We start from the raw sequence: 92,538 nt of genomic DNA, 5'->3' as shown, positions 1-92,538 counted from the left end.
TACTATTCATTGTAATCCCTCCATTAAATGAATATTAATTCTTTTTTTCGTCCAAGTAATTCATTTTTATTCATAATAACTGAATAAAGAAAAAGTTTCAACTACAATTACAATTTTAATCAAAAAAACTTCCTCAATTTTTAAGGAAGTCACTAACCTATTTTTCTAAGGAAATATTTACGATAATTGCACCTTGAATTTTGATAAATTTCGAGTAATTTCTGAAAAAGCTCCTTCCATTCCCCAATTACCTATAAAAAAGGTCCAGACAAGTTAATGTCTCAGACCTTTAAACAACTATGTTTTCTTTAATTTTCGAACACGCAAAGTAACTAGATATTTGAGATCTTCCAAAGTTTTCTCAGAGATGACGTCTACAACAAACCAGTATCCACCCATCACAGGCTTACTTTCCTTAAATGTTTTTTGTACTTCTTCAGACATTGAAAAAATATTTTCTGATAGCTCTTCTTCAAAAAGTTCTGATACAACGACCATCATTCTCACATAGCCATCGCAAAGATAAATCGTACCGATATTGCCTCCATACTTTTTAGTCTTTAAATGCCAACCGCCAAACGATCCTTTTTCTTTTGAGTATTCAACTGAAAGTTTGGGCTGATACTCTTCAGTTAAATAGTCCAATATTTTTTTGAAATAAGTAGCCTCAGCAAATTCTTTCATGTCTTCTAATGTAGGTCTTTCTTCAAGCGAAAAGGCTTTTTGCCATTTTTTCTCCATCTCATCACATCCTTTTGCTCATTATAGCAAGAGGTTAAATGTGTTGAAAAGCTAAACTTGGTTTAGCGTTTAAACTCATATCCGCAAAATGGTGTTTCTGTAGTTCAACATGGGCAGCCGCTCCAATCATTGCTGCATTATCCCCGCACAACCGTAACGGTGGAACAATCAGTTTTACTTTTGGCAATTTAACATTCATTGCAGCAGACATTCCTTCGCGTAAACCTCGATTGGCTGCTACGCCACCAGCTATAACCAATTGTTTTACTGGATAAGCTTCACAGGCTTTGATCGTTTTTGTAACTAATACCTCAACGACACTTGCCTGAAAACTTGCGGCTAGATCTTTTTTGTCTAATTCTTCTCCTCGTTGCTCAGCATTATGCGTTAGATTAATAAAGGCACTCTTCAAACCACTAAAACTAAAATCAAAATTATCCTCTTTAATCATTGCTCTTGGGAAATTATAAATATCCTTACCTTGGTGCGCCAATTCATCGATTTCTTTTCCACTAGGATAGCTTAATCCTAAAACACGTCCAACTTTATCGTAAGCCTCACCAGCAGCATCATCTCTGGTCTCACCAATAATTTCATAGGAACCATCTTCTGTCATATAGACTAACTCTGTGTGTCCGCCGCTAACTAACAAAGCCATCAAGGGAAATTCCAAGGGAGCAACCAAACGTGCTGCATAAATATGCCCAGCCATATGATTGATTGGCAATAGTGGCAACCCATTTGCCCAAGCAAAAGCCTTAGCGGCACTCAAGCCAATTAATAGTGCTCCGACTAGTCCAGGTCCATAAGTTACCGCAACTGCTTGAAGGTCTTCGGCAGTCACATTCGCTTCAGCTAACGCTTCTTCAATACAAATCGTGATCTGTTCAACATGGTGCCGACTCGCAACTTCAGGAACAACTCCCCCAAAACGTTTATGACTTTTGATTTGCGACGCAACTATATTAGACAAAATCTTCTCTCCATTTTCAACTACTGCGACACTCGTCTCGTCACAACTGCTTTCGATTGCCAAAATAAGTTCTGTTTCATTCATTTGCGTTACCTACTTTCAAAGACATCATTATAGCATCCTCTTGAGGGTGCTGATAATAATTTTTTCTTGTTCCGATTACTTGAAAACCAAACTTTTCATAAAAAAGACGCGCCTCTTGATTCGAAGCACGTACTTCTAAAAAAATACTCACTATTTTCTGCGATTCAGCATGCTTAATTAGGCGCTTCATTAATTTTTTTCCATAACCATGACCTTTATCTTTTGTTGCAATATTAGTGATTTCTATCTCATCACAAACTTGATGGAATCCTAAGAAAGCAACAACTTCCGATGTTTCGGTAAAATAATGACTATGAGATTGTCTCATATCACTAGCAAATTGATCAGCAGTCCAAGAAGCGCCATCAGTATAAGCGGCTTGACTGATCTCCCAAAATTTCTTTGCCAAATTTTCCAACTTATCCCACTTCCAAACGTTTGATCATGTCTAAAGCATCTTCATTATTCTCAGTATAATAATTTTTGCGAATATTCCGAGCTGAGAAACCCAGTCTTCGATATAAACGTTGAGCATCCGTATTACTAAGTCGTACTTCTAATGACAGAGTTTCACAATCGTTCATTATAGCGAATTTTTCTACTTCGTCAATCAATAGCTTGCCAATACCTCGATTTTGAAAATTCGTTCCCACCGCGATATTAGTGATGTGCGTATCATTTCCAATCAAACGACTACCAATAAAGCCCGCAATTTCCTCTTTCTTGGTTACAATACAAATATATAAATGGGGGATAGGGGAATGTATTTCTGATAGAAAAGCACTTTTCGTCCAAGGAGTTTCACCAAAGTAAACATCGCGTTCTAGTGCAATCAACTCTTTAATATCTTGGTCAATGATTTTTCTTAATAAATATTCTTCATCACTTAAGCTTATATACTTTGCACTAAAGGGATACTGTTTCCCATACAATATCGTTTTTACTAGACCGCTAAATTTTTTCAACATAATTTTCGTCCTCTAGTTGATGTGTTTCCAGCCACTTCTCTTCAGCCTCTACACGTTTTAAATATTCTGGCACTACAGCATGAACATTCTCGATCGGTTCCGCGAGAAATCCTAATTTTCCTAAGACTATCCCGTTTGGCAAGTTTAGTTCGTCTGCTTCTGAAATCAATGCAGTTAATTGAGTTGATTCAATCTGTTCTTTGAATTTGCTTGCGTCTCCGATAAACCAAGCGGGTTCTTTAATCTGATCTAATAAATTAGTTAATGAAATGTGTTGATCTGCTAATTCAGTTACTAACTGTTGGTTTTCCCAGCGATAGACTCCTGCATATACATTATTCCTACGTGCATCCATCAACGGAACAATTAATTTACTTGTACGGATATTTCCGGCAATTACAGCTAAGCTAGAAACCGCAGTTAACTCGATTTTTAATGTCTCAGCCAGTGTTTTCGCAGTGGTTACAGCAATTCGGATACCCGTATATGATCCTGGTCCTTTTGCTACGACGATTCGATCCAAATCAGTTGGCTTCAGCCCACTGGCTTCCATCACAGATTCGATTGCTGGCATTAGTGTTAAGCTATGATTCATTTTTCGATTTAATTGAAAGTGAGCCAACACTTTCTCGTCCTCTAAAACAGCCACAGCTAACGTTTGATTGGATGTATCTATCGCTAATAATTTCATAAAAGTTCATTTCCTCGCATTTAAGATAGCAATATTTTAACACAAACCATATTTGCTTTCCTACTAACTGTTTAACAATTTCTGATTTCATTAATTGGTAGCAAAAAAGAGCAGCAAAATAGGCTGCTCCAATTTATTTGGATGACTCCCGCTGAATTAGTTTCGTTCCCAGCATGATTTTTCTTGGAACTGGCGAAAATTCTTTAGCCAATTCCAAAATTGTTAGGATTGCTAATTCGCCCATCCACTCAGTTTCAACTTTTATCGTTGATAACGCCGGCGACACATACTTTGCCACACTGACATCGTTAAATCCCACCACTGAGATATCTTCTGGAATTCGTAGACCGGCAGCTTGAATCGCTTGCATTGCACCTACAGCTAATGCGTCGCTTGACGCGAATAAGGCATTGGGAAGCTCGTGGGCATTAGCTAAAAAATCTGCCATTACTTTTTTTCCTGCTTCCATAGAAAAGGGTGCCGTCATGGTAAACTCTGGTCGATATAGATTGATTTGTTTCATCTTAAGCTTAAAAGCAATAAGTCGAGGATCCTCAATAGGCTGCAAATTGTGCTTTGTTTTTTCTTCACCTGACAAAATTCCGATTTTTTGATGTCCCTGCCTAATAAAATGGTCAATTACTAAATCCAGACTTTGATCAAAATCAACCACTAATGAATTTAGTCCCATATTCATTCCATCGAAGTCAACCAAAAGTAAATTTTCATCAATATGTTTCAATTGACGAATTTGTTCTGCATCAAACTTTCCTAGAGCAATCGTTCCACTAACTTGAGTATCCGACAACTCGGTTAATGATTCACGACGAATCTGGATGTTAAACTCTTCAGCTTTTTTTTCGATTCCTAAACGTATTGATAAATAGTATAAATCAGCTAATTCTTCTGCTTCATCATACCATTGAACCAGACGAATCACCGCTCTGCCGATTTTATTGGCACGTTTGTGCTTTGTATAGTTCAACTCCTCCGCCACTTCAAAAATACGTTGCTTTGTTTCCTGGGCGACGGATAATTCTTGATCATAATTCAACACACGTGAAACCGTAGCAGGTGAAACTCCTGCCATTTTTGCAATATCTCGAATAGTTGCCATCGCTGCCCCTTTCTACAAAGACTCAATAAAGCGCATGAAACCTGACTGACCCTTCGCATTTCGCTTGAAAACTCCGGCATCTTCCAATACACGCGCAAAAACAGATCCCACTGCTTTTTGAACAATTTGTGTCACATTTTCACTCGTAATTTGATTATCATTCTTCAATTGATTTGCCCATTTCATATGATAATCCGCAATAGTATTTTCTTCATCTAATAAATACCTTTCGACCTCTTTTAGTTCGCTTTTCAAGCGTGGAGGTAAAACAGCCAGACCCATCACCTCGATCAAACCGATATTCTCTTTCTTGATATGCTGCACATCAGGATGTGGATGGAAGATACCATCAGGAAACTCTTCAGAAACATTATTGTCACGTAAAACAAGATCCATTTCAAAAAGATCATTCTTTCGACGAGCAATTGGTGTAATCGTATGATGCGGCGTTCCATCTTCAGATCGAGCAACGATTTGTAACTTTACGTCTGAATATGATTGCCATTTTTCAAAAATCATATTTGAGGCTTCAACTAAATCCTTTTGACTCTTTCCTTGCAATCGAATCACTGACATCGGCCATTTCACTATACCTGCTTGAATAGTAGGATAGTCTTTTAACTCGAAAGTTCGTTCCATCTCTGCTACAGCCATTGGGAAAACGTGGCGCCCTCCTTGATAATGATCATGGGAAAGGATAGAACCTCCAACAATCGGCAAGTCTGCATTTGATCCGACAAAATAATGCGGCAAAACTTCAATAATTTTCAATAATCGTTGGAACGTTGCTCTTGTGATTTTCATCGGGCGATGCTCTTCCGATAAAATAATACAATGCTCGTCATAGTATGCATATGGGGAATACTGAAATCCCCAGCTTTCTCCATCAAGATTCATTCGAATAATTCGATGATTTGTCCGTGCTGGATAGTTCAATCGCCCTTTATAGCCTTCATTCTCCATGCACAGCATACATTTAGGATAATCCACTTTCACCGCTTGGCGTTCTGCCGCGATTTGTTTCGGATCTTTTTCAGGTTTAGATAAGTTGATCGTGATCTCTAAATCTCCATATTCAGTTTCAGCGGGGAAGATAATGTTGCGGGCAATTTCTCGTGTTCTAATGTAATCGTTGGTTCTGCTCAAATGAAAGAAGTAGTCTGTTGCTTGTTCTGGATCTTTAGAATAGTACTGAGCAAAATAGGCATTGACTACTGACGGGGGCGGCGTCATTAAATCCATCAGCTGCGCTTCTAAAATATCTTTTTCCGCTTGCAAATCAGTGATTACTTTATTATTTTCCGCTTTTATCAAAAGCTGTTCTACTAAATCTACTGCACTCTCAGTAACTTCGCGAACTTCAGCTTTAGCTAAAGAATCCTCTCCAACCATAGCAATGACTCGATTTTCTAAGTATAAGCGATCCATTTCCATCCAACCTCCTGACTGAATGGATAATGTGATAAAATCCCTTATCGTTTGACTGATTGACACGCTATTTCCCCCTAGTCTTCATATCCATGTGGATGACTAACATGCCAGTTCCACGCTGTCTCAATGATTGCTTTAATATCCGTATACTCAGGTTTCCATCCCAATGCTTCTTCAACTTTTTTGCTTGAAGCAACTAAACGGCTTGGGTCACCCGCACGGCGCGGTCCAACTTCTGCAGCAATCTCTTTACCGGTTACTTCTTTGGCTGCATCTAGCATCTCTTTCACTGAGTAACCACTATTTGAACCGAGATTAAAGAAGTTACTTGGATTTCCTGCCTTTAAATATTCTAAAGCAAGAATGTGAGCAACTGCTAAATCTTCTACTTGGACATAGTCACGAATACATGTACCGTCAGGTGTATCATAATCGTCACCAAAAATAGTTAAATGATCTCTTTGTCCCAAAGCAACTTGCAAAATGATAGGTACTAAATGGGTTTCTGGCTCATGGTCTTCTCCAATACTTGCATCTTTCTTTGCACCCGCAACATTAAAATAGCGTAAAGCTACATAGCGCATACCATAGGCATTGTCACACCACTTCATCATTTTTTCCATCATTAATTTGCTCTCACCATATGGATTTGTCGGATTTGTAGCAACTTCTTCTGTAATAGGGGAAACACCCGGTTCACCATAAGTCGCGGCTGTTGAAGAAAAAACAATATTCTTCACATCAAACTCTTCCATGACTTCTAGTAAACTCTCCATACCTGTTACATTATTATTGAAATATTTTAGTGGTTTTTCTACTGATTCTCCTACTAATGAGCTGGCTGCAAAATGCACGACACCTTCAATTGTTTCCTTTTTAAAAACCTCTATCATAAAAGCCTTATCTCGACAATCCCCTTCATAAAATCTTGCATCAGGATGAATTGCTTTACGATGCCCTGTTAATAAATTATCGACTACGACTACATCATAATTCTGTGAAATCAATTTATCGACCGTATGAGAACCAATGTAGCCTGCTCCCCCTAGAACTAAAATTGCCATTTAATCTACTCCTGTCATATCTATTTTATTTAGTAAACAAATTATAATTTGTTTACTAAATAAAAGCAAGCCCATTTCCCATTCATTAAACTTTTCATTTTTGCGTTTTTGCTTCATAATGAAGGAAACAATAAAAAAAGTATACAGCTCGTAAAGCAAACATAAATTTTATGTTGCTCAGAAAGGAGTGATGAAACGATGCGTAAATTTGCCTCAGGATTCGTTACAGGTACTTTAACTGCAGCTGCAGTAGTTGCTGGTGTGGTGATGGGTGTGAAAAAGAAAGTAATTGACCCAATTGATGAAAAAGAATCAAAAATCGATGAAAATCGTAAAAAAGCTCGCAGAAAAAGAATCGCACGATAAAAAAGAAAGCCAAAGGGCTTTCTTTTTTATCGATAAATTGTATTAACGATTTGATTGGCTAAATAAAAGACACGATCATTGCTTTTTGGTCTTGGCGAAGCGGCATTCAGCCAATCCAGACCCTCAAGCGGTATTCCATAGCAATAAATATGTTGGAGCACAACACCAGTTTGATCTATCACTTGATGTGTCTTACGAGCGACTCGAATGGCTCCTGTAAAATGTTCGCTGCCATCAACAGTCAAGCTGTGTGAAGATAAATAGCCTTTTTTACGCATTTGGATCACTAAAGGATTTTTCGTACGTTTCAAGCTAGTAGCAGGCAAACGAGCTTCGATCAAATTTTTCGCCCTAAAAGAATGACGCGAATTCCTTTTACTATAGGCCAAAAATTCTCCATTAACTCTTTTGATGTCCATTTCTGGTGCTAAAAATTTAATGACTCCTGCTTCAATTAAAGCCAACAATTGTTTTTGCCTAATGACAGGAGCACCGATCGTCAAAAAACTATAATTGCGATTAAAGGAGCCAAAGAAATCCTCAAAGTATTCTTTTGTCGTAAATTTCTCGTTATCTAACATAAAATTAAACGGTTCCTGCAACTCCTTATAGGTATCAATCGCTGAAGCAATCGGCCCCGTGACATTTCCCCGTTCAGCTTCAACAATGTCCTTTTTTAAATAGCTTTGAATGAAATCCGGAAAATCTTTGGGCAATATTTCTTTTGCCGGATCAAAAAGTTCTGTCCAATCTAAACGTAATTCGTCAGAGATTTGATATTTAGACAGGACGACCTCTCGTTCACCTTTTCGATACTCTTCTAAAAAACCACTTAAATCAATCTCTGTATTCGCCAGCTTTTTTTGATAATATACCAGTTCAGCTTCCTTTTTTAATAAATCAAATAAATTATCTGCAGTTCCTCTAAAATGCTCCATAAACGTTTCCGTTAAAATTTGCGGCTGAGCATCTTCTCCGGGCTTTTTTTGATTATTCGGACGAGCATGATAGGGTAATCCTCTTCCTGAACCAACAACTAAGAGCTGCTCTTTTCCAGAGGGGGCATATACTAAACAATTATCCTCTTCGATGAATTTCCCACCCCATTTAGCAACAAAAAGTGCAATATAATCAAAGAAACTTAGTCCTAAACCGCGAAGTATTACAGTCTCCCCCTCAATTAATTGATCCAGTCGAGTATCAGAAGGGTTTCCTGGTCCTTGATAAAAAAGATTATGTTCTTCGGCATATTTTTGCTGTTTATTTTCAGTTTCATTCAGATAGTTTGCAGAATGACCCGTCGCTAAAATTACATCATCTACTTGAAAATTCTTGGTAGTTTTAATTAAAATCTCTTTTTCCGTTACAGTTAGATCAATAACCTGCTCTTCTATCAAATCGACAGTAACATTCGCTGGCAGATTTTTCATCAGCTCATCAAAAAACCAGCATTGGTAAATGCCATAATAACGGCGCTGACAATAATCATTTTTTCCTAATTTGGTCTCCTCAGAAAAAAATTCTCCATGATTTAATGAAGACAAATAGTTAGGCGCCACCGTCTGATTCCATTCGGCAAGATTCGGCCCTTCATCTTTGGAAAAAAGTGTTACATGCTGCATAACGGTATTCATAATAACTTGATTGCTTTGATCTTTACGCCAGATATTTCCACCTGGTCCATCTGGGTCAAAAAGCAATATTTCAATTTTCTCACTTAATGAAGATTGCTTAATTAACCTATCTAGGACAATCAGTCCGTATGGTCCTGCTCCAATAATTGCAATTTTTTTCATACACATTCCTCATTTTTTTGATAATTTCGTCTCTTTAAGAGTAGAGAATAATTAGGGAATAAGCAATCAAAAAAAGCTTCCAATGATTAAATTCATCGGAAGCAAAAAAATTATTTTAGTACCCAACGCTCAAAAGCTTCTTTCACACCGTCTTCCAAGTTTGTCGCTACGGTATAATCTGCAGCGGCTTTGATTGTCTCACTCGCATTCCCCATCGCTACACCAGTGCCAGCAAACTCGATCATTGATAAATCATTTTCCGCATCCCCAATTGCCATTACCTCTGATTGATGTATTCCAAGATGTTCACTCAATTCTTTCAGAGCCAAACCTTTACTAGCATTAGGATTTAGTACCTCTAAGAAAAATGGTGTGCTGCGAACAATCGTATATCGTTCAAAATAAGCAGCTGGAATTTTTTTGAACGCTTCGCCTAGAATTGCTGGATCATCAATCATCATCATCTTAACTGGCGACACCTCTGCAGCAATTTCCTCTGGTGTTCGAAAATGCAGCGGCATGTTGACTAAATAGGATTCCAAAATTGTATAAGGGCTGATATCTCGATTAGCTGTATACATCGCCTGCTTGTCTGCAATGTGCAAATGAACATCTAACATACGAGCCAGATGGTCGATCTCTAAATAGTTTTCTCTCGTCAAACTATGTTCCGCTACAATCTCCCATGTTTTCGTATTCAAAACTAAAGCCCCGTTGTAAGTAATGATATAATCGTCTTCAGCATCTAATCCTAGCACCTCTAATTGTGATTTAGTCCCTGATAACGGACGTCCCGTAGAAAGAACTACATAGACACCGGCTTTGCGAGCCTCCTTAATGCAATCAATCACTGGCTGGTTGATCTCATGATGATCATTTAATAGTGTTCCATCTAGATCAATGGCAACTAACTTTATACTCATTTAATTCTCCTAGTTCTTCTTTATTTTCTTACAGAAAAGTGCTGTTTTGCTTTTCTCTTTATCGCTAATCTGTTCAATGATAGGCATTTGTTTCATTGTATAGCACTCTGTAAAAGTTTACAGCTTCCATAATAAGCGCAATTTAATATTCCGTCAATTTAACAAAATCGCAGCTCTCTCTTGATATAAAAAAAATAAAAACGGCCGAACATTTATCCAGCCGCCAAAAAATTAATCGTTTTTTTTCTGTTTCACTTTTCCAGTCCATTCTTGCATACCGCCTTTAAGAATGTACAAATCTTTATACCCTTTTTTACGTAACATGTTTGCAGCGCGGGCACTAACCGCTTTATTATGATCATAGATGTAGATCGGTTGATCTTTTCGCAAAGAGCCAAATGTTTCTTTCAGCATACTGAACGGAAAACTACGCGCTCCTAAAATATGCTTTGCATTGAACTCATCTCGTTCGCGAACATCAATAATCTGAGCCTTGCGCATCCCTGCTTGAAATTCTTCCTGAGAAATAATTTTTGCAGAACGCCTCATCATGATTCGGACTATCAGCTCATACAAAGCAAATAATGCGATTACCGATATTAGTACAATATTAATTTTCCACCAAATTGACATAGCTTGATTCCTCTCTTACTTTTAATCTATTTAGCTAAAGAAGCGGCACCGATAACACCAGCTTCATTTCCTAATTCTGCTAGTTTGATTTTTGTACTCTCCCGTACCTGTGGAAAAGTAAATTCTTTAAAGTAATTTTCAACACGGCTACGTAAAAATTCACCAGCCGCTGAAACGCCGCCGCCAATAATAATTGAGGATGGATTTAACGTATTTCCGATATTTCCGCAAGCTAGTCCCAAATAGAAAGTCACTTTATCAACAACCATTAAAGCCAGGTCATCCCCGTCAACCTCTGCTAGTTCAAAAACGTCTTTGCTTGTAATGTCTTCTCCATTGTCTAAACGAGCCTTTAATTTTGAGCCGCCTGCATACTCTTCTGCCAGTTGACGTGCAACTCGAACGACTCCGGTTGCACTGGCTACTGTTTCTAGACAGCCACGTTTGCCACAGGTACATTCAAAACCGTTTGGATCAACTGTCACATGTCCGATTTCACCAGCACAACCCGCTATACCATGCAGCAATTGACCATTCATTACGATTCCTCCGCCAACACCTGTCCCTAAGGTCATAAAGACTACATCTGGCTCATTGTCGCCAGCACCTTTCCAGCGTTCGCCTAAAGCAGCTACATTGGCATCATTATCAATACTAAATTTGATTTTCGTTCCTTTTTCAATCTCGCTTTTGACTTGCTGTAACGTCGTCCAATTCAGATTATAGGCTCCAATGACTGTTCCTGCCTCAACATCGACACTACCGGGAGTCCCCATACCAATACCCATAAACTGTTCAGGTTTCATATCATATAGAGATAAGTGATGATTAATCGAATCAATAATATCTGGCACAATATGTGAACCATCATCTAAAATGTTCGTCTCAATACTCCACTTTTGCTGAATTTCACCTGTTTCAGTCAAAATAGCAAATTTCACGGTTGTCCCGCCTAAGTCAATACCTAATAATTTTTTATCCACTCTAGTCACCTTCTCGACTTTCTTCAATGTGATGTTCTCGTTTTAAAATGCCCCAGCCTTGCAGATAAGTATCTCGATCAATCACACGGCTCTCATACAAATTTTTCAATTCAATCTGCATCAATTCGATGTCATATATTCGTTTTCCAACATAAATATAAATACCAAACTGTTTTAATAGCTGCTGCACATCATATAAACTTTCCATCAAACCACATCCCTAGTATTATACAGAAAAATTTTTCTTTTTTATAGCCTATTCTTTATTTCCTATTCCATTTTTTAAAAAAGGACACTAATCCACTCTATATTCTATAATATTGTTCCATCCGTCGCAAATTGAATCAGCTAGACATCTAGAAATGTCGCTAGATTCATTTCTCTTTTTCAATTATGGAGAGTAAAATCATCATGTAACTCACATTATTTAGGTAGCAATTTCGAAAAAAGCTTAAGCTCTATTGAAGCTCACTTTTTCTATTTTTGTATGTTAACAATAGTGAAAAGCCGATTGTGACTCACTAAAAACATCCTATGCTTTATTTCATGAATAATTCGTTTAAAAAAAATTTCTTAATACTAGAGCATCGTTTATTAAAAAAAGCGGACATTTTCGTCCGCAGCTATTGTTACAAACTAAATTTTCTTAAACCGAATAAGACAAAAAGCACGATTGCAAAGATAAAAAATAATCCAGCGGTAATCCGTGCACGAGTAGTAAAGCGATCCTGAGAATGAGGAACTGCCAATGTCCAGCCAGACAACGCCCCACCAACAATGCCACCTAAATGCCCCCAGATATCGATTGTTGAGTCAAACATTCCGAAAGCTAAATTCAGTAAAATGAACAACGCAAATTGTCTAGTCAATGCTTGAACTGCTCCATTATCACGATAGTGGAGACCAACTACCAAGAATGCTCCAAATAGACCAAAGATTGCTGTGCTGGCACCGCCAGATAAAGTAGTTGGTTGATTGAAAGCAAAACTCGCAAAATTTCCCATCACACCACTTAATAAATAGATGATCGCGAACCGCCAATGACCAAAAATAGCTTCACATTGCTGTCCCATATAATAAAGGACGACACCATTTAATGCGAAATGCATCAAGCCAAAATGAATAAACATCGGTGTGATAAAGCGCCAATACTGATGGTGCCAAATAACTGATGGTGCGAACATACCTAATTGATTTTCAATTGATAACCCAGACAATAAGTATTGCATCAAGAAAACAATTGTATTAATTGCAAAAAATGTATACATCACATAAGGCTTATCTTTTCTCATATATCCACCTCTTTCAAATTTTTAATCGTTCATGCTTCATTTACACTGCTCAAGAAAGAAATAATTGCTGAACCGGCTGATCGAATTCTTCTGTTTGCCATTCCTCCATCAATTGTTCAGCAAAAACAAAGCTGCAGGTCCTCCCTTTATAATCTGCTAAAAACCGATCATAATACCCACCGCCAAAACCAATACGATAGCCAGCTCTATTAAAAACTAAACCCGGAACAACCAATAGATCCAACTCATCAGACGTTGCCGTATCTTCAATCATAGGTTCCTCAACGCCAAATTTTGTAGTATAAAAATCTGTTTTATGATTGATCCAATGAAAAACCATCTCACCTTTTGGTAATGATTTAGGTACAGCTATCTTCTTACCAGCCGCAAAAGCACATTGAATCAACGGTGATGTTGGGAACTCGAATTGAGTCGCCATCGTCACACCAATAGAAGCAGATTCTTTCCACGCCTTACTTTTAAAAAAATTGGCGAGAATAAGCTCAACTTGAACTTGCCTTTCTCCGTTACTAGCTATCTTTTGCAGTCTGTTTATCGCCAGCTGTCGAAGCTTTTCTTTCTCCATTCATTCACCTTCTTATCTAGAAATACTAACAAAATTGAAACAGAATAAAAAGGGGATTACTCCCCTTTAACAAAATCACTAGAAATTTGTCGAGCAATAGCCAAACCAGCGATAGCATTAAAATGCAAATGGTCTCCGCTATCAAAAGTCCTTTTCAAGCATCCTTGTGTCCCTTCAACGATTGTCGAAAAATCCCATAAGTCATCAAAGTTTCTGATTAACCAAGTATTGATTTCTTTTCGCAGTACTTCTTTTGCTTCATTCATTTCTAAATATCCTAAGCAAGGGGTTAACGTACACAGTTGATAAGCAACATTGTATCTCTCGCATAATTGAATCATCTTTTCTATTTCTACTTGAAAACTTTCCAATGTGAGCTCGCCATTGATTAAGTCATTTATACCAATAAATATTATGACCTTTTCAACATTGCAATGACTGTTCAAACAATTTTTCAAGCGCTGTACACCACTATAGCCGTAAAAAAAATTTTGTGAATCTTTAGTCGATATATCGCTATTCGATTTTAGCAGACAGCTGCCGTTGATACCCTGGTTGACCAAATAAATATTTTGTTTACGCAGGCTCCTCTGTAATGGTGCTGTCCAAGTTGCTCCTTCAGTTAAGGAGTCACCGAATGCTACTACACATTGTCCCGTGATTTCAGCTTCAATTGCCATCAATCCCGAACAAAAATCCATTTCTCTAGCTCCCGTGAAAATATCAGCATCTTCATATGAAAAGCCGCTCTCACTTGTAGATACATGGAAACAAATTTGCCATTTTTCTGCCTTAGGATCAATTAAAATGGATGCTGTTTTAACAATTTCTCCTGGATCTATAGTAAAATCTGGAATCATTTCACTTTTTTCATTTGTTTTAAAAGAGAGATTTTGAATTTTTTGTTTTTGAGTTCCATACTCATTCTTGAAAACCAAACGAATTTTTTTTGCTGGGACAATTTGCCGCAACGTTAATTGTACAGTTCCCTTTGAAGCACAATGATGCGCAATTCCTCTTTGCGCATGACTCCATACTGTCGTCCACCCCATCTGATTCTTCCTCATTTCTAATTATTTTTTTTCAACAGCAACAAAACAAAGTATGGTGCACCAATCAATGAAACAATAATACCCGCAGCCATTTCACCATTCGGCAAGATTACTCTAGCTAAAATATCACTAAACAATAATAAGATTCCGCCAATAATGGCCGTCATCACTAACGTTTGATTATTTTTACGACCTGTTATTTGACGAGCGATGTGGGGGGCAATCAAGCCGATAAAACTGATACTGCCAGCAATTGAAACACTTACTGCTGCTAAGCAGACCGCACAAACTAAAAAGAACAGCTGCGTTTGCTTCAATTTTATACCTAACCCAACAGCCACTTCATCGCCCAACTCCAGTACTTCCAATGATCGGCCTCGTAGTAAGATTAAGGGCAACAGGCAGATCATCCATGGTAATAGCAGCAAAACATGTTGTTGGGTCGTCCCCCATATTGTCCCAGCAAGCCAGGCTGTTACAAATTGATAATTATCCTTAGAAACCCGAATAGTCCCCATTAATGTTAAGGCCGAGATCCCAGCATTCACCGCAATACCAGCTAAAAGCAGTCGATTAGGTGTGAGCCGCTCAGACTGACGTCCAAAATAATAAACCAGTCCGGTCGCAATAAAACTACCTGCACAAGCGATCAACGGCAAATACCAGCTACTTTCTCCCGAAGCAAAAAAACCTAAGTAGACTAAAACCGTCAATCCCGCTCCTGCATTGATTCCCAAAATTCCGGGATCGGCTAAATCATTGTGTGTGATTGTTTGAAAGAGATAGCCAGATACCGCTAACCCCATACCTGCCATTATAGAAACCAGTAGTCGTGGAAAACGAAAATCAAAAACGATCAATTGCTGACTACTAGTTGCAGTTTTTTGAAAAACTCGCAGCAAATCATTTAAAGACAATGGGATCGTGCCAACAATAAGACTAAGGATTATTCCAATAATCAGCAGAAGAAGCAAGACTAACCAACCAATTTTTTTCCTCATAAGCTTCCCTTTCTAATCTGCAAAAGTAAAAATGGCACACCAATGATCGTAATAATCACTCCAGCTGGTGTTTCTAAAGGTGGTGCGACTAGTCTAGAAGCAATATCAGCTACAACAAAAAATAAAGCACCAAATATTCCTGAAGCTGGAATCACAAAACGATAATCATGCCCAACAAAAAAACGGACCACGTGAGGAACAATCAACCCCAGAAAGCTGATAGTTCCAACCAACGCCACCGAGCTTCCTGCTAACAATAAGACAAGAAACAAACTCAATTGACGAATTCGACTGGGATTTTTTCCTAGTGAAGTCGCCGTATCTTCTCCTAAACTCAGTAAAGTTATTTGCGGACTAATCAAGCAAGCACCGATAATTCCTAAACCAATCAACGGAAAAATGACTTGCAGTTGATTCCAAGAAAGATTGGCTGTTCCACCAACAAACCAAAAAGTCATGTCTTGATTCAAGTTGAATAGTAACCCAATACTTTGGCTAACAGCCGTAAAGAAAGAGCTTAATGCTGCTCCCAATAAAACAATCCGAACTGGAGATAAACCAAAAGAAACTTTGGTAGAAACCAAATAAATCAGCAAAATCGAAACCAATGCTCCTATAAATGAACCAAATACCCCCGCACCTGGAGAAGGATTGGCATTCAATGCAAATACTACAGCAAGACCCAACCCTGCTCCAGAATTGATTCCTAGCAGACCTGAATCAGCAATGGGGTTGGAAGTGATTCCTTGGATCAAAGCCCCAGATATCGCAAAAGCAGCACCAACCAGAACAGCACCCAACATTCGCGGCAACCGTAAATAACGGATTAACTGCTGACCCTGACTAGCAGGGTCAAAAGCCAGTACAGCCTTGGAGACATCTCCCCACTTACTCGTAACCGCTCCATATCTTAAGGATAAAATCATTGCTGCTATAAGTAATACCACAACAATTGGAAAAAAATATGTTCGTTTAGTCATTTATTAGTGCTCCTTCACTAAATCATACGCAACAACTAAGGGTTTATCCGTATCAGGGAATGTAGCAAAAGTCGCTTGGATATCAAACAAGTTTAATAACTTATCTGCTGTAAAAATTTCCTTTGGTGATCCCTGAAAAATCAGCTCACCCTTTTTCATCCCTAGTAAGTAATCGGAAAAACGTGACGCGTGGTTCAAATCATGAATCGTCATCAGGATAGTTTTCCCCTGTCGATTGATCTCTTGTAGCAACTCCAAGATCTCCAATTGATGCGCTGGATCTAAGAAAGTAATGGGCTCATCCAAAATTAAAATATCTGTATCCTGTGCCAGCGCCATTGCAATCCAAACTCGTTGTTGTTGCCCACCGGATAACGTTGTCAGTGTGCGTTCTTTTAATCCCTGCAAATTCGTAGCTTCCAAAGCCCATTGAATCAATTGATGGTCATGTTCTTTTAAACCTGAAAAGCCTTTTTGATAAGGAAATCGTCCATGTGATACAATTTCTTCAACAGTCAATCCATTTACTGGATTACTTGTTTGTGATAGCGAAGCAATTTTTTGAGCGACTGCTTTAGTATCCAAACGTTGAACATTCTCATCATTAATAAGGACTTCTCCTTGAGCCGGCTCAAGAATCCGAGCTAAAGCTTTCAGTAAAGTCGACTTTCCACTACCATTTGGACCAATTAAACTAGTGATTTGTCCTTCGGGAACTTCTACTGTGATGTCTTTCACAACTATTTTTTTATCGTATCCAATTGAAAGATCGGCCGTAGTTAATTTTGTCATAGACCTTCCCCTTTTCTCTGATAATCGTTCTCAATTATGACCTTCTTTATCATCATCGTCAACCATTGATGAAAGAAAACTCACTGTTGACACTCTTTTCTCTTTCGGTAATAATATTAATTGAGAACATTTCTCAATTAATTCTGAAGGAGTTTTTTTATGTTTAAAAAAATAGCTTTAAGTACGACTTTTCTGATAGCGCTTTTTAGCTTAGTAGCTTGTGGACAAAGCAGTGAAAGTAAAGATAAAGATAATGATCTTCGAACCCTGACCGACGCCCAAGACCACAAAGTCGATATTCCTGAAAAGCCTAAGCGGATCATCGCCTCATACTTAGAGGATTATTTAGTCGCCTTGGATGAAAAACCAGTTGCCCAATGGACGGTCGGCGAGGGAAAAATACAAAATTATTTACAAGATGAACTAAAAGGTACTCCAACAATCAATTACGATCTGCCTTACGAAGATGTTTTAAAATTTGAACCTGATCTATTATTAATCGGCTCAAATGGCTCTCTTGAAGGTGGCAAATATAAAGAGTATTCTAAAATCGCACCTACCTATGTTGTTAAAAATGGCGATAATGTTACTTGGCGTGATCAGCTAGAGGACGTTGGAAAAGTTTTAGGCAAAGAAGAACAAGCCAAAGATGTCGAAAAGGACTATGACCAACTAATTGAAAAGACCAAAAAAGATTTAAAAGACAAAATCAAAGGCAAGTCTGCTGTTGTTTTATGGGTAACGAATAATTCTGCGTTTATGGTGGCAGATACTCGCTCTAGCGGTCAACTGCTTTATCAGGAGCTAGGCTTTGAAGTTCCACAATTAACCAAAGAGATCAGTAAAAAGGCAACTGCCGATTTCTCACAAGTTTCTTTAGAGAGTCTGTCGCAGCTTGATGCAGATTATATTTTCCTAGTTAACAGTGATTCTGGTGCTGCAATGTTTAAAGATCCTTTATGGAGTAATATTCCAGCGGTGAAAAATAAACATTTGTATGAATTTGACGGTAACTCAAGCTGGTTATACAATGGACCAATCGCTTATACCAAAATGGTCGAAAATATCCAGGATGTTTTAAAATAAAAAATGCCGATCTGATCGAGTACTCCTTCAACAGAAGTTGTCTCAATCAGACGGCATTTTATTTTTTGCTGCGACGTGTACGCTTAGCCGCTGTGACCTCTTCTTTTTTGGCTAAGAATTTCAATCGATAAGGTTCATGATAACGAACCCCCTCCTTAACAAAGTCTCCACCAACAATAAATAATCCTATCGGTCGTAACGGCTCTTTTTGACGAATCCTACCAATGGTTTCCAATTCACGATAATTTTTTCCTATCTGTAGCTGATAGGTCGCAGAATCTATCTGTTTCACATAGTAATAGGGATACAGCGTATTTTCATCGATCAAGAACCCTTCTTGCTTCGTTATATCTCGAGTAGTAATTTCTTTTCCGTCTATTAGAGCCTGAATGTTTTCAACTAATTTTAATTGATAGTCTTCATTGAACTCAACAGGTATTTCCTGAGCCTGTTCGAAAACTTTCTTTGCTTTTTTGGCTTTTTCATTTTGGATATTGAAAGCATCATCAGGTAAATATTTAACAAAAAGCTGCGTAATATCTCCTTTTAAGTTTTTGTCTAAAAAATAATAAAAGAAATTTAAGACAATGAAATAAACCAACCCAATAAAAACTAAACTATAGATCACTAATTGCAGATAATTTTGATTGAGCCACAGACCGTATACAATTCTTAAAATGTATACAGTTGGTATTATGCTTAACAACGTATACGCTCTATTCGAATATTTTGGACTAATATCTAAAAAGCCTAAAAATTTATTTAGTCCATTAATAATATCTAATAGCAGAGTCATTGACTATCACCTTCCTCTGAGCCTATCGGTCCATTCGCCGGCTGTTGCTGTTGTGTCGGAGTTGTTTGAGATTCCTCTGTTGAAGATGAAGGCACCTCGGAAGTAGTAGAAATTGAAGATTGCGTTTCCTCCATTCGATTGTCTCCGTTCGTACTGTCCACGATGTTCTCATTTCTTTCAGGTTCTTCTATTTCTGATTGTTCATTGATTGTACTTGTCTCACTAGTAATACTATTTAAATCACGAGAAGAATCGTTAGTGCCAGTAGTACTTGATTCTGTCGTCGGTGTCGTAGCCTTCACTTGACGATAGCTAGAATTATTTAAAATTCCCGATGTCGTAGCAATTAATATTGACAATGTTAGCAGTGCAATCGGCTTCAAAATCGGTGGAACTTTGCGCATCTAATCCTTCCTTTCCATAATTGATTTGTTTAATAACTAGTTTTATCATTGTAAAGTTAGCTTTTGTTTAGGATTCTGTGAAGATTTTATGTAGATTTCTGAAAAAGTTATGCAAGTTTCTCTGAGTAATAAAAAAAGCCAGCAATCAAATTTGATTGCTGACTCGTAGTTGCGATTATTTTACTTCTTTATGCAAAGTAACTTTGCGTTCGCGTGGGCAATATTTCATTTTTTCCAAACGATCAGGATTGTTACGTTTGTTTTTATTTGTTAGGTAGTTACGTTCTTTACAAGAAGTACATTCTAAAGTGATATTTACGCGCATGATTTTCCCTCCCTTGTAAAAACAAGTTTTCCAAGATATTTCTCAGACTTTGATATCATATCATGTTTTTATTTTCTTGACCAGTCTTTTTATCAAATTCGTTAAGTAATTCTACTTGACGATTTTAGAGATATGTTTCAATGTCCTGCGCAATATCTTCGGGCTTAGTTTGTGACGCATAGCGTTTTACCACGTTTCCTTCGCGATCGATCAAGAATTTTGTGAAATTCCATTTGATTGCTTTGTTAAGTAAACCACCTTGCGCACTCTTCAAATAACTGTAAAGCGGATCTTCATTTTCTCCATTAACATCGATCTTAGTAAAAGTTTGAAATGTCGTATGATATTTCAACTGACAAAATTCTGCAACTTCTACATCAGTACCAGGAGCTTGATTTCCAAATTGGTTGCAAGGAAAATCAAGAATTTCAAATCCTTTGTCTTTATACTGATTATATAAATTTTGTAATCCTTCATATTGTGGCGTAAATCCACATCCAGTTGCGGTATTGACGATCAAGATGACTTCTCCCTGATAATCTGATAAAGACTTTTCGGCTCCATCTGTTTGTTTCACTTTAAAATCGTATACTGACATACTTAGCTCTCCTTTTCATATAAACGTATTCATTCTCTTTGGAAAATCGCGTATTTTTCCTATGCTGTCAAAGTGATCCAATCCAATGAGAATCCTTTTAACGTTCCTCTCGTTCAAGAAAAATATGACTCCATCATAAAAAGCTAAGGAGCACAGCTCCTTAGCTTTATTGTACGCCATATGTCTCTGCAAATGCATTTATTATGTCTTTTGCAATAGCTTTGTTTGTATCATCATGCTCTTCATCTAAATTTGGCAACATCACACTAATAGCAATTTGAGGATTGTCGTGAGGAGCATAAGCCACGATATTGCTATTAATGGTGTTCACTGCTTGTCCATTGACTGATACCACGGTTTCGGCCGTACCTGTTTTTGCAGCTGGATCTAGTTTTGCTGAGGCTAAATCTTTGGCAGTCGTATAAGGATCACTTCCGTGGACAGCTTGATAGAAGCCTTGTTTAATGATTCCCATCTGCTCAGCTGTGATATTTACCTGATCCAATTTTTTACCAGTAATTTCTTGTTGAAGCTTTCCTAATCCGCCGCTGTCATTATTGCCATAGATTCCTTTTACAACATGCGGCGCGATTCTAGTTCCGCCATTTGCTACTGTTGCAGCATATTGCGCTAATTGCATTGGCGTATATGTGTCATACTGCCCAAATGACAAGTCAAGCAGATTTCCGCCTCCAGGGGCATTATCTGTACCAAATTGATCATTGATTAAGCCAGGTGATTCGTTTGGTAAATCAATTTGTGTCTTCACACCCATGCCGTATTCTGCAAATGCATTTCGCAATTTATCATACATTTCTTTAGAGGAGGCACTTTCAGGTAAAGTCATATTTTGCTGGTATTGAACCCCCAGCATCCTTAAAACAATTTGCATCATATAAGCATTGGATGACCATTCTAAAGCTTTTACTGTATTCACTGGAATTTGAGTTCCCAAAGATTTGTTATAGATCGATCCTTTTAACGCAGTACCAGATAATTTGATCGGCTGATCGATTAAGGTATCATTTCCTGTTATTGCCCCAGTTTGATAGCCAGCTGTAATAGTACCAGCCTTAACGACTGAACCAGGTTCAAAAGCACTAGTGATTGTTCCTAATGTATTTTCTTCTATTTCTTTACTACTTGAATCGTGAGTAAAGCCTGTCATAGCTAAAACCTCGCCAGTATTAGGATTCACTGCAACGGCATAAGCTCCAGGCGAATACTTCGCAACACCACTATCAACTAAGCCTTGATAGTGTTTTTTCAAAATATCTTCAACCTTCTTCTGGAAGTCAGAGTTGATAGTTAAAACAATATTCGATCCTTTTTCACCCTTTTTGATCTCTTCTTGTTTCTCGATGTTGCCATTTTGATTCAAGGTAACTTTATATTCGCCTTTTTTACCTTGAAGCTGTTCTTCATACTGCTTTTCTAAATAGCTCTTACCTACACGATCATTGCGAGCGTAACCTTTTTTCAATAGTTCATCTGCTTCTTCGGCAGGCAGTCCCTCTTTTTCCGTTGTGATCGTTCCTAAGATACTTTTTAGTGAACCATCTAAATCATCATTGTATGAACGATCCCAGTCAATTCCCGTGGACACACCGGGCAGATCTGAAGCATGTTCAGCAACTACTGCTAATTCTTCCTTAGTCACACCTTCATTTTTTACAAAAACCGTGCTCAGTGCTGATGCTGCATTCATACGTTTAAAAATTGTTGCAACCTTAAGCTGTTCTTCATCGAGCTGAATTTCACTATCTTTGACTTTATCAACTAATTTTTGATATTCGTTGGTATTATCAAGATTTTTTTCTTTAAAAGAAAGCCGCTCTTCGGCCTTTTTTCTATTCTTTAGATCTGCTAACCAATAATCTTTCTTGTCTCTAGTGGTTAGACTTTCATCAACTGGAACATCAATCAATTTATTTAGCTCAATCGCTAATTCAAGAATGTCTTCGCTCTGCATCATATTGCTTCGGGTAAAGGTGATTGCAGAATTCCCGGTATTATTGACTAAGGCTGTACCTTTGGCATCATAAATTACACCACGAGGTGCATTTTCTTTTACAGTGATAGTCGTTGAAGCCTTCATTTCCGCCTTCATCTTATCACCTTCAACTATTTGCAGATAGCCCAATCGTGTGACTAGAATTACAAACAGTGCAAAGATGATAAAAAATAAAAAGTTCAATCTAAAAGGTATGTGGCTTTTATTTTGATTGCGGCCACTTTCGTCCGCAAGCTTCAGTTTTTCAAAAAATTTCTTAAATGGATTCGTTAGTTTCATTCATCTGTTCCTTCCACTTTGACAGTTACTTGTCTTATTGTAGCCGAAAAAGAGTTTTTTCAAAAGGATTAATCATAGTTCCTTTACCATAGTTTAAAAACTTTCATTTATTTCACGATAAAAAAAGAGAAGTGTTTCACGGTAAGATGAAAGAATTTTTAATTTATATATTCATTTGCATAAAACGTGGGTTTCCAACCAATTAAAAAATTATTTTTCGTGAAACATTTTTCGGTTCTTTTTTTTGTGGAAAACTCCGATAATTTGAAAAGCGGTTATTACGCATTTTCTTTAAAAAGTTTTCCACAAATGAATCGAAAGTTTCGGTTTGTGCCAGTTAATACTTTTTCTACTTATTTCATTCAAAGTATCAAAGCAGAACAAATAAAAGAAAAAACTGTAGACATCATCCAAAAAAAGTGGACTTTGTCTACAGTCTGATGGTACGAAAACATGTCATTCTTTTTAATTACGACTTAGATTGTCAATATCATCTTTGATCGCCTCAACGAACATATTCAAATCTTGTGCTTCTTGTTCCTCGCTACCATAACGACGAACATTTACAGAAGCACTTTCTACTTCTTTGTCACCAATTACCAATAGATAAGGAATTTTTTGTGTTTGCGCTTGACGAATCTTATATCCAAGTTTTTCGTTACGGTCGTCGACTTCAACACGAACACCTTCACGGACTAAACGATCTTTGACTTCATAAGCATAATCCCCATGATGCTCTGGTGATACTGGCAGGATCGCCACTTGTTCTGGTGCTAACCAAGTTGGGAAAGCTCCTTTGTATTGTTCAATCAAATATGCAGTAAATCGTTCCATTGTTGAAACCACACTACGGTGAACAACAACAGGACGATGTTCCTTCCCATCTTCACCAATATAAGTAAGATCAAAACGTTCAGGCAGTAAGAAGTCAAATTGAATTGTTGACAATGTTTCTTCTGTTCCAAGCGCTGTTTGCACCTGTACATCTAATTTCGGACCATAGAAGGCCGCTTCACCATCTGCTTCAAAATAATCAAAGCCTGATTCATCCATAACTTCCTTCAATAGACGTTGCGAATTTTCCCACATAGCATCATCATCGAAGTATTTTTCAGTATTTTCAGGATCGCGATAGCTTAGACGGAAACGATAATCTTCAAAACCAAAATCTTTGTATACTTCTAAAATCAAATCTAATGTACGACGGAACTCTTCTTTGATTTGGTCAGGACGAACAAAGATGTGTGCATCATTCATTGTCATTTCACGAACGCGCTGCAAGCCTGATAGTGCACCAGATTTTTCATAACGGTGATCCATTCCAAGCTCAGCTAACCGAATTGGCAATTCACGGTATGAGTGGATATGGTTTTTGTAGATCATCATATGGTGCGGGCAGTTCATTGGACGCAGAACTAATGATTCCTCGCCATCACCCATGTCCATGATTGGGAACATATCGTCTTTATAGTGATCCCAGTGACCAGATGTTTTATATAAGCCCGTATCAGCCAAGACCGGAGTATATACATGTTCATAACCCATGGAAATTTCTTTATCAACAATATAACGTTCAATAATCCGACGAATTGTTGCACCTTTTGGCAACCAGAATGGCAGACCTGATCCTACTTCTTGAGAGATCATAAATAAATCTAACTCTTTTCCTAGTTTACGATGATCGCGCTCTTTGGCTTCTTCACGCATCTGCAAGAAATGATCTAAATCAGCTTGATTAAAGAAAGCTGTGCCGTAAACTCGTTGCATCATTTTATTATCAGAATTTCCGCGCCAGTAAGCACCTGCCACAGACAATAATTTGAAGATTTTGATTTTCCCAGTTGATGGCACGTGAGGTCCACGACATAAGTCAGTAAATTCCCCTTGTGTATAAGCAGTAATGACCTCGTCTTCTGGAAGATCTGTGATCAATTCTACCTTATAAGGATCATAGCTAAAGAAATCTAACGCTTCTTGACGACTCATAACTTTTCGTTCAATCGGTAAATTTTCTTTCACAATCTTTTTCATTTCTTTTTCGATCGCCGGAAAATCTTCTTCGCTGATTTGAGTTTCACCATTGTCCGTATCATAATAGAAACCTGTGTCAATTGCCGGTCCCACACCAAAATGCATATTCGGAAATAGACGACGAATTGCTTGCGCCATTAAATGTGCGCTTGAATGACGGATAAGCGGTAAGGCTTCTTCATCTTTTTCAGTTATAATTTTTAACTCTGCATCTTCTTCAATTACCCGATTTAAATCTTCGAGTTCCCCATTTACTACAACAGCCAATGCTTTTTTTGCTAATGAACTGGAAATACTTTTCGCGATTTCTAAACCAGTAATACCATTGTCAAATTCTTTTGCTGATCCATCTGGAAATGAAATTTTTACCATCCTGTAGTTCCCCCTTAATTAGTTTTTGATTGATAATAAGAAAGGCTTCTCGAATTTGCTCAGCTTTTAAGTCGTAGTTATTAGTAATTGCGCAAAATCAATCATCGCATCTTACAGAAATAAAAACTAAAAATCTTCCTGTAAAACTATTCAACTATCGAAAATTTTGCGTACTGCTGATAAGCGAGTTCGATAAACGGAATACGAATAAAAAAGTCCTAGTACCCATAACGGTACTAGGACGAATAAACGTGGTTCCACCTAATCTTTGGACAGCATCTCTGTCCCTCACAAGCGATAACGGCGCTATTCCGCCTCTGTTTTTACACAGAAGTCTCAGAAAGTGGTCATTCCTTGTGCTTGTCTGGAAAAGTTTCAGCCTTGCTTTTCCTCTCTGTTAAACAGCCTTCAAGTTCAGGTGTCTTTCTTCATCAATCAATTACAAAGTAATTATAAACACTTATTGATTTGAAATGCAAGTATAATATAAATTATTATTTCCACTTGCCGCCTTGTGCATATTTTCCTTTTTTCATTTCATTAACAATAACATGGATGTTTTCCTTTGGTGCTCCAGCTGTTCTTGACACTGCTTCGGTTACCTCTTCCACCATTTTAGTTAACTGCTCTTCCGTTCTTCCTTCAACTAACTCAATGTGCACGAATGGCATAATGAATCGCTCCTTTGAATTTTATATTTCTATCGTCTCATATTTTATCATAATTAGGAATAAAATGAGGATTCGATCTACACTATTGTCCCTCATATCAGACAATACCATAAATCTTTGTCAAACAGTCGAAGAAAGCAGCTTTCTATTTCTTTTAATAAGAGCAGTTTACTGAAGCAGTACCTTTTATCGTTTTATATGAGTCAAATTGTTATTGATAGCCCTTTCTTCGTGGTAAAGTATAGGCACAAGATTGGAGGAAATAGCATGGATATCTATTTGCATTTTAAAAACCAAGCTGCAGAAGCAATCGCCTTTTACGAGAAAGTATTCAAAACAGAGCCTGCAAAAATTATGACTTTTGGAGACATGCCGCATGACGACAACCATCCTGTTGATGAAAGCATGAAGGATTTAGTAATGAACGCTAATCTGAAAATCAACGATACAAACGTCATGGTCTCTGACAGCCCTGAAGGTATGGCTCCTCCATTAATTGTTGGAAATAACGTTGCTTTAGTTTTCAATGCCGCGACAGTTGAAGAAGCATCAGAAGTTTTCCAACTATTAGCAGAAAAGGGAGCTGTTTTGCTTCCGCTTGAAAAAACATTCTGGGCAGAACTGTATGGAATGGTCAAAGACCCGTACGGAGTAAATTGGCATATCAATCTTTACTGAAGGGAGGATGAAATTTCATGGAACAGCAATTTGGCTGCTGCCTTTGGTTTGATAATCACTTAGCTGAAGCAGCCGACTTCTATTTAAATACATTTGAAGATAGTAAGAAATTGAAAGAAACGCATTTTATTACTGATGAACATGGAAAAATCGGGGATCTATTAACGATTGGGTTAGAACTAGCTGGGTGCGAATTCCTCTTATTAAATGGTGGTGCCGATTTCAAACCAACTCCCGCTGTTTCTTATGTTGTCAATTGTGAGAATGAAAAGCAATTGAATAGCGTTTGGGAACGATTGAATCAAAATGGACAAACTTTGATGCCCTTAACAACTTATCCAGAACTCGGAAAATTTGGTTGGACAAATGATCGTTATGGCTTTTCATGGCAAGTTCGCTTAGGCGATAGCCTGCAAACAATTATTCCATGCATCATGTTTGCTAATGAAAATTACGGTCTGGCTCAAGCCGCAGTCGATGAATGGATTAAGGTTTTCGGTGGGAAACAAACATTTATAATTAAAGGAAAAGAAGAGCGGCTCCGCGCTTCTGGTTTTCAGCTTCGGGGGCAGGACCTGATTATCATGGATAGTCCAGAGAAACACGATTTTGATTTTTCCATGGCCAACTCTTTTTACTTTTATTTTAAGGATCAAGCAGATATTGACCATGCTTGGGAGGCACTCACTACTGACGGCAAGGAATGGCCTTGTGGCTGGATGGAAGATCGTTACGGTGTTTATTGGCAAACGGTCAATGATAAGCTGCTGGAATGGACCAATGATCCAGATTCTCAAAAGGCGCGACGCGCAACTCAAGAAATGTATAAAATGAAAAAAATTGATCTCGCTCAAATTCAACGAGCACATGATGGATTAAGCTGATTTCAACAAAAATGGAGATAGATTTTCTATCTCTGTTTTTGTTGAAATCAGCTTTTTGCTTCTCCTCGCTCTTATGTGCTATACTATTATGCTGTTATAAACAGTTGAAGGAAAAACAAAGGGGGATTGCTCAATGAATGCAAGAGAGTACGAACAAGAGCACGTCCAGCAGACAAGCGCTTTGATCCAACAAGAGATCGCATTTTTAGATAGCCAAAAAAAAGAAACAAAATCAAAATTTGATACAGATATGTTAGAAAATGCTGGACAAAAAATTCAAGGTGGTTCCTTCGAAGCATTGGCCGACACAATGGCAGATACGCGACAACACGAAGCCGAATTGCTTTTACGCTACCAAACCTATGCTTCACAAGAAAAGCGTCAAAGAGTTTTGAAATTGATGGGTGAAAATCCTTATTTTGCACGGATTGATTTTAAAGAGGATCAAGAAGCTGAGACTCTTTACCTAGGCATCGCTTCTCTACGGGATACACAGGAAGAAACAGTTGTCATTGACTGGCGGGCACCAATCGCTAATCTTTACTATGAAGGAACTTTAGGAAACACACAGTATGAGGCTCATGATGCTATTATTCCAATCGAGTTGTTGCTGAAGCGTCAATTTAAAATCCGTGAAGGACAAATATTGTCGATGGTTGATACGTCAGAGGCAATAAATGATGATTTTCTACTAGAAATTTTAGACGAAGCCTCATCCAATCACATGAAGAATATCGTAGCAACGATCCAACGTTCACAAAATGAGATTATTCGCGATACGAAGAGCAAAGTTTTAGTAGTGGAAGGAATTGCAGGTAGCGGAAAAACTTCTGCACTGCTGCAGCGTGTTGCTTATCTACTTTACCATAATCGTAAATGGTTAGATAATGAACAAGTTTTACTATTCTCGCCTAATCATATTTTTTCAGACTATATTTCGACCGTATTGCCTTCACTTGGTGAAAGCGGCATCCCTACGGAAACATTTAAAACCTTTTTGAGTGCCTTATTACCTACTTATCACATTCATACTGAAGAAAGTCATGAAGAGGTTTTTCTTTCAGGGCAAGATGACCGAGTATTACGCGTAAAAAGCAGCTATGCGATCGTTCAAGAGCTCTATAAGTATGTTGAGCGGATCGCGGATTTGGGTCCATTGTTTCGCGATCTTAAGTTAAAACAAGATATTTTAATCTCAAAAAAACAAATTCGCAATTGGTACCAAGAAGCCAATCCAGAATTACCAATGTACCAACGTATGCAGCTGCTGCAAACAAAACTGTTAAAAAAATTAGCTGGCTTAGAAAAAGATGAAATGAAAAAGGATTGGGCAAAAAAAGCTGCTGATGAACTAGTTGAAGCTGTATTTGTCAATAATCCCGATATGGAAGACTCTGAAAAGGCTGAACGTCGTTTACGTCGTCAGATAGCTCAAAAAGTCGTACGCAAAAAATTGCGTCCTATTCGCAGACAAATCAATCGGTTTGGTTTCATTAACTACGCAAAACAGTATCTCCATTTTTTACAGAATCTATCAAACCATTTATTAAAGCACTACCAATTAACAGAGGAAAATTGGCGCTCGATGCTTGAAGCATTACGAACCGATTTTAAACGGAAAGATATCAGTTTAGAGGACGGGACTTTGATGTTTCTTTTAATGAAATCCATTCATCCATTCGATGTGAATCAAAAAGCTCGTTTCATTTTTATCGATGAGATGCAGGATTTTTCTCCAGCACAAGTTGCTTTGTTGCGTCATTTATATCCGAAAGCAACATATACTTTGTGTGGTGACTTGAATCAAAAAGTTTTTGGTAATGAAAGTATGGTTCATTCTTTAGAAGAGATTTTCCCTGACCAGTCATTGACCCATTTCGAACTGACTACCAGTTATCGTTCGACTGAAGAAATCACTCACTTTGCCAATCAATTTCTTACGCAGGAAAATCGCGTTGAACTTACTGCCCGTGTTGGTGATTTACCAAAAGTTTATTACTCAAATGAAACACGGCAAATGATTGATGGATTAATTCATCAAATTGAAGCAACAGCAGAAATGGCAAAATACTGGCGGACAGCGATTATCGCAAAAACAGTAGAAGAATGTCAGGCACTTTACGCTCAATTAGCACCTGAGCAAAGAAATCAAGTGCAATTACTGACTGATGAAGAGGACTTTATGAAAAAAAGTCTGATCATTATCCCTACTTACTTGGCAAAAGGATTAGAGTTTGATCGCGTCTTTGCTTGGAACATCTCACCTGAGAATTATCACACGGACCAGGACAAACTGATTCTTTACACGGTTTGTACTCGAGCTATGCATGAGTTGAATCTCTTAGTCATTGGCGAAAAAAGTCCATTATTGGAAATGATACCAGAAAATCTCTATGTTCAGGAATCATTGAAATAGGCTCTGGTAAAACTATTAGTCAAAAACAAAAATAGCCGTCCAAACCTAAAAGGTTTTGGGCGGCTATTCTTAAATAGATTAATCCTCTAGTTCAACATTATGATAAACTTGTTGAACATCTTCTAGTTCATCCAATACATCAATCATTTTCTCAAACTTTTCTAGATCGTCTCCAGTTAAAATCACTTCATTTTGAGGAATCATTTGCATTTCTGCAACTGAGAATTCAGAGATCCCTTTTTCTTTCAAAGCTTCTTGAATTGCATTAAAGTCTTCTGGTTCTCCATAAACAATAATTTGTCCATCCTCATCCACAACATCACGAACATCAATATCCTTATCCATTAAATACTCTAAGACCTCGTCCGCGTCTTCTCCTGCAAAACCAAATAATGCAGTATTGTCAAACATATAAGCAACTGCGCCGGAAACACCCATGTTTCCTCCATTTTTACCAAAAGCCGCACGAACATCTGATGCTGTCCGATTCACATTATTTGTTAAGGCATCAACAATTACCATTGAGCCATTTGGTCCAAAACCTTCATAACGCAATTCTTGGAAGGTTTCGTCCCCAGAACCTTTAGCCTTTTCAATTGCTCGATCAATAATGTGTTTGGGAACATTGTAGGTTTTAGCACGTTCAATAACAAAACGTAATTTTTGATTGGCATGAGGATCAGGTTCACCTGATTTTGCTGCCGCATAAATCTCAATTCCAAATTTAGCGTAAATTTTACTGTTGTTTGCATCTTTCGCAGTCTTCTTAGCTACGATATTCGCCCATTTACGTCCCATATTTTCACTTCTCTTTCGTTATTTTCATACTTTCCCATTATAACGACTGACTCAGACTTTGGAAAGTATTTTTTATACTCGAATAGGAAATCGACCAATTGTTTGTTCTTGCGAATGGATCAACTGATAAATCTGATCAGCGCGATAGGTCAAAAAATGATTCTCTTTTTCTTGTTGTCCAATTTTTGCTGCAACTGGTAAAGTAAATTGTTTTTTCTTTTTATTTAAGTATGCTTGTCCCTTTTCAGAAAAGCCTAAAATATGCAGCATTGAATTTTCCTGCTCCGCCTTTATTTCTGACTCTTTAACCTGAAGTAAAATATAGGTCAAGAGACGTTGAATGCGCGGCTGAGTATAACGTTTAGTACCGACCAGTTGTAAATAATCAAAAAAACTATCTGCTTTTTGTTCAATTAAGCGATATTCCAATCCTTCCTTCATTTGATAAATCTTTCGAAGGCTTGCCAAAGAGTCGGCGCGCAATTGATAATTTAAAAATGGCCAAAAATCTGCCCATGAAATTTGAGTTTCTTTTAGGTCCTTCAATGTTTCCATTGGAACATAGGCGGAAACATCTTCATTCGAAAAAACTGCCTGTCGAATCCCAGTTGCACTAGCAAACTGATCCGCGACTAATAGCTCATCATGATACCCCTGATCTTTTCTTGGCAACGGAAAAATTTCCATCGGATGGCTATACAATGCATTTTCCTTCGCATAACTTAAACCTAAAATATGATTTGGCGGAAAATCCTGCGCCTTTGGATAGAGTTGCGAAACAACTTCAGCCATTTTTTCGGGATAACTCCAACCTATTGGCAGTTCGTGAAATAATCGATTAATCGCCGCCTCATTTTCAAGAAAAAAACGTCCATAATCCGCATAATCAAATTTGGAAGCACCATCTGTGCCAAAGCACAGCGCATCACAACCCAATGCGTGTAATAGCTTAACACTGCCCTTAGCAAAATAGTCTGCAGATTGAACAGCCCAAGAAAAGGGCAGTTCAACGACCAAATCAACACCATTTTGCAATGCTGCATTAGTTCGTGACCATTTATCAATAATCGCCGGTTCCCCACGCTGAAGAAAATTCCCGCTCATAACAGCAACAATAACATCCGCGTTGCTCAATTCCCGAGCTTTTTTTACATGATATCGATGACCATTATGAAATGGATTATATTCTACAACTATTCCGCAACTTCGCATTTCGCTACCCCTTTCCAATAACAAAAAAACCGAGATTACTCTCGGCTATTTCTGACAAACAAAAAACCAGCGCTTACTTGCTTCATTTGGAGCCTCGTCAGTAAAGTCCGCAAAAACTGCAACTTTGAAGCCTGCCACAGTTAGCATTTCCTGATACTGTTCTAAAGGATAGGTACGTTCCCTATGCAGTTCATCAAATCGCTCGAACTTTTCCCCTTGCTTTACAAAAAAGGTCAAAAAGTGTTCGATACTGTGCACTGAATCACCAGAATAACTATCCCAAAGAAAAGCAAAATCTTCTGTTTGATCGTGAAAACTATACTCGGGAAAGACTTCATCTATTTGATAAATCGAATGAACATCAAAAATGAATATTCCTGATTCCTCTAACAGCTGATAAACACCTTCAAATACTTGTTGAACCTGTGTAGCGTCTTGCATATAGCACAACGAGTCAGAAAAACATGTCACTGCCTGATAGTTTCCTATATCTGTTAAATCAAGCATATCTCCAGCAATCCAGTTAACAGAGACGTCTTCTTGAAACGCACGATCACTGGCCAATGTCAACATCTCTTCAGATAGATCCAAACCTGTCACTTCAAAACCGTTTTTAGCAAATTCCACTGCTAGCGCACCAGTTCCACAGGCTAGTTCCAAAATCTGGTTGGTCGCCTTTGGCAAATGACGCAATGAAAAATCCAGCCATTGCTGATACAAAGACTCATCCATTACCTCATCATAAACAAACGCAAAGGTCTCATATGCCATCAGTCCAACCAAGCCTCAATATTTTCTAACGGTGCATCCGACCATAATTTTTCTAGATTGTAAAATTCACGTTCTGAAGTACTAAAGACGTGTACGATCAAATCTCCCAAGTCGATTAAAACCCATTTCCCGCCATCTTTTCCTTCAACACGTTTAACTTTAACCTGTGCTTCTTCCTCTTTATCAATAATCTCATCCACGATCGCATTGATTTGACGATCAGAGTTAGCGGAACAAATCATGAAATAATCCGCTAATAATGAGACCTGCGATACATTTAATGCAACGATATCAACCGCGCGTTTCGAATCAGCTGCCTTCACAGCGATTTCTAACATATTTTTACTATCTATGATAATTCTCCTCCTTATTTCATACCATATCCATTTATCTAAATAACTTAAACAATTTATTCTTTGCTTTCTTAAAAAATTTTGTTGAGAACAAGCTGACTAAACTATTGGATCCCGGCAACCCAACGGTTATAAGTTTCAAGCGTTTTGGGATAGACTGGATCTTCTTCCTCAATTAAATGAGATAGCGTATGCTTAGTTTCAAAAGCTACAGCTTGATCCAAATCACTAAAAGCAATGACTCGAGCATCTTCTACACCAGGAAACTTTCTTCCAGGTTCGATATAATCTGCCACGTAAATAATCTTATCCAACAAAGTCATTTCAGCGGCTCCAGTGGTATGAAGTCGAATAGCATCCAGAATTTCCGCTTCAGTAATCCCCAACTCACGAGCAACAAAATCTGCACCAACAAGCCCATGCCAAATCGCATTCCCATATTTCAATAATTCGGCTTTATTTTCATAGCTGCCTCGTTCGATCGCCAATTGAAACTCCTCATCAGAGCGTTCCTTCGCATAGTCATGCGTTAAAGCAGCAATACTCGCTTTTTCTGGCGACTCCCCAAAGCGTTCTGCCAGTGCTATCGCTGTTTCTTCAACACCTAAAACGTGCTTGAAACGTCGTTCGCTCATTCGCATCTGCACAGCTTGCATCAGTGCTTCACGATCCATTTCTGTATATCTGCTACTATACTTCATCAAGATACAATCCTTCTTCCGCGATATATTCTCGTACTCGATCAGGTACAAGGTAACGAATCGAGCAACCCTGTTTGACCTGATTGCGGATATAGGAAGACGACAGCTGAATCTCAGGGACATCTACCCATATGATTGGATAAGGGCTTTCTTGCGCATAGCCTGCTCGCTTCACACCAACAAAATTGACAATGCGAACCAATTCATCAATTCGATTCCATTTTGGTAGATACGCCACTTCATCTCCCCCGATAATGAAATAGTATTCTGTATCAGGATTTTCCGCTGTTAACTCTAACATCGTATCAACTGTGTAGCTTTTGCCCTTACGAACCAACTCTCTTGTATCAACTGACAAAAATGAATTGTCTTCAATAGCCAGCTTGACCATCGCCAAACGATGCCCACTATCGATCGTCTTCTTTTCATCTACATGCGGCGGCAAATAACTCGGCAACAGATGTACTTCATCAAATCCCATTTTTTGCCCGACCTGCTCTGCAATCATTAAATGTGCGTGATGAATCGGATTAAAATTCCCCCCTAACAGTCCCACCTGTTTTTTAGGCACTGTGGTATCTGTCATTGGTTTGACTTTTGGAATTGTTAAGACATCTTGATACAACGGTTATTCCTCCTCTATTATTAGATAAATTGAAGCTTAAATGGCTTTAACTTCCTTTGATATTTTTTGGTACTTCTCTTTGCTTGAAGCTTTATATAAAACTAATACGCGACCAATAATCTGAACAATCTTACAATTAATTTTTTCTTCTAAAACATGGGCCACATCTTCAGCCATCTCATCCGTATTTTGCAATAAATTAATCTTGATTAATTCTCTCTTCTCCAACGCTTCGGCGATTTGAACAACCATTGCGTCATTGACACCATTTTTACCAATCTGAAAAATTGGTTGTAGGTGGTGGGCTTGACTGCGTAAGAAACGTTTTTGTTTTCCTCTTAATTCCATTAATAATCCCCTTATTCAGTAAATAAATTTTTAGATCAATGCTTTGCGAGTCAATACATCGACACCCTTTGGCGCCCAACCAGCAACTACTGCTGGTTTAGACACTGTCACCCAGCCTAATCCAGCAAAAACAATATCGGTTTTTTCTTTGATTGAAAATTCAAATCGAACCAATTCAGGAAAATCAGCAACTTCATCTGGACGAGGCGGCTGCAATAAACCACCAACATGCTTCTCATAAAAAGCATCGGCTTTCTCTAATTTAGTCCGATGGGGCTCAATGTCATTCGATACATATGCAACAAATGACGCCCGATCTCCTTGAATAAAGTCAAACCGTGCTAATCCGCCTAAAAACAGTGTTTGCCCAGCATTCAATTGATAGACCTTAGGCTTGATTTCCTTGTGTGGTGCAATAATCTTCAGATCTTTTTTACCAAGATAATGAGCCATCTGATGACGATGGATAATTCCTGGTGTATCAAAAAGATAGTGCCCATCATCTAGCGGAATCTCAATTTTATCTAATGTTGTCCCAGGGAACTGCGAAGTCGTAATCAAGTCCTGGACGCCAGCAGTCTGCTTAATAATTTGATTAATCAGTGTTGATTTCCCCACATTAGTTACACCTACTACATAAACGTCGCGCCCTTTACGATATTCCTCAATTTTCTCTAATAACTCAGTCATTTCGTTAGACTTACGTGCACTTGTCAATAAGATGTCTACCGGACGTAACCCCTCTTCATGGGCACGTTCACGCATCCATTGAGTTAAGCGGCCCCTTTTTAGCGACTTAGGCAGCAAATCGACCTTATTGCCGACCAAAAGCACTGGATTATCACCAACGAAACGATGCAATCCAGGAATCAACGAACCATTAAAATCAAAGATGTCTACCACATTCACGATCAAGGCATCCGCTTTGCCTAATTCGTTCAACAAATGCAGAAAATCGTCATCCGTTAGTGAAACATCCTGAATTTCATTATAGTGGCGAAGGCGAAAACAGCGCTGACAATACACCTCACCACTTGCTAGTCCTTTTTCTAAAGCTGATTGCGGAGTATATCCTAACTCATTAGGATGTTCTATTTGAATCTTTGCGCCGCAGCCAATACAAAATAATTCTTCTTCCATTTATAATTCACTCTTCCATTTCATCTCAGGATCTTTGTGCAATAAAATATGCATTACACGACGTTCAAAGAAACGATTGATTCGTGTATTCCAGCCATCTGTATCAAGAATAGGTCGAACGAGAATACTGCGAATACCAGCTGCACTTGCTCCGCGAATATCTGTCATTACCTGATCCCCAATCATGACGATTTCATCTTTTGACACACCTAATTGTTTTTGTGCATTTTTTATTCCTATTGAAAAAGGTTTCATTGCCCGTGAGACAAAATCCAATTGAAAACTCTCTAGCGCTTTAGCTACACGACTAGCTTTGTTATTTGAAACGACGACCACAGGTATTTCTGCTTCATCCATCATCTTTAGCCAATCAATCAGCTCTTTTGTGCCATTAGGATTATTCCAAGCAATCAGTGTATTATCCAAATCTGTCAACACTGCTTTAAATCCATGCGCCTTCAATTGTTCTGGGGTTATTTGATAAATGGCTTCGACCATCCAAGTAGGTTTGTATTTATCTAACATGGCAACTCCTATAACTTTATTTATACTTCTACAAAACCTGATTATAACGCAAATTTTTTGAAAACTCTACATTTGGGTACAAAGGTTTAAAAAAAGACTAGGCTTTCTCCGCCTAGTCCAGTTAATTTTATAATACTTTTGACAAAAAATCGATCGTACGAGAATTTTTTGTGTGATCAAAGACTTCCTCTGGAGAACCCTCTTCGACAATCACACCGCCATCCATAAAAATTACGCGATCGCCAACTTCTTTGGCAAACCCCATTTCATGAGTCACGATCATCATAGTCATACCTTCTTTAGCCAATTGCTGCATCACTTGCAATACATCTCCAACCATTTCAGGATCAAGAGCTGATGTTGGCTCGTCAAACAACATAACATCCGGTTGCATCGCTAATGCACGAGCGATGGCGATCCGCTGCTGCTGTCCTCCAGATAAAGACTGCGGATAAGCATCCGCTTTTTCAGATAGGCCGACTTTTGCTAGCAATTCCTGCGCAATTTTCTCTGCCTCGATCTTCGTCATACCCTTTACTTTGATTGGTGACAAAGTAATGTTGTCTAAAACGGTCATATTAGGAAATAAGTTAAACTGTTGAAAAACCATTCCCATTTTTTCTCGTGTTTTGAAAATATCATTCTTCTTATCTGTAATATCCGTTCCTTCGAATCTGATAGTACCCGATGTCGGAATCTCTAGTAAATTGACACAACGTAAAAACGTACTTTTACCAGATCCAGATGGTCCGATAATTACAACAACTTCTCCTGGAATAATTTCAGCGGATATATCCTTAAGAACTTCATTATCGCCAAATTTTTTGTTTAAATGTTCAATTTGAATCAATGCTTCTGTCATTACCTACACTCCTATCTCGAATCAAAGAATTAGTCTTTAAACGGCTTCACATCTCCTTGAAACTCTAATATTCATATGTTTATTTCTTTTAAACAACACCTATTACGCAGAAGATGAAAACTAAAACCTTATCTTTGATATCCTTTTCCAAGTTTTTTCTCCCATAAATTCAGCAAGCGTGACGTGACAAAGGTCATCACGAAGTAAAGCGCCGCTGCGACAAAATATGGTTCCAATGGAATATAAGAATTTGAGATAACAATTTGAGCAGACCCCATTAATTCGTTGATTCCAATTGCAGTCAATAGGGAAGAGTCCTTGATCAAAGTAATGAACTCATTTCCTAAAGGCGGCAGAATATTTCTTAATGCTTGAGGTAAAATGACATAACGCATCGTCTGTGCGGGACGCAAGCCTAGCGAATGCGCGGCCTCTGTTTGGCCATAATTCACAGCGGTTATTCCACCGCGAATGATTTCTGCCACATAGGCTCCTGAGTTCAAGGACAAGACAATCATCCCTGGAATCAGTCGTCCTAAATCAACTGTCAAAACACCAACCTCTAGATCCTTTGAAGGAAAGAATCCTTGCAAAACGAGAAAACCAATCATAATCTGCAGTAGCATCGGGGTACCGCGAAGTACTTCGATATAAATATTCGCCAACCAGTTTAGTGGTTTATGCTTAGACAATTTCAAAAGGGCCATCACTAACCCAATTAACGTTCCTAAAACAACTGTAACGAGTGAAATAATTACTGTAATACCAGCACCTGAGGCAAAATAAGATAAGTATTTATCTAAAAATGAAAAGTTCAATGCATGTTCCCTCTATTCTGCTGATTTTTCGGCTAATTCATGATTTTGCTTAACGTATTCATCAATCTTGCCTTCATCATTTAACTTTTTAATAATTTTATTTATTTCTGTTTGTAACTCTTTACTGTCTTTTGGTAACGCGATTGCAAATGCTTCATCCTTTGATGCCTTCAAATCAATATTAGCAATCATCAGATCAGAATTTTGCTGTACATAGGATTCAGCAATTGTTTTTTCTACGACCATCGCGTCTAATGAACCACTATTTACTTCAACAACCATGTTAGGAACTTTTTCGATTGAAACAGGTTTTGAATCTTTTAATTGAGTTTTAACGATGTCTTCTTGAATCGAACCTTTTTGAGCCCCAACATTTTTATCTTTCAATGAAGCTACGCTTGTAAATTTGTCTTGATTCTTTTTGTTAATAATTAAAACTTGAGGTGGATTGTAATAATTGTCAGTAAAGTCAAATTGCTCTTGACGTTCTTTTGTCGCGGAAATTGCTGAGATAGCAATATCAGATTTTCCTTCTTTTAATGAAGCCAGCACTGTATTGAAGCTCATATCAGAAACCTCTGCCTTCACACCTAATTCTTTAGCAATTTCATTAACTAAATCAATATCAGCACCGACGATTTTATCTTTTCCATCCACCATTGTATGAAATTCAAACGGCGCATAGTCAGCTGATGTTGCCACTTTTAACACACCTGCTTTTTTGATCGCTGCTAATTGATCTTCTGATTTTGCACTTGATGAATCAGCAGTTTTATCACTGCCTCCCCCACACGCTGCTAGAGTAAATAGCGCTACTACTGTCATAACTAAGCCGGTAATCTTTTTCATCCTGTTTCCTCCTAAAATTATTTTATTATTATTTAGCCTTCAAAAATTATGGTCTCATCAAACGAATAATACTTTTTGAATGCTTTTTTCAATGAATTTATTATAGCATGAAACTTTCATAAAACAAGCAATTTGTTGTATAAATATTAAATATACATTGAATACTGCTTTACATACTGTATATATTCAACTTCATAGTGAATAAATATTTTAATCTCCACCTTTTTGAGACAATTGATTGTTCTCTTCAACCATTTGATCAATTGTTCCCGCTTCTTTCATTTCTTTGATATGTCTATTAAGTTCCTTAACCAATTTTTCATTACCTTTAGGAACCGCGATACACAACGCATCCTCTTTCATACTTTTCAGTGAGATATTAGCAATCATTAGTTCTGGGTTTTTATTGACGTAAGCATCCGCTACGGTTTTTTCAACTACTAATCCATCCAAAGAGCCGTTCTTAACTTCTACAAAGATATTCGGCAATTTTTCGATTGAAACTAGTTTTGCTTCTTTCATTTGTTCCTTTACAATATTCTCTTGAATCGTTCCTTTTTGAGCACCAACCTGTTTCCCAGCAAAATGATCAATCGATGTAAACTCATTTTCATGTTGTTTATTAATCACAATCACTTGAGGGGATGTATAATAGTCTGTAGTAAAATCAAAGCTTTCCTCTCGTTCACTGGTGACGGAAATCGCTGAGACTGCCACATCTGCTTTTCCTTCTTTAGCAGCTGCCAGAACTGCATTAAAACTCATATCCAACCACTCAACTTTGACGTCCATTTTTTTCGCGATTGCTTCCATCATTTCAATGTCAGCACCTACGATTTTGTCTTTACCGTCAATTGTAGTATGGAAGCCAAAAGGAGCATAATCTGGTGAAGTCGCTACTTTGATCACACCTTTTTCTTTAATCGTATCTAATTTATCCTCTTCATTCTTACTTCCACATGCTGCTAATACAAATAAAGCTATTCCTGCTAGTACAACCTTCAACCCTTTTTTCATATGCTTTCCTCCATAATTAGTTTTTAATAGTATAGCATATTTTTTCATTTAATCTATAGTTTCATGAATATTTATTTAATAAAGAGCGATTATTTTGCATAAAAAAAGAACAGCAGAAGCTGTCCTTTTTAGCTTGTTAAAATTTTCTAAATCGCTGATATCTTTTTTCAATCAATTCTTCTGACGAATATTTTGATAGTTCAGTGATTTTTTCAACTAGAGATTTCCGCATCATACGAATGATTTTATCTTCACTAAGTTTTTTCCCCTTCAATGTTTCGGGGATCACACGGTCAATAACATCCAACTGCAACAGTTCTGCTGCAGTAATCTTCATCAATTCTGCCGCCTCATCTGCTCGTTTTCCGTCTTTCCAAAGAATCGATGCAAATCCTTCTGGTGAAAGAATCGCATAAATACTATATTCCATCATCCAAACTTCATCTGCTAACGCTAATGCTAACGCTCCACCACTGCCGCCTTCTCCAGTTACAATTGAAATAATCGGAACTTTTAAATCAGACATCTCTAAAAGATTACGAGCGATTGCTTCGCCTTCTCCTCGCTCCTCAGCCTCTACACCACAGAATGCACCCGGTGTGTTTACAAAACAGATTACTGGGCGATTGAACTTTTCAGCCTGTTTCATTAGACGGAGTGCCTTGCGATACCCCTCAGGATTCGGCTGCCCAAAATTACGCTCCATGTTTTCTTTTAAATCGTTTCCCTTTTGAATGCCGATTATCGTTACTGATTTACCTGCAAGCTTGGCAATACCGCCAACAATAGCAGGATCATCTCCAAATAAACGATCACCATGTAATTCTTGAAAGTCAGTAAAGATTTTTTCAAAATAATCTAGACTAGTCAAACGATCTTGATGCCTTGCTAATTTAACAATTTCTCCAGCAGTTAGACTCATTCTTCACACCAGCCTTTCTGTTGATGAAATGCCAGTAATTGTGACAACCGATCTCGTAAAACCATTCTTGGTACAATTTGATCAATAAAGCCATGTTGCAAAAGAAATTCCGCCTTTTGAAAATCATCTGGCAGTTGCTGGCGAATAGTCTGCTCAATTACTCGTCGACCAGCAAAGCCCACTAATGTTTGCGGCTCAGCAAGGATAATATCCCCTTCCATCGCAAAGCTGGCAGTTACACCGCCAGTAGTTGGATCCGTTAAGACAGTAATATAAAGCAGTCCCGCATTACTATGTCGTTTGACGGCTGCTGAAATTTTGGCCATTTGCATCAGTGAAAATATCCCTTCTTGCATACGAGCTCCGCCTGAAGCGGTAAACAAAACTACAGGCAGACTTTCGTTCAAGGCCTTTTCAAAAAGCCGAGTAATTTTTTCACCGACGACTGTTCCCATACTCCCCATAATAAAATTGGCATCCATTACACCAATAGCAACAGCTTGATCGTTAATTGTTGCTTTCCCTGTTAATACGGCTTCATCCAAACCAGTTTTTTCTTTGGTTTCTTCGATTTTAGTTAAGTATTCAGGAAAATCAATCGGATTATTTTGTTCTAGCTGATTATCCCAATCAGTAAAACTTTTTTCATCGATCGTTAGAGCCAATCGTTCCCAAGCACTGATCCGAAAACTATACCCGCAATGAGGGCAAACTTTTTCAGCGCCAATCTCTTTTTTGTAGAGGGTACGTTTGCAATTTGGACACTTTGCCCACATATCATCAGGTACAGCTGGTTTCGTTGTTGGTACACTGTCGCGGTTAGGATTGATCCGAATGTAGTTTTTTTTCTTATTAAAAAGTCCCACCTAAATTCCTCCTACTCGCTTTGTTGCCACTCAGGTAAAAATGTTTTTTGCAAGAAACTTGTGTCATAGTCGCCAAATAAAACACTCGGATGACTAATCAGATCCATTTGAAATTCAACATTCGTAATGACCCCGTCAGAAACAAACTCGCCCAAGGCCCGCTGCATCTTCATTAAAGCGTCAAAACGATCTTCACCATGGACAATGATCTTCGCAATCATTGAATCATAGTAGGGCGGAATCGTCACTCCACTATACATCGCACTATCTACCCGTAATCCTAATCCGCCGCTAGGCAAAAGCAACGTTTTGATTCTACCAGGAGAAGGCGCAAAGTTAAATGCTGGATTTTCAGCATTTATTCGGCATTCAATAGAATGTCCTTGAAACTTCACATCTGATTGTTTTAAACCTAAAGGTTCACCCGCTGCAATTTTGATTTGCTTTTTCACGATATCTATTCCTGTTACCATCTCTGTGATTGGATGCTCTACTTGGATACGAGTGTTCATTTCCATGAAATAGAAACTTCCCTCTTCATCACGTAGAAATTCGATCGTTCCGGCACTCTCATAATTTACAGCTTTCCCAGCTTTGACAGCGATATCTCCAAGCATTTTGCGAGTATCCTCACCGATAACAACAGAAGGAGCTTCTTCTAATACCTTTTGATTATTTCTCTGCAAAGAGCAATCTCGTTCGCCTAGATGAATGACATCTCCTTGCTGATCTCCTAGAATCTGTACTTCGATGTGACGTGCAGGATAAATAATTTTTTCCATGTACATCGCGTCATCACCAAAAGCTGCTTTAGCTTCTGACTTTGCAGATAAGAAATTCTTTTCAAGCTCGCTTTTTGTAGGAACCTTGCGAATCCCTTTTCCTCCGCCACCAGCAGCAGCTTTCAGCATTACAGGATATCCGATTTCATCTGCAAGCTTTTCTGCTTCTTCCAGCGTTTCGATCGCACCGTCACTGCCTGGTATAACAGGAACACCTGCATCTTTCATTAGTTGCCGTGCATGAATTTTATTTCCCATCGCGTCGATGGTTGTTTCGCTTGGTCCAATGAACTTGATGTTACATTCCGCACACATCGTCGCAAACAAACTATTTTCTGACAAGAAACCAAAGCCAGGATGAATCGCCTCGGCATTTGTTACGATTGCCGCACTCAAGATTTCCTGCATATTTAAATAGGAGTCACTTGAACGCGCGGGGCCAATACAAATTGCTTCATCCGCCATTTCAGTATGCAACGCTTCTTTATCCGCTTCAGAATAAACCGCAACTGTCTGAATTCCTAATTCACGACAGGCCCGGATGATCCTTACAGCAATTTCGCCACGATTAGCGATCAAAATTTTTGAAAACATAGACATCTATCCAATCATAAAAGTCAGTTCTGCTTCGGCAACTTTTTTACCATCGACATATGCGATGCCTTTTCCACAGCCGGCTGAAGAACGAACTTTTGTTAATTCTACTTCTAAAACTAAGGTATCTCCTGGAACAACTTTCTTACGGAATTTCGCTTTGTCAATTCCACCGAAATAGGCAGTTTTGCCTTTGAATTCATCCATTGATAATAAAGCAACAGCACCAGCTTGAGCCATTGCTTCAACAATCAATACACCTGGCATTACTGGTTCATGAGGAAAATGACCTTGGAAAAATGGTTCGTTAACAGAAACATTTTTTTTAGCCTTAATGTTTTTTCCTGCTTCTAATTCTTCCACTCGATCAATCAGCAACATTGGATAACGATGCGGAATAATTTCTTTAATTTCTTCAATCGTTAGCATTTATAAATCCTCCTAGTTCGTATAAATGAGCCTGTTGCTCATCATGTCTATCATTCATCTAAAGCTTACATTTTTTAGCACTATGAAAAATTGAATTAATCCCCTAGTTAATACGGAATAATGGTTGCCCATACTCAACGACATCTTCATTTTCTACTAAAATTTCAGTGACGGTACCATCAAAGTCACTAGTAATTTCGTTTAACAATTTCATCGCTTCAATAATACAAACCGTTTCGCCTTGCTTCACCGTGTCGCCAACTGATTTGTAGGCATCTTGCTCTGGCGATGGTTGTAAGTAGACAATTCCTACAATTGGTGAAGTGATTACTTCACCTTCGCTTTTAGTCTCAGCAACCGGAACATTTTCTGAATCCGAAATCGGAGCAGCTGATGCAGTTACCTCAGCTGTGGTTGATTCCATGGACTGAACGGTTTGAACTGGTGCTGCAGTTTGGCGACTCATCTGATTTTTATTCATGTATAATTCAAAGCTGCCTTCACGTAAATCAAATTCAGTTAGGTTTGAATCATTAAATTGATTCAGCAGCTCTTTGACTTCGTTGATTTCCATGCTTAATCCTCCCAGCGTTTCAAGCAGATCACAGCGTTGTGACCGCCAAAACCTAGAGAATTACTCACCGCATAATTGACTGGTGTTTCCTTTGCTTCGTTCACAACAACATTTGCCTTGATTTCTGGATCTACTTCTTGAATATTTGCGGTTGGTGGAATAAATTGATGTTGAACAGCCATCAATGAAGCAACTGCTTCTACGCCTCCAGCGCCCCCTAATAAATGTCCCGTTAATGATTTTGTACTGCTGACATAAGCTGTTTCGGTTAGCGCAGCCTCAATTGCCTTACTTTCCGCTTTATCGTTTGCTTGTGTACTTGTTCCATGGGCATTCACATAATTAACATCAGCTGGAGAAATTCCTGCTTCTTTGATTGCTTCTGAAATCGCTCTTGCTGCGCCTTCTCCGTCTGGTGACGGAGCCGTCATATGGTAAGCATCGCATGTTGCCCCGTACCCAACAACCTCACCAAGAATATTTGCACCGCGTTTTTGCGCGTGTTCTAAGGATTCTAGAACCAGAACACCAGCACCCTCTCCCATGACAAAACCATTGCGGTCTTTATCAAATGGAATTGATGCTCGGGCTGGATCCTCTGACGTACTCAAAGCTGTTAATGAAGCAAAGCCAGAAATCCCAATTTTATTAATACAAGATTCAGCACCGCCAGCGATGATAACATCTGAATAGCCGTGCTTGATATTACGGAATGCTTCCCCGATTGAATGGGTTCCACTGGCACATGCGGTTACAGTACTTGTACAAATTCCTTTTGCTCCAATACGTAAAGCAACATTTCCAGCTGCCATATTCACGATCGCTAAAGGTACGAACATAGGAGAAACGCGTGCTGGTCCTTTGGCATCCATTTTTAATACTTGATCTTGGATTGTTCCTAGACCACCAACACCTGAACCAATCATCACACCAAAACGTTCCATATCTTCTTCTTCAGTGTTGATTCCGCTCATTTCTAATGCTTCAAGGGCGGAATAGATAGCATATAGCGAATAAGTTTCCATTCGTTTAGTATCTTTTTTGACAAAATATTTTTCCAAAGGGAAATCCTTGACCTCAGCCACTACTGAAATACCTGTTTCACTGGCATCAAAACGAGTGATTGGACCAAAACCATGATTTCCTTCTTTTAAATTTTTTAAAAATGTTTCTTCATCATTACCAATTGGTGAGGCAACACCAAAACCTGTAATTACGACACGATTCATTTTATTCCGTCCTTTCTTTACATGACCATTCCGCCATCAACGTTCAATACTTGACCGGTGATATAACTATTTTGCGCCAAGAATAAGGCAGCATTTGCCACATCATCCACATTGCCAAAACATTTTAGCGGAATTTGCCCTTCCATTTGTTCTTTAACTTTATCGTTCAGTTCATCTGTCATATCCGTTTTGATAAAACCAGGGGCAATCGCATTACAAGTGATTCCCCGTGGTGCTACTTCTCGCGCTACAGCTTTGGTAAAACCGATCACACCAGCTTTGCTTGCAGCATAGTTGCTTTGCCCGACATTCCCGATCAATCCTACTACGCTGGACAGATTGATAATCGCACCGGCACGTTTTTTCATCATTTTCTTCAAAACCTGCTGAGTCATATTAAATGTTCCTTTTAAATTGATGTCCATGACTGCATCAAAGTCCTCGGGTTTCATTCGTAAAAGTAATTGATCCTTTGTAATTCCGGCATTATTAATCAGAATATCGACCGAGTCTAAAGTTTCTTCACATTCCTTAATCATTTTTCCAGCTTCATCAAACGAGCTGATGTCGCCGCAAATGCTAGTACATTTCACACCTAAAGCTTCAATCTCAGCTACTTTCTCTGCTGGGATCGCTTTTCGGCCGTTCAATACAATATTGGCTCCTGCTTGAGCAAAAGCTTTCGCTATGGCCCAACCTATTCCACGGCTGCTGCCGGTAATAAACACTGTTTTATTCGTTAGTTCCATTAGGACCTCCCAAAAAGCTGATTGTTTCTGCTAATGTTTTGCTATCTTCCACACGACTCATCGATAACGAACGATCAATCTTCTTAATAAAGCCGGTTAGTGTTTTTCCAGGACCAATCTCGACTAGTTGAGAAATACCTAATTCCTTCAACTTCTCGATACTGTCACTGAATCGTACCGGTGACATCACTTGTTTCGTTAATAATGAAACGATTTCGCCTTGAGGCATACTTTCTGCAGTGGTATTTGAAATCACAGGAACATTCATTTCTGAAAAAGTGATTGTCTGCAGCTCTTGATTCAAGCGTTTGCTGGCAGGTTCTAATAATGCGGTATGGAATGGACCGCTAACGTTCAACGGAATCATCCTTTTTGTTCCAGCAGCTTGCAATAATTCTTCCGCTTTTTCGACTGCGGCAACTTCACCGCCAATCACGATTTGTTGCGGAGTATTATAGTTTGCTGGCGAAACAACTCCGAGAGCAGAAGCCTGATGACAGCAATCTTCAATCACTTCAGCAGCTGTATTCATCACAGCTACCATTTTTCCACTTCCAGTTGGCGCAGCTTCACTCATGAACTGACCACGCTTGTAAACAAGCTGTACCGCATCGCTAAATTTTAGTGCACCTGATGCAACTAACGCTGTATACTCACCTAAACTTAAGCCTGCCAATGCATCAGCTTGAAATCCTTGAGTTGTTAAAATACGTAAGAAAGCCGTGCTGACTGTCAAAATAGCTGGTTGCGTGTACTTTGTTTCATTTAACTGATCATTTTCTTCGAAACACAAGTCCTCCATTGAAAAGCCTAATAAATCACTAGCCTCTTCAAAGGTTTCTTTTACAATTTTTTCTTGCTGATATAACTCTTTGCCCATTCCAACATATTGAGCGCCCTGCCCGCTGAACAAGAATGCTGTTTTCATGATCGTCTCCTAATAGCAGGAAAGGCCAGGCCTTACGCCTAGCCTTTTCCCGAAATTTTATTAATTAAGCGTTTTGTTGTTTTTCAACATATTCAACTAAATCTTTAACAGTTGTGATACCGTCTTCTGTTTCGATTTTCACATCAAATTCGTCTTCGATTTCGTTGATGATTTGGAACAAGTCCAAGCTATCTGCCTCAAGATCTTCTTGAATGTTTGTTTCTAATTTTACTTCTTCTTTTTCTACTCCTAGTTCTTCTACGATAATGTCTTGGATTTTTTCGAATGTCATAAGTTGTTTCCCCCGATAATTTTAAGTTTTGATTTTATATTTTTAACAAACTTACAGCTGAATCAGCAGGTTCCCCCACGCTAATCCACCGCCATAGCCTGTCAATACCACTTTTTGCTTGCTATTTAAAGATAAAACATTTGCTTCAACCAGTTCATCCAATAAAATTGGGATACTTGCAGCTGAAGTGTTCCCATAATTCATTAGATTCATAGGGAATTTTTCAATTGGCTCATTCATTTTACGAGCCATTTTTTCAATGATTCGCTTATTGGCTTGATGCAGCAGATAATAATCAACTGACTCCTCACCAATAAATTCTTTCAAACTTTTGGTGACATCATTTAAAGCGAAGTTCCAGATTCCGCGGCCATCCATAGATAGCGCTGTATTAGTCTCCGTTTCTTCATGAAAGATATTACTGTTTTTGCGGAAACCCGAGGTCAATGCATTAGCTCGTTCGCCATCTGCTCGCAGCATCTGCTTTATAATAGAAGGTTCTTCATTTGCTTCTAACAAAACTCCCGCAGCGCCATCACCAAAAAGTACAGCAGCTGAGCGATCCTGCCAATCTAACAGCTTAGAAATTTTTTCACCGCCAATGACGATTCCACGAGTCATTCCACTGCGCACAAAATTTTCGGCAGTAGCTAATGCATAAACAAATCCTGCACAAGCCGCCGTTACGTCAAAAGCCATTGCCTTTTTAGCTCCGAGTTGACCTTGTACCTGACAAGCTACAGAAGGCGATGTATAATCTGGCGACATTGTAGCAACAATGATAAAATCCAAACTCATAGGATCAATTGTCGCTTTATCGATCAGTTTTTCAGCAACACGCAAACACATATCCGACGTATTTTCCTCTTCGGCGATATGTCGCTGTTTGATTCCTGTCCGCGTTTCTATCCATTCATCCGACGTATCCAGCCATTCGGTCAAGTCATCATTTGTAACGACTTTTTCAGGTAAATAGCGTGCCGTTGCGATTATTTTTCCGAACCCCATACTCATTTGATCTCCTCTAAGTAACTATATAGGTTTACTAGCGCTTTTAAGAAAACCTCTTGCTCGTCCGGATTCAAATCCTTGATGGCACTTTTTACCATCTCGTGGTGAAAATGCTGATGAATTCGAAATACTAAACGTCCTTTTTTCGTTAAACCCAGTTTAACTACTCGTCGATCATCTTCGCTGCGAATACGTTCTACATAGCCCTTTTTCACTAAGCGATTGATTGATGTCGTCAAGGTGCCAACAGTTACTAATAATTCTCTTGCAACCTCTGTTGTCGTCTTCTTTTTGTACATCCCGATTGCATCAATAGTATGCATCTCAGTAATCGTCAAATCGCTGAATTGTGATTTTTTTAGTTCGTTTTCTTCAATCGACAAAACGTCGTTGAAAATTGAAACTAAATAGGTATTTAATTCTTCCCAGTTTCTTTCCATGTCCTCACCTAATTAGTTTGATTATCAAATCATTTGATGTTCAAACTATATCTTATTTTTTTTCTGAATGCAACTACATTTTTTCAATTAACCAAAAATTAATGAATGTAGCTGATGCCTCTTATTTTTTCTATTAATAAAATACTTTGTCTATCAAAGGAATTAACGACAAAAAAAGAAGCGGACATCCGCTTCTTAAACATTCCGGTGCATTGGAACAGCATTATTATTGGGATGAACCAACAAATATTGGATAACATCAATATTACTGGCTTGGAATGAAGCTGCACAGGCCTGTAAATATAAATCCCACATTCGATAAAAGGTCTCATCTTTTTGTTCAATTACTTTATCTGCCACCTGATGGAAGTTCCTTGTCCAATGCTCCAACGTTAACTGATAATCACGACGAAGACTTTCAAGATCAACCAACTGCAGATCATTTTCTGTGATGTGTCCGACTAGTTCACTCACACCAGGAATATAGCCGCCTGGGAAAATATATTGATTAATCCATGCATTTTTCGCTCCGCCTTGTTGGCGGCTGATTCCATGAATCAACGCTGTTCCATTAGGAGATAAATGCTTCTCAACAACTTTAAAGTATTCCTGCAAATTTTCTGCACCTACGTGCTCGAACATGCCAACACTTGTAATGTGATCAAACGTACCCTTTAGATCCCGGTAATCCATCAATTCAACAGATACAGTGTCCTCTAGGTTTTCTTTCTTGATAATCTCTTGGATATGTTGAAATTGCTCTTCGCTCAGTGTAATTCCTTTGGCTTTGACCTTATATTCTTTTGCTGCAGTCAAAATCAACGTTCCCCAACCGCAGCCAATATCTAACAATGTCTCCCCTGGTTGAATGAACAATTTATTCAAGATATGATGCACTTTATTGATTTGAGCTGTTTCTAACGTATCCTCAGGCGTTTCAAAGTAAGCACAAGAATACGTCAGCGTTCGATCTAACCACATTTCATAAAAATCATTTCCTAAATCATAATGACTATGGATATCATGGGCTGATTGTTTTTTTGTATGCTTTTCTTTTGGCATCCATTTTTTGAAGTTATTATTATGGAAAAATCCGTTTGCTTGATTATACACATCATAAATCAACGCTTGTAAATCACCCTTGATTTCGATTTTCTTTTCCATGTATGCTTCTCCAAGTGCTAACGAAGCATTACTGATAAGCTCTTTTACTGGAATTTTCTCATTAAAAATAATTTCAAAGACAACATCGCCTTCTGGTTTTCCATATTCCTTTACAGAACCATCCCAAAAAGTCACTTGAGTTTTTTGAGAGAAAGATGGTTTAAATAATTGATTGTATACTTCTTTGTCTAACATATTATTGCCTCCCTCATAGTATCTTCTGACTAAAACTGAATAAGTTCAAAAGATTTGCCCCGGGTTGGCGAAAAAAATAGGAATTCCTCATAAAATTGTAATCAAAAATTATATGAAACCCCTTAATAAAAAAGAATACAAAAAAAAACGGGTTTCCCCGTTTTATTGAATCAAATCATAAATTTCCATCGCAACGATGTCGATGTTGTCAAATTGATAAGATTGTTTGCTGTCGCTTTCAGTAAGCTCAAATGTTTCTGTTGTATTATCATAAGTTACAGTACATTTTTCTACGCCCTCTTTTTCAAAACGACGCAACTGTACTTCATTATCGGTCGATTCAGTCATTGCTTCTAAGCGTTTAATAATGGCAACTAATTGTGAATGTTTCATCTAGGTGCCCCCCTTCTTCTCAATTCTGTCTTATTGTATCAAATCCGACCGTATCTTGCATTGATTTTCATCAATTAATTTATGATTTTTTTACTAAATCTAACTTAAGATTCTGTCCACCACAATTTAATCAACGCTTGAGTACCATCATTTTCAAAACCAAGATCAGCTAATTGCTCATAAAGCTCAGTCGCTAATTTAGTTGCAGGCAAATCAAGCTGCAGTTTTTCTGCTTCATCTAAAGCAATTTTTAAATCTTTGATAAAATGTTTTACAAAAAAACCGGGAGAGTAATCAGATTTCAGAATTCGAGGGGCATAATTGGCCATCGACCAATTTTGTGCAGCTCCGCCACCTAACGTTTCTAAAACTTTCGGTACGTCCAGCTTAGCGGCTTTAGCATAAACCAGCATCTCTGTCATTCCAGTCATTGTCCCAGCAATCATAATTTGATTCGCCATCTTCGTGTGCTGTCCAGCACCTGCTTCACCTTGCAGTGAATAACTCTTACCCATAATTTCAAATAATGGGGCTACTTTATCAAAAGTGGCTTGATCACCACCTGCCATAATTGTTAGTGTCCCATTCTGCGCACCCAAGTCTCCGCCAGAAACTGGGGCATCTAACGCCTCTGCCCCCTTTTCCTTAGCAGTTCGATAAATTTTTTCTGCTAATGTTGGAGTAGATGTCGTCAAATCTACTAATACCTTGCCTGTAACATCTACTGAAAAAATACTGTTCGTTCCATAATAAATTTCTTCCACATCGCTAGGATAACCGACCATTGAAAAAACAATCTCGCTGAAATGAGTCACTTCTGCAGGAGTTTCATGCCATTCAGCCCCCTCTGCAACTAGCTCATCTGTTTTACTTTTCGTACGGTTATATACGGCAACTTCATACCCTGCAGCTAAAAAATGTTTTACGATGGATTTTCCCATCACACCTGTTCCGATAAATCCTATTTTCATACTACTGACCTCCATATTAAAAATAATCCATCTCCAGTATACATGAAGAGATGGATTTCAGCTTTATTTATCCTCGTTATTTCTAAGCGAATTAATCCGTACCCGCATTTTTTGAACTGTACGGACTGGCGATCTAACCTCTGTGTGATTTTCAGCATAGTAAATGAGCATTTCTTGATAAAATTTGAGAATTTCATCACCAAAACGTTCCGCCGAAATTTCGACTAGTTTATTCTTCTGCACCTCGGGATCGATTGGAATTTGTTGTTGGGCATAACGAATAAAACAGTCACTAAAATCTTCATCATGCTCAAACGTTATCCCTAAAGATTCATCGTTTAATAGTTGAGCCAAATAATCATTTCCCTCAACGACGCATTGTGTTCCAGAAGCAATAGCCTCAGCATAGGTCAACCCTTGAGTCTCAGAGGTCGATGCACTGACAAAATAATCCGCCGCATGATAGTAGTAGGCAACCTCTTCATGAGAAACTTCTCCTGTAAACTGAACATGATCGTCAATACCCAGTTCACGTGTCATTTCTTCCAAATCTTCACGGTAGGGTCCTTTTCCTACGATAACTAATCGAGCATTGGGATAACTCATGAGTATTTCCGGAAATTGTTGTACGATGATGTGGATATTCTTCTCATAAGAGATACGACTTAACGATAAAATCATCAACTCATTTTCCTGCATTCCCAACTTCTCTCGTAAACGATCAGTATCCTCTTTTGTTATATCCGAACGGACAAAACGAGTCACATCTATACCCGTTGGGATGATTCGCATAGGTACATCTACTTCATAGCGCTTCAATGTGTCCACCACCCGTTTGCTTGGGCATACGACTCCCGTAGAGTGATTAACAAACATTTTAATGAAATGCTTAACGTGACTAGGTCTAACCACTTTACCATTAGCTATATAATGAAGATAATCCTCATACATTGTATGATAGGTGTGAACAACAGGAATGCGTAGGCGATTGGCTACCATTTTCCCTAAAAAACCAGCTCCAAACTCTGTGTGTGTATGAATAATCTCTAATTCTAATTCCTTTGCTACTTGATAAGCGAACCAAATTCCCCGTACTACAATTCGGCGATCTTTGAAGGATACAAAGGGAACACTAGGCATACGCACAATATCTTTCTCAAACTCATCCGCATCTGGATCAGTCGTCGTAAAAATATAGACTTCATGTCCTTGCTTCTCGAGTTCATTTTTTAATGTTCTGATTGATGTTGCTACTCCGCTGACTTGGGGAAAATAAGTATCTGTAAAAAAACCGATCCGCACGTCTATCCCTCCAAACTATTTCGTGACTTTTGCATAGATCTGATGATCATAAGGCAGCTCTAACACTGCTTCATAAACAGATTTTAATTCTTTACCAATTTGTGTAATACTCTTTTCTTGAGCAGTTTTAAATCCTGCCAAAGAAAGATTTGGTAGACGATGATTAACCAATTGACGAATCAACTTTTCAAACTCTTGGTTATTGGTTCCCATATAACAATTTTCACGATCACTTAACCAGCCTCCATAAACAGGAATATCTCTTAGCAAGACCTGTTGCTGACTAGCCAAAGCTTCTAACACGACGATCCCTTCTGTCTCTTCATAAGACGGGAAGAAGAATAAATCGGCTCCAGAATAGGCGCCCTCAATCAAATCTCCGTTGATGTAACCTGGAAATATGACATTTCTAGGATGAGCGGTTTTTACTACACGTCTAATATTAGCCGGGATCGAAAGCATCGGCACATCCCCAAACCAGATAAAGGTATAATCAGGCATCTTCTCTGCTATCTCTACAAAATCTAAAATCCCTTTACGCTCAAAAAACAGACCTACGCAAATGACGACTTTTTGCGTTTCTGTCAAATTGAAGTGCTTTCGGAAAGCCGCTTCCTTGTGCCCGTCTGGATAGTACTTCTTCAAATCGATTCCATTCGAAATAGCCGCGATTGGTTGCTGTAATCCATAACTGCGAAGCAAGCTTTTTGAATAAGGTGTTGGTGTAATCAAATGATCTGCTTGTTGATACAAAGCGACCAACCATTTCTTAAACAAAGGAGCCAACTGATTTGATCCGACAAATGAGTTGCGAAAATCTTCTTCAGTTGAGTGCGCATGAAAAACAACTTTTTTCCCAAGTCTTTTCGCTTTTCTAACCAGTTGAAGACTTCTTGGTCCATAAGTATTAATATGTAATATATCATAGTCTGTAGCTTTTGGATCAAGAGTATAGTCAATTCCCATCGAGGATAACGCCCTTTTTTGGTGGCTTAGCGCTCGACCAATCCCTGATTTACCAATAACATTCTGTCCTTCAAAATAAAGTAATATTTTCATATACAGCCTCCTTAAAAGCAAATCAATTATATCATAAGCATTCGAACTTTATCTCAACCTATAGTCTGATTTTAAACAGACGCCATCATTTTCAGTCCACATAAAATCTTATTTTATAACAAAAAAAGACTGCTGCCTGAAAAGACAACAGTCTTAAAAATTTAAATCTATTTTACATACTCTTTAACTAGCGCTTCGACTTCTTCCATCGTATCGCATTCTTTCAACGCTTTGTCAGCTAATTCAGCCATGTCAGTCGTTGTTAGACGTTTCATTAAGCTGCGTGTTCTAAGAATAGATGTTGCACTCATAGAGAACTCATCTAATCCCATACCCATTAATAATGGTACAGCAGTTTGGTCGCCGGCCATTTCGCCGCACATACCAGCCCATTTGCCTTCAGCGTGCGCTGCGTCAATCACGTTTTTGATCAAACGTAGGATTGATGGGTTGTATGGTTGGTATAAGTATGAAACGCGTTCGTTCATACGGTCAGCAGCCATTGTGTATTGGATCAAGTCGTTTGTTCCAACACTGAAGAAGTCTACTTCTTTAGCAAACTTGTCAGCTAGAACAGCCGCGGCAGGGATTTCGATCATGATTCCGACTTGGATCGTGTCAGAAACCTTCACGCCTTCATTGATCAATTTCTCTTTTTCTTCTTCGTACATTTTCTTCGCTGCACGGAATTCTTTCAATGTAGCCACCATTGGGAACATGATACGTAGATTTCCGTGTACAGAAGCACGTAATAAAGCACGTAATTGTGTACGGAACATGCCATCACCTAGTTCAGACAAGCTGATACGTAATGCACGGTAGCCCAAGAATGGGTTCATTTCGTGAGGTAATGTCAAGTATGGTAATTCTTTGTCTCCACCGATATCCATTGTACGAACAACGACTGGTTTGTCGCCCATGCCTTCTAAAACGGCTTTATAAGCTTCAAATTGATCGTCTTCTGTTGGAAAATCTGAAGAATCCATGTACAAGAATTCAGTACGATATAAGCCGATCGCTTCAGCGCCATTATTGTGAACACCTTCAAGATCTTTTGGTGTACCGATATTTGCTGCTAATTCAAAATGCTTGCCATCAGCGGTAACTGTTTCAGCATCTTTTAGTTTTTCCCATTCTGCTTTTTGCGTCGCGTATGCTTCGCCAGCTTGTTTATATTCAGCTGCTTGCTCGTCAGTTGGGTTTACAATTGTTTCACCAGTGATACCGTTAACCGCAAGTACGTCGCCTTCTTTGGCTTTTGAAGTAATTTCTTTTGTACCAACAATTGCTGGAATCTCTAATGATCGTGCCATGATTGCTGAGTGAGACGTACGTCCGCCAATATCAGTAACAAAAGCTTTTACAAAGTTTTTATCTAATTGTGCTGTATCACTTGGAGTCAAGTCATGCGCCACAACGACAACTTCTTCATCGATCATTGATGGATCAGGTAAAGACACGCCTAATAGATGTGCCATTACACGTTTTGTAACGTCACGAATATCTGCTGCACGTTCTTGCATATAAGCGTTATCATCCATCGCCTCGAACATGCCGATATACATATCAGTAACTTCTTTAAGCGAACTTTCAGCGTTCACTTTATTATCTTGAATATGTTGTTTGATTTGACCAATCATTTCTGGATCTGAAAGAACCATTAAATGAGCATCAAAAACTTGTGCTTCTTCTTCACCTAAGCTTTTCGCTGCTTTATCCCGAATTTTTTCTAATTCAGCAGAAGAAGCCGCCAAAGCGTCGTCTAAACGCTTTTCTTCGGCAGCAATGTCTTCTACATTATTTTGTTTGAAAGATAAATCCGGTTGTACTAGCAGATAAGCTTTCGCAACGGCAACTCCGTCACTTGCGGCAATACCTTTTAGTAGTTCAACCATTATTCAGATAATCCTTCCTTTTTCATTGTTTCTACAATAGCTTCCATTGCTTCTTTTTCATCAGCACCTTCAGCAGAGATAACAACGTCAGACCCTTGGCCAACACCTAGAGACATAACGCCCATGATTGATTTAAGGTTAACTGATTTTCCTTTATACTCTAAGTTAATATCAGAGTTAAATTTGCTTGCAGCTTGCACTAATAAAGTTGCAGGACGTGCATGAATCCCTGTTTCTGCTACTACGTGAAAATCTTTTTTTTCCATATTGACCGTTCTCCTTTATAAAAAAAAATGTTTTTTTATGTTAGGGCTTTAGTAATAACATACATCATTTTGAGCCCTTCATTTTCTTAGATTACCATTTTTTTGCAGTGGATACAACAATTTTAGTCGAATTATTCTTGTGAAATGTATGCCCTTTCTTAAAATATCTAGTTTAATGGAGCTAGTTATTGATTTAGTTTGTTTTCATATTTTTTTCCATAACAACAACCTAGTGCAAATATGCAAAACCAATCATCTTTTAGCACTCTCGTGGTTAGTTTGCTAATTTTTGAAACAAACTGTTTGCTTTTCTTAAAAATCTCGCTATAATTATTCTTAAGGTCAGTGAAAGTCAAACAACTGACCAGCGTATCTTTTTACGAGATTCGCTTACTCGATGTACAATGGAAGAAACAATCAACTATTGAAAGGGTGAAAAATATGCTTTGCCAAAATTGTCACGAAAATGAAGCAACGATTCATTTATACGCAAATGTCAATGGACAACGAAAGCAGTTGGATTATTGTCAAAGTTGCTATCAAAAATTAAAGAATCAAGCTGGAGGTGCGCCGCAAATGGCAGGAAATGATCCTTTTGGTTTTGGAAGTCTAGATGATTTGTTCCGCTCAATGTCACAGCAAATGCAACAACGACAAGGAGCAGCAGATCAAACACCACCAACGCAGTTCGGCGGTGGAAATGGTATAAACAATCAACCCCCTCGCGGAAATGGCGGTGGCGGGCTATTAGATGAGTATGGTATCAATATTACTGGTCAAGCTCGTGAAGGAAATATTGATCCGGTTGTAGGACGTGATGATGAAATTCAACGCGTCATCGAAATTTTGAATCGTCGTACGAAAAATAATCCGGTTCTAATTGGAGAACCCGGTGTTGGTAAAACAGCAGTTGTGGAAGGTCTGGCTCAAAAAATCGTAGATGGCGACGTTCCACAAAAACTAATGGATAAGGAAGTTATTCGTTTAGATGTCGCTTCTCTTGTTCAAGGTACAGGGATTCGCGGACAATTTGAAGAGCGGATGCAAAAGCTGATCGAAGAAATTCGTCAGGCAGAAAATATTATTCTTTTCATTGATGAAGTTCACGAAATCGTAGGTGCTGGTGCTGCTGGTGACGGCAACATGGATGCTGGTAATATTTTGAAGCCAGCATTGGCTCGAGGTGAACTGCAGATGGTTGGTGCCACAACTTTAAATGAATACCGCATCATTGAAAAGGACGCAGCTTTAGAGCGTCGGATGCAGCCGGTTCGTGTTGAAGAACCTTCTGTCCAAGAAACAATTGAAATTTTGAAGGGTCTGCAGCCTCGCTATGAAGATTATCATCATGTGAAATATACCGATGAAGCCATCAAAGCTGCTGCTGAGCTTTCGAATCGTTATATCCAAGATCGCTTCTTACCTGATAAGGCGATTGATTTATTAGATGAGACCGGTTCGAAGAAAAACCTAACAATCCAAATCGTTGATCCAAAAACGATTGATAAGAAATTGGCAGAAGCCGAACAGCAAAAATCGCAAGCTTCTAAAGAAGAGGATTTTGAAAAGGCGGCTTATTACCGTGATCAAATCAATAAACTGCAAAAAATGAAAGACCGTCAGTTGACTGATGAAGAAACACCGATAATTACCGAAAAGGATATGGAAAAAATCGTTGAAAAACGGACCGGTATTCCTGTTGGTGAATTAAAAGAAAAGGAACAAACACAGTTGAAGAATCTCGCTGTCGATTTGAAGCAGCATGTTATCGGGCAAGATGAAGCTGTCGACAAAGTAGCCAAAGCAATTCGCCGTAATCGGGTTGGTTTAAATAAGAAAAACCGGCCAATTGGTTCCTTCTTGTTTGTTGGACCCACAGGTGTTGGTAAAACAGAACTAGCTCGTCAATTAGCTGAAGAGCTGTTTGGATCAAGCGATTCTATGATTCGTTTCGATATGAGTGAATACATGGAAAAACACAGCGTCTCTAAATTGATTGGTTCGCCCCCAGGCTATGTTGGGTATGAAGAAGCTGGTCAATTGACGGAACAAGTTCGTCGCCATCCATATAGTTTGATTTTGCTGGATGAAATTGAAAAAGCTCATCCAGATGTGCTGCACATGTTCTTGCAAATTCTTGATGACGGTCGCTTGACTGATTCACAAGGTCGTACGGTCAGCTTTAAGGATACAATTATCATCATGACTAGTAACGCAGGTACTGGTAAAATCGAAGCTAATGTTGGTTTTGGTGCGGCAAGAGAAGGAATTACACGCTCTGTTCTTGGTCAGTTAAAAGATTTCTTTGCACCAGAATTCTTAAACCGTTTTGACGGTATCATTGAATTTAGTCCATTATCAAAAGAAAACTTAATGAACATTGTTTCCTTGATGCTGGATGATGTTAATGATATGTTGGCTTCGCAAAAACTTCATATTGATGTTCCAAGTAATGTGAAGGAAAAGTTAGTTGACCTAGGCTATGATCCTGCAATGGGAGCTCGTCCTCTTCGTCGGACAATCCAAGAAAATATTGAGGATGGTATCGCAGAATTCTATCTCGATCACCCTACTATTACAGATCTCAAAGCCAAACTTGATAAAGAGGATCATATCGTCATTACATCAAAGCCGGAGCGCTTAGCAAAAGAAGATAAAGACTAGTAAAAAAAGATTCCCGTTTAAAACTTAAAACGGGAATCTTTTTTATGGATCTATCATTTAAATCTTCTAATTAAAATGAGCAACATCCTTCTTTTTTCTTAATCTTTCTTATATAATTACATTATGAAGTAAGGTTAAGGAAGAAGGTGTTTCGGATGAAACTTATCAACGTCACGAACAGCCATTCACAGATGGTTTATAATCAGTTGGAGAACACTGATGCAAATATGATAAAGGTCTATACGATCGGTAATACTACCGTAATTTATACCGATGCCTATAAACATGCGGAGATTGTTTTAAAGAATGACAATCGAAACATCCAGCCATCGGAAGTAGATTTTGTACATAAATATTTCAAACGAAAACTGGATGAAGATACTTACGATTTCACCAATATCTCTTATTTAGAGTCACCTGGTTTAATTGAAATGTCAATAACAAAAAATAGTTGAAGCCGAAATAGCTTCAACTATTTTTTTTATTTATCTTTTTAGCAATGATTGGTAATTGGACAATTCCTACAAAAGCCATAACTTCAATCCACTGAACGACTGGTACTCCAGCCCCGGTATAAATCATCATAAACATGTCTTTTCGCTCCGGTGCCCATGAACAAAACCATGAAACACCGATCAAGAAAATCAAATACGACAATACTAGACCCAAAAGTATCAGCAGCATTCCTCGAAAGGTTTTTAATTGCGCTTTTGAAAAAAGACTTCCTATTAAAATAATCAAAAAGCCTAAAGCGCAAAATCCTAACCAAACCGGTGTGATATCGCGATAAAGCTGGATAATACGATTAGAAATTTTTGCGGATTTCACAACTTTGGGTGATTCAGTTCGCGGAAGATTGATATCTTGCCAATTCTCTTTAAACGAATGCTTTAGTAGTTTTTCTGCTTTTCCTACATCATCTTTCGGCCCCAGTGTTACGTCTGCTCCCTGGCTATAGTTTTTATAAAAAACATTATAGTCAAATCCGCTTTTCATAAACTCACCAACTAGCGGCAAGTCTTTTCTTAACTTTCCGTCGCCAGTAGCCGTTAAATAAATCTCTTTCTTTTGCTTCAATTGTCCCTTTTTATAGGCTGACGACAATTCCGAATCCACTTTTGACCAGAACTCTTCGGTCTTCTTCCCATCCTTATAGTAATCAGCCTGTGCCGCTGCATCGCGCAATGCCCAAAAAATGATATCACCTGCAATATCTTCCCCACCGCTCCAAGGGCTTCCCTTATAGATCCACTCAATATTTCTCGCAATTGATTTAAGTGCGGGTGAAACAGCTTCAGCTTTCTCCAAGGCCTTTTTTGAGACCCAAACTTTGCTATTTTTTTCATTCAGCTCTGTTCCATCATCCATTCGAATCAGCTGCTTTGAAACATTCCCAAAAGCACCACTCGTTCGATCATTGACTAATGCAACCCCATAATGCTCTTGATTCATATTCTTCAACACTTTAACAGTTGAGAAGAGCAGGACAAATGGCAAGAAGCACAAAATCAATTTGACGACTTGTTGCTTAGTAAAATGAATCTTTTTTATAGCTGTTCGAATATTTTTCAATTTGAAATTCGGATTATTTTCAAAAATAACCGAGCCAAAGATAATCACCAAACCTACAGTCAGTATTGGAAAAAGCCATAATGAGTCTTCCCGTATATACCAGTAAAAAGGAAAGATTAATGATAATCCGCCACTCCATAAAATAAATGGTCGCAACTTCCCATTACGTCTAAAATACAGGCCTATGAGACAAGAAATTACCAATAATACTGCCGGAACGACGAGTGTATTCCGATAGATTCTCGTACTATACTCACTTGTTAAAGTGACTGGCGAGTACAAAAAGAATGTGTAAATGAAAATTAAAATCCAGCGATTATGGATGAGCGGCCGTAAAGCTATGGCCGCGATCGAACTGGCTAGGATATTAAAAATTCCCAAAGAAACTCCATAGGATAGATGGAGCTTATTGCTCCAAACCATAAAAAGGGAGTAGGAAACGCCTTTAGACAATGTTGTTGTTGAATATTCCCCAAGCCAATTTCCTTTTAGAATCTCCTCACTATAGCGAATGAATAATTGATCATCATAACCGGCAAATAGATTGGTAAAATAGGGAGCTTTGGCACTCAATACTAAGCGAAACACTGTCAAACCAATCAAAACAACTAATACAATCAAATTGATCGGCTGTTTGAGCTTTTTTAAACTATTCCCTGTGTCACTTTTTAGTGTTTGCATCAAAGGTCCCTTTCTTTGCTTTTTACATCAAGCTCTTCAATTCAACTTCTGGGTATTTATCAGCAAACCAGCGCATTGCGAATTGATTTTCAAATAAGAACAACGGTTGGTCAAAGCGGTCTTTCGCCAAGATGTTTCGGCTTGAACTCATTCGCTCGTCCAGCTGTTCTGGGTCAATCCAGCGGGCAATTTTATTCCCCATCGGCGTCATCACGACTTCGGCGTTATACTCATTTAACATCCGATGTTGGAAGACCTCAAATTGCAGTTGGCCCACGGCACCGATAATGTACTCATCCGTTAAATACGTTTTATATAATTGGATCGCCCCTTCTTGAACCAATTGATAAATTCCTTTATGGAAGGATTTTTGCTTCATTACATTTTTTGCAGTTACTTTCATAAACAGCTCAGGAGTAAAGGAAGGCAATTCTTCATAGGCAACCTTTAGTTTTCCTTCATAAATAGTATCCCCGATTTGATAGTTTCCTGTATCATAAACCCCAATAATGTCGCCTGCAACAGCTTCTTCAACATTTTCACGAGCATCCGCCATAAATTGTGTCACATTGCTTAATTTCATCTTTTTGCTCGTTCGCCCCAACGTGATATCCATTCCCCGCTCGAAGGTTCCCGAACATACACGGACAAAAGCGATTCGGTCGCGATGATTTGGATTCATATTTGCTTGAATTTTGAAAACAAAGCCAGAAAACTCTTCTTCGTAAGGAGAAACAGCTTCTCCTTCTTCCGTCTTATGCGCATGTGGTTTTGGTGCTAGATCTACAAATGACTCTAAAAATGTTTCAACACCAAAATTTGTCAATGCCGAGCCAAAGAATACAGGCGTTTGGGCACCACGCTCAATTTTTTCTAAGTTGAATTGATCCCCTGCTTCGCGAACCAATTCCACTTCTCCTAAAACATCCTCATAAATTGATTTTTCTTTTAAGGGATGATCGCCTATGATTTCGCCATTAGTTAATTTGACAAACCGTTCACCTTCATATTGCTCAGGTCGATAGAACTCAATACGTTCGTTATGGATATCATAAATTCCTTCTAGCCCTTTACCCATACCGATCGGCCAGTTCATTGGATAAGATTCAATATCCAATAGTTCCTCCAGCTCTTCCAATAAATCTAATGGTTCACGGCCATCACGGTCCAATTTATTGATAAAGGTAAAGATTGGAATCCCTCGACGCTTTACTACTTGAAACAGTTTTTTAGTTTGTGCTTCAATTCCTTTAGCGCTATCAATGACCATTACAGCACTATCCACTGCCATCAATGTACGATAGGTATCTTCAGAAAAGTCTTCGTGTCCAGGTGTATCCAGAATATTTACTCGTTTTCCATCAAAGTCAAATTGCATTACAGAACTCGTTACCGAGATTCCACGCTGCTTTTCAATATCCATCCAGTCAGATTTTGCAAAATTTCCTGTCTTTTTTCCTTTAACGGTTCCAGCTTGTCGAATAGCTCCGCCAAATAATAATAATTGTTCAGTAATTGTCGTTTTACCAGCATCCGGGTGGGAAATAATCGCAAATGTCCGACGGCTGTCCACTTGCTGTTTTAAATTAGGATTGTTCATTCTATTGCTCCATTCATATATCTAGTATCTTTCAAATTTCAACCCAATCAGTATAGCATGGATTTTACTCTGTTGGAAAGTTGAATCGCTCTGACAGTTGTTTAGTTTTTCATAAAAAATCCAATCAAAAGTTCAAATATAGACTATTTTACTACTCACTCTAAAGTGTGTAGTAGAATTGACAAAAAGAAAACACTCTGCAAAGCAGAATGTTTTCTAAATAGGCAGTATTAGCGACGTGGTTCGTCATCATCGAAATCTTTCGTAAACAGGCGGCGTTCTTCTTCAGGCTCAGCGTTTACATGCTCCTCGGGATGAAATATCGCCCGCAATGTTAAGACTCGAGAACCTTCCATTTCCTCAGAAATCAGAGTCAAGTCATCCACATCGAAAGAAAGCTTTTCTCCTTCATCAGGAATCGTTCCTAAGGCAGTGATCAAATAGCCGGCCATTGTGTCGACATCGCTCATGTGCAAGTTCAAATCAAACTCTTCATTAAAGTCATCAATCAACATCTTCCCATTAATCAGATACTCATTATCTCCGACTTTTTCGTAAAGCTTTTCGACTTCATCTGATTCATCATCGATTTCTCCAACGATTTCTTCTAGCAGATCCTCTAAGGTAACCAATCCAACCATGCCGCCATATTCGTCAAGTAAAATCGACATTTGATTTTGTGTTTTTTTCAATTCATAAAGAAGGTCATCAATAAAGATCGTCTCTGGTACAAATAATGGCTCCTGCAAAATCTTTTGCAGATTGACATTCTCAAAGCCAAACTGACGAGCTGCTTTTAGCAAAGTCTTCGTATGTAGAATTCCCACGACTTTATCTTTATCTTCATCATACACTGGAATTCTTGAGTAGCTTTCGCTTAATATCTCATCAATATTTTCTAATACTGGATCATTAATATCAATCATGAAGGAGTCCGTTCGAGGAACCATGACTTCTCGAGCTACTTTAGTATCCAATGAAAAGACACCCTGCAGCATCTCGATTTCATCGTTGTCCAGTACGCCTTCATTTTCTAACATATATCGCATTTCATCACGAGTCATCTTCGTGTCTTCATCATCAAACGTCATTGGCGTGATTTTTGCCAACAGATTGGTCGAAGCTGTCAACAGCCAAACGAAAGGCTTTGTAATTATTCCTAGTTTGCGTACCACACCAGAAGTAAACTGGGCTACTTCTTCAGTCTTGGTCATAGCAATCCGTTTAGGGTATAATTCTCCAAATACAATCGAAACGTAAGTCAATAGCAGCATGACGATCGCAGCAGCAATTGTCCTTGCAGCCGAGCCACCACCTAATAGCGGTGCTACGCGGGCAGATAAACTATCCGCCAAGGATGCCCCTGACAAGATATTGACCAAAGTAATCCCAACTTGAATCGTTGATAAGAAATTATTGGGGCTTTGAATGACCTCCAGTAATTTTTTCGATTTCAGGTTCCCTTCTTCTGCCTTTTGTTCCACTCGGTTTTTATTGACCGATACCACCGCAATTTCAGCCGCAGCTAAAAATCCGTTGATTAACGTCAAAATTACTAATAAACCTAATTGTAAAATTAACGACTGACTATCGGGGTCAGCATTCATAATTGCATTCGCTCCTTAATTTAAAGTGTAAAAAAAGTGGCACAAAGGCCACGATAAAATCGTATCACATCACTTGTTTTTATGCAATCTTTTCCGAATCAAGAGCAGCCGCTTATTTTAAAAACTCCTGTTCTCGTTCTTCTTGCTTGCTTTGCTTCATTATTTTTACAATAAAAACAACTAGTGTCCGTAAAATGGCATAGACTGGTACACCAAGAAAGACACCTAAAATTCCAGAAAGATTGCCTGCTACTAATAGGATCAAAATGATCGTCAATGGATGAATATTCAATGATTTTCCGATCACGTTCGGATAGATCACATTTCCATCGACTTGCTGTACGATCAAAACTATCACGATACACAGCAATGCTTTCGTCGGTGAATCAAAAAATGTGTAAATTAACGCAGGTGCCAAACCTAGGTAAGGTCCTAAGTAAGGAATTAAATTTGTTAAGCCCGCGATTACACCAAATAGGAACGCATAATCAACACCAATCAGCAAATAGCCTAAAAAGGTGAATGTTCCAACAAACAGGCATTCAATTGCTTGACCGCTGATATAATCAGACAGCGTCTTATTTAGCTGCTGCAAAAGACCTTTGATATTGTCTCGCTGTTTTTCTGGAAAAATCCGTTCGATATTAGGAACAAGCTTTTCGCCGTCCTTCAGCATATAGAATAGAATGAAGGGCACGGTGACCAATAGTAAAACGACCGTTGTAATCTTCCCAATGACAGACCCTAAACCATTCGTCACTCCCGTTAAGGAGCGCTGAAGAATACTTCCAGCGGAAACATCTAGATTACTGATATATTTATCAACATCCAGTTCCTTAAACAGCGGAAAACGTGTTGCATTATTCGCAGCTTCCTGCAGCCAGCTTTGCATATTGCTGATAAATCCAGGAATGTTTTTCGCCAGCGAAACCAGCTGCTCCACTAAATTCGGTATGACACTCATAAAAATCAATACGATCATGCCAATCAATAAAATAAAGATCAAGGCAATGGCCATTAAACGTTTTACACCCATCTTCATCAATAAATTGACTAATGGATTTAATAAATAATACAAAAAGCCGGCAATCAAGATTGGGGCAAACAAAGTGGTAAAGAATGTGCCAATCGGTTGAAAGACAAAATCAATTTTTGATGAAACTAGAATCAATGTTGCAATGATCAGTATTTCGATTGACCAAAACATTAATTTTGAATTCTTAATTTTTTCAAACATCCGTCTACTCCTTTTTTCAGATTTAGTTTATAGTATACATCATGTGAAGAAAAATCCCCTTGAGGAAGGTGTCATTATGAAAATTTTAATCACTAAAGATACGATGAGCGACATTTATCTCGATGCCGTTCGAATTCGTCAAAAAGTCTTTGTTCAAGAACAAGGCGTTCCTGCCAAGCTAGAAATCGATGAAAAGGAAGCCTATTCTGTACACTTCGTTCTTTACACTGATGAAAAAAAGCCGGCAGCTACCGTGCGGCTGTTACCACTCGATGAGCAGACGCTTAAATTGCAACGCATGGCGGTTTTGAAAGAATATCGGGGAAACAAGCTCGGGGCAGAAATTATTAAAGAAGCAGAAGCTTTTGCTAGTCAGCAAGGATTCAAAGCAATCGAACTAGGCGCCCAATTATCATCTGAAAAATTCTATCAAAAGCTAGGTTATACTGCCTATGGCGAAGTGTTTCAAGATGCTGGGATCGATCATGTACATATGAAAAAAGGACTGTAAAATCTTTTTAATAATATCTAAATTGCAGTAATTATGCATAAATAAAGCTTGTATAACAGTTTTAGATGAAAAGTGACTAGGGAAAAAAGAAGAACATAAAGAGACTATGATAAGGTTCCCATAAAGTCGGAAACCTTATCATAGTCTCTTTTTTTCTAAAATCTATATCAATTTCTTTAGATAAAATCATTTGTGTTAATCTATCTAAAAAATCAATTTTCATTAACCTCGACAGTAGTTTCTACATAGTTACTTTTCGTCAAAGGATGATAAATACCTATATTGATACTGCTAATATCTTTAGGACGAATATCTCCGATAGGAGAAGAAAAAATATATTTTCCATCGACTGAAAGTTGGTTATTTAGCGATGTATCAGCATTGAATCGAGTTTCTGTTGTAGATGAACCTCGTTTCCAATTAACATGAATAAATAGAATAAAGTCGTCTGATGAATATTCTTTTAATAAACTTTTATCGAAAGTGAAATTTATACTATAAGCATTAATAGTACGTTCATCAGGAAAAATATTTAATGCCTTTAATCGAATACGCTTACCAAATGAACGATTTAAAGAAATTTGTTCAGAATTCACAAGCTTCTTATTGCTATAATCAAAGCTAAAATCTTTGTTGAATGGAACAATGGATGTCGATGCTTTAACACCATATAATCCATTCAGATCACCTTGAAACATGTCTATGCTATCAGAAGGATTGTATAATTTGCCAACATAATAATTTGGAATATAGATTTCCTTTTGATTATGCTTTTTTCCATCTAGGATGGCTTGTTCTCTTATTTGAAACTGTCCCTGCAACGAAATTACGCTCTTAGCAGCAAAATAATAAGTTAATATGAATGGAAAACAAAGTAAAATTACAAGATAGAAAATACTTCTTTTATAAATCGGAACCTCAATATATGATAAATCAAACATAAAGAAAGCTAGAGAAATTAGAAATAAAATTAAGGAACCATTTAATGAACGAAGAGCAACCGGAAATACATATGAGCCGCCAAACGCAGCATTTGCAATAATTGCAGAAAAGAAGAAAATTAAACAATAAATCAAATTGTTTTTCCGTGGTAATTGATGTTTAAAAAAATAAATAAACCCTATTAATATGAATGTAACAAATACCCAAGAGAAACTTTTAAAAGTATCAATAAACCAAGGAGATGAGAAATAGTTCCATAATCTTTGGAATACTGATAATTCTCGCGAAATCTGAAAAGCAGGATTTTGTAGTCTTTCATGCTGTCCTGGTGAAAGAAGCAATGTCAACATTCCAACAACAGTAAATGGTAACCCTATAAGAAAGACTTTCTTATTTCTTTCAATTAATAAAAACACCAACGTGAGTAAAACTACCACTATAGAAGTATTTTCATTAGAATTTCCTGATAATAGTCCAAGTATTGCAACTCCAGGTATATGCAAAAAATTTGAATTTCTATCTTTCAAGAAAAAAATTAACGTAAAATAGGCGACTATGAAAAAGTTAGTTAGAATATAATTTGTAAAGCCAACTGTCCAAAATGATGTTTGGCCTAAATTAGGGTTTGCAATCCAATATAGCAGGAATATGACTACAAAATTTTTAGAGTTATATATAAATTTTTTCTCCAAAACTGAAGGTAGTTGAGATATCAATGTAATCAAGCTTATCCAAATAGCGGCTTTTAAAAAAATATAAATAAATGGTGGAAGCTGTAATAAAATTAATGACGATACATCAGCTACTATTCGTCCAGACCAATTCATGTAACGCCATGTCATACTAGACCATTTAGAATTATTAACAACATAAAGAGTATCATCACTTGAAATAGGGGTAAAAACTTGTGGAATCAACACTATAATAAAAGCAACAGCAAGAAAGAAAAAAAAGAGCACCTTTTTATTGTACTTGATTTTATTATGTTTTTTAGTATAATTTCTTTTTGAATTTTCCAAAATAAACGCTCCTAATTTACTTATTCTATTTTTTAGTTTAACAAAGAAATAATTCAAAACCAACTGAATATTAAAAACTATATGACATAGTTCTCTTCATTTCCTTAGTATTGTAAAAAAAGACTGCTCCCAAAATGAGATGCAGTCTTTTCTTTCTACTTCCGCGACAATTGCTTGTAACGATCATACCAAATATCAATATAGCCCTGGGAAAAAGGCCCCTTTTCATTGTTAATCCAGTCCACTAAGATTTTGACATTTTCCTTGAGGATATAATCAATTTCTTTAGAGTAATGCATCTGCTGACTATGGGCTTCGTATTCATCTACGTCCAATAGACGTTTTTCTCCATCCGGAAAAACTTTGACATCCAAATCATAATCAATGTACTTTAATGCTTCATCATCTAATACGTAAGGTGACGCTAGATTACAATAATAAGAAACTCCCTTCTCTCGAATCATTGCTATTATGTTGAACCAGTACTTTTGATGAAAATAAACGATTGCTGGTTCGCGAGTGACCCACCTTCTGCCATCTGATTCTGTAACCAAAGTGTGGTCATTCAAGCCGATCAGAGAACACTCACTTGTTTTTAATACCATGGTATCACGCCACGTTCGATGCAAACTGCCGTCGTGCTTGTAACTTTTGATTGTTACAAACTCTCCTTCTTTTGGAACTCCCATAGCTACCCTTCCCTCAGCGAAAAAATTTTCGCATTTGTTTGGGTGTTATCACACCGACATCAGAATTATTATAGCAATAAAATGAAAGATTGCCTACTAATCTTTGTCGTCTGCTGAATTATTTTCAAAAACTTCCAACATTTTTTGCTGTGGTTTTGGAAAAACATATTCCGGGAAATCATTTGGTTTTACCCAATGTCCTTTCAAAGTCAAGGGTGCCGCACAACGACCATAAAAAACTAAGATATGCCAACGCAAATGACTAAAGACATGTTTAACCTCACCAAGCACTTTTTTCTGCCATACAACATCTTGTTCTGGGAAAAAGTTCGGGCTCTCTTCGGCAACGATTGTGCTGGAAAACAAGTCCCAAGCATTTGGATCGTATTGTTCCTGCAATTCTTTAAAACGAGGCGCACTGATCTCTTCTAGTGGAAATAGCCACATGTTTGCTAATAATCCTGTATCTGGGCGCTGTTGAAGAAAAATTTCCTGCTGGTTGTTTTCAATGATCCCGGCTACATAATATACATCTTTAGGCTTCTGCTTTTTTGACTTGACAGGGAAGCTCGTTTGGCGATTTTCACTATATGCCTGACAATACTGCTGAATCGGGCAAACATCACACTGCGGATTAGTAGGTGTGCATATACTTGAGCCTAAATCCATCATTGCCTGGTTAAAGTCTCCCGGCTGATCTTGACTAATGATTCTACGCATTGCTTCATCAAACGCATTACGACTGCTAGCCTTTGCAATATCAGCTTCAATACAAAACAACCGACTTACCACACGCATCACATTACCATCAATTGCAGGCTCGGGAATTTCAAAGGCAATACTGCCGATTGCCCCTGCTGTGTATGGTCCAATCCCTTTTAAGGATCGAATATCCTCAACCGTTGTTGGAAATTCACCGTCAAATTCACCCATGACCTGTTTCGCTGCCGCCTGTAAATTTCGTGCTCGAGAATAATAGCCTAAGCCCTCCCACACCTTCAACAGCTTATCTTCTGGTGCATTCGCCAAATCCTGGATCGTCGGAAACTGCTCCATAAAGCGATAAAAATAATCGATTACCGTATCAACTCGCGTTTGCTGCAGCATAATCTCTGAAATCCAAATCCGGTAAGGATCATGATTATATCGCCACGGAAGGTTTCGCTTTTCCTGCTGGTACCACGCAAGAAAATCCTCCTGAAAATTCGCAATCTTTTGTTCTGTCCAGTTTTCCCAGCTCTTACTCATCTTCTTCCTCTTTTCCACGAATAAAGGCATCAATCTGATCCAGCTGGAAGCCTTTTTGATATAAGCTTTGTTTCACCTTTTGACGCCGCTTCGCAGGCTCGAAGCGCTGATTTTTGCGCCATAATTTTTCACCTTGCAATTCCAACGCGTCATTTTCCTGCTCTTCAACCTCAGAAAAATCCAGTTCAGCTAAAACACTCTTACTGATATCGCTGTTGAAGCCCTTCGTCATCAGTAATTGTTGTAATTTCTGCTGCACCTCTCGCTGACTGCTGTGATGAAATTTTCTCATAGCTTTTTTTGCCGTATGCAAAGCCACCTCGAACTGCTCCTCTGCTTCATAAAGATAAAGAGCCTGTTGAATATCACTATCCTTCAATCCTTTTTGTCTCAGTTTTTGCTGCAGTACTCGAGGGCCTTTATCGCCGATCCGCATTTGCGTACGTACATAGCTTTCCCCATAAACAAGATCATTCAGCAAATCCATTTCCTTAAGTCGTTCAATGATTTTATGACGATCGCCACTTTCAATCTCATTGTCTTTTAAATACGTTTGAATTTCTTTTTCTGTTCGTAATTGATAGCTCAGATAATTTAAGGCCAATTGAAAACCCAGGTCTTCTTTCCCTTCTTGCTTAATTTCCTCTAATGTTTTTTCGTCAAGCTCTTGCCCCTTTAACAATCGGTGACGCACAACGGTATCCTCAGATAATCGTAAAGTCTCCCCATTAGAAAATTCTACTTTATAAAATGGTCCGCGACCTTGACTGACTTTTACTACTGTTAACATCATTTACTCCTCCTATTCGAATAAATGGCTTTTCTATTTCTACAACGTATACCCTAGCAAAAATTAATTCTATCATAGATAATCAACCAATCGACAAAAATATGCTAAAATGAACTGCGCTGAACAATTGAAAAATACTTTTAAGAAAGAGGCTGACTATGGCTGTTCAACTTAAATTGAATCAAACATTAACCTTAAAAATAAAACGATTGGGCATTAATGGTGAAGGTATCGCTTATTACAAACGCCTGATTATATTTGTGACTGGCGCTTTACCAAATGAAACGGTTGTTGCTCGAATTACTAAAGCAACGCCTCGGTTTGCAGAAGCCAGCTTAGTTAAAATTACGAAAAAAAGTCCTGATCGAATTACACCGCCTTGTCCCGTTTACGAAGAGTGCGGCGGATGCCAGCTGCAGCACTTAGTCTACAGCAAACAATTAGACTTCAAGAAGGACTTACTGCGGCAAGCCCTGGAAAAATACAAACCCGAAGGCTACCAAACATTTGAACTACGTGACACGATCGGAATGGATGAGCCTTGGCATTATCGCAACAAGGCACAATTCCAATTACGCAAAAATAAAAAGACCCAACAGGTTGAAGCTGGTCTGTATCAAGCCGATTCCCATCATCTAGTACCCATCAAGGACTGCTTGGTGCAAGAACCAACAACTCAGAAAGTCATCAACCTTGTCACGAATTTATTGAGTAAATATGATATGCCGATTTATGATGAACGTTCAAATTCCGGTATTATGCGTACCCTAATGGTTCGGATTGGAATTGAAACTGGCGAGGTACAATTAGTTCTCATCACTAAAACTAAAAAGCTGCCGCAGGGAAATGCTCTGATCCGTGAGATTACGAATCGCTTACCGGAGGTTGTTTCCATCATGCAAAATGTGCAGGACAAGAAAACCTCAGTCATCATGGGAGACGAAACGATTCATTTATGGGGCAAGGAAGTCATTAATGAAAAAATCAATGAAGTAAGCTTTGAGCTGTCTCCACGCGCCTTCTTTCAACTGAATCCCCAGCAAACTAAGGTTCTTTATCAAGAGGCCATCGATGCTTTGGATTTGTCTACGCCAAAAACCATTGTTGATGCATACTGCGGTGTTGGAACAATTGGGCTGTCTTTAGCCAAGCAAGCAAAGGAAGTACGCGGAATGGATATCATTCCACAAGCAATCGATGACGCTAAGAAAAATGCTGAAGCTATGAATCTTACGAATACACATTATGAAGTTGGCACAGCTGAAAGCTTGCTGCCAAAATGGCTGAAAGAAGGCTTCACACCTGATGCGATTGTTGTTGACCCGCCGCGAACTGGTTTGGATAATCAATTATTGAAGGCCATTCAAGAAGCTCCCAGCCCACAAATGGTCTATATTTCCTGTAACGTTTCGACATTGGCTCGCGATCTTGTCAGCCTTTCAAAAATCTATCGCGTAGAATATCTACAATCCGTTGACATGTTCCCTCAAACCGCGCGTTGCGAAGTTGTCGTTAAATTAGTTAAAAAATAAACAGAAGAGGTGTGCCCACCATGTACTGGGTCACACCTCTTCTTTTAATAACCGGCTGCTGGCTGCCCATAGGCCGAATTTGGATCGGTGGCACCACCATAACCACCTTGATCTACTTGATTGGGATCCGTATAGCCCTGATCATTTTGACCAGTCTCATCATACTGCGGATAACCATCGCTGCTACTTGATGAATTCCCGTAAACACCACTGTCATCGTAATTATTTGGATTATCATATCCTGGTGCAAATTGACTGGTATCCTCGCTGGCTTTTCCATCAGAATCATCATAGAACAAGCTTTCCGCATCCGCTTCCTTCAAATTAGGCAAAGTATCTGACGTTGCTAGTCCAAGCTGCTTCTTCAGCGCGTTTTGAATATCTAATAATTCATTTGTTCCTAAAATCTGATAATAGATTTCGTCAATCATTTGACTTTTACCGACCAGCTGTTTTTGCTTGATCGTATCAAAAGCAGATAAATAATTGGTCCCGATATCCATCATATCGTCCCAGTCCAAATCAGTCTTCATATTTTTCTCAACTGCTTTTAAAATCTTCTTATAGTTGCCGACTCCATTGATCGACATCGCCTTACGTAAAATTTTAGTTACTACTTCGCGTTGCCGTCTTTGTCGGCCCACATCACCTTCAGGGTCTTCATAACGCATTCGAGCGTAAGCCAACCCTTTTTCACCATCAAGAGTTTGCTTCCCTTTTGCTACATGAATACCATCCAATGTGAATTCAATTTTATTATTCACTTCGATCCCGCCAACAGCATCAATCAAATCCTTCAGACCTCGCATATTGATTGACACATAATGATCCAGAGGGATATCCAATAATGTCTCAATGGTATCCATCGACATTTTCACGCCGCCAAAAGCATAGGCATGATTCAATTTATCATTCGTTCCATAACCGACAATATTCGCTAAAATATCTCGATCTAAACTGACAATCGTCGACTTTTTCTGTTTCGGATTAATCGTAACAACCATCATACTATCAGAACGGCCTTGATCAGAACGACCAAGATCTCCTGTATCTACTCCAGCAAGCAGAATAGAAAAGGGTTCCGCATTATCGATATTCGGCTTGTCCCCTTCTCGCTTTAAGCTTGTACGCTTAACCGTTTGGCGAATGTTATCGACCATTTTACTTGCGTCATTTGTCACTTGGACAGCGTAGTAGGTAATCCCACCTATAAATAAATTTAGTAGGACCAATAATCCTACGATAACTTTCTTCCAACCAGTCATAGCACACCTCTATCAACGATTTTTACGTTTCATTTTCTCATAGTTCGGCCATCTGTTCAACCACAGTCAAAAATAATTAATCCTATATAATAGAAACTTAAAAAATAATAATTGCTTATTTGCCCTTTGAATTTGATTTATACCATAAAATTATGAAGATTTTTGGAAGGTCAAAAAACTTGTGTAAAAATGAACAAAAAAAGAAAGACCAGCAAAGCTGATCTTTCTACAATTTCGTTAATTATTTAGCAGCTGCCAAATTTTCGTTTGCTTGATCCCAGTTTACAACATCCCAGAAAGCGGCGATGTAATCCGGACGAACATTTTTATACTTCAAGTAATAAGCATGTTCCCAAACATCTAATCCAATAATTGGTGTTTTGCCGTCAGTTAGAGGATTGTCTTGATTAGCAGTTGAAGTAATTTCTAACTTGCCATTATTCAATACTAGCCAAGCCCAACCAGAACCAAAACGTCCTGTTGCGGCTGTTTTGAATTCTTCCTTCATTTTTTCAAAGCTGCCAAACGCTTCATCAATTGCATCCTTGATCGCACCAGTTGGCTCACCGCCAGCATTTGGTGCCATGATTTTCCAGAAGAAGCTGTGATTTGCATGCCCGCCGCCATTATTACGAACGGCCGTGCGAATGTCTTCAGGTACCTCATTCAAGTTCGTTACTAATTCTTCTACCGATTGTTCTGCTAATTCTGGGTATTTCTCAATCGCAGCATTCAAATTAGTCACATACGTGTTGTGGTGCTTGTCATGATGCAAATGCATCGTTTCAACATCAATATAAGGCTCCAAAGCGTCGTAGCCATAAGGTAGATCTGGTAAAGTATAAGACATAGTTCAAATTCCTCCTTAATTATCCTTATGTACTAACTGTAACAAACAATGCAACTATCTTCAAAATATATGCCTACCGTGGCGAAGAATTCGTTTTCTCATCTTCAATAATCTCTACCTTCTTGAAAATGAAGACCTTACTGAAGATATAATTCGCTACAACTACAACAATCTGAGTAATAATTTTCGCAATTAAATTGCCTGTATGCAGCATATCGATAAACAAATACATACACGCCATATCCATACCAAATGAAATGATTCGCGCAAATAGAAATTTTCCAAACTCCCAAGCTAATGCTTGAACCCCTTCAGTTTTTGATTGAAAGACCCATAATTTATTTGTTACAAAAGCAAATAATACCGAACAAATCCATGAAATAGCGTTAGAGATCGGCCAGCTTAAATGAAATGCTTGGTATGCTAAAGTAAAGGTAAGGATATTAACAACTGTCGCCAGTCCACCAAAAAAAAGATAGATAAAGACTTCCCACAGTCTTTTTTCTTCTAAATAATTTCTGAACTTCTGATAGATTTTCATAATTTCTCACTTTCTTATTCTTCTCTTCATAAAGTAAGATAGCGAAGCAGGAAATAATAGTCAATTCTTTCTTGATTTCTTTCTACTTTTTTACAGATCGCCTTGTTATTTCAACCTTACTTCGCTACAATGGCTCTTGTATAAAAGATTGGAGCGATCACATGACTTTTCGTCAATTAATCAAAGGATCTCTTTTTCATTTTGAAGAGCTAAAATCAGCAAAGGACACACCTTTCTGGAAAGCGATTGTTTATCTGCTTGGCTTGAGTCTGCTTTTGGCGATTCCAACTGTCTATCAAGCTATGCAAGTAATGAATCAAATCAAAGCAGATAGTCTTGAGATTGTAGAAAAGATTCCTGATTTCAAAATTGAAAATGGTGAAATTAATACAACAAAACCAGAAAAAGGCTTCATTTATCAAACAGATTCGATCATCTTGACCTTTGATCCTGAAGGCAAACGTACACAACAAGATGTGGAAAAGGACTTAATCGGAAATTATTTCAGTATAGGCCTATTAAAAGATCAAGCCATAGTCGTATTGCCTGATTATGGTGGTGTCAGCTCAACAATTTTCGGAGATAATGTTTTGAAATTTTCCTATAAAAGAGAGCCTCTTAAGAGTATGACTGGCAATAATTTACGAAACGAGCTGGAAAATCTAGAAATGCCTGTCTGGACACCGCTTGTAATGTTGTTGGCAGGTGTTTATCCTTCCTTCATCAATTTGTTTGTGACATTGGTTTTCGCCGGTATAGCCGGTATGATCGTTGCTAAGCTAAGATTACGACGTGTGACCTTCTTTGAATGTTTCAAAACAATCATTTTTTGCGCCACCATCCCAGCTATCTTGGCAACAATCATTCTATTGTTCCAACCAAACTTTGATTCGAGTCTGTTGATTACGTTCATCAGCCTATTCATTTTTTTCCGTGTTACTCACTATTTCCCAAAAATTGAATTACCAACCAACTAACTGCTTACAAGTGCGTAAGCAGTTTTTTTCTCGGATTTTTGATAAAATGAAGCGAGAATCTAGACAAAACGAAATGAGGGTATGAGGATGACAAAACCAATTATTTTCTTACAAAAGGAATTTCGAACCGAATTTATCGATAAAATTCAAGCAATCGCACCAAATTATCAGATTAAAACTGACATAACAGCTGAAGACCTATCAGCTGTCGAAATATCTGTTGGCTGGACAAAACAATTTAGCGAACAGCTGCTTGCCTCTGACCAGTTAAAATGGGTCCAATCAATTTCCGCTGGTGTTGATTACCTTCCTCTGAAGGAATTTTCTGATCAAAATATTTTACTATCTAACGGCAGCGGTATCCATGCGCTTTCCATCAGTGAGCACATCATAGGCATTTTACTCAGCTATTATCGCGGTTTAAACCAATCAATCAAAAATCAAGAGCGAAAAATCTGGGATCAAGGCGCTATTTCTTACGATCAATTAGCCGGAAAAAACTTACTAGTCGTTGGAACAGGACACATCGGACAGCAACTATCGAAATCGATCCATAGTCTAGGTGTAAATGTGTATGGTATCAACACTACAGGCCATTCTGTTGACGGGTTCGTTGAGACCTACTCAATCAAAAATATGGCAAAAATCGTTCCTGAAATGGACATTGTCGTAGGAATTTTACCTGGCACACATGAGACTTATCATATCTTTAACAGTGATATTTTCGAGAAAATGAAAAAAAGCGCCGTATTCATCAATGTCGGACGAGGAGATACCGTCCACACCAGAGAATTGATTACGGCACTTGAAAAGAAAAACTTTGCATTTGCTGCTTTAGATGTATTTGAAGAAGAACCGTTGCCAAAAGAAAACCCACTTTGGAATTTTGACAATGTTTTAATTACCCCGCATATCTCCGGGTTGACCGTCGATTTCCAAAATAAGTTTATGAAAATCTTTTTAACTAACTTGAAAAGCTATGTAGCTGATAAAGAGTTAAGCGTTAACCAAGTTGAATTGGATCGCGGATATTAAGCAAAGCGAAACGAATTCCTTCAGCTTTTAATCTTATTGTTGAAAAAGCAACTGGAATTTTCTAGATAAATTGACTGAACGACCGTATACATTTCGTTTTTATAAGCTTGAATTTGTTGTTAGAATCCAGGTCTTGCATGTGAAGATATCGCATTCTTAACAGGAGCGATATCTTTTTTATGCCCATTAAAAACTTGCGATTGGAAAATCACAATAACTTACTAGAAACCCAACCATTTTCCTCGGCTAATCTCCCATCAAAGCCGTATGAAAAGACTGAAACGTTTCTTTAAGTTTTGAAGATCATATTCAAATAATCATCCATTATCGACTTTCTTTTCTTATAATTTTTAGGATGATCTATTTGTTCGATCTGTTCTTCATCCATATTCAAATACCTTTTCAACGTCACCAGGTGGAGATCGAATAACTTAGATGCCCCCTTACATTTTTTTAGCTTTATAAATTCCTAGGATACTTATTAAACTCAGCCCAAAAAGGTACGTCCATGAGAAATGAAAACAGATGAGCTTTGCCGTTAAGACAGGAATTTTCTTCCTAAGTACATAATAAGGTAAATTGCACAGGATAGGATTCCTAATAGTTTAATTATAATGATAAATTTCATATTAATGGAAGGTGAATACCCGACAATAGCAGTGTTTTCGCCAATTTTGCTTATGATTTTCAGTAGACCCAGTTCACTCTTCATAACTGTTTTTGAATCTAATTTTTTCCCATTCACTTCAATTGTCGAATGACTATAGATGGCTACTGGGAGAACAATCTCATCTTTCTTTTTAGCTTTCCATTTCAACTCAATATCTGAACTCTTTGTCACTTTTTTTGAAACGTTGTTTGGATTTTCCATAACATCTTTCTTATAAATTTCGTATGGACCTTTCGAGTAAATGCTTTGGGTCGTTTCATTATCTGCAATCGCGAGATAATCTGGTGTTCCCTTTCGTATCACATCAAGGGCTTTAGTTAAATCTTTATCTTTTATCTTGCTTCTAAATTGTTCTGGATCTGTTTCATAGAGACTTGATTTGTTATTTCCTCCTTGTGTTGGATCGGCACTGAGCCAAAAATTCGAACTCTCTTTTACCATGTTGTTTACATTAGCTATTGAAATAATTGCGCCAGTTAACAAAATGATTTTTACTAATCTCATCTTTTCGAAACCTAACGAATCTGACCTTCTATCCAAACTCAAACCTACTCCTACTAACAATAATATATAGGCAATTATTGAAAAACGCATTGGGAATTGTAAGGTAGTTAAAAATGAGAACTTTTCAGCTAATGTATTCCAAGGAACTAGATTGGATGAAATGAATAAGAAAAGTCCACCAGTACCGTTAATAATTTTTTCAATTAGAGGAATTTCCCTCCACGTTATCAAAGCATACAATAGTTGAATTACAAAAATCAGTGAAATTATCAAACCTAAATTTCTTGTTTCATTTTTTGTTAGCGAAAGCATTACTGTGCTATTAGACATATTTGTGTTTATAAACGGCTTTAGAAGGTTGTTTGTAGAGAAAACTTCAATATATCCATACAAAGAGTTTAGAGAGAAAATCAACGTTAACCCAACTGAAAAAAGCGCAGTTACAAACCATTTCAACTTATCTTTACAATAATATAAGCTTACGAGAAAAAATGGTACGATTGCCAAAACGCCTATCAACGCTGACAATATGTGAGTAGCAATTAGTAATGATACAGGGATTGCTAAAAATATTGGATTAATTGGATTCTCTCTATCTCTAACAGCTTTAACAGCTGGTATGAATATTAGTGGTAAAAATGCGCCCCCCCAGCTAATGAACGATTGTATTAATGCATAAAAACTGATAAGAGCACATGACATATAGATCATCGCTAAAATGATTGATAACTTTTCACTTATTTTCAGGTACTTCATTAAAATATAAATATTTATTCCGCTGAAAAAGTAGCAGAGAAAAGAAGTCACTATTTGAAATCTAGTCCATGTTTTAACCACTATTAGTATACGTGCTAGGAAATAAGCTAAATCATACCCATACAGTGCATTAATTATCCTCCCACTTTGATTAAACCCAAAAATTGACTGAAAATAATTGTAGTGTCCTGTTTGTATTTGTCTTGATAAATCGTATACACGATTGAAATGGAAAGAAATATCATCTCCTACCATAATGGATTTATAGTAAATTTGAGGCAAAACCATAATTACTGCTGCCGCAACAATCAATAAAACAGCTACAGTACGTTTCCTGACAAAATTCTTGTTCATTGTATCCTCCGTCTTAATTTCTTAGCTGATTGAATGATCGAAAAAGCAGCTAAGAAATTCTGTTTCTTTTGATACTAGAAAAGACGATCTGCATAACACGTCACCGCGATTAGTGCGTATTTTAATCAATGATTATTCTTACTAACAAGCAGTTTTGACTTTTTTAGTACCTACATAGCATATCGTTATTTTCAAATATTGCCAATACCTTTAAAGACATATCATCAACTTATTGAACGAGAAAACATAATGATAAACACACACTATTTTCCTATTCACAAATTTTAGAATGGTATTTTTTATTGACTTACGTGGCTAAGTTCATTATAAAATCCTCCATTAATACAAAATGCTGTTGCACGATTTCTGTTTAAAAGAATATCTATAATGAACATCAACAGCCTTTGTTGTTATATATTCCTTCAAAAGTAGTCATCAAAAAGAGCAGCGTTACCTTAACCGTCTGCACAAGATATTAATTAGCACCATTGTAGATAAAAATATCATGCATTTCCGCCTTGATTTTTATTCCTACTTTAGCGGGAAATATGCGGTTTTCTTGCAGTTGACCTTCAAGCTTAATGACAATACCACTTGCTTTTCTTTCATAAAGCAACCACCTCCGATTTGTACTTGTATTGTCAGTGTGGAGGTGTTTTTTGATTGTAGGTAATCAGTGGTTCAGCGGTTGCATTCAGGACATACTATGTGATAAACTTTTGTCGTCATTTGATAGCATAGAAAAACTCCTTTCGATAAAATGAGTGGTTGCTAGCCACTTATTGGTATATCGAAAGGAGTTTTTAACGCTAAAGCTCTTTCGTCCACGCGCAGAAACGCGCGGTATTCTTTTTTTACTCGCTGACGCGAGCAAAACTGACTAAAGTCACTAACGAAAGAAGTAGAATTAATTGAAGGAACTTCTTCAACTAATTCTACTTCTATTTATCAATAGGCTCAAGTTAATGACATTGAACTTATTGTTCCAACTTTTTTTCTGTCTCCTTAACAATGTAAACTGGACGTTTCTTCGTTTCCATAAATATCTTACCAATATATTTTCCAATAATTCCAATACATAGTAGTTGAACGCCCCCAATAAACAGAATGATCGTCACTAATGAAGGCCATCCTGACGTTGGATCGCCAAAAATCAAGGCGCGTACAATGATAAAAATCATTGCGACAACAGCGACCAGACAAGAAAATGCTCCCACAAATGAAGCAATATTCAACGGAGCATCTGAAAAATTAACTATCCCATCAATCGAATAATTAAATAATTTCCAAAACGACCAAGATGTTTCCCCTGCTGCACGTTCACGATTTTCGAAGGAAATATACTCTGTCTTAAAGCCGACCCAACTAAATAGTCCCTTTGAAAAGCGGTTATGTTCAGTTAACTCCAATATTGCATCCACCATTTGACGAGTCATTAATCGATAATCTCGAGCTCCATCTACCATTTCAGTATCACTTATTCGATTGATCAATTGATAGAATTTTTTTGCAAAAAAACTTCTAATAGGTGGTTCTCCCTTGCGGTCAGCTCGACGAGTCCCTACACAATCAATATCCGCTGATTCGATCATTTCGATCATTTGAGGTAGTAATTCAGGCGGATCCTGAAGATCAACATCCATCACTGTAACTAATTCTCCAATAGCGGCTTGTAAACCTGCGTATAATGCTGCTTCTTTACCAAAATTTCTTGAAAAAGAAATGTAACGAACAAAATTGTTTTGTTTCGCTAGTTGTCTCAAAATATTCAGAGTACCATCTTTCGATCCATCATTTACGAAAATATATTCTAACTCATGAGCCATTTTTCTTTTTACTTTTTCCATTTCAGTAAAAAAAAGAGGGATTGCTTCTTCTTCATTAAAACAAGGAACAATTACTGATATCACTTTACACACCTCATAATAGATTATCTTAAATCAATTTTATTTTTTAATCTCATAAAGCAAGTAGCTATCCGATTTTATTCCCTCCACCAAATGATATCTTTCTTCAAGAGTAATAAAAACTTTACTATTTAAATTTGATGAGCTTTGTTTTTGCAATAGTGAATCTTTTCGAACTACGATAAATCTCGGACGATTAGAATCTAGTTTTTCTGAAAATTCCTTTTTTAGTTTTGGAAACCTATCATAATTTACTGCGGGTAATACAAAAAAACGAGAGTTCGAATAACGATCACTCAACAAATAGATATTGGCATTGATATTATGCACATATATACTATCTTTTTTAGAAGAATTCTTTTTAATATAATTTGAAATAGTTTTCACTTGAGTTTTATCACTATTTACATTATTAGTATTGTAGCTCCAGTTATAAGTTTTAAAAGCAGAAAAAGTTGCAGGCAATGCAATTATAATTATCATAAGTAATGATACGATAAATTTAGCCCTATTAATAATAAATGTCATAATAAATTGAATAGACAGTGCTATAACAACTGATAATGGTGCAAATTGAGTAATTAAGTAATGTGTGTAATACCTTCCTGATAAGATCACAGTAAAAAAATTTACTACAAAATAAATACACAAAACAAAATAAATCTTATTTGGAGTTTTTTTATTATCAGCAAACGCAGAAATAAAAAAAATTATAACTAGCGGAAAAAGACCTGTTTTCAACAATAAATCAGTGAAACTAAATGCCGCTTTTAATTTGCCAGTTAGATCTGAATCAGAATACAAAAAATTCATAATAAATGCTTGTTGAAACATTTCTTTCAAATTATTTTGAAAAATTGAAAGTCCAATAATTGACAAGGTTGTTATTACCCCACCAATAAAAATACCTCTAATCTGTTGTATAAGAGTATCTATTTTTTTATCGTATAAACTCGTTAGTAATAGGAATAAGCAGAACACTAGCCATAACGAGATCATATTCACTCGTATAAAGAAAGTAGCTGCTCCTAAAAAACCAATCGTAATATAATCTATCCTAATATTTTTATTAAGTATTATGATTTTACTAAACAAATAGAAAGATATACTTATAAATAATAACGCAAATTCCTCAGAGTAATTACCACCATCGTAGCACAAAATAAATAATGGAGTTAACAAAGTTAATGCAATCGCTGAAATTAAGTTACTCCCTGTAAAAACATTACAGGTTCTATATAGAAAAACAAGTGTCCCAGCTAAGAATACACACTCTACTAACCAAATCCCAATCGAAAGATTGCCAAATCCGATTAATACAGCAAAATATTCAATAATGAAAAGAAACGGTCCTTTATGATCAAGCATATCATTGTAAGGAACCAACCCATCAGAAATCCCTTTACCAAAATAAAGAAACATGGATGAATCGTGCCCACTCAAAACATGAGATAATGGATTATCTCTAAAACTAAAGATTGTAATTACGAACACAAATGTTAATAATAAATATGGCAAAACTTTATCAATTTTTTTCATCATTTCTCCAAGTCTAATTGCGTATTATTCATATTAAAATTACAGATTTGAGTCTTCTTTTAGAAACTCATACTTCGGCTCTTCTAACCTCTCATCATAATCAACAACTAAATCATACCCTTTGAAAAACCATTCATCTGATTCTTCAACAAAGAACATCATACCACTAACAATTTCTTCTATCAATGGACTTTCTGGTGTATCAACCGACATTCCTACTGAAAATCCATCATGTACCTGAGTCTTTCCATATACTTTCCCATAGAATTTTATCCCTTGGCCTTCAGCCAATTCGAGTTCTCTTTTAAACCATTCTTGCGCTTTTGGTGTTATCGTCAATTCCATTTCATGCTCACCTATCCATTCATTTTTTCATCTAAATAATCGACATCTTCGTCCCGACCGATCACAACTAGGTGATCATTTTTTAAAACAACCTCCTCAGCCGGCGGAGTAACGATAGGATCTTGGTTATCTCGACGAATCGCCACGACATTCAGACCAAACCGCTGACGAAAATCAAGTTCATCTAATGTTTTACCATAAAATTTTCGATTGGTTACGTTAATCTCCGCCAAAGAAAATTCATCAGAGAGCTCTAGATAATCGAGAATATTTTTTGACACTAGATTATGCGCGATTCGTTGTCCCATATCACGTTCAGGATGTACAACCCGGTCAGCTCCAATTTTTTCTAACACACGGGCATGGTACTCATTTTGCGCCTTCGCCAGAATATTTGGAACACCCATCTCTTTAACCATTAAGGTAACTAAAATGCTCGCTTGAATATCTTCGCCAATCGCAACGATTACATGATCAAAGTTACGGATACCTAATGAACGCAAAGTCATTTCGTCCTGGGCATTGGCAACGACTGCATGTGTCGCAATATTCATATATTCATTCACTCGATCTTCACTGCTGTCGATTGCCAGAACTTCCTGACCTGATTCAATCAATGTGCGGCATATACTGCCGCCAAATCTTCCTAAACCAATAATGACAAAACTTTGTTTCATGATATCTCCTTACTTTTCACGATAGTGTATTAGATTTATTTTCCTAAAAAAGATTTCTAGCTCATGCAAAACTTACATTTTCTAGTATAACAAAGAGCGGGTTAATAAAACAGAGAATGACTCTCTATTTTATCAACCCGTGTTTAAATGCATAAATTGCTGCTTGTGTGCGATCTTCGACTTCTAATTTAGCAAGTATGTTCGATACATGCGTCTTAACTGTTTTCAATGTGATGAATAATTCATCCGCGATTTCCTGATTACTCATTCCTTGAGCAATCAACAATAGGATTTCTTGTTCACGATTAGTCAGCTCTTCGTGAAGAACATGACGATTACGATTGGATAATTGCTCCATCATCTTCGTAGTCACTTCAGGCTCCAGAACTCGTTCACCATTATAGGTCTTACGAATAGCATTGGCGATTTCATGAGCTGTCGACGTCTTGAGCAAATATCCGGATGCTCCAGCCTCAATAGCCGGATAAACTTTTTCATCATCAATAAAACTAGTCACAATTAAAATTTTTGCCTCTGGCCAATCTTTTAATATTTTCTTGGTCGATTCAATGCCGTCCATTACTTCCATCACCAAGTCCATCAAAATCACATCTGGTCGAAGGTCCATTGCTTTCTCATAGCCTTCCTCGCCGTTCTCTGCTTCTCCTACAACTTCGACATCCGATTGAATCGATAGATAAGAGGAAACCCCTAAACGAACCATTTCATGATCATCAACTAATAACACTCGTATCATCCTCTGCCTCCTAATTCCTATTTATTCCATTCATATTATCTTCTATTTAGTTAAGCAATTCATTTTTTATCAAAAAACTAATTTGTTTCATCGTCTTTTAAAGAACTAGCTGTATTATCCTCTGCCACAACAGGAACTTTAATTTCAATACTTGTTCCCTGTCCTTTAAAGCTAATTATTTTTGTTGAGCCCCCAACACCAGCAATTCGCTCACGAATATTACGCAGTCCGTAGCTTCCGGCATGTTCATCCTTCGATTCAAAGCCAACACCATCATCAATTACGCGCAATAAAATATTTTGACCAACAATTTTTAAATAAACCTCTAGCTCGTTAGCTTTTGCATGTCGCAATGTATTGGATAATAATTCTTGTACTACTCTAAATAGCTGATCTTCAATACTTGCCGAAACACAAATATCCTGTATATCCCATTTTAACTGAATTTGGATTTTTGTTCGCAGCTCATTCAATAATTGCTCAATACCTTGACGTAAACTTTTCCCTTCCAAACTAATTGGACGCAGATGAAGCAGCAATGCACGCATCTCTGATTGTGCCGCATTAATAATATCCGCCACCATCGCTAATTGCTTCTTATAAGGCTCCAATTCCTCCGAATGCTGGGACTGTTCATTAAGTGCCGACATCATCATCATCGCCGCAAAAAGCTGCTGTGAAACTGAATCATGCAGTTCCCGCGCTAAACGATGTCTTTCCTCTTCTAAAATCTTTTCTTTCGTCGTGCCATCCACCATTTGCGGTTGGCTGCTTAGTTGCTGCAGCTCTCGTGACATGCTCACAAGTTTCTCTTTGATACGCTTGATATCATGATCAACCAGCAACATTTCCTTGTTTTGCGAAATCGCTACATCCAATGAGGGCTGATCATAGTTGCCTGACGCCAAGCTCTGCAATTTTCCTTCAATTTTTCCCAGCTGACGCTTTTCTAAGAACGTCACAAGAAAATAGACGACTGCACTGACTGTCAAAGAAATCACAATGATGTGAACAAAGAGCGGAATATAGAAGATTCGTGCAATGAACAGCTGTGCTAGCAATTGTTTTTTTCCAATTGCATACATGTACAGAAATAATGTTGTCAAAATCAACAAAAAGGAGATCAAACCAGAATAAAGAGAAATCTGTAAACGGGAGTATTTCCCCATCATACGCGAATCACCTCGACATCTCCGACCAATGTGTTAGTCACTATTTTCAATCTACGAGGGCTTTCATCATAATCCTCACTGTACATTTTGATTGTTTCATTACGAAGAACCTGCGTATCCTCATCAAAATCGACCTTACCGTATAGGGTAGCATGTTCAAATAGAATGCCGATGCCGTATGGAACTAAGATTCTTGTTCGGCCAAAGCCTTTACGAACGATTACGATACTGTCCTCTTTGGGCAATAGTGTGTTTCCCAAATCAACAATCGTATCGCCAGCCAAAATAGCTACGTTAATATCGTCCCATTCAAAAACCTGTGTACCGATTCGATCATTACCGATCCAGCTCTGCTTTTTACGTTCCCCATTATGGCTAGTCGGATCAGTCGTCTCAACCATTACAATGCTCTTTTTGTTCTTTAGAGAATGATTTGGCATTGATATACCTGCAATCTCGAAGCCCTTAAGACCAAGAAATATTACGGCAAATATCAACATCAACCAAGTCGCAGGACTATTCACTAGACAGATGATTAAAATCACTGAACCTAAGATCAATTGGAACTTTCGACGACGGTGCCTTCGCAATGCCAAATATATATTAAGTACTCCAAAGAGCAGCATAATCAACATCGCAGGATTTGAAGATAATTGCCATAATAAGAAAATTGCAAGTAAGGCTTCAATTACAATGAAAAAGCGCCATGGACTTTTCATTTTATCTTTCCTCCCAACTTTTTATTTATACCTTATTCTACTTTCTTTACGTACCGAATACTATCGGTCTAAAGTCGCAACCTAACTAAAACTGACAGCTGCCTCGTAAGGACAAGTATTTTTCCAACGCAACACGTAAAATAGTGCATACTTCTACCACTTATAGTAGAACTAGCAAAATAAAAGAGGCGACCAGCGCCTCTTTTATGTATTTTAGTTTTGTTTCACATTTGTGATTTTAACTTCCATGTTTCCACCTGGTGTCGCAATTGTTACGACGTCTCCTACACGTTTTCCAATCAAAGCTTGAGCAATCGGGGAATCATTTGAAATTTTTCCGGTTAAAGGATCTGCTTCAGCTTTCCCTACGATCGTGTACTCTTCTTCTTCATCGTCAGGCAGTTCAACGAAAGTAACAGTTTTTCCGATGGAAATTTCATCAGAGTCAACATTTTCATTATCAATAATTTGTGCAAAACGAATCATATTCTCTAAAGTACTGATTCGTCCTTCGACAAATGCTTGCTCATCCTTAGCAGATTCATACTCAGAGTTTTCAGATAGATCGCCAAAGCTGCGGGCGATTTTAATTCTTTCAATGATTTCTCCACGTTTTACTGTTTTTAATTCTTCTAATTCCTGCTCCAATTTTTCTTTTCCTTCTAGAGTCATTGGATATGTTTTTTCTACCATTTTTCTTCTCCTTCAATCAACAAAATTACGAAAGGTAATCCCTTATAGATTTAATCCACAAAAGATTACCACGTAATTACTGTAATGTAAATTGTTTATTTCTCTTTATTGACATATTTTTCAACCAGCTCCATATGCTCTTCATATGTCTTCGCATAATAAACTTTTCCGGTTGAGATATCTGCAACAAAATAAATATAATCATTTTCAGTTGGATCAAGAACCGCAAGAATCGCTTCCTGACTTGGATTGTCGAATGGTCCAGGCCCATAACCAGTATTTGTATACAAGTTATAAGGTGAATCCACCTCAGTATCCTTGATCGTTACAACCTCTTTGTGTTCGCCTAGCGCATAAAGAATTGAGATATCTGACTGTAATGCCATCTGAGCATCAATTCGATTAAAGAAGACTTGTGCGATCTTCTTACGGTCAGATTGAGTAACCCCTTCTTTTTCCACTAAGGAAGCCAACGTCATGACTTCTTGAACAGTTAACCCTTTTTCTTTAATTTGATTATAATAAGGGGTTAAAACTTGATTAGTAGTATCCACCATTTGGGTCACTAGATCTTCAAGACTTCTATTTTTGTGAACATTATAGGTCGCTGGGAATAAATACCCTTCTAAACGATAACGTACATCCTTCGCATTACCTGCATCTGTTAATAGATCCGGATATTGCGTTTTCAACTGGTCGAAGAATTTGTCATCTTTCATTACTTTGATGAAATCTTCTTTCTTGAAGTCTGTCTTCTTAGCCACTAGACTGGCAATTTTATCAACATCATATCCTTCAGGAACCGTTAGCTTAGAAGCATCATCCAATGGCTCGGCGCTTCCTCCTTGCTGCAATTCCTTACTAATTTGATCCAAAGTCATATTTGGTGAAAATTGATAATAACCCGCCTGGAAATTCGTTAAATTCTTGAATTTCGTATAGAAATTGAAGACCATGCCATCACGGATGACATCCCCATCTTCTAAAATATCACCGATTTGGCGATTTGAAGAACCACTGGGAACCTCTACCTGTACCAATTTTTTATCATTCTTATCTAGTGGCTTCAAGCCGGCACTCACATAATTATACCCTGAGATTGCTAAAATTCCGGCGACGATCAAAATACCGATCGTCAATATATAAACGATTTTACGGACGACTCGGTCCTCTTTGCGACGTTCTGCTCGTTTCAAGTTGCTCTCCTCACTTAAATCCCCTTCAAATTCCTCATCCATTTGTCGAAGCTCGTCGAATTTTTCACCAAGACGATGGAAAATCGATGGTTCTTCTTCAACATGCTCATCCTTATGCGACTCCTTTACAGCTTTGACTTTCAGCTCTTCTTGCTTTGAACTAGCCTTAGCTGTTTTTTTTGAGTTCGAATGATGTGAAGTCGTTTTTTTATCTCGAATAGTTGAAGGTTCATTCTTTTGCTCTTCTTTTATAGTCCTCTTTTTATCAGCCGACGGTTTCCTTGTTTCTTTCCGCTTCTCAGGCTTTGATTCAGAGCCACTACTAGGAGCTGCTTTCTCTGAAGTTTTCTCTTCTTTAGGAAGTTCAGGCAGTTCCTCTTTTTTTACTTTTTCTTCTTTTGCATCAATTGGTTTAGACTTCTGCTCAGCAGTAGTTGATTCTTTTTTCTTTTGTCTATTACCAAATAAGCGTTCATAAGACGATGCTAAATCGTCATCATCGCTAATAGCTTTTTTTACTTCCGAAGTTCGAGTAGTCGTATTTGCTTTCTTTGTTGACTCTACTTCACGATTCTTTCGACCCTCTTCTAAAGCACGCATAATCTGCTCTTTAAAAGATCCTTCTTCTGAGTGTTGATTTTGATCCTCAGACAAAAACAACTCCTCCTTACTTCATGTCATAACTTAAACCATTATACATGAAATGAAAGAGGAGTGAAATGTAAAATTTATTTAGTTAAGGAAATTATATTTTTTTCTTTTGAATATTTTCTTCATACAAACGATGCAGGTTTAATTCATACTCTTTCTTTGCATTTGTTACAACCGTATCTAAAATCAATCCGGTAATTAACAACAACAATGAAAATACCATCAGACCTGTTGCTAGGATCGATGAAGGTACCTTAGTAATAAAGCCCGTCCTAATAAACTCATTGATTACTGGAACTCCAAATATAAGACCAAATAAAAAGAAAATCAAGCTAAAAACTGAGAAAAATAAAAGTGGCTTATAGTCTTTAAACATTTTCAAAATGGTCAATAAAACTTTGATTCCATCAGAATAAGTATCCAATTTTGATTCACTGCCTTCAGGTCTATCACGATAATCGATCGGGAGTTCCACTAACTTAAAACGCTTATCTAGAGCGTGGATTGTAAACTCTGTTTCAATCTGGAAGCCAGAACTCATTACAGGAAAGCTTTTTACAAACATACGGTTAAATCCACGATAACCAGTCATTACATCCTTAATATCTGCTTGATATAACCGGTTGATCGAACTCTTGACTAAATTGTTTCCAAAATCATGAAAAGCGCGTTTATTCTCATTAAAATAGGTTCCATTCGATAAACGATCACCAATAACCATATCTGCTTTGCCATCTCTTAAAGCCGCAACCAACTCTTGAGAATTCTCTGCTGGATACGTATCATCCCCATCCACCATTAAATAGTAATCGGCATCAATATCAAAAAACATTTGACGAATAACGTTCCCTTTACCTTGGCGAGGTTCCTTTTTAACTATTGCCCCCTCATTCAGTGCAATCTCATACGTATTATCCGTAGAATTATTATCATAAACATAGATATCCGCCTCAGGTAACTCCCTTTGAAAATCATTGATCACTTTTTTGATCGTGAGTGATTCATTGTAGCAAGGAATGAGGATAGCTATTTTTTCACTGTTCATCTTTACGCTCCTAACTTCACAACTATCTACCATAATACCAAAAAAAAGTCGGATATGCTCCGACTTTTTAAAACAATTCTTCTGATGCTAAATATTTCTTCATACCTTCTTGAACACTGAAATTAGGTTTATAACCTAATTTCTTTAATCTGGAAATATCGGCAACAGAATCTTTAATATCTCCATCTCTTTCAGATTCGTGTTTTACAGATAAATTAATATTTAATGTTTCATCGATTACTTCAATCAATTCATTCAGTGTAATCGCATTACCCGTTCCAACATTAAATTGCCTACCCAATGCCTCATCTTTACTCGCTACAAGTAATAAAGCTTGTATAACATCTTCAATAAAAACAAAATCACGAGATTGTGAGCCGTCACCAAACAATGTGAAATGTGTATCCTCACCCTTTTGGATTTTCTTATAGCGATCAACCAAAATTGAAATTACTCCACTATAAGGAGATTCTGGATTCTGATTTGGTCCATAAACATTAAAGAAGCGTACCGCACTAGTATTAATACCATAAAGGTGATTATAGTCTAGCACATACTGCTCCGCAGCAAATTTGTCTACCGCGTAAGGAGTCAAAGGTCGAATAACCGAGTCCTCATGCTTAGGTAATGTTGGTTCATCTCCGTAAACTGCTGCCGATGAACTGAAAACCAATCGCTTCAAATCTTTTTGATATTTTCTGATTAACTCTAACATCATCAAAACACTTTCGAAATTAATTTGATGCGTTTCAACCGGACGCTCTACTGAGTCTGCTACACTTGCGATTGCTGCTAGATGGAAAATATAGTCAAATTTATTATTTGAAAGAACTTCAGTCATCAAATCTTTGTCTGTGACTGAGCCTTCAATAAACTCGAGATTTAGATTTACCACTAGATTCTCCTTTTTACCCATTGAGAGGTCATCCAGTACTATTACTTTGTTTTCCTTGGATAAGTGGTTGGCTAATGTAGAACCGATGAAACCGGCGCCGCCGGTGATAAGATAATTAATCAACTTCTTCTCCTCCATTTTGGATTATATTTGCAATCAAACTCTGCCATTGATTAAGTATATGACTTGTATCAAAGCTTTCAGATCTTTCCAAAGACTTTTTTTGAAACTCCTCGCGCAAATCTCTATTTTGAATTAACTTATTCAATTTCTCAGTCATTTCTTCCAGATCATATTTTTTGACAAGACATCCAAACTTTCCAGAATCCAGAATTTCAACAGCTCCACTATGTTCAAAACTAACTATTGGTAAACCAAAAAACAATGCTTCAATCAGTACCAATGGTAAGGCTTCTACTCTGGAAGTTGACAGAAAAATAGAGCTTTTCCTGTAATGCTCTTCTAATTCTTTCCCAGATAATGATCCCACAAACTCAATTTTATTTTTTTTATCCTTGGTTTCTAATAATGACTTAAAATCCTTTATTTGATCTTCGCGTCCTTGTCCTGCTACTCTCACATGCCAATCATCAGGTAACTTTTGTGCAATATCTACCAAATAGTCTAATCCTTTAATTTGAATATCCAACCTAGTAGTGAAAGAGATAACTTTATCTTCCAATTGTGATATCTTCTTTTTGTCAATATTTACTGGATTATATATAACTTTCGTTTTTTTGTTTAATGTTAAAAACTTCTTTGAATCATTTCTTGTTAAACACACAATCTCATCAGAACGTACCAAAGCCTGTTCAAAAGCTGTAGGATAGTTTTTTGCTAGATCATTAAAACTATGTTCAACTGATTCATGCATCCAAGAAATAACAGGAATATTTAGTCTTTTCTTTAACTCCACACAAAATATTGTAGATGAGACAAAAGAATTTAATATCACTAAATCTATGCTGTTTTGATTCACAATTCTACACAAATTATCTATTTCGTCTTTGTAATATTTAGAAAGTGTAATTTCTTTTTTCAACAATAATTCAGACGCTTTTTTGGCCTTGACAAATAATTTAAAGAATCTGTTTTTTTCATTTCCAATATAGTACATTTGATCTTCAGGGATGTTAGTATAGTTCGCGTCTGATTTAAATCCAACGAAATAAACCTTATTGTTTTCGCTTAATTTTTTTCCCACATTTGCCGCAACTATGTTTGCTCCACCATACCCAAATGACGGTCCGACTATACAAATATTCATAATTTCCCCTTTATTTTATTCAAAATTTGTCCCACAATACTAACAACAAATCTAAACTCTTTGCGTTTAAAATTTAGGGATAAATAAACAATAATCCCAGTTATTAGGCTGACAATTACTGAGACAATTACATCCACAACCGAGCCGTCATCTCTCAACGCTATTCTAGAAAAATAAGATGCGCCTCCCCACGACAATACAATTTGAAGAAAATAGTTAAGCATAATTTTTATAAACTCAAAAAAACTTTTATCAAAAGCATGCTTAAAAACAATATAGGCCTCGTACCAAATAACGTATCCTAATGATGAAATAATTGTTCCCAATAAAACTCCGGCAATTCCTAATTTAAACACAGAAAGAAAAACTAATGAAATTACCAAATTCATTATTGCTTCTATGATTGGTTTTTTTCTCTGATGCCAGTACAATCCATAAGACTCAATAAATACAAAACCAGTATTTCTATATACTTGGATAATAAAATTAACAACAATTAATGTACTATTCAAATCAGATAGTAA

General features: G+C 37.7%; 92 protein-coding genes and 1 pseudogene. 11 read left to right on the top strand and 82 right to left on the bottom strand.

The features are described from left to right. Nucleotides 1-297: 297 nt before the first annotated feature. The 8 genes from JZO85_RS17825 to galE form a co-directional block, all read right to left on the bottom strand. Nucleotides 298-741: a DUF3788 family protein gene (locus JZO85_RS17825; protein ID WP_207109858.1), complete on the bottom strand. Its 444-nt coding sequence runs from the start codon at nucleotides 739-741 to the stop codon at nucleotides 298-300. Nucleotides 742-775: 34 nt separating this feature from the next. Further along, nucleotides 776-1,798: a tRNA (adenosine(37)-N6)-threonylcarbamoyltransferase complex transferase subunit TsaD gene (tsaD, locus tag JZO85_RS17820; RefSeq protein ID WP_207109857.1), complete on the bottom strand. Its 1,023-nt coding sequence runs from the start codon at nucleotides 1,796-1,798 to the stop codon at nucleotides 776-778. After that, a complete protein-coding gene (gene rimI, locus JZO85_RS17815) occupies nucleotides 1,791-2,216 on the bottom strand; it encodes a ribosomal protein S18-alanine N-acetyltransferase (protein WP_207109856.1) in 426 nt (141 codons plus the stop codon). Before rimI (JZO85_RS17815) ends, tsaD begins: the two co-directional genes overlap by 8 nt. A gap of 1 nt (nucleotide 2,217) precedes the next feature. Beyond that, nucleotides 2,218-2,766 carry a ribosomal protein S18-alanine N-acetyltransferase gene (gene rimI / locus JZO85_RS17810; RefSeq protein WP_207109855.1) on the bottom strand — a complete coding sequence of 183 codons (549 nt, stop codon included), beginning with the start codon at nucleotides 2,764-2,766 and terminating at the stop codon, nucleotides 2,218-2,220. Then, the gene (tsaB, locus tag JZO85_RS17805; protein WP_207109854.1) at nucleotides 2,750-3,457 is read right to left on the bottom strand and encodes a tRNA (adenosine(37)-N6)-threonylcarbamoyltransferase complex dimerization subunit type 1 TsaB; all 708 of its coding nucleotides are present in this window, start codon (nucleotides 3,455-3,457) and stop codon (nucleotides 2,750-2,752) included. The genes rimI (JZO85_RS17810) and tsaB overlap by 17 nt, the downstream gene beginning before the upstream one ends. A gap of 133 nt (nucleotides 3,458-3,590) precedes the next feature. After that, the gene (locus JZO85_RS17800) at nucleotides 3,591-4,574 is read right to left on the bottom strand and encodes a LacI family DNA-binding transcriptional regulator (protein WP_207109853.1); all 984 of its coding nucleotides are present in this window, start codon (nucleotides 4,572-4,574) and stop codon (nucleotides 3,591-3,593) included. Nucleotides 4,575-4,586: 12 nt separating this feature from the next. Further along, entirely contained in the window at nucleotides 4,587-6,068 is a 1,482-nt protein-coding gene (gene galT, locus JZO85_RS17795) for a UDP-glucose--hexose-1-phosphate uridylyltransferase (protein ID WP_207109852.1), read from the bottom strand. 11 nt (nucleotides 6,069-6,079) lie between these two features. Beyond that, nucleotides 6,080-7,069 carry a UDP-glucose 4-epimerase GalE gene (gene galE / locus JZO85_RS17790; protein ID WP_207109851.1) on the bottom strand — a complete coding sequence of 330 codons (990 nt, stop codon included), beginning with the start codon at nucleotides 7,067-7,069 and terminating at the stop codon, nucleotides 6,080-6,082. 198 nt (nucleotides 7,070-7,267) lie between these two features. Here galE and JZO85_RS17785 point away from each other — a divergent pair, with 198 nt between their 5' ends. Beyond that, the gene (locus JZO85_RS17785) at nucleotides 7,268-7,435 is read left to right on the top strand and encodes a DUF3042 family protein (protein WP_207109850.1); all 168 of its coding nucleotides are present in this window, start codon (nucleotides 7,268-7,270) and stop codon (nucleotides 7,433-7,435) included. 26 nt (nucleotides 7,436-7,461) lie between these two features. Here JZO85_RS17785 and JZO85_RS17780 read toward each other — a convergent pair whose 3' ends face one another. From JZO85_RS17780 to JZO85_RS17730, 11 genes are all read right to left on the bottom strand, one after another. Further along, nucleotides 7,462-9,231 carry an FAD/NAD(P)-binding protein gene (locus JZO85_RS17780; RefSeq protein WP_207109849.1) on the bottom strand — a complete coding sequence of 590 codons (1,770 nt, stop codon included), beginning with the start codon at nucleotides 9,229-9,231 and terminating at the stop codon, nucleotides 7,462-7,464. A 110-nt stretch (nucleotides 9,232-9,341) separates the two neighbouring features. Continuing rightward, entirely contained in the window at nucleotides 9,342-10,154 is an 813-nt protein-coding gene (gene yidA, locus JZO85_RS17775) for a sugar-phosphatase (RefSeq protein ID WP_207109848.1), read from the bottom strand. Nucleotides 10,155-10,385: 231 nt separating this feature from the next. Further along, a complete protein-coding gene (locus tag JZO85_RS17770; protein ID WP_207109847.1) occupies nucleotides 10,386-10,787 on the bottom strand; it encodes a rhodanese-like domain-containing protein in 402 nt (133 codons plus the stop codon). A 26-nt stretch (nucleotides 10,788-10,813) separates the two neighbouring features. Beyond that, nucleotides 10,814-11,770, bottom strand: a complete 957-nt coding sequence (locus JZO85_RS17765) for an ROK family glucokinase (protein WP_207109846.1) — start codon at nucleotides 11,768-11,770, stop codon at nucleotides 10,814-10,816. 1 nt (nucleotide 11,771) lies between these two features. Beyond that, nucleotides 11,772-11,978, bottom strand: coding sequence for a YqgQ family protein (locus JZO85_RS17760; protein ID WP_207109845.1), 207 nt, complete (start codon nucleotides 11,976-11,978; stop codon nucleotides 11,772-11,774). A 421-nt stretch (nucleotides 11,979-12,399) separates the two neighbouring features. After that, nucleotides 12,400-13,062: a rhomboid family intramembrane serine protease gene (locus JZO85_RS17755; RefSeq protein WP_207109844.1), complete on the bottom strand. Its 663-nt coding sequence runs from the start codon at nucleotides 13,060-13,062 to the stop codon at nucleotides 12,400-12,402. Nucleotides 13,063-13,111: 49 nt separating this feature from the next. Beyond that, entirely contained in the window at nucleotides 13,112-13,648 is a 537-nt protein-coding gene (locus tag JZO85_RS17750; RefSeq protein WP_207109843.1) for a 5-formyltetrahydrofolate cyclo-ligase, read from the bottom strand. Between the two features lie 56 nt (nucleotides 13,649-13,704). Continuing rightward, complete coding sequence (locus JZO85_RS17745) at nucleotides 13,705-14,700, bottom strand: GDSL-type esterase/lipase family protein (RefSeq protein ID WP_207109842.1); 996 nt, start codon at nucleotides 14,698-14,700, stop codon at nucleotides 13,705-13,707. Nucleotides 14,701-14,717: 17 nt separating this feature from the next. After that, nucleotides 14,718-15,701: a FecCD family ABC transporter permease gene (locus tag JZO85_RS17740; protein ID WP_207109841.1), complete on the bottom strand. Its 984-nt coding sequence runs from the start codon at nucleotides 15,699-15,701 to the stop codon at nucleotides 14,718-14,720. Beyond that, a complete protein-coding gene (locus JZO85_RS17735; RefSeq protein WP_207109840.1) occupies nucleotides 15,698-16,681 on the bottom strand; it encodes a FecCD family ABC transporter permease in 984 nt (327 codons plus the stop codon). Before JZO85_RS17735 ends, JZO85_RS17740 begins: the two co-directional genes overlap by 4 nt. Before the next feature lie 3 nt (nucleotides 16,682-16,684). Next, nucleotides 16,685-17,473, bottom strand: coding sequence for an ABC transporter ATP-binding protein (locus JZO85_RS17730; protein ID WP_207109839.1), 789 nt, complete (start codon nucleotides 17,471-17,473; stop codon nucleotides 16,685-16,687). Between the two features lie 159 nt (nucleotides 17,474-17,632). Between JZO85_RS17730 and JZO85_RS17725 the strand changes: the two genes are divergently transcribed. Then, nucleotides 17,633-18,559, top strand: a complete 927-nt coding sequence (locus JZO85_RS17725; protein WP_207109838.1) for an ABC transporter substrate-binding protein — start codon at nucleotides 17,633-17,635, stop codon at nucleotides 18,557-18,559. A 58-nt stretch (nucleotides 18,560-18,617) separates the two neighbouring features. Here JZO85_RS17725 and JZO85_RS17720 read toward each other — a convergent pair whose 3' ends face one another. The 7 genes from JZO85_RS17720 to thmT all read right to left on the bottom strand — a co-directional run bounded on the left by JZO85_RS17720 (nucleotide 18,618) and on the right by thmT (nucleotide 26,049). Continuing rightward, nucleotides 18,618-19,355, bottom strand: a complete 738-nt coding sequence (locus JZO85_RS17720) for a DUF6681 family protein (protein WP_207109837.1) — start codon at nucleotides 19,353-19,355, stop codon at nucleotides 18,618-18,620. Next, nucleotides 19,352-19,759 carry a hypothetical protein gene (locus tag JZO85_RS17715; protein WP_207109836.1) on the bottom strand — a complete coding sequence of 136 codons (408 nt, stop codon included), beginning with the start codon at nucleotides 19,757-19,759 and terminating at the stop codon, nucleotides 19,352-19,354. Before JZO85_RS17715 ends, JZO85_RS17720 begins: the two co-directional genes overlap by 4 nt. A 175-nt stretch (nucleotides 19,760-19,934) precedes the next feature. Then, nucleotides 19,935-20,084 (bottom strand): 50S ribosomal protein L33, encoded by a 150-nt coding sequence (gene rpmG, locus JZO85_RS17710; protein WP_010740369.1) that lies wholly within the window; start codon nucleotides 20,082-20,084, stop codon nucleotides 19,935-19,937. Between the two features lie 124 nt (nucleotides 20,085-20,208). Beyond that, complete coding sequence (locus JZO85_RS17705) at nucleotides 20,209-20,682, bottom strand: glutathione peroxidase (protein ID WP_207109835.1); 474 nt, start codon at nucleotides 20,680-20,682, stop codon at nucleotides 20,209-20,211. A 166-nt stretch (nucleotides 20,683-20,848) separates the two neighbouring features. Then, nucleotides 20,849-22,975 (bottom strand): penicillin-binding transpeptidase domain-containing protein, encoded by a 2,127-nt coding sequence (locus JZO85_RS17700; protein ID WP_207109834.1) that lies wholly within the window; start codon nucleotides 22,973-22,975, stop codon nucleotides 20,849-20,851. Between the two features lie 465 nt (nucleotides 22,976-23,440). After that, complete coding sequence (gene thrS / locus JZO85_RS17695; protein WP_207109833.1) at nucleotides 23,441-25,378, bottom strand: threonine--tRNA ligase; 1,938 nt, start codon at nucleotides 25,376-25,378, stop codon at nucleotides 23,441-23,443. A gap of 494 nt (nucleotides 25,379-25,872) precedes the next feature. Beyond that, nucleotides 25,873-26,049 carry a 2-hydroxymuconate tautomerase gene (gene thmT / locus JZO85_RS17690; RefSeq protein ID WP_207109832.1) on the bottom strand — a complete coding sequence of 59 codons (177 nt, stop codon included), beginning with the start codon at nucleotides 26,047-26,049 and terminating at the stop codon, nucleotides 25,873-25,875. A gap of 267 nt (nucleotides 26,050-26,316) precedes the next feature. Between thmT and JZO85_RS17685 the strand changes: the two genes are divergently transcribed. From JZO85_RS17685 to helD, 3 genes are all read left to right on the top strand, one after another. Beyond that, nucleotides 26,317-26,727 carry a VOC family protein gene (locus tag JZO85_RS17685; protein WP_207109831.1) on the top strand — a complete coding sequence of 137 codons (411 nt, stop codon included), beginning with the start codon at nucleotides 26,317-26,319 and terminating at the stop codon, nucleotides 26,725-26,727. A gap of 17 nt (nucleotides 26,728-26,744) precedes the next feature. Then, a complete protein-coding gene (locus tag JZO85_RS17680; RefSeq protein ID WP_207109830.1) occupies nucleotides 26,745-27,611 on the top strand; it encodes a VOC family protein in 867 nt (288 codons plus the stop codon). Nucleotides 27,612-27,744: 133 nt separating this feature from the next. Beyond that, nucleotides 27,745-30,027: an RNA polymerase recycling motor HelD gene (gene helD, locus JZO85_RS17675; RefSeq protein WP_207109829.1), complete on the top strand. Its 2,283-nt coding sequence runs from the start codon at nucleotides 27,745-27,747 to the stop codon at nucleotides 30,025-30,027. A 78-nt stretch (nucleotides 30,028-30,105) separates the two neighbouring features. Here the strand turns inward: helD and JZO85_RS17670 are convergent, their stop codons facing one another. From JZO85_RS17670 to JZO85_RS17520, 31 genes are all read right to left on the bottom strand, one after another. After that, nucleotides 30,106-30,825 carry a YebC/PmpR family DNA-binding transcriptional regulator gene (locus JZO85_RS17670; protein WP_207109828.1) on the bottom strand — a complete coding sequence of 240 codons (720 nt, stop codon included), beginning with the start codon at nucleotides 30,823-30,825 and terminating at the stop codon, nucleotides 30,106-30,108. A 72-nt stretch (nucleotides 30,826-30,897) separates the two neighbouring features. Beyond that, a complete protein-coding gene (locus JZO85_RS17665) occupies nucleotides 30,898-32,037 on the bottom strand; it encodes a nucleotidyltransferase (RefSeq protein ID WP_207109827.1) in 1,140 nt (379 codons plus the stop codon). Nucleotides 32,038-32,082: 45 nt separating this feature from the next. Further along, a complete protein-coding gene (locus JZO85_RS17660) occupies nucleotides 32,083-32,808 on the bottom strand; it encodes a class I SAM-dependent DNA methyltransferase (protein WP_207109826.1) in 726 nt (241 codons plus the stop codon). Further along, on the bottom strand, nucleotides 32,808-33,164 hold the full coding sequence (gene rsfS, locus JZO85_RS17655; RefSeq protein ID WP_347401806.1) for a ribosome silencing factor: 357 nt from the start codon (nucleotides 33,162-33,164) through the stop codon (nucleotides 32,808-32,810). The genes JZO85_RS17660 and rsfS overlap by 1 nt, the downstream gene beginning before the upstream one ends. A gap of 101 nt (nucleotides 33,165-33,265) precedes the next feature. Next, nucleotides 33,266-33,862, bottom strand: a complete 597-nt coding sequence (gene yqeK, locus JZO85_RS17650; protein WP_207109862.1) for a bis(5'-nucleosyl)-tetraphosphatase (symmetrical) YqeK — start codon at nucleotides 33,860-33,862, stop codon at nucleotides 33,266-33,268. Further along, nucleotides 33,852-34,487, bottom strand: coding sequence for a nicotinate-nucleotide adenylyltransferase (locus JZO85_RS17645; protein WP_207109824.1), 636 nt, complete (start codon nucleotides 34,485-34,487; stop codon nucleotides 33,852-33,854). The genes yqeK and JZO85_RS17645 overlap by 11 nt, the downstream gene beginning before the upstream one ends. 36 nt (nucleotides 34,488-34,523) lie before the next feature. Then, the gene (yhbY, locus tag JZO85_RS17640) at nucleotides 34,524-34,835 is read right to left on the bottom strand and encodes a ribosome assembly RNA-binding protein YhbY (protein ID WP_207109823.1); all 312 of its coding nucleotides are present in this window, start codon (nucleotides 34,833-34,835) and stop codon (nucleotides 34,524-34,526) included. A gap of 30 nt (nucleotides 34,836-34,865) precedes the next feature. Continuing rightward, complete coding sequence (gene yqeH / locus JZO85_RS17635) at nucleotides 34,866-35,975, bottom strand: ribosome biogenesis GTPase YqeH (RefSeq protein ID WP_207109822.1); 1,110 nt, start codon at nucleotides 35,973-35,975, stop codon at nucleotides 34,866-34,868. Beyond that, nucleotides 35,976-36,500 carry a YqeG family HAD IIIA-type phosphatase gene (locus tag JZO85_RS17630; RefSeq protein WP_207109821.1) on the bottom strand — a complete coding sequence of 175 codons (525 nt, stop codon included), beginning with the start codon at nucleotides 36,498-36,500 and terminating at the stop codon, nucleotides 35,976-35,978. Nucleotides 36,501-36,627: 127 nt separating this feature from the next. Continuing rightward, complete coding sequence (locus JZO85_RS17625; RefSeq protein ID WP_277988954.1) at nucleotides 36,628-37,362, bottom strand: amino acid ABC transporter ATP-binding protein; 735 nt, start codon at nucleotides 37,360-37,362, stop codon at nucleotides 36,628-36,630. Nucleotides 37,363-37,490: 128 nt separating this feature from the next. After that, complete coding sequence (locus tag JZO85_RS17620) at nucleotides 37,491-38,180, bottom strand: amino acid ABC transporter permease (protein ID WP_010740388.1); 690 nt, start codon at nucleotides 38,178-38,180, stop codon at nucleotides 37,491-37,493. A gap of 12 nt (nucleotides 38,181-38,192) precedes the next feature. Further along, nucleotides 38,193-39,029, bottom strand: coding sequence for a transporter substrate-binding domain-containing protein (locus JZO85_RS17615; protein ID WP_207109820.1), 837 nt, complete (start codon nucleotides 39,027-39,029; stop codon nucleotides 38,193-38,195). Nucleotides 39,030-39,239: 210 nt separating this feature from the next. After that, nucleotides 39,240-40,046 carry a transporter substrate-binding domain-containing protein gene (locus tag JZO85_RS17610; protein ID WP_207109819.1) on the bottom strand — a complete coding sequence of 269 codons (807 nt, stop codon included), beginning with the start codon at nucleotides 40,044-40,046 and terminating at the stop codon, nucleotides 39,240-39,242. Between the two features lie 136 nt (nucleotides 40,047-40,182). Then, on the bottom strand, nucleotides 40,183-40,968 hold the full coding sequence (locus JZO85_RS17605; RefSeq protein WP_207109818.1) for an acetyl-CoA carboxylase carboxyl transferase subunit alpha: 786 nt from the start codon (nucleotides 40,966-40,968) through the stop codon (nucleotides 40,183-40,185). Beyond that, nucleotides 40,965-41,834 (bottom strand): acetyl-CoA carboxylase, carboxyltransferase subunit beta, encoded by an 870-nt coding sequence (accD, locus tag JZO85_RS17600; protein ID WP_207109817.1) that lies wholly within the window; start codon nucleotides 41,832-41,834, stop codon nucleotides 40,965-40,967. Before accD ends, JZO85_RS17605 begins: the two co-directional genes overlap by 4 nt. An 11-nt stretch (nucleotides 41,835-41,845) precedes the next feature. Continuing rightward, complete coding sequence (locus JZO85_RS17595; protein ID WP_207109816.1) at nucleotides 41,846-43,210, bottom strand: acetyl-CoA carboxylase biotin carboxylase subunit; 1,365 nt, start codon at nucleotides 43,208-43,210, stop codon at nucleotides 41,846-41,848. Nucleotides 43,211-43,216: 6 nt separating this feature from the next. Further along, entirely contained in the window at nucleotides 43,217-43,639 is a 423-nt protein-coding gene (gene fabZ, locus JZO85_RS17590; protein ID WP_207109815.1) for a 3-hydroxyacyl-ACP dehydratase FabZ, read from the bottom strand. A gap of 103 nt (nucleotides 43,640-43,742) precedes the next feature. Then, nucleotides 43,743-44,213 carry an acetyl-CoA carboxylase biotin carboxyl carrier protein gene (gene accB, locus JZO85_RS17585; RefSeq protein WP_207109814.1) on the bottom strand — a complete coding sequence of 157 codons (471 nt, stop codon included), beginning with the start codon at nucleotides 44,211-44,213 and terminating at the stop codon, nucleotides 43,743-43,745. Nucleotides 44,214-44,215: 2 nt separating this feature from the next. Further along, the gene (gene fabF, locus JZO85_RS17580; RefSeq protein WP_207109813.1) at nucleotides 44,216-45,442 is read right to left on the bottom strand and encodes a beta-ketoacyl-ACP synthase II; all 1,227 of its coding nucleotides are present in this window, start codon (nucleotides 45,440-45,442) and stop codon (nucleotides 44,216-44,218) included. 17 nt (nucleotides 45,443-45,459) lie between these two features. Continuing rightward, nucleotides 45,460-46,191, bottom strand: coding sequence for a 3-oxoacyl-[acyl-carrier-protein] reductase (gene fabG, locus JZO85_RS17575; protein ID WP_207109812.1), 732 nt, complete (start codon nucleotides 46,189-46,191; stop codon nucleotides 45,460-45,462). Then, on the bottom strand, nucleotides 46,175-47,119 hold the full coding sequence (gene fabD, locus JZO85_RS17570) for an ACP S-malonyltransferase (RefSeq protein ID WP_207109811.1): 945 nt from the start codon (nucleotides 47,117-47,119) through the stop codon (nucleotides 46,175-46,177). The genes fabG and fabD overlap by 17 nt, the downstream gene beginning before the upstream one ends. A gap of 64 nt (nucleotides 47,120-47,183) precedes the next feature. Continuing rightward, nucleotides 47,184-47,411 (bottom strand): acyl carrier protein, encoded by a 228-nt coding sequence (locus JZO85_RS17565; protein ID WP_010746005.1) that lies wholly within the window; start codon nucleotides 47,409-47,411, stop codon nucleotides 47,184-47,186. A gap of 51 nt (nucleotides 47,412-47,462) precedes the next feature. Then, complete coding sequence (locus tag JZO85_RS17560; RefSeq protein WP_207109810.1) at nucleotides 47,463-48,425, bottom strand: beta-ketoacyl-ACP synthase III; 963 nt, start codon at nucleotides 48,423-48,425, stop codon at nucleotides 47,463-47,465. Continuing rightward, entirely contained in the window at nucleotides 48,422-48,862 is a 441-nt protein-coding gene (gene fabT, locus JZO85_RS17555; RefSeq protein ID WP_207109809.1) for a fatty acid biosynthesis transcriptional regulator FabT, read from the bottom strand. The genes JZO85_RS17560 and fabT overlap by 4 nt, the downstream gene beginning before the upstream one ends. A gap of 195 nt (nucleotides 48,863-49,057) precedes the next feature. After that, the gene (locus JZO85_RS17550) at nucleotides 49,058-50,221 is read right to left on the bottom strand and encodes an SAM-dependent methyltransferase (RefSeq protein ID WP_207109808.1); all 1,164 of its coding nucleotides are present in this window, start codon (nucleotides 50,219-50,221) and stop codon (nucleotides 49,058-49,060) included. 162 nt (nucleotides 50,222-50,383) lie between these two features. Then, on the bottom strand, nucleotides 50,384-50,614 hold the full coding sequence (locus JZO85_RS17545) for a YkuJ family protein (protein ID WP_010740403.1): 231 nt from the start codon (nucleotides 50,612-50,614) through the stop codon (nucleotides 50,384-50,386). A 104-nt stretch (nucleotides 50,615-50,718) separates the two neighbouring features. Then, nucleotides 50,719-51,600, bottom strand: a complete 882-nt coding sequence (locus tag JZO85_RS17540) for an NAD(P)-dependent oxidoreductase (protein WP_207109807.1) — start codon at nucleotides 51,598-51,600, stop codon at nucleotides 50,719-50,721. A 48-nt stretch (nucleotides 51,601-51,648) separates the two neighbouring features. After that, nucleotides 51,649-52,887 (bottom strand): glycosyltransferase, encoded by a 1,239-nt coding sequence (locus tag JZO85_RS17535; protein ID WP_207109806.1) that lies wholly within the window; start codon nucleotides 52,885-52,887, stop codon nucleotides 51,649-51,651. A gap of 15 nt (nucleotides 52,888-52,902) precedes the next feature. Beyond that, a complete protein-coding gene (locus tag JZO85_RS17530; protein ID WP_207109805.1) occupies nucleotides 52,903-53,946 on the bottom strand; it encodes an LTA glycolipid anchor biosynthesis glycosyltransferase, IagA/BgsA family in 1,044 nt (347 codons plus the stop codon). A 167-nt stretch (nucleotides 53,947-54,113) separates the two neighbouring features. Next, on the bottom strand, nucleotides 54,114-55,841 hold the full coding sequence (gene ptsP / locus JZO85_RS17525; RefSeq protein ID WP_207109804.1) for a phosphoenolpyruvate--protein phosphotransferase: 1,728 nt from the start codon (nucleotides 55,839-55,841) through the stop codon (nucleotides 54,114-54,116). Next, the gene (locus JZO85_RS17520; protein ID WP_010745997.1) at nucleotides 55,841-56,107 is read right to left on the bottom strand and encodes a phosphocarrier protein HPr; all 267 of its coding nucleotides are present in this window, start codon (nucleotides 56,105-56,107) and stop codon (nucleotides 55,841-55,843) included. Before JZO85_RS17520 ends, ptsP begins: the two co-directional genes overlap by 1 nt. 441 nt (nucleotides 56,108-56,548) lie before the next feature. Between JZO85_RS17520 and JZO85_RS17515 the strand changes: the two genes are divergently transcribed. Beyond that, nucleotides 56,549-58,771, top strand: a complete 2,223-nt coding sequence (locus JZO85_RS17515) for an ATP-dependent Clp protease ATP-binding subunit (RefSeq protein ID WP_207109803.1) — start codon at nucleotides 56,549-56,551, stop codon at nucleotides 58,769-58,771. 155 nt (nucleotides 58,772-58,926) lie between these two features. Next, entirely contained in the window at nucleotides 58,927-59,226 is a 300-nt protein-coding gene (locus JZO85_RS17510) for a DUF1827 family protein (protein WP_207109802.1), read from the top strand. 13 nt (nucleotides 59,227-59,239) lie between these two features. On the opposite strand, the gene JZO85_RS17505 is transcribed toward JZO85_RS17510, so the two are convergent. The 4 genes from JZO85_RS17505 to JZO85_RS17490 form a co-directional block, all read right to left on the bottom strand. Further along, on the bottom strand, nucleotides 59,240-61,024 hold the full coding sequence (locus JZO85_RS17505; RefSeq protein ID WP_207109801.1) for a hypothetical protein: 1,785 nt from the start codon (nucleotides 61,022-61,024) through the stop codon (nucleotides 59,240-59,242). Nucleotides 61,025-61,046: 22 nt separating this feature from the next. After that, nucleotides 61,047-62,624, bottom strand: coding sequence for a peptide chain release factor 3 (locus tag JZO85_RS17500; RefSeq protein ID WP_207109800.1), 1,578 nt, complete (start codon nucleotides 62,622-62,624; stop codon nucleotides 61,047-61,049). Between the two features lie 230 nt (nucleotides 62,625-62,854). Further along, entirely contained in the window at nucleotides 62,855-64,231 is a 1,377-nt protein-coding gene (locus JZO85_RS17495; RefSeq protein WP_207109799.1) for a hemolysin family protein, read from the bottom strand. 112 nt (nucleotides 64,232-64,343) lie between these two features. After that, nucleotides 64,344-65,468 carry an AI-2E family transporter gene (locus tag JZO85_RS17490; RefSeq protein ID WP_207109798.1) on the bottom strand — a complete coding sequence of 375 codons (1,125 nt, stop codon included), beginning with the start codon at nucleotides 65,466-65,468 and terminating at the stop codon, nucleotides 64,344-64,346. Nucleotides 65,469-65,544: 76 nt separating this feature from the next. On the opposite strand from JZO85_RS17490, the gene JZO85_RS17485 reads away from it, so the two are divergent. Then, nucleotides 65,545-65,979: a GNAT family N-acetyltransferase gene (locus tag JZO85_RS17485; protein WP_207109797.1), complete on the top strand. Its 435-nt coding sequence runs from the start codon at nucleotides 65,545-65,547 to the stop codon at nucleotides 65,977-65,979. A 212-nt stretch (nucleotides 65,980-66,191) separates the two neighbouring features. Here JZO85_RS17485 and JZO85_RS17480 read toward each other — a convergent pair whose 3' ends face one another. The 4 genes from JZO85_RS17480 to recX form a co-directional block, all read right to left on the bottom strand. Continuing rightward, a complete protein-coding gene (locus JZO85_RS17480) occupies nucleotides 66,192-67,940 on the bottom strand; it encodes a DUF6056 family protein (protein ID WP_207109796.1) in 1,749 nt (582 codons plus the stop codon). Between the two features lie 155 nt (nucleotides 67,941-68,095). Beyond that, entirely contained in the window at nucleotides 68,096-68,629 is a 534-nt protein-coding gene (gene ntdP / locus JZO85_RS17475) for a nucleoside tri-diphosphate phosphatase (protein WP_010740416.1), read from the bottom strand. A 96-nt stretch (nucleotides 68,630-68,725) separates the two neighbouring features. Continuing rightward, the gene (mutY, locus tag JZO85_RS17470; protein WP_207109795.1) at nucleotides 68,726-69,877 is read right to left on the bottom strand and encodes an A/G-specific adenine glycosylase; all 1,152 of its coding nucleotides are present in this window, start codon (nucleotides 69,875-69,877) and stop codon (nucleotides 68,726-68,728) included. Next, on the bottom strand, nucleotides 69,870-70,667 hold the full coding sequence (gene recX, locus JZO85_RS17465; RefSeq protein WP_207109860.1) for a recombination regulator RecX: 798 nt from the start codon (nucleotides 70,665-70,667) through the stop codon (nucleotides 69,870-69,872). The genes mutY and recX overlap by 8 nt, the downstream gene beginning before the upstream one ends. A gap of 158 nt (nucleotides 70,668-70,825) precedes the next feature. On the opposite strand from recX, the gene rlmD reads away from it, so the two are divergent. Then, on the top strand, nucleotides 70,826-72,199 hold the full coding sequence (gene rlmD / locus JZO85_RS17460) for a 23S rRNA (uracil(1939)-C(5))-methyltransferase RlmD (RefSeq protein ID WP_207109794.1): 1,374 nt from the start codon (nucleotides 70,826-70,828) through the stop codon (nucleotides 72,197-72,199). A gap of 44 nt (nucleotides 72,200-72,243) precedes the next feature. Here rlmD and JZO85_RS17455 read toward each other — a convergent pair whose 3' ends face one another. From JZO85_RS17455 to JZO85_RS17445, 3 genes are all read right to left on the bottom strand, one after another. Beyond that, nucleotides 72,244-73,464 (bottom strand): LCP family glycopolymer transferase, encoded by a 1,221-nt coding sequence (locus JZO85_RS17455; RefSeq protein ID WP_207109793.1) that lies wholly within the window; start codon nucleotides 73,462-73,464, stop codon nucleotides 72,244-72,246. A 241-nt stretch (nucleotides 73,465-73,705) separates the two neighbouring features. Then, nucleotides 73,706-74,314, bottom strand: coding sequence for a superoxide dismutase (locus tag JZO85_RS17450; protein ID WP_207109792.1), 609 nt, complete (start codon nucleotides 74,312-74,314; stop codon nucleotides 73,706-73,708). A 73-nt stretch (nucleotides 74,315-74,387) separates the two neighbouring features. Further along, nucleotides 74,388-74,855: a GtrA family protein gene (locus JZO85_RS17445; protein ID WP_207109791.1), complete on the bottom strand. Its 468-nt coding sequence runs from the start codon at nucleotides 74,853-74,855 to the stop codon at nucleotides 74,388-74,390. A 161-nt stretch (nucleotides 74,856-75,016) separates the two neighbouring features. On the opposite strand from JZO85_RS17445, the gene JZO85_RS17440 reads away from it, so the two are divergent. Continuing rightward, nucleotides 75,017-75,832, top strand: a complete 816-nt coding sequence (locus tag JZO85_RS17440) for a DUF1189 domain-containing protein (protein ID WP_207109790.1) — start codon at nucleotides 75,017-75,019, stop codon at nucleotides 75,830-75,832. A gap of 87 nt (nucleotides 75,833-75,919) precedes the next feature. Continuing rightward, entirely contained in the window at nucleotides 75,920-76,867 is a 948-nt protein-coding gene (locus JZO85_RS17435; RefSeq protein ID WP_207109789.1) for a phosphoglycerate dehydrogenase, read from the top strand. A gap of 538 nt (nucleotides 76,868-77,405) precedes the next feature. Here JZO85_RS17435 and JZO85_RS17430 read toward each other — a convergent pair. From JZO85_RS17430 to JZO85_RS17365, 14 genes and pseudogenes are all read right to left on the bottom strand, one after another. Further along, nucleotides 77,406-79,151: a hypothetical protein gene (locus JZO85_RS17430; RefSeq protein ID WP_207109788.1), complete on the bottom strand. Its 1,746-nt coding sequence runs from the start codon at nucleotides 79,149-79,151 to the stop codon at nucleotides 77,406-77,408. Nucleotides 79,152-80,128: 977 nt separating this feature from the next. Next, nucleotides 80,129-81,061: a glycosyltransferase gene (locus JZO85_RS17425; RefSeq protein WP_207109787.1), complete on the bottom strand. Its 933-nt coding sequence runs from the start codon at nucleotides 81,059-81,061 to the stop codon at nucleotides 80,129-80,131. Nucleotides 81,062-81,097: 36 nt separating this feature from the next. Further along, on the bottom strand, nucleotides 81,098-82,597 hold the full coding sequence (locus JZO85_RS17420) for a hypothetical protein (RefSeq protein ID WP_207109786.1): 1,500 nt from the start codon (nucleotides 82,595-82,597) through the stop codon (nucleotides 81,098-81,100). Nucleotides 82,598-82,636: 39 nt separating this feature from the next. Further along, a complete protein-coding gene (locus JZO85_RS17415; protein ID WP_207109785.1) occupies nucleotides 82,637-82,942 on the bottom strand; it encodes a HesB/YadR/YfhF family protein in 306 nt (101 codons plus the stop codon). Nucleotides 82,943-82,953: 11 nt separating this feature from the next. Further along, nucleotides 82,954-83,619 (bottom strand): potassium channel family protein, encoded by a 666-nt coding sequence (locus JZO85_RS17410; RefSeq protein WP_207109784.1) that lies wholly within the window; start codon nucleotides 83,617-83,619, stop codon nucleotides 82,954-82,956. 124 nt (nucleotides 83,620-83,743) lie between these two features. Beyond that, nucleotides 83,744-84,376, bottom strand: coding sequence for a response regulator transcription factor (locus JZO85_RS17405; RefSeq protein WP_010745977.1), 633 nt, complete (start codon nucleotides 84,374-84,376; stop codon nucleotides 83,744-83,746). A 77-nt stretch (nucleotides 84,377-84,453) separates the two neighbouring features. Beyond that, nucleotides 84,454-85,548 carry a sensor histidine kinase gene (locus tag JZO85_RS17400; RefSeq protein ID WP_207109783.1) on the bottom strand — a complete coding sequence of 365 codons (1,095 nt, stop codon included), beginning with the start codon at nucleotides 85,546-85,548 and terminating at the stop codon, nucleotides 84,454-84,456. Beyond that, nucleotides 85,545-86,267, bottom strand: coding sequence for a cell wall-active antibiotics response protein LiaF (gene liaF, locus JZO85_RS17395; protein WP_207109782.1), 723 nt, complete (start codon nucleotides 86,265-86,267; stop codon nucleotides 85,545-85,547). Before liaF ends, JZO85_RS17400 begins: the two co-directional genes overlap by 4 nt. 213 nt (nucleotides 86,268-86,480) lie before the next feature. Then, nucleotides 86,481-86,960, bottom strand: a complete 480-nt coding sequence (gene greA / locus JZO85_RS17390; RefSeq protein ID WP_137665572.1) for a transcription elongation factor GreA — start codon at nucleotides 86,958-86,960, stop codon at nucleotides 86,481-86,483. Nucleotides 86,961-87,055: 95 nt separating this feature from the next. Next, nucleotides 87,056-88,198: an endolytic transglycosylase MltG gene (mltG, locus tag JZO85_RS17385; RefSeq protein ID WP_207109859.1), complete on the bottom strand. Its 1,143-nt coding sequence runs from the start codon at nucleotides 88,196-88,198 to the stop codon at nucleotides 87,056-87,058. 703 nt (nucleotides 88,199-88,901) lie between these two features. Continuing rightward, nucleotides 88,902-89,852, bottom strand: coding sequence for a glycosyltransferase family 2 protein (locus JZO85_RS17380; protein WP_207109781.1), 951 nt, complete (start codon nucleotides 89,850-89,852; stop codon nucleotides 88,902-88,904). A gap of 67 nt (nucleotides 89,853-89,919) precedes the next feature. Next, on the bottom strand, nucleotides 89,920-90,885 hold the full coding sequence (locus JZO85_RS17375; RefSeq protein ID WP_429956451.1) for an NAD-dependent epimerase/dehydratase family protein: 966 nt from the start codon (nucleotides 90,883-90,885) through the stop codon (nucleotides 89,920-89,922). Continuing rightward, nucleotides 90,863-92,014, bottom strand: a complete 1,152-nt coding sequence (locus JZO85_RS17370) for a glycosyltransferase (RefSeq protein ID WP_207109779.1) — start codon at nucleotides 92,012-92,014, stop codon at nucleotides 90,863-90,865. Before JZO85_RS17370 ends, JZO85_RS17375 begins: the two co-directional genes overlap by 23 nt. Beyond that, a pseudogene (locus JZO85_RS17365) lies at nucleotides 92,011-92,538 on the bottom strand (transporter); the annotation flags it as partial. The pseudogene JZO85_RS17365 and the gene JZO85_RS17370, both read right to left, overlap by 4 nt.

Origin of the sequence: Candidatus Enterococcus murrayae, assembly GCF_017315985.1 — a bacterium.
GTDB classification, from domain to species: domain Bacteria; phylum Bacillota; class Bacilli; order Lactobacillales; family Enterococcaceae; genus Enterococcus_A; species Enterococcus_A murrayae.
The sequence above is the reverse complement of the archived record's forward strand: the minus strand, read 5'-3'. Positions and strand labels throughout refer to the sequence as shown.

What these genes read in the sequence shown, in the direction of transcription:
- JZO85_RS17800 (WP_207109853.1), bottom strand. Translation starts at nt 4,574, where the DNA reads ATGGCAACTATTCGAGATATTGCAAAAATGGCAGGAGTTTCACCTGCT.
- yqeH (WP_207109822.1), bottom strand. Translation starts at nt 35,975, where the DNA reads ATGGAAGAAGAATTATTTTGTATTGGCTGCGGCGCAAAGATTCAAATA.
- thmT (WP_207109832.1), bottom strand. Translation starts at nt 26,049, where the DNA reads ATGCCATTCGTGCACATTGAGTTAGTTGAAGGAAGAACGGAAGAGCAG.
- JZO85_RS17725 (WP_207109838.1), top strand. Translation starts at nt 17,633, where the DNA reads ATGTTTAAAAAAATAGCTTTAAGTACGACTTTTCTGATAGCGCTTTTT.
- JZO85_RS17515 (WP_207109803.1), top strand. Translation starts at nt 56,549, where the DNA reads ATGCTTTGCCAAAATTGTCACGAAAATGAAGCAACGATTCATTTATAC.
- JZO85_RS17825 (WP_207109858.1), bottom strand. Translation starts at nt 741, where the DNA reads ATGGAGAAAAAATGGCAAAAAGCCTTTTCGCTTGAAGAAAGACCTACA.
- fabF (WP_207109813.1), bottom strand. Translation starts at nt 45,442, where the DNA reads ATGAATCGTGTCGTAATTACAGGTTTTGGTGTTGCCTCACCAATTGGT.
- JZO85_RS17685 (WP_207109831.1), top strand. Translation starts at nt 26,317, where the DNA reads ATGGATATCTATTTGCATTTTAAAAACCAAGCTGCAGAAGCAATCGCC.
- JZO85_RS17520 (WP_010745997.1), bottom strand. Translation starts at nt 56,107, where the DNA reads ATGGAAAAAAAAGATTTTCACGTAGTAGCAGAAACAGGGATTCATGCA.
- rlmD (WP_207109794.1), top strand. Translation starts at nt 70,826, where the DNA reads ATGGCTGTTCAACTTAAATTGAATCAAACATTAACCTTAAAAATAAAA.
- JZO85_RS17490 (WP_207109798.1), bottom strand. Translation starts at nt 65,468, where the DNA reads ATGTTTGAAAAAATTAAGAATTCAAAATTAATGTTTTGGTCAATCGAA.
- JZO85_RS17760 (WP_207109845.1), bottom strand. Translation starts at nt 11,978, where the DNA reads ATGGAAAGTTTATATGATGTGCAGCAGCTATTAAAACAGTTTGGTATT.
- JZO85_RS17415 (WP_207109785.1), bottom strand. Translation starts at nt 82,942, where the DNA reads ATGGAATTGACGATAACACCAAAAGCGCAAGAATGGTTTAAAAGAGAA.
- rimI (WP_207109855.1), bottom strand. Translation starts at nt 2,766, where the DNA reads ATGTTGAAAAAATTTAGCGGTCTAGTAAAAACGATATTGTATGGGAAA.
- JZO85_RS17440 (WP_207109790.1), top strand. Translation starts at nt 75,017, where the DNA reads ATGACTTTTCGTCAATTAATCAAAGGATCTCTTTTTCATTTTGAAGAG.
- JZO85_RS17565 (WP_010746005.1), bottom strand. Translation starts at nt 47,411, where the DNA reads ATGACATTCGAAAAAATCCAAGACATTATCGTAGAAGAACTAGGAGTA.
- JZO85_RS17715 (WP_207109836.1), bottom strand. Translation starts at nt 19,759, where the DNA reads ATGCGCAAAGTTCCACCGATTTTGAAGCCGATTGCACTGCTAACATTG.
- JZO85_RS17420 (WP_207109786.1), bottom strand. Translation starts at nt 82,597, where the DNA reads ATGAAAAAAATTGATAAAGTTTTGCCATATTTATTATTAACATTTGTG.
- JZO85_RS17375 (WP_429956451.1), bottom strand. Translation starts at nt 90,885, where the DNA reads ATGGAGGAGAAGAAGTTGATTAATTATCTTATCACCGGCGGCGCCGGT.
- fabT (WP_207109809.1), bottom strand. Translation starts at nt 48,862, where the DNA reads ATGGAAAGAAACTGGGAAGAATTAAATACCTATTTAGTTTCAATTTTC.
- fabZ (WP_207109815.1), bottom strand. Translation starts at nt 43,639, where the DNA reads ATGCTAACGATTGAAGAAATTAAAGAAATTATTCCGCATCGTTATCCA.
- JZO85_RS17670 (WP_207109828.1), bottom strand. Translation starts at nt 30,825, where the DNA reads ATGGGACGTAAATGGGCGAATATCGTAGCTAAGAAGACTGCGAAAGAT.
- JZO85_RS17505 (WP_207109801.1), bottom strand. Translation starts at nt 61,024, where the DNA reads ATGCAAACACTAAAAAGTGACACAGGGAATAGTTTAAAAAAGCTCAAA.
- JZO85_RS17500 (WP_207109800.1), bottom strand. Translation starts at nt 62,624, where the DNA reads ATGAACAATCCTAATTTAAAACAGCAAGTGGACAGCCGTCGGACATTT.
- tsaB (WP_207109854.1), bottom strand. Translation starts at nt 3,457, where the DNA reads ATGAAATTATTAGCGATAGATACATCCAATCAAACGTTAGCTGTGGCT.
- JZO85_RS17735 (WP_207109840.1), bottom strand. Translation starts at nt 16,681, where the DNA reads ATGACTAAACGAACATATTTTTTTCCAATTGTTGTGGTATTACTTATA.
- thrS (WP_207109833.1), bottom strand. Translation starts at nt 25,378, where the DNA reads ATGGTAAAAATTTCATTTCCAGATGGATCAGCAAAAGAATTTGACAAT.
- JZO85_RS17560 (WP_207109810.1), bottom strand. Translation starts at nt 48,425, where the DNA reads ATGAGTATGGGGTTCGGAAAAATAATCGCAACGGCACGCTATTTACCT.
- JZO85_RS17610 (WP_207109819.1), bottom strand. Translation starts at nt 40,046, where the DNA reads ATGAAAAAAGGGTTGAAGGTTGTACTAGCAGGAATAGCTTTATTTGTA.
- JZO85_RS17455 (WP_207109793.1), bottom strand. Translation starts at nt 73,464, where the DNA reads ATGACTGGTTGGAAGAAAGTTATCGTAGGATTATTGGTCCTACTAAAT.
- JZO85_RS17445 (WP_207109791.1), bottom strand. Translation starts at nt 74,855, where the DNA reads ATGAAAATCTATCAGAAGTTCAGAAATTATTTAGAAGAAAAAAGACTG.
- JZO85_RS17530 (WP_207109805.1), bottom strand. Translation starts at nt 53,946, where the DNA reads ATGAAAATATTACTTTATTTTGAAGGACAGAATGTTATTGGTAAATCA.
- JZO85_RS17435 (WP_207109789.1), top strand. Translation starts at nt 75,920, where the DNA reads ATGACAAAACCAATTATTTTCTTACAAAAGGAATTTCGAACCGAATTT.
- recX (WP_207109860.1), bottom strand. Translation starts at nt 70,667, where the DNA reads ATGTTAACAGTAGTAAAAGTCAGTCAAGGTCGCGGACCATTTTATAAA.
- fabD (WP_207109811.1), bottom strand. Translation starts at nt 47,119, where the DNA reads ATGAAAACAGCATTCTTGTTCAGCGGGCAGGGCGCTCAATATGTTGGA.
- JZO85_RS17680 (WP_207109830.1), top strand. Translation starts at nt 26,745, where the DNA reads ATGGAACAGCAATTTGGCTGCTGCCTTTGGTTTGATAATCACTTAGCT.
- galE (WP_207109851.1), bottom strand. Translation starts at nt 7,069, where the DNA reads ATGGCAATTTTAGTTCTAGGGGGAGCAGGCTACATTGGTTCTCATACG.
- JZO85_RS17705 (WP_207109835.1), bottom strand. Translation starts at nt 20,682, where the DNA reads ATGTCAGTATACGATTTTAAAGTGAAACAAACAGATGGAGCCGAAAAG.
- JZO85_RS17755 (WP_207109844.1), bottom strand. Translation starts at nt 13,062, where the DNA reads ATGAGAAAAGATAAGCCTTATGTGATGTATACATTTTTTGCAATTAAT.
- JZO85_RS17660 (WP_207109826.1), bottom strand. Translation starts at nt 32,808, where the DNA reads ATGGCATATGAGACCTTTGCGTTTGTTTATGATGAGGTAATGGATGAG.
- liaF (WP_207109782.1), bottom strand. Translation starts at nt 86,267, where the DNA reads ATGAAAAGTCCATGGCGCTTTTTCATTGTAATTGAAGCCTTACTTGCA.
- yidA (WP_207109848.1), bottom strand. Translation starts at nt 10,154, where the DNA reads ATGAGTATAAAGTTAGTTGCCATTGATCTAGATGGAACACTATTAAAT.
- JZO85_RS17665 (WP_207109827.1), bottom strand. Translation starts at nt 32,037, where the DNA reads ATGCGAAGTTGCGGAATAGTTGTAGAATATAATCCATTTCATAATGGT.
- JZO85_RS17770 (WP_207109847.1), bottom strand. Translation starts at nt 10,787, where the DNA reads ATGTCAATTTGGTGGAAAATTAATATTGTACTAATATCGGTAATCGCA.
- JZO85_RS17605 (WP_207109818.1), bottom strand. Translation starts at nt 40,968, where the DNA reads ATGAGTCTAACTGCTGGAGAAATTGTTAAATTAGCAAGGCATCAAGAT.
- JZO85_RS17785 (WP_207109850.1), top strand. Translation starts at nt 7,268, where the DNA reads ATGCGTAAATTTGCCTCAGGATTCGTTACAGGTACTTTAACTGCAGCT.
- accB (WP_207109814.1), bottom strand. Translation starts at nt 44,213, where the DNA reads ATGGAAATCAACGAAGTCAAAGAGCTGCTGAATCAATTTAATGATTCA.
- JZO85_RS17750 (WP_207109843.1), bottom strand. Translation starts at nt 13,648, where the DNA reads ATGGAGAAAGAAAAGCTTCGACAGCTGGCGATAAACAGACTGCAAAAG.
- JZO85_RS17545 (WP_010740403.1), bottom strand. Translation starts at nt 50,614, where the DNA reads ATGAAACATTCACAATTAGTTGCCATTATTAAACGCTTAGAAGCAATG.
- JZO85_RS17780 (WP_207109849.1), bottom strand. Translation starts at nt 9,231, where the DNA reads ATGAAAAAAATTGCAATTATTGGAGCAGGACCATACGGACTGATTGTC.
- JZO85_RS17745 (WP_207109842.1), bottom strand. Translation starts at nt 14,700, where the DNA reads ATGGGGTGGACGACAGTATGGAGTCATGCGCAAAGAGGAATTGCGCAT.
- ntdP (WP_010740416.1), bottom strand. Translation starts at nt 68,629, where the DNA reads ATGGGAGTTCCAAAAGAAGGAGAGTTTGTAACAATCAAAAGTTACAAG.
- JZO85_RS17405 (WP_010745977.1), bottom strand. Translation starts at nt 84,376, where the DNA reads ATGATACGAGTGTTATTAGTTGATGATCATGAAATGGTTCGTTTAGGG.
- JZO85_RS17400 (WP_207109783.1), bottom strand. Translation starts at nt 85,548, where the DNA reads ATGATGGGGAAATACTCCCGTTTACAGATTTCTCTTTATTCTGGTTTG.
- greA (WP_137665572.1), bottom strand. Translation starts at nt 86,960, where the DNA reads ATGGTAGAAAAAACATATCCAATGACTCTAGAAGGAAAAGAAAAATTG.
- JZO85_RS17730 (WP_207109839.1), bottom strand. Translation starts at nt 17,473, where the DNA reads ATGACAAAATTAACTACGGCCGATCTTTCAATTGGATACGATAAAAAA.
- JZO85_RS17740 (WP_207109841.1), bottom strand. Translation starts at nt 15,701, where the DNA reads ATGAGGAAAAAAATTGGTTGGTTAGTCTTGCTTCTTCTGCTGATTATT.
- mutY (WP_207109795.1), bottom strand. Translation starts at nt 69,877, where the DNA reads ATGAGTAAGAGCTGGGAAAACTGGACAGAACAAAAGATTGCGAATTTT.
- JZO85_RS17450 (WP_207109792.1), bottom strand. Translation starts at nt 74,314, where the DNA reads ATGTCTTATACTTTACCAGATCTACCTTATGGCTACGACGCTTTGGAG.
- JZO85_RS17430 (WP_207109788.1), bottom strand. Translation starts at nt 79,151, where the DNA reads ATGAACAAGAATTTTGTCAGGAAACGTACTGTAGCTGTTTTATTGATT.
- JZO85_RS17540 (WP_207109807.1), bottom strand. Translation starts at nt 51,600, where the DNA reads ATGGAGGTCAGTAGTATGAAAATAGGATTTATCGGAACAGGTGTGATG.
- ptsP (WP_207109804.1), bottom strand. Translation starts at nt 55,841, where the DNA reads ATGGTTGAACTACTAAAAGGTATTGCCGCAAGTGACGGAGTTGCCGTT.
- helD (WP_207109829.1), top strand. Translation starts at nt 27,745, where the DNA reads ATGAATGCAAGAGAGTACGAACAAGAGCACGTCCAGCAGACAAGCGCT.
- JZO85_RS17550 (WP_207109808.1), bottom strand. Translation starts at nt 50,221, where the DNA reads ATGTTAGACAAAGAAGTATACAATCAATTATTTAAACCATCTTTCTCT.
- yhbY (WP_207109823.1), bottom strand. Translation starts at nt 34,835, where the DNA reads ATGGAATTAAGAGGAAAACAAAAACGTTTCTTACGCAGTCAAGCCCAC.
- JZO85_RS17630 (WP_207109821.1), bottom strand. Translation starts at nt 36,500, where the DNA reads ATGTTAGATAAATACAAACCTACTTGGATGGTCGAAGCCATTTATCAA.
- JZO85_RS17720 (WP_207109837.1), bottom strand. Translation starts at nt 19,355, where the DNA reads ATGACTCTGCTATTAGATATTATTAATGGACTAAATAAATTTTTAGGC.
- JZO85_RS17595 (WP_207109816.1), bottom strand. Translation starts at nt 43,210, where the DNA reads ATGTTTTCAAAAATTTTGATCGCTAATCGTGGCGAAATTGCTGTAAGG.
- JZO85_RS17410 (WP_207109784.1), bottom strand. Translation starts at nt 83,619, where the DNA reads ATGAAACAAAGTTTTGTCATTATTGGTTTAGGAAGATTTGGCGGCAGT.
- JZO85_RS17495 (WP_207109799.1), bottom strand. Translation starts at nt 64,231, where the DNA reads ATGAATGCTGACCCCGATAGTCAGTCGTTAATTTTACAATTAGGTTTA.
- fabG (WP_207109812.1), bottom strand. Translation starts at nt 46,191, where the DNA reads ATGGAACTAACGAATAAAACAGTGTTTATTACCGGCAGCAGCCGTGGA.
- yqeK (WP_207109862.1), bottom strand. Translation starts at nt 33,862, where the DNA reads ATGAAGTATAGTAGCAGATATACAGAAATGGATCGTGAAGCACTGATG.
- JZO85_RS17370 (WP_207109779.1), bottom strand. Translation starts at nt 92,014, where the DNA reads ATGAATATTTGTATAGTCGGACCGTCATTTGGGTATGGTGGAGCAAAC.
- tsaD (WP_207109857.1), bottom strand. Translation starts at nt 1,798, where the DNA reads ATGAATGAAACAGAACTTATTTTGGCAATCGAAAGCAGTTGTGACGAG.
- JZO85_RS17510 (WP_207109802.1), top strand. Translation starts at nt 58,927, where the DNA reads ATGAAACTTATCAACGTCACGAACAGCCATTCACAGATGGTTTATAAT.
- rpmG (WP_010740369.1), bottom strand. Translation starts at nt 20,084, where the DNA reads ATGCGCGTAAATATCACTTTAGAATGTACTTCTTGTAAAGAACGTAAC.
- JZO85_RS17485 (WP_207109797.1), top strand. Translation starts at nt 65,545, where the DNA reads ATGAAAATTTTAATCACTAAAGATACGATGAGCGACATTTATCTCGAT.
- JZO85_RS17615 (WP_207109820.1), bottom strand. Translation starts at nt 39,029, where the DNA reads ATGAAAAAGATTACCGGCTTAGTTATGACAGTAGTAGCGCTATTTACT.
- JZO85_RS17700 (WP_207109834.1), bottom strand. Translation starts at nt 22,975, where the DNA reads ATGAAACTAACGAATCCATTTAAGAAATTTTTTGAAAAACTGAAGCTT.
- mltG (WP_207109859.1), bottom strand. Translation starts at nt 88,198, where the DNA reads ATGGATGAGGAATTTGAAGGGGATTTAAGTGAGGAGAGCAACTTGAAA.
- JZO85_RS17380 (WP_207109781.1), bottom strand. Translation starts at nt 89,852, where the DNA reads ATGAACAGTGAAAAAATAGCTATCCTCATTCCTTGCTACAATGAATCA.
- JZO85_RS17625 (WP_277988954.1), bottom strand. Translation starts at nt 37,362, where the DNA reads ATGACAGAAGCATTGATTCAAATTGAACATTTAAACAAAAAATTTGGC.